105 protein-coding genes, 6 pseudogenes and 1 riboswitch (1 of these 112 only partly in view) are annotated in these 111465 nt (G+C 74.6%); of the genes and pseudogenes, 67 read left to right on the top strand and 44 right to left on the bottom strand.

The annotated features are described in order from the left end of the window. Positions 1 to 365: the 5' portion of a roadblock/LC7 domain-containing protein gene (locus ACFF45_RS06510; protein ID WP_381343176.1), read on the bottom strand. The gene continues 46 nt to the left of window position 1, outside the view; only the first 365 of its 411 coding nucleotides appear in the window; its start codon is at positions 363 to 365; its stop codon lies off the left edge, out of view. Between the two features lie 93 nt (positions 366 to 458). On the opposite strand from ACFF45_RS06510, the gene ACFF45_RS06505 reads away from it, so the two are divergent. After that, positions 459 to 887: a PPOX class F420-dependent oxidoreductase gene (locus ACFF45_RS06505; RefSeq protein ID WP_381343119.1), complete on the top strand. Its 429-nt coding sequence runs from the start codon at positions 459 to 461 to the stop codon at positions 885 to 887. Between the two features lie 122 nt (positions 888 to 1009). Here the strand turns inward: ACFF45_RS06505 and ACFF45_RS06500 are convergent. Then, positions 1010 to 1311: pseudogene (locus tag ACFF45_RS06500) on the bottom strand (roadblock/LC7 domain-containing protein); the annotation flags it as partial. A gap of 276 nt (positions 1312 to 1587) precedes the next feature. Between ACFF45_RS06500 and ACFF45_RS06495 the strand changes: the two are divergent. After that, on the top strand, positions 1588 to 2187 hold the full coding sequence (locus ACFF45_RS06495) for a class I SAM-dependent methyltransferase (RefSeq protein WP_381343116.1): 600 nt from the start codon (positions 1588 to 1590) through the stop codon (positions 2185 to 2187). A 116-nt stretch (positions 2188 to 2303) separates the two neighbouring features. Further along, positions 2304 to 2600: a hypothetical protein gene (locus ACFF45_RS06490; RefSeq protein ID WP_381343113.1), complete on the top strand. Its 297-nt coding sequence runs from the start codon at positions 2304 to 2306 to the stop codon at positions 2598 to 2600. 74 nt (positions 2601 to 2674) lie between these two features. On the opposite strand, the gene ACFF45_RS06485 is transcribed toward ACFF45_RS06490, so the two are convergent. Next, on the bottom strand, positions 2675 to 2923 hold the full coding sequence (locus ACFF45_RS06485; protein WP_381343111.1) for a hypothetical protein: 249 nt from the start codon (positions 2921 to 2923) through the stop codon (positions 2675 to 2677). A gap of 680 nt (positions 2924 to 3603) precedes the next feature. Between ACFF45_RS06485 and ACFF45_RS06480 the strand changes: the two genes are divergently transcribed. Then, positions 3604 to 4995, top strand: coding sequence for a tannase/feruloyl esterase family alpha/beta hydrolase (locus ACFF45_RS06480; protein WP_381343109.1), 1392 nt, complete (start codon positions 3604 to 3606; stop codon positions 4993 to 4995). 4 nt (positions 4996 to 4999) lie between these two features. On the opposite strand, the gene ACFF45_RS06475 is transcribed toward ACFF45_RS06480, so the two are convergent. Continuing rightward, positions 5000 to 5182, bottom strand: a complete 183-nt coding sequence (locus ACFF45_RS06475) for a tail-anchor membrane protein (protein WP_215164397.1) — start codon at positions 5180 to 5182, stop codon at positions 5000 to 5002. Positions 5183 to 5413: 231 nt separating this feature from the next. Here ACFF45_RS06475 and ACFF45_RS06470 point away from each other — a divergent pair, with 231 nt between their 5' ends. The 3 genes from ACFF45_RS06470 to ACFF45_RS06460 all read left to right on the top strand — a co-directional run bounded on the left by ACFF45_RS06470 (position 5414) and on the right by ACFF45_RS06460 (position 11310). Continuing rightward, positions 5414 to 8320, top strand: a complete 2907-nt coding sequence (locus tag ACFF45_RS06470) for an SCO1167/SCO6262 family helicase (RefSeq protein WP_381343107.1) — start codon at positions 5414 to 5416, stop codon at positions 8318 to 8320. Then, a complete protein-coding gene (locus tag ACFF45_RS06465; RefSeq protein WP_381343104.1) occupies positions 8317 to 9582 on the top strand; it encodes an SWIM zinc finger family protein in 1266 nt (421 codons plus the stop codon). Before ACFF45_RS06470 ends, ACFF45_RS06465 begins: the two co-directional genes overlap by 4 nt. A 387-nt stretch (positions 9583 to 9969) precedes the next feature. After that, a complete protein-coding gene (locus tag ACFF45_RS06460; RefSeq protein WP_381343102.1) occupies positions 9970 to 11310 on the top strand; it encodes an esterase-like activity of phytase family protein in 1341 nt (446 codons plus the stop codon). 49 nt (positions 11311 to 11359) lie between these two features. Here the strand turns inward: ACFF45_RS06460 and ACFF45_RS06455 are convergent, their stop codons facing one another. Together ACFF45_RS06455 and xylA are read right to left on the bottom strand one after the other, a co-directional pair. Further along, entirely contained in the window at positions 11360 to 11608 is a 249-nt protein-coding gene (locus ACFF45_RS06455) for a hypothetical protein (RefSeq protein WP_381343099.1), read from the bottom strand. 285 nt (positions 11609 to 11893) lie between these two features. Beyond that, positions 11894 to 13060: a xylose isomerase gene (gene xylA / locus ACFF45_RS06450; protein WP_381343096.1), complete on the bottom strand. Its 1167-nt coding sequence runs from the start codon at positions 13058 to 13060 to the stop codon at positions 11894 to 11896. A gap of 202 nt (positions 13061 to 13262) precedes the next feature. Between xylA and xylB the strand changes: the two genes are divergently transcribed. The 5 genes and pseudogenes from xylB (at position 13263) to ACFF45_RS06425 (ending at position 17526) form a co-directional block, all read left to right on the top strand. Beyond that, a complete protein-coding gene (gene xylB / locus ACFF45_RS06445) occupies positions 13263 to 14717 on the top strand; it encodes a xylulokinase (protein WP_381343093.1) in 1455 nt (484 codons plus the stop codon). Between the two features lie 91 nt (positions 14718 to 14808). After that, the gene (locus tag ACFF45_RS06440) at positions 14809 to 16032 is read left to right on the top strand and encodes an ROK family protein (protein ID WP_381343090.1); all 1224 of its coding nucleotides are present in this window, start codon (positions 14809 to 14811) and stop codon (positions 16030 to 16032) included. A 241-nt stretch (positions 16033 to 16273) separates the two neighbouring features. Then, positions 16274 to 16499: pseudogene (locus ACFF45_RS06435) on the top strand (acetamidase/formamidase family protein); the annotation flags it as partial. A 91-nt stretch (positions 16500 to 16590) separates the two neighbouring features. Beyond that, the gene (locus ACFF45_RS06430; protein ID WP_381343087.1) at positions 16591 to 17190 is read left to right on the top strand and encodes an N-acetylmuramoyl-L-alanine amidase; all 600 of its coding nucleotides are present in this window, start codon (positions 16591 to 16593) and stop codon (positions 17188 to 17190) included. Between the two features lie 114 nt (positions 17191 to 17304). After that, positions 17305 to 17526 carry a hypothetical protein gene (locus ACFF45_RS06425; protein WP_381343084.1) on the top strand — a complete coding sequence of 74 codons (222 nt, stop codon included), beginning with the start codon at positions 17305 to 17307 and terminating at the stop codon, positions 17524 to 17526. Between the two features lie 43 nt (positions 17527 to 17569). On the opposite strand, the gene ACFF45_RS06420 is transcribed toward ACFF45_RS06425, so the two are convergent. Together ACFF45_RS06420 and ACFF45_RS06415 are read right to left on the bottom strand one after the other, a co-directional pair. Next, positions 17570 to 19018 carry an FAD-dependent oxidoreductase gene (locus ACFF45_RS06420; protein WP_381343081.1) on the bottom strand — a complete coding sequence of 483 codons (1449 nt, stop codon included), beginning with the start codon at positions 19016 to 19018 and terminating at the stop codon, positions 17570 to 17572. Between the two features lie 84 nt (positions 19019 to 19102). Next, on the bottom strand, positions 19103 to 20326 hold the full coding sequence (locus ACFF45_RS06415) for a polysaccharide pyruvyl transferase family protein (RefSeq protein WP_381343078.1): 1224 nt from the start codon (positions 20324 to 20326) through the stop codon (positions 19103 to 19105). Positions 20327 to 20871: 545 nt separating this feature from the next. On the opposite strand from ACFF45_RS06415, the gene ACFF45_RS06410 reads away from it, so the two are divergent. The 10 genes from ACFF45_RS06410 to ACFF45_RS06365 all read left to right on the top strand — a co-directional run bounded on the left by ACFF45_RS06410 (position 20872) and on the right by ACFF45_RS06365 (position 32230). Continuing rightward, positions 20872 to 21864, top strand: a complete 993-nt coding sequence (locus ACFF45_RS06410; RefSeq protein WP_381343075.1) for an NAD-dependent epimerase/dehydratase family protein — start codon at positions 20872 to 20874, stop codon at positions 21862 to 21864. Between the two features lie 72 nt (positions 21865 to 21936). Beyond that, complete coding sequence (locus ACFF45_RS06405; protein ID WP_381343073.1) at positions 21937 to 23598, top strand: carbamoyltransferase family protein; 1662 nt, start codon at positions 21937 to 21939, stop codon at positions 23596 to 23598. Positions 23599 to 23773: 175 nt separating this feature from the next. After that, positions 23774 to 24859, top strand: coding sequence for a glycosyltransferase family 2 protein (locus tag ACFF45_RS06400; protein WP_381343070.1), 1086 nt, complete (start codon positions 23774 to 23776; stop codon positions 24857 to 24859). Then, a complete protein-coding gene (locus ACFF45_RS06395; RefSeq protein WP_381343067.1) occupies positions 24856 to 25503 on the top strand; it encodes a D-glycero-alpha-D-manno-heptose-1,7-bisphosphate 7-phosphatase in 648 nt (215 codons plus the stop codon). The genes ACFF45_RS06400 and ACFF45_RS06395 overlap by 4 nt, the downstream gene beginning before the upstream one ends. Next, positions 25500 to 26675: a glycosyltransferase family 9 protein gene (locus ACFF45_RS06390; protein WP_381343066.1), complete on the top strand. Its 1176-nt coding sequence runs from the start codon at positions 25500 to 25502 to the stop codon at positions 26673 to 26675. The genes ACFF45_RS06395 and ACFF45_RS06390 overlap by 4 nt, the downstream gene beginning before the upstream one ends. Beyond that, positions 26672 to 27637, top strand: a complete 966-nt coding sequence (locus tag ACFF45_RS06385; RefSeq protein WP_381343063.1) for a glycosyltransferase — start codon at positions 26672 to 26674, stop codon at positions 27635 to 27637. The genes ACFF45_RS06390 and ACFF45_RS06385 overlap by 4 nt, the downstream gene beginning before the upstream one ends. Further along, a complete protein-coding gene (locus ACFF45_RS06380) occupies positions 27634 to 28905 on the top strand; it encodes a glycosyltransferase (protein WP_381343060.1) in 1272 nt (423 codons plus the stop codon). The genes ACFF45_RS06385 and ACFF45_RS06380 overlap by 4 nt, the downstream gene beginning before the upstream one ends. 282 nt (positions 28906 to 29187) lie before the next feature. Beyond that, positions 29188 to 29817, top strand: a complete 630-nt coding sequence (locus tag ACFF45_RS06375; RefSeq protein ID WP_381343057.1) for a D-sedoheptulose-7-phosphate isomerase — start codon at positions 29188 to 29190, stop codon at positions 29815 to 29817. Continuing rightward, the gene (gene rfaE2, locus ACFF45_RS06370) at positions 29814 to 31214 is read left to right on the top strand and encodes a D-glycero-beta-D-manno-heptose 1-phosphate adenylyltransferase (RefSeq protein ID WP_381343055.1); all 1401 of its coding nucleotides are present in this window, start codon (positions 29814 to 29816) and stop codon (positions 31212 to 31214) included. Before ACFF45_RS06375 ends, rfaE2 begins: the two co-directional genes overlap by 4 nt. Beyond that, entirely contained in the window at positions 31211 to 32230 is a 1020-nt protein-coding gene (locus ACFF45_RS06365; protein ID WP_381343052.1) for a glycosyltransferase family 9 protein, read from the top strand. Before rfaE2 ends, ACFF45_RS06365 begins: the two co-directional genes overlap by 4 nt. A 290-nt stretch (positions 32231 to 32520) precedes the next feature. Here the strand turns inward: ACFF45_RS06365 and ACFF45_RS06360 are convergent, their stop codons facing one another. Then, positions 32521 to 33834 carry an MFS transporter gene (locus ACFF45_RS06360; protein ID WP_381343049.1) on the bottom strand — a complete coding sequence of 438 codons (1314 nt, stop codon included), beginning with the start codon at positions 33832 to 33834 and terminating at the stop codon, positions 32521 to 32523. Between the two features lie 329 nt (positions 33835 to 34163). On the opposite strand from ACFF45_RS06360, the gene ACFF45_RS06355 reads away from it, so the two are divergent. Continuing rightward, positions 34164 to 34358, top strand: coding sequence for a DUF2795 domain-containing protein (locus ACFF45_RS06355; protein WP_381343046.1), 195 nt, complete (start codon positions 34164 to 34166; stop codon positions 34356 to 34358). Between the two features lie 158 nt (positions 34359 to 34516). Here ACFF45_RS06355 and ACFF45_RS06350 read toward each other — a convergent pair whose 3' ends face one another. The 9 genes from ACFF45_RS06350 to ACFF45_RS06310 form a co-directional block, all read right to left on the bottom strand. After that, positions 34517 to 35482 (bottom strand): glycosyltransferase family 2 protein, encoded by a 966-nt coding sequence (locus ACFF45_RS06350; RefSeq protein ID WP_381343043.1) that lies wholly within the window; start codon positions 35480 to 35482, stop codon positions 34517 to 34519. A gap of 26 nt (positions 35483 to 35508) precedes the next feature. Continuing rightward, entirely contained in the window at positions 35509 to 36417 is a 909-nt protein-coding gene (locus ACFF45_RS06345; protein ID WP_381343040.1) for a glycosyltransferase family 2 protein, read from the bottom strand. Then, positions 36384 to 36818, bottom strand: a complete 435-nt coding sequence (locus ACFF45_RS06340; protein ID WP_381343038.1) for a glycosyltransferase family 9 protein — start codon at positions 36816 to 36818, stop codon at positions 36384 to 36386. Before ACFF45_RS06340 ends, ACFF45_RS06345 begins: the two co-directional genes overlap by 34 nt. A 182-nt stretch (positions 36819 to 37000) precedes the next feature. Continuing rightward, a complete protein-coding gene (locus ACFF45_RS06335; RefSeq protein WP_141310211.1) occupies positions 37001 to 37195 on the bottom strand; it encodes a hypothetical protein in 195 nt (64 codons plus the stop codon). A 132-nt stretch (positions 37196 to 37327) separates the two neighbouring features. After that, positions 37328 to 38191: a phosphatidylinositol-specific phospholipase C/glycerophosphodiester phosphodiesterase family protein gene (locus ACFF45_RS06330; protein ID WP_381343035.1), complete on the bottom strand. Its 864-nt coding sequence runs from the start codon at positions 38189 to 38191 to the stop codon at positions 37328 to 37330. Between the two features lie 231 nt (positions 38192 to 38422). After that, positions 38423 to 39508, bottom strand: coding sequence for an acyl-CoA dehydrogenase family protein (locus ACFF45_RS06325; RefSeq protein WP_381343033.1), 1086 nt, complete (start codon positions 39506 to 39508; stop codon positions 38423 to 38425). After that, a complete protein-coding gene (locus tag ACFF45_RS06320; protein ID WP_381343031.1) occupies positions 39505 to 40686 on the bottom strand; it encodes an acyl-CoA dehydrogenase family protein in 1182 nt (393 codons plus the stop codon). Before ACFF45_RS06320 ends, ACFF45_RS06325 begins: the two co-directional genes overlap by 4 nt. Then, a complete protein-coding gene (locus tag ACFF45_RS06315; RefSeq protein WP_381343028.1) occupies positions 40683 to 41648 on the bottom strand; it encodes an NADPH:quinone oxidoreductase family protein in 966 nt (321 codons plus the stop codon). The genes ACFF45_RS06320 and ACFF45_RS06315 overlap by 4 nt, the downstream gene beginning before the upstream one ends. A gap of 87 nt (positions 41649 to 41735) precedes the next feature. Beyond that, the gene (locus ACFF45_RS06310) at positions 41736 to 42308 is read right to left on the bottom strand and encodes a helix-turn-helix domain-containing protein (protein ID WP_381343026.1); all 573 of its coding nucleotides are present in this window, start codon (positions 42306 to 42308) and stop codon (positions 41736 to 41738) included. 77 nt (positions 42309 to 42385) lie between these two features. On the opposite strand from ACFF45_RS06310, the gene ACFF45_RS06305 reads away from it, so the two are divergent. The 7 genes from ACFF45_RS06305 (at position 42386) to ACFF45_RS06275 (ending at position 49026) form a co-directional block, all read left to right on the top strand. Then, entirely contained in the window at positions 42386 to 43420 is a 1035-nt protein-coding gene (locus ACFF45_RS06305) for an NAD(P)/FAD-dependent oxidoreductase (protein WP_381343023.1), read from the top strand. A gap of 29 nt (positions 43421 to 43449) precedes the next feature. Further along, a complete protein-coding gene (locus ACFF45_RS06300) occupies positions 43450 to 44988 on the top strand; it encodes an ATP-dependent DNA ligase (RefSeq protein WP_381343021.1) in 1539 nt (512 codons plus the stop codon). Beyond that, on the top strand, positions 44985 to 45449 hold the full coding sequence (locus ACFF45_RS06295) for an NUDIX hydrolase (RefSeq protein ID WP_381343018.1): 465 nt from the start codon (positions 44985 to 44987) through the stop codon (positions 45447 to 45449). The genes ACFF45_RS06300 and ACFF45_RS06295 overlap by 4 nt, the downstream gene beginning before the upstream one ends. Before the next feature lie 76 nt (positions 45450 to 45525). Further along, positions 45526 to 46911: an NADP-dependent succinic semialdehyde dehydrogenase gene (locus tag ACFF45_RS06290; protein ID WP_381343015.1), complete on the top strand. Its 1386-nt coding sequence runs from the start codon at positions 45526 to 45528 to the stop codon at positions 46909 to 46911. 25 nt (positions 46912 to 46936) lie between these two features. Further along, positions 46937 to 47173: a DUF6213 family protein gene (locus ACFF45_RS06285; protein WP_381343012.1), complete on the top strand. Its 237-nt coding sequence runs from the start codon at positions 46937 to 46939 to the stop codon at positions 47171 to 47173. Positions 47174 to 47272: 99 nt separating this feature from the next. Beyond that, the gene (locus tag ACFF45_RS06280) at positions 47273 to 48418 is read left to right on the top strand and encodes a type III polyketide synthase (protein ID WP_381343010.1); all 1146 of its coding nucleotides are present in this window, start codon (positions 47273 to 47275) and stop codon (positions 48416 to 48418) included. A gap of 86 nt (positions 48419 to 48504) precedes the next feature. Further along, on the top strand, positions 48505 to 49026 hold the full coding sequence (locus ACFF45_RS06275; protein ID WP_381343008.1) for a cupin domain-containing protein: 522 nt from the start codon (positions 48505 to 48507) through the stop codon (positions 49024 to 49026). Between the two features lie 36 nt (positions 49027 to 49062). Here ACFF45_RS06275 and ACFF45_RS06270 read toward each other — a convergent pair whose 3' ends face one another. Beyond that, positions 49063 to 50289, bottom strand: a complete 1227-nt coding sequence (locus ACFF45_RS06270; RefSeq protein ID WP_381343005.1) for an acyl-CoA dehydrogenase family protein — start codon at positions 50287 to 50289, stop codon at positions 49063 to 49065. A 169-nt stretch (positions 50290 to 50458) separates the two neighbouring features. Between ACFF45_RS06270 and ACFF45_RS06265 the strand changes: the two genes are divergently transcribed. After that, positions 50459 to 51100, top strand: coding sequence for a TetR/AcrR family transcriptional regulator (locus tag ACFF45_RS06265; RefSeq protein ID WP_381343002.1), 642 nt, complete (start codon positions 50459 to 50461; stop codon positions 51098 to 51100). Positions 51101 to 51198: 98 nt separating this feature from the next. Here the strand turns inward: ACFF45_RS06265 and def are convergent, their stop codons facing one another. Next, on the bottom strand, positions 51199 to 51738 hold the full coding sequence (gene def, locus ACFF45_RS06260; RefSeq protein ID WP_381343000.1) for a peptide deformylase: 540 nt from the start codon (positions 51736 to 51738) through the stop codon (positions 51199 to 51201). Positions 51739 to 51886: 148 nt separating this feature from the next. On the opposite strand from def, the gene ACFF45_RS06255 reads away from it, so the two are divergent. From ACFF45_RS06255 to ACFF45_RS06235, 5 genes are all read left to right on the top strand, one after another. Next, positions 51887 to 53125: a Mur ligase family protein gene (locus ACFF45_RS06255; protein WP_381342997.1), complete on the top strand. Its 1239-nt coding sequence runs from the start codon at positions 51887 to 51889 to the stop codon at positions 53123 to 53125. A gap of 20 nt (positions 53126 to 53145) precedes the next feature. Continuing rightward, on the top strand, positions 53146 to 53874 hold the full coding sequence (locus ACFF45_RS06250) for a type 1 glutamine amidotransferase (RefSeq protein ID WP_381342995.1): 729 nt from the start codon (positions 53146 to 53148) through the stop codon (positions 53872 to 53874). A 188-nt stretch (positions 53875 to 54062) separates the two neighbouring features. Further along, positions 54063 to 55088, top strand: coding sequence for a 6-phosphofructokinase (locus ACFF45_RS06245; protein ID WP_381342992.1), 1026 nt, complete (start codon positions 54063 to 54065; stop codon positions 55086 to 55088). A gap of 104 nt (positions 55089 to 55192) precedes the next feature. Continuing rightward, positions 55193 to 56143 (top strand): cytochrome c oxidase assembly protein, encoded by a 951-nt coding sequence (locus tag ACFF45_RS06240; protein ID WP_381342989.1) that lies wholly within the window; start codon positions 55193 to 55195, stop codon positions 56141 to 56143. A gap of 200 nt (positions 56144 to 56343) precedes the next feature. Further along, positions 56344 to 56514, top strand: a complete 171-nt coding sequence (locus ACFF45_RS06235; RefSeq protein ID WP_381342987.1) for a hypothetical protein — start codon at positions 56344 to 56346, stop codon at positions 56512 to 56514. Positions 56515 to 56524: 10 nt separating this feature from the next. Here ACFF45_RS06235 and ACFF45_RS06230 read toward each other — a convergent pair whose 3' ends face one another. The 4 genes from ACFF45_RS06230 to ACFF45_RS06215 form a co-directional block, all read right to left on the bottom strand. Further along, positions 56525 to 57730, bottom strand: coding sequence for a sensor histidine kinase (locus tag ACFF45_RS06230; RefSeq protein ID WP_381342984.1), 1206 nt, complete (start codon positions 57728 to 57730; stop codon positions 56525 to 56527). Positions 57731 to 58298: 568 nt separating this feature from the next. Next, complete coding sequence (locus ACFF45_RS06225; protein ID WP_381342982.1) at positions 58299 to 60011, bottom strand: sodium/solute symporter; 1713 nt, start codon at positions 60009 to 60011, stop codon at positions 58299 to 58301. 10 nt (positions 60012 to 60021) lie between these two features. Then, entirely contained in the window at positions 60022 to 60390 is a 369-nt protein-coding gene (locus ACFF45_RS06220; protein WP_381342979.1) for a hypothetical protein, read from the bottom strand. Between the two features lie 2 nt (positions 60391 to 60392). After that, positions 60393 to 61142, bottom strand: a complete 750-nt coding sequence (locus ACFF45_RS06215) for a LytR/AlgR family response regulator transcription factor (RefSeq protein ID WP_381342977.1) — start codon at positions 61140 to 61142, stop codon at positions 60393 to 60395. A 77-nt stretch (positions 61143 to 61219) separates the two neighbouring features. On the opposite strand from ACFF45_RS06215, the gene ACFF45_RS06210 reads away from it, so the two are divergent. The 5 genes and pseudogenes from ACFF45_RS06210 (at position 61220) to ACFF45_RS06190 (ending at position 65986) form a co-directional block, all read left to right on the top strand. Continuing rightward, on the top strand, positions 61220 to 61732 hold the full coding sequence (locus ACFF45_RS06210) for an Lrp/AsnC family transcriptional regulator (protein WP_381342974.1): 513 nt from the start codon (positions 61220 to 61222) through the stop codon (positions 61730 to 61732). A gap of 112 nt (positions 61733 to 61844) precedes the next feature. Then, positions 61845 to 62666: a dimethylargininase gene (ddaH, locus tag ACFF45_RS06205; protein WP_381342971.1), complete on the top strand. Its 822-nt coding sequence runs from the start codon at positions 61845 to 61847 to the stop codon at positions 62664 to 62666. Next, a complete protein-coding gene (gene rocD / locus ACFF45_RS06200) occupies positions 62663 to 63886 on the top strand; it encodes an ornithine--oxo-acid transaminase (protein ID WP_381342968.1) in 1224 nt (407 codons plus the stop codon). The genes ddaH and rocD overlap by 4 nt, the downstream gene beginning before the upstream one ends. Positions 63887 to 63910: 24 nt before the next feature. After that, positions 63911 to 64691, top strand: a pseudogene (locus ACFF45_RS06195) (SpoIIE family protein phosphatase); the annotation flags it as partial. A 65-nt stretch (positions 64692 to 64756) separates the two neighbouring features. After that, positions 64757 to 65986, top strand: coding sequence for a PP2C family protein-serine/threonine phosphatase (locus tag ACFF45_RS06190; RefSeq protein WP_381342965.1), 1230 nt, complete (start codon positions 64757 to 64759; stop codon positions 65984 to 65986). Between the two features lie 183 nt (positions 65987 to 66169). Here ACFF45_RS06190 and ACFF45_RS06185 read toward each other — a convergent pair whose 3' ends face one another. The 3 genes from ACFF45_RS06185 to ACFF45_RS06175 all read right to left on the bottom strand — a co-directional run bounded on the left by ACFF45_RS06185 (position 66170) and on the right by ACFF45_RS06175 (position 68200). Beyond that, positions 66170 to 66985, bottom strand: a complete 816-nt coding sequence (locus tag ACFF45_RS06185) for an SAM-dependent methyltransferase (protein ID WP_381342962.1) — start codon at positions 66983 to 66985, stop codon at positions 66170 to 66172. A 101-nt stretch (positions 66986 to 67086) separates the two neighbouring features. Then, complete coding sequence (locus tag ACFF45_RS06180; protein WP_381342959.1) at positions 67087 to 67323, bottom strand: DUF397 domain-containing protein; 237 nt, start codon at positions 67321 to 67323, stop codon at positions 67087 to 67089. Between the two features lies 1 nt (position 67324). Further along, positions 67325 to 68200, bottom strand: a complete 876-nt coding sequence (locus ACFF45_RS06175) for a Sco1979 family transcriptional regulator (RefSeq protein WP_381342956.1) — start codon at positions 68198 to 68200, stop codon at positions 67325 to 67327. A gap of 331 nt (positions 68201 to 68531) precedes the next feature. On the opposite strand from ACFF45_RS06175, the gene ACFF45_RS06170 reads away from it, so the two are divergent. The 4 genes from ACFF45_RS06170 to ACFF45_RS06155 all read left to right on the top strand — a co-directional run bounded on the left by ACFF45_RS06170 (position 68532) and on the right by ACFF45_RS06155 (position 71726). Then, complete coding sequence (locus ACFF45_RS06170; RefSeq protein WP_381342953.1) at positions 68532 to 69287, top strand: ATP-binding protein; 756 nt, start codon at positions 68532 to 68534, stop codon at positions 69285 to 69287. Further along, complete coding sequence (locus ACFF45_RS06165; protein ID WP_381342950.1) at positions 69265 to 69726, top strand: hypothetical protein; 462 nt, start codon at positions 69265 to 69267, stop codon at positions 69724 to 69726. Before ACFF45_RS06170 ends, ACFF45_RS06165 begins: the two co-directional genes overlap by 23 nt. 145 nt (positions 69727 to 69871) lie before the next feature. Continuing rightward, positions 69872 to 70594, top strand: a complete 723-nt coding sequence (locus ACFF45_RS06160; RefSeq protein ID WP_381342947.1) for a lysophospholipid acyltransferase family protein — start codon at positions 69872 to 69874, stop codon at positions 70592 to 70594. A 76-nt stretch (positions 70595 to 70670) separates the two neighbouring features. Beyond that, on the top strand, positions 70671 to 71726 hold the full coding sequence (locus ACFF45_RS06155) for an NAD-dependent epimerase/dehydratase family protein (RefSeq protein WP_381342944.1): 1056 nt from the start codon (positions 70671 to 70673) through the stop codon (positions 71724 to 71726). Between the two features lie 64 nt (positions 71727 to 71790). On the opposite strand, the pseudogene ACFF45_RS06150 reads toward ACFF45_RS06155, so the two are convergent. The 8 genes and pseudogenes from ACFF45_RS06150 to ACFF45_RS06115 form a co-directional block, all read right to left on the bottom strand. Next, a pseudogene (locus tag ACFF45_RS06150) lies at positions 71791 to 71946 on the bottom strand (alpha/beta hydrolase); the annotation flags it as partial. A 195-nt stretch (positions 71947 to 72141) separates the two neighbouring features. After that, entirely contained in the window at positions 72142 to 72906 is a 765-nt protein-coding gene (locus ACFF45_RS06145) for an urease accessory protein UreD (RefSeq protein WP_381342942.1), read from the bottom strand. Beyond that, positions 72903 to 73580, bottom strand: a complete 678-nt coding sequence (gene ureG, locus ACFF45_RS06140) for an urease accessory protein UreG (RefSeq protein WP_381342940.1) — start codon at positions 73578 to 73580, stop codon at positions 72903 to 72905. Before ureG ends, ACFF45_RS06145 begins: the two co-directional genes overlap by 4 nt. A gap of 77 nt (positions 73581 to 73657) precedes the next feature. After that, positions 73658 to 74332 (bottom strand): urease accessory protein UreF, encoded by a 675-nt coding sequence (locus ACFF45_RS06135; protein ID WP_381342937.1) that lies wholly within the window; start codon positions 74330 to 74332, stop codon positions 73658 to 73660. Between the two features lie 9 nt (positions 74333 to 74341). Beyond that, positions 74342 to 76063 carry an urease subunit alpha gene (locus ACFF45_RS06130; RefSeq protein ID WP_381342934.1) on the bottom strand — a complete coding sequence of 574 codons (1722 nt, stop codon included), beginning with the start codon at positions 76061 to 76063 and terminating at the stop codon, positions 74342 to 74344. Continuing rightward, the gene (locus tag ACFF45_RS06125; RefSeq protein ID WP_381342931.1) at positions 76056 to 76367 is read right to left on the bottom strand and encodes an urease subunit beta; all 312 of its coding nucleotides are present in this window, start codon (positions 76365 to 76367) and stop codon (positions 76056 to 76058) included. Before ACFF45_RS06125 ends, ACFF45_RS06130 begins: the two co-directional genes overlap by 8 nt. Before the next feature lie 8 nt (positions 76368 to 76375). Next, positions 76376 to 76678, bottom strand: coding sequence for an urease subunit gamma (locus ACFF45_RS06120; RefSeq protein WP_381342929.1), 303 nt, complete (start codon positions 76676 to 76678; stop codon positions 76376 to 76378). A gap of 134 nt (positions 76679 to 76812) precedes the next feature. Further along, positions 76813 to 77430 carry a TetR/AcrR family transcriptional regulator gene (locus ACFF45_RS06115; RefSeq protein ID WP_381342926.1) on the bottom strand — a complete coding sequence of 206 codons (618 nt, stop codon included), beginning with the start codon at positions 77428 to 77430 and terminating at the stop codon, positions 76813 to 76815. Positions 77431 to 77646: 216 nt separating this feature from the next. Between ACFF45_RS06115 and ACFF45_RS06110 the strand changes: the two genes are divergently transcribed. Together ACFF45_RS06110 and ACFF45_RS06105 are read left to right on the top strand one after the other, a co-directional pair. Beyond that, positions 77647 to 78651 carry an ABC transporter permease gene (locus tag ACFF45_RS06110; RefSeq protein WP_381342923.1) on the top strand — a complete coding sequence of 335 codons (1005 nt, stop codon included), beginning with the start codon at positions 77647 to 77649 and terminating at the stop codon, positions 78649 to 78651. Positions 78652 to 79354: 703 nt separating this feature from the next. After that, positions 79355 to 79541, top strand: a riboswitch (cyclic di-AMP (ydaO/yuaA leader). A 3-nt stretch (positions 79542 to 79544) separates the two neighbouring features. Further along, a complete protein-coding gene (locus ACFF45_RS06105; protein ID WP_381342920.1) occupies positions 79545 to 80018 on the top strand; it encodes a C40 family peptidase in 474 nt (157 codons plus the stop codon). A 637-nt stretch (positions 80019 to 80655) separates the two neighbouring features. Here the strand turns inward: ACFF45_RS06105 and ACFF45_RS06100 are convergent. Then, positions 80656 to 81090 (bottom strand): ATP-binding protein, encoded by a 435-nt coding sequence (locus tag ACFF45_RS06100; RefSeq protein WP_381342917.1) that lies wholly within the window; start codon positions 81088 to 81090, stop codon positions 80656 to 80658. 212 nt (positions 81091 to 81302) lie between these two features. Here ACFF45_RS06100 and ACFF45_RS06095 point away from each other — a divergent pair, with 212 nt between their 5' ends. Both ACFF45_RS06095 and ACFF45_RS06090 read left to right on the top strand, forming a co-directional pair. Continuing rightward, a complete protein-coding gene (locus tag ACFF45_RS06095) occupies positions 81303 to 82163 on the top strand; it encodes a helix-turn-helix domain-containing protein (protein WP_381342915.1) in 861 nt (286 codons plus the stop codon). A gap of 9 nt (positions 82164 to 82172) precedes the next feature. Then, positions 82173 to 82394, top strand: a complete 222-nt coding sequence (locus ACFF45_RS06090) for a DUF397 domain-containing protein (RefSeq protein ID WP_381342913.1) — start codon at positions 82173 to 82175, stop codon at positions 82392 to 82394. Positions 82395 to 82566: 172 nt separating this feature from the next. Here the strand turns inward: ACFF45_RS06090 and ACFF45_RS06085 are convergent, their stop codons facing one another. Further along, a complete protein-coding gene (locus tag ACFF45_RS06085; RefSeq protein WP_381342910.1) occupies positions 82567 to 83694 on the bottom strand; it encodes an 8-amino-7-oxononanoate synthase in 1128 nt (375 codons plus the stop codon). A gap of 156 nt (positions 83695 to 83850) precedes the next feature. Here ACFF45_RS06085 and bioB point away from each other — a divergent pair, with 156 nt between their 5' ends. From bioB to ACFF45_RS06065, 4 genes are all read left to right on the top strand, one after another. Beyond that, entirely contained in the window at positions 83851 to 85110 is a 1260-nt protein-coding gene (gene bioB, locus ACFF45_RS06080; RefSeq protein WP_381342907.1) for a biotin synthase BioB, read from the top strand. Beyond that, positions 85103 to 86383: an adenosylmethionine--8-amino-7-oxononanoate transaminase gene (locus ACFF45_RS06075; RefSeq protein WP_381342905.1), complete on the top strand. Its 1281-nt coding sequence runs from the start codon at positions 85103 to 85105 to the stop codon at positions 86381 to 86383. Before bioB ends, ACFF45_RS06075 begins: the two co-directional genes overlap by 8 nt. A gap of 1 nt (position 86384) precedes the next feature. Next, positions 86385 to 87113 carry a dethiobiotin synthase gene (gene bioD, locus ACFF45_RS06070; protein ID WP_381342903.1) on the top strand — a complete coding sequence of 243 codons (729 nt, stop codon included), beginning with the start codon at positions 86385 to 86387 and terminating at the stop codon, positions 87111 to 87113. 526 nt (positions 87114 to 87639) lie between these two features. Beyond that, a complete protein-coding gene (locus ACFF45_RS06065; RefSeq protein WP_381342901.1) occupies positions 87640 to 88317 on the top strand; it encodes a class I SAM-dependent methyltransferase in 678 nt (225 codons plus the stop codon). Between the two features lie 170 nt (positions 88318 to 88487). Here the strand turns inward: ACFF45_RS06065 and ACFF45_RS06060 are convergent, their stop codons facing one another. Then, positions 88488 to 88862: a fic family toxin-antitoxin system, toxin component gene (locus ACFF45_RS06060; protein ID WP_381342898.1), complete on the bottom strand. Its 375-nt coding sequence runs from the start codon at positions 88860 to 88862 to the stop codon at positions 88488 to 88490. Positions 88863 to 88866: 4 nt separating this feature from the next. Then, positions 88867 to 89124, bottom strand: a complete 258-nt coding sequence (locus ACFF45_RS06055; protein WP_381342896.1) for an antitoxin — start codon at positions 89122 to 89124, stop codon at positions 88867 to 88869. Positions 89125 to 89328: 204 nt separating this feature from the next. On the opposite strand from ACFF45_RS06055, the gene ACFF45_RS06050 reads away from it, so the two are divergent. The 6 genes from ACFF45_RS06050 (at position 89329) to mug (ending at position 95248) form a co-directional block, all read left to right on the top strand. Then, the gene (locus tag ACFF45_RS06050) at positions 89329 to 89757 is read left to right on the top strand and encodes a GNAT family N-acetyltransferase (RefSeq protein ID WP_381342893.1); all 429 of its coding nucleotides are present in this window, start codon (positions 89329 to 89331) and stop codon (positions 89755 to 89757) included. A 183-nt stretch (positions 89758 to 89940) separates the two neighbouring features. Then, entirely contained in the window at positions 89941 to 91305 is a 1365-nt protein-coding gene (locus ACFF45_RS06045; protein ID WP_381342890.1) for a hemolysin family protein, read from the top strand. Then, a complete protein-coding gene (locus ACFF45_RS06040) occupies positions 91302 to 92315 on the top strand; it encodes a hemolysin family protein (protein WP_381342888.1) in 1014 nt (337 codons plus the stop codon). Before ACFF45_RS06045 ends, ACFF45_RS06040 begins: the two co-directional genes overlap by 4 nt. Before the next feature lie 70 nt (positions 92316 to 92385). Further along, positions 92386 to 93204 (top strand): SGNH/GDSL hydrolase family protein, encoded by an 819-nt coding sequence (locus tag ACFF45_RS06035; protein ID WP_381342885.1) that lies wholly within the window; start codon positions 92386 to 92388, stop codon positions 93202 to 93204. Positions 93205 to 93263: 59 nt separating this feature from the next. Beyond that, entirely contained in the window at positions 93264 to 94706 is a 1443-nt protein-coding gene (gene purB, locus ACFF45_RS06030) for an adenylosuccinate lyase (RefSeq protein WP_381342882.1), read from the top strand. After that, on the top strand, positions 94703 to 95248 hold the full coding sequence (gene mug / locus ACFF45_RS06025) for a G/U mismatch-specific DNA glycosylase (protein WP_381343174.1): 546 nt from the start codon (positions 94703 to 94705) through the stop codon (positions 95246 to 95248). Before purB ends, mug begins: the two co-directional genes overlap by 4 nt. A 54-nt stretch (positions 95249 to 95302) precedes the next feature. Here the strand turns inward: mug and ACFF45_RS06020 are convergent, their stop codons facing one another. Next, positions 95303 to 95734 (bottom strand): hypothetical protein, encoded by a 432-nt coding sequence (locus ACFF45_RS06020; RefSeq protein ID WP_381342880.1) that lies wholly within the window; start codon positions 95732 to 95734, stop codon positions 95303 to 95305. Positions 95735 to 95961: 227 nt separating this feature from the next. On the opposite strand from ACFF45_RS06020, the gene ACFF45_RS06015 reads away from it, so the two are divergent. Beyond that, positions 95962 to 97119 carry an ROK family transcriptional regulator gene (locus ACFF45_RS06015; RefSeq protein ID WP_381342878.1) on the top strand — a complete coding sequence of 386 codons (1158 nt, stop codon included), beginning with the start codon at positions 95962 to 95964 and terminating at the stop codon, positions 97117 to 97119. 351 nt (positions 97120 to 97470) lie between these two features. On the opposite strand, the gene ACFF45_RS06010 is transcribed toward ACFF45_RS06015, so the two are convergent. After that, positions 97471 to 98232, bottom strand: coding sequence for a GntR family transcriptional regulator (locus tag ACFF45_RS06010; RefSeq protein WP_381342875.1), 762 nt, complete (start codon positions 98230 to 98232; stop codon positions 97471 to 97473). A 122-nt stretch (positions 98233 to 98354) separates the two neighbouring features. Continuing rightward, complete coding sequence (locus ACFF45_RS06005; RefSeq protein ID WP_381342872.1) at positions 98355 to 99317, bottom strand: RNA polymerase sigma-70 factor; 963 nt, start codon at positions 99315 to 99317, stop codon at positions 98355 to 98357. A 441-nt stretch (positions 99318 to 99758) separates the two neighbouring features. On the opposite strand from ACFF45_RS06005, the gene ACFF45_RS06000 reads away from it, so the two are divergent. From ACFF45_RS06000 to ACFF45_RS05975, 6 genes are all read left to right on the top strand, one after another. Continuing rightward, on the top strand, positions 99759 to 101333 hold the full coding sequence (locus ACFF45_RS06000; protein ID WP_381342869.1) for an alkaline phosphatase D family protein: 1575 nt from the start codon (positions 99759 to 99761) through the stop codon (positions 101331 to 101333). A gap of 157 nt (positions 101334 to 101490) precedes the next feature. Further along, a complete protein-coding gene (locus tag ACFF45_RS05995; RefSeq protein ID WP_381342866.1) occupies positions 101491 to 102903 on the top strand; it encodes an SWIM zinc finger family protein in 1413 nt (470 codons plus the stop codon). Next, complete coding sequence (locus ACFF45_RS05990; protein ID WP_381342863.1) at positions 102900 to 105554, top strand: DUF7824 domain-containing protein; 2655 nt, start codon at positions 102900 to 102902, stop codon at positions 105552 to 105554. Before ACFF45_RS05995 ends, ACFF45_RS05990 begins: the two co-directional genes overlap by 4 nt. A 167-nt stretch (positions 105555 to 105721) precedes the next feature. Beyond that, on the top strand, positions 105722 to 107131 hold the full coding sequence (locus ACFF45_RS05985; RefSeq protein ID WP_381342860.1) for a GNAT family N-acetyltransferase: 1410 nt from the start codon (positions 105722 to 105724) through the stop codon (positions 107129 to 107131). Between the two features lie 312 nt (positions 107132 to 107443). Next, positions 107444 to 107839 (top strand): Lrp/AsnC family transcriptional regulator, encoded by a 396-nt coding sequence (locus tag ACFF45_RS05980; protein WP_381342858.1) that lies wholly within the window; start codon positions 107444 to 107446, stop codon positions 107837 to 107839. Positions 107840 to 107871: 32 nt separating this feature from the next. Then, the gene (locus ACFF45_RS05975; protein ID WP_381342855.1) at positions 107872 to 109563 is read left to right on the top strand and encodes a DUF885 domain-containing protein; all 1692 of its coding nucleotides are present in this window, start codon (positions 107872 to 107874) and stop codon (positions 109561 to 109563) included. A gap of 8 nt (positions 109564 to 109571) precedes the next feature. Here ACFF45_RS05975 and ACFF45_RS05970 read toward each other — a convergent pair. Then, a pseudogene (locus ACFF45_RS05970) lies at positions 109572 to 110434 on the bottom strand (SDR family oxidoreductase). A 143-nt stretch (positions 110435 to 110577) separates the two neighbouring features. On the opposite strand from ACFF45_RS05970, the pseudogene ACFF45_RS05965 reads away from it, so the two are divergent. Beyond that, positions 110578 to 110742 (top strand): annotated as a pseudogene (locus ACFF45_RS05965) (Lrp/AsnC ligand binding domain-containing protein); the annotation flags it as partial. A gap of 6 nt (positions 110743 to 110748) precedes the next feature. On the opposite strand, the gene ACFF45_RS05960 reads toward ACFF45_RS05965, so the two are convergent. Then, positions 110749 to 111465: SbcC/MukB-like Walker B domain-containing protein (locus ACFF45_RS05960; protein WP_381342852.1), on the bottom strand; the 717-nt coding region annotated here is incomplete at its 5' end.

Here is a 111465-nt window from a genome sequence, read left to right as displayed (position 1 = left end):
CCGAGGTGTTCGCCGACCCGGTTGACGAGCAGTGTCATCTCATAGCCGATCTGGCCGATGTCGGCTTCCGCGGCGCTGAGGACGCACAGGCAGCTGCCGTTCCCGGCCGCCGTGACGAACAGCACCGCGTCGTCGAACTCGACCATCGTCTGGCGCACCTGTCCGGCGCCGAAGTGACGTCCGGATCCCTTGGCCAGGCTGTGCAGTCCGGACGCGACGGCGGCGAGGTGTTCGGCGTCCTCGCGCCGGAGTCCCGTGCTCGCCCCTGTGACCAGGCCGTCGTTGGACAGGACGAGTGCGTGCCGCACGTGTTCCACGCGCTCGGTCAGGTCGTCGAGCAACCAGCCCAGTCCCTTGTGCGCCATGATCTTGATCTCCCCGTGTGACGACTCCCCCTGGCCGGAGGTCTCCTCGCCAGCCTTCCCCACGACCGGCTGACGGGCAAGGAGGATGGGGGCATGGCACAGAAGATGACCGACACGGAATGGCGGGCGTTCGTGTCCCAGGGCACCCGCACCGGAAAGCTGTCGACCGTCAGGGCTGACGGCAGCCCTCATGTGACGCCGATCTGGTTCCTGCTCGACGGGGAGGAGGTGGTGTTCAGCACGTCGAAGACCAGCGTCAAGGGACGCAATCTGGCCCGGGACGGGCGGGTCGCCCTGTGTGTGGACGACGACCGCCCGCCGTTCGGCTACGTCGTGCTGCAGGGCCGGGCCCGCCTCTCGGAGGACCTCGATGGCCTCCGGTTGTGGGCCACCCGCATCGGCGCACGGTACATGGGGGAGGAGCGCGCCGAGGAGTTCGGGGCGCGCAACGGCGTGCCGGGCGAACTCCTGGTCCGGATCACCATCGACAAGGTCCTGGCGCAGAAGGGCGTCGCCGGCTGAGGTCCCGGCGGACCGGTCAGCTCACGGACTCGGGCAGCCGGGCGGTGTGCATCCACTGGCTGCCCCGCACGTCCGGGGCGCCCCTGCTCTCCCCGGTCGCCCGTACCGACCGCCTTCTCGCCTCATCCGGCGGCGGAAGGCCGCGTGCTCGTGCGCGGCGCCGTGTGGAGGTGCTCACCAAGGCCCCTGACCAGCCGGGCCGTCTCGTACGCCACCGGGCCGGCGCCGGCCGTGACGGCGGTGAGGACGGCCGGCAGGAGCCGTCGCCGGCGGCGGCCGCGAACAGGAAGGCGTCGTCCGTCTCCACGATGGTCTGGCGCACACCGCCGGCGCCGACGTGCCGGCCCGCCCCCTTGGCCAGGCTGTGGAAACCGTAGGCGACGGCCGCGAGGTGTCCGGCGTCCTCACGCCGAGCGCGCGCGGACCGTGCAGCGCAGGCCGGGCGCGACGCCCGCGCAGGCCATGACGTACGACAGTACGGGGGTCAGCGGCCGAAGGCGGCGTGGTCCAGGTGCCCCATGGCCCCGGGACGCCAGCCGGGGCACGGGAGCACCACGCGGGCACATTTCGGAAGGTGCTGGAATATGACGTGGAGATGTTCCTGAACGACCGCGACCGCTCGAACGTGTACGCCGGGCGTCCTCCGTGCCGGTGAGGACTTCCGTGCCGGTGAGGAATCAGGTGAGGGATCATGCCGGACATGAGCGACGACCGCACGCACGTCCAGGAGTTCTTCACCGCCCGCGCGGCCGACTGGGACAGCCGGTTCCCCGACGACGGGCCCGCCTACGCGGCCGCGGTCGCCGAGCTCGGGCTCCGGGAGGGGGATCGCGTCCTGGACGCCGGCTGCGGCACCGGGCGCGCCCTGCCGCCGCTGCGCGCCGCCGTGGGGGCCTCGGGAGTGGTCCTCGGGGCCGATCTGACCCCGGCCATGCTGCGGGCCGCCGTACGGGCCGGACGGGACCGTGCCGGGCGGCTGCTGCTCGCCGACGTGGCGGCGCTGCCGCTGCGCTCCGCGTCGCTCCACGCGGTGTTCGCGGCCGGCCTGATCGCCCACCTGCCCCACCCGACGGCTGCCCTGCGGGAGTTGGCGCGCGTCGTGCGCCCCGGCGGCAGGCTCGCGCTGTTCCACCCGATCGGCCGCGCGGCGCTCGCCGCCCGCCAGGGCCGGCGGATCACCCCGGACGACCTGCGGGCGGAGCCCCGCCTCCGGCCGCTCCTGGCCGGAGCGGGATGGACCATGACGTCCTACGTCGACGAGGACGACCGCTTCCTCGCGCTGGCCGTCCGGGACGACTGACCGGTCCCCGGCGCTTCACCGGGCCTTCCCTCTTCTGTCGCCGCGGCTCCGACCTTACGTTGAGTAGCAGCGGGCGGGCGATCGGCGAGGCAAGCCGCGACGGGAAGGTGGTCACTGTGTTCGACAGGGTTCGCAAGGTCTGGGCCGGGTTCCGCGAGTCCGCGCGCGCCGAGCGGAAGGCCGGTCCGGACCGGCGCGCGCACAACCTGTTCGAGGCCGCCGCCGCGTACGTGTCGGCGTGCGCGGAGGACGACCAGGAGCGCATCGACGAGGCGGCGGGGCGGGTGTCTCCTGAGGCGCTGTCGTTCGGGGTGACCGAGCTGGCGTGCCGGGCCGTCATCGCGCTGGCCCGGGAGCGCGACGAGTCGCCGCGGGCCGTCGCACGCACGCTGCTGGGGCTGCCGGCGGCGTGAGGCACGGGCACCGCCCGGCCGTTTCGTCCTCCTCCGGGGGGCACGGGCGGTGGGCGCGGGGTGATGGATGCGGCCTATACAGCGGCAGAGGGCTCCTCGTCGTCTGCGCCGGGAGGCAGCTGGGCCTTGTCCGCCGGGGGCGGCGACTCCGCGGGCGGGGGCGCGTTGTCGCGCTTCTTCCTGAAGCGGTCCCACTCGTCGCGCACGTTCCCGGCGGACTTGATCACGTCCGGGAGCTGGTCCAACAACCCCTTCAGGGCGAAGAGGAAGATGGCCGCCACGCCAGCGAGGGCGAGAATGAAGAGGATGGCTGCGCCGTCCACCGGTCTTGACCTTCCGTCTCATGGGAGGCGGTCAAGCCGGGGGGGCACGCAGGTTAGCCCAGTTCGACCATCCCCCCCAATGGCGAACCAAGCATCCTGCGAATACAGGGACGCTCAGTTACGTTGCCTACGCTGTGACCCGGACCCTCGACTGAGGGATGGCCAGGCCGCCACGTATGGTGACAAGTAAACCCACACGGACGAAAGCCCGTCAAGGTGCAAGTAAGCCTCGGCCCGGCGTACTTGAGTTGCGCCGGACCCCGGGCGCTCGGCCCGAGTTCACGGACGCCTGTGCCCGCAGGCCGGGGGCGCCGCGTCACACACTCCTACGGCTCCCATTCGACAGCTCCGCGCACTTCCGGCTGTGCCGGGACGGTTCGATCCGCGGCTTCCCTGGACACAACCGCGCTCTCGCCGGCCATCACCTCCCGAGCTGGGCGATGATCCCGTGCTCTCCTGGCGCCGGCGGGCTCCGACCCGGTCAGGGCCCCCGCTGGGTGCGCCGGGCCTGGGCATCCGCAGGCGAGGCGAGAAAGGACACGACTTGTGTCGACCACCTATGCCTCGACTGAACGACATGTGGTGCCACTCCACGGAAGACGGGCAGTGCCCGCCACACGATGGGGCATCCCTCGGCTCGGCCGCGTGCCGTGCCCTGTCGTTCCGCCCTGGAGGCCCGCATGCGTCTGCCCCCCGGTGTCCCCCTGCTCGCCGCGACGCTGCTGGCGGCGGCCCTCACCGAGCCGGCCCCGGCCGCCGCCCAGGAGGTCGGCGACCCGCACTGCGCGCGTCAGGACCGCGTGCGGGTGCCGGGCGCGGCGCATCAGCGGACGGCCTGCCTGGACGACCTGACCACCACGGGGCTCGCCGGTACGCCCTACACCGACCTCACCGACCAGGCGGGGCTGACGGCCCAGGCCACCCGTACCCCCTCCGGCGTGCCGGGTGTGCAGGTCGACGGGTACTTCCCGGACTCGTCGGGGTTCAACGCCACGCACGGCTGGCGGCATGACGCGCAGTTCGTGATCCGGCTGCCGGACCGCTGGAACGGCGGCCTCGTCGTCACCGGGGCACCGGGCACCCGCCGGCAGTACGCGACGGACAAGGCGATCTCGGACCGCGTGCTGGCCCAGGGCTACGCCTACGCCGCAACCGACAAGGGCAACAACGGCACCGACTTCTACCGTGACGGCGAACGGCCCGGGGACGCGGTCGCCGAGTGGAACGCGCGGACCACCCAGCTCACGCGCACGGCCCGCACGATCGTCGCGCAGCGCTACGGGCACCTCCCACGCCGCACCTACATGACCGGCATCTCCAACGGCGGCTACCTGACGCGCTGGCGGCTGGAGAACCATCCGGAGCTGTACGACGGCGGGGTGGACTGGGAGGGCGCCCTGTGGACGGCGCACGGGCCGAACCTGCTCACCTCCCTGCCCACGGCGGTGGCGCGGGCGTACGGCTCGGCGTCGGACGAGGACCTGTACGCCGTGGGTTTCGCGCGCGGCTCGGAATTCCTGTGGCCGTACCACGAGAAGGCGTACTGGGGTGTCACCCAGAAGACGTACCGGGCGGAGTTCGACCCGGCCTACGACCCCGGCTGCCCGGGGCCGTCCGCCGGGAGCACTCTCGACGAGATCCTCGCGCCCTGTGCCTCCGACGCGGCCTACGACTACGCCTCGCGCCCGTCCGCCGTCCACCGCGCCGTGGCCCGGGTGGCGCTGACCGGCCGCATCGGCAGGCCTCTGATCACCCTGCACGGAGACATGGACACGCTGCTGCCCGCGTCCGCCGACTCCGACGTGTACGCGCGCATGGTCGACGCCCGGGGGCGCGGGCCCCTGCACCGCTCCTACACGGTGCAGGGCGGTACCCATGTCGACGGGCTGTACGACACCTGTCCCGACCGGCTGCGGCCGATCCTGCCCTGCTACCGGTCGGCCTTCGACGCGCTGGTCACCTGGGTGGAGCGGGGGACCCGGCCGCCCGCGGACCGGACCGTCGGCCGGCCCGCGGGCGGTGACGTGGTCGACTCGTGCACGCTGGACGGCGGGACCGCTTCCGGGCGGTAGCGCGTCAGCGGCCGAGCTCCTTGCGGCTGACCCGGCGCAGCCTGCGGCGCTGCGACGGGTCCAGCGTGAGGTACGCGGCGGCCGGAACACCCAGGACAATTAGCAGTGCGGCCCACCACGGCAGCCAGATCCACAGAATGAGCCCGACCGCCACACCTCCTGCGGCGATCTTCGCGTTCTTCGACATGTGCGTCGCCTCCTTCGCGGCCCCTGCCGCTCTCTGTCGGGAAAACGGGCCGGTACTTCCGGCCGTTCCGACCGCGTCCCTGAGACATCCCTGACGCTCGACCCTGAGTCACCCCCGAGTGCCTCCAGGTGATCGAGGTCACAGACCCATCATGCCGGGAGATGCGCTCGAGTGCTGTAACATCAGCGACCTTGACCCGAGGTAGTCAAACTTGAGGAATGTGCCATCTCTGTGCAGAGAACTCCCACGGCAACGCCCTCCGAGACTCTCTCCGAACTGGTCCGCTGCTGTGCCGTCTTCGTGCCCGGCGATCCGGCGCGCACCGGCCGCGTCGCCTTCTGGCGCCCTGACGGCGGCTCCTCGCCGGTGCCGCACGGTGGCACCGGCGAGGAGCTGGCCGTCGTACTGCCCGGGGACGACGGGGTGGAGCTGGTGGAGGTGCCGGCCGTCCTGCTGCCCGTCCGGGCCGCGCTGCCCGTCCTCACGCGCGCGCGTGCCGCTCGGGAGGCACACCGCGCGTCCATGTTCTGGGGCTCGGCCGCCATGCTCGGACTGCAGTTCGTGGCCCGCGGGCTGCTGCTGCCCGGCCTGTCCCCCGGCGAGCACGACGCCTGGCGCACGGGCCCCCTGCGCGCCGAGGACGTCGAGAGCCTCCGCCGGCTCGCCGCCGCGATGCCGCCCGAGGCGCACGCGGCACCGCTGGACTGCACCGGGCCGCTGCGGCTGCCCGAGCCGGAGCGCCTGCTGCGGGCCTTCCTGGACGCGATAGCCGACACCCTGCCCCGCTCCCCCGCCGCGTCCCTGGTGACAGGCGGCCCCGCCTTCGCCGCACCGGAACCGCAGCACCTGCCGGGGCTGCGGGCGTGGGCCGACGAGGTGGCCGCCGGCCACGACGGGGGCGTCCGGCTGTCGCTGCGGATCGAGGTGCCCCGGCCGGCCTCGGCTCAGGACGACACGGCACTGACCTTCCGGGCCGTGCCGCAGGTGCACAGCCTGAGCGATCCCTCGCTCGTCGCGGACGCCGCCGAGGTATGGGCCGGGACGGACGCCACCGGCCGGGCGTTCGGCCCCCGCGCGCGGATGGACGCGCTGCTCGCCATGCGGCGCGCGGCCCGGGTCTGGCCACCCCTCACCCCCCTGCTGTCGGCCGCCGCGCCGGACGCCGTGGAACTCGCCGACGAGGAGGTCGCCGAGCTCCTCGGCGAGGGTGCCGCGGCCCTCACCGGTGCCGGCGTCGACGTGCACTGGCCCAAGGAGCTGGTCCGCGGACTCACCGCCCGCGCGGTGGTCGGCCCGCCGGACGACGAGAAGGTCTCACCGGACGACGAGAGGACCTCGCCGGACAGCGGGAAGACCGCGCCGCGGCCCTCTTCGGACACGCCGTCCTTCCTGTCGGCGGACGCGCTGCTCGCGTTCGACTGGAGGTTCGCGCTGGGCGGCCAGCGGCTCACGCGCGAAGAGCTGGACCGGCTGGCCGAGGCGAACCGCCCGGTGGTGCGACTGCGGGACCAATGGGTGCTGATCGACCCGCAGGAGGTGCGCCGCGCCCGCGCACAGCAGGACCGCAAGATCACTCCCGTCGACGCGCTGGGCGCCGCCCTGACGGGCTCCACGGAGGTGGACGGCCGCCGGGTCGAGGTGGAACCGACCGGGTGGCTGGCGGCGCTGCGGGAGCGGCTGGCGGACCCCGAGGCACAGGAACCGGTCGCGCAGCCCGCCGGGCTCGCCGCCGACCTCCGCGACTACCAGCGGCGAGGCCTGTCCTGGCTGGCCCGGACGACGTCCCTGGGGCTCGGCTGCTGTCTCGCCGACGACATGGGGCTCGGCAAGACGATCACCCTGATCGCCCTGCATCTGCACCGGCAGACCGACCCGTCGGCCGCCGGTCCGACCCTGGTGGTCTGTCCGACGTCCCTGATGGGCAACTGGCAGCGCGAGATCGAGCGGTTCGCGCCCGGCACACCGGTGCGCCGCTTCCACGGCGCACGGCGTGACCTGGCGGGCATGGCCGACGGGGAGTTCGTCCTGACCACGTACGGCACGATGCGGCTGGACGCGCGACGGCTGGCCGAGGTGCCGTGGGGTCTGGTGGTGGCCGACGAGGCCCAGCACGTGAAGAACCCCTACTCGGCGACCGCGCGGGAGCTGCGGTTCATCGGGGCACGCGCGCGCGTGGCGCTCACTGGCACCCCCGTGGAGAACAACCTGTCGGAGCTGTGGGCGATCCTCGACTGGACCACCCCTGGGCTGCTGGGCCGCCTCGGCACGTTCCGCAGCCGGTACGCGCAGGCCGTGGAGGGCGGCCAGGACCCGGCCGCGGCGGAGCGGCTGGCCCGGCTCGTCCGGCCGTTCCTGCTGCGCCGCCGGAAGTCGGACCCGGGCATCGCGCCCGAGCTGCCCCCCAAGACGGAGACCGACCGCGCGGTGTCGCTCACCACCGAACAGACGGGGCTGTACGAGGCCGTGGTGCGCGAGACGCTCGCGGAGATCGCGGACGCCGACAGCATGACCCGGCGCGGACTGATCGTGAAGCTGCTCACCGGGCTGAAGCAGATCTGCAACCACCCGGCGCAGTACCTGAAGGAGGAGCAGCCGAGGATCGCCGGGCGGTCCGGGAAGCTGGAGCTGCTCGACGAGTTGCTCGACACGATCCTCGCCGAGGGGGCCGGCGTGCTGGTCTTCACGCAGTACGTCGGCATGGCCCGGCTGATCGAGCGGCACCTGGCGGACCGCGGGGTGCCCTCGCAGTTCCTGCACGGCGGGACGCCCGTCCCCGCGCGCGAGGCGATGGTGCGGCGCTTCCAGGACGGTGAGGTCCCCGTCTTCCTGCTGTCGTTGAAGGCGGCGGGCACCGGGCTGAACCTCACCCGGGCCGAGCACGTCGTGCACTACGACCGCTGGTGGAACCCGGCCGTCGAGGCGCAGGCCACGGACCGCGCTTACCGCATCGGGCAGAACCGCCCCGTCCAGGTGCACCGGCTGATCGCCGAAGGGACCGTCGAGGACCGGATCGCCGAGATGCTGAACCGGAAGCGAGAACTGGCCGACGCGGTACTGGGCTCGGGCGAGGCCGCGCTCACGGAGCTGACGGACGCGGAACTGGCCGATCTGGTGGAGCTGCGAGAGGCGACGCGATGAACCGGTACGACGAGACCGAGCGCACGTTCGCCGCGCTGCCGCCCGCGCACGGGCGGGGTTTCGCGGCGACGTGGTGGGGCCGGGCCTGGCTGAAGGCCCTGGAGGACGCGGCGCTGGACGCGCAGCAGGTGAAGACGGGCCGCCGGCTCGCGCGCGCGGGAGCCGTGGGCGCGGTGGCGGTGCGGCCGGGGCGGATCACCGCGGTGGTGCGGGACCGGGACGGCACGGCGCGCCGGGCCGATGTGCTGCTGGAGGAGTTGTCGGACGGGCAGTGGGACCGGTTCCTGCGGATGGCGGTCGAGCAGGCCGGGCATGTCGCGGCGCTGCTCGACCGGGAGATGCCGCCGCATCTCGTGGAGGACGCGGCGACGGCCGGTGTCGAACTGCTGCCCGGCCTGGGCGAGCTGGAGCCCACGTGCGACTGCGGTGCCTGGGACCACTGCGGGCACACCGCGGCGCTGTGCTACCAGGTGGCCCGGCTGCTCGACCAGGATCCCTTCGTGCTGCTGCTGTTGCGCGGGCGCGGTGAGCGCGCCCTGCTGGACGCCCTGCAGAGCCGCAGCACGTCTTCCGCCGAGGCGATCGCCGAAGGGCCGGCCGAGCCCGCCGGTGTGGATGCCGGGGAGGCGTACGCGGCCGGGGACGCCCTGCCCCCGCTGCCCGCCCCGCCAGGACTCCCGGCGGGGCCCGGGCTGCCGCCCTCCCTGGACACCGAGGTCCCACCCGCGCCCGGCGTCGATCCCGACGCGCTGGAGTTCCTGGCCGCCCGGACAGCGGCGACGGCGCACCGGCTGCTGGCCGGGGCGCTGCGGGCGGGCGCGGCCGAGGAGGAGCCGACCGTGGCTCAGGACGCCGTACGGCTGGCCGCGGGGGCTCCCGCGCGCGCCTTGGCCGACCGGCTCGCCGAGGGGTCCGGACGCGGGCCGGACGAGTTGGCGTCGGCCGTGCGGGCGTGGCGGTACGGCGGTGCGGCCGGGCTGTCCGTGCTGGAGGAGGAGTGGACGGTGGAGGGCGAGGCGCTCGCACGCGCGCGTGCCGTTCTGGCAGCGGCCTGGGACGACGACGAGCGTCCGGTCCTGCGCGGGCACGCCAACCGATGGACGGTCGCCGGCGCGCCGAGCCAGCTGCGCCTGGGGCGTGACGGCCGCTGGTGGCCGTACCGGCAGGAGAGCGGCCGTTGGGTGCCCGTGGGAGGCGGGGACCAGGACCCGGCGACGGCGCTGGCCGCGACGGAGACCGCGCGCGGGGAGGGTGCCTGCTGAAGCGGTGTCGGGGGTGAACCCACGCGCGGGGGGGGGTAGCCGAACCGGCGTCAGGGGGGCGGGCCGCGCGCGGGAGATTGCCCGCCCGAACCGGCGTCGGGGGGCAGTCCTGACCGGGCCCGCGCGCGCCGTAGGCGGTCACCGGACCGGCGTCGGAAGCTGCCGAGGCCGAACCCGCGCGCGGAGAAAGACGCTCACCGGACAGACATCGCGGCCGCCGCGACCGAACCCGCGCGCGGGGAAGACGCCCGACCAGACGGCGGCGGCCGTGACCGGGCAGCGGCTGGACCGGCAGTGGACGCCCGGCGTTCAGACGACGGATCTCCGACGTTCCTCTTGAGGTCCAAATCTAGCCACCATCACCGCACTTGGTCCTCAGGAGGCCCGATGTCCCCGTCCGTCACCGGCCGGCGCCGTGTCCACCGTTCCGTCGCGGCGGGAGTCCCCCTCGCCGTGGTCGCCGGGCTGCTGGCGGCGGCCCCGGCCTCGGGCGCCCCGTCGCAGGACGCGCGGGTGATCCGCGCGGCGACCCTGGGGGACGTCCCGCTCGGCACGTTCAGCAACGCACTGCTGCCCGGCACGGTGTCCGACGACCGGGGCGTGGACCTGGGCGGCATCGGCAGCGACATCTACCCGGCGGGCCGCGACGGCGAGTTCTGGACGGTCACCGACCGCGGGCCCAACGGACAGATCAAGGTGGACGGCAAGAACCGCCGCACCTTCCCGGTGCCGGGCTTCGACCCGGCGATCGTCCGGATCCGGGTCTCCGGCGACTCGGTGCGAGTGCTGGACGCGATCCCGATCACCACGTCCTCCGGCAAGCCCGTCACCGGCCTGCCCAACCAGGAGGGCCGCGACGAGGCGCCGTACTCCTACGACGCCCGGACACCCCTGGCGTACGACCCGAACGGGCTGGACACCGAGGGCATCGTCCGGGCGAAGGACGGAACCTTCTGGCTCGTCGACGAGTACGGGCCCTCGCTGGTGCACGTCTCCGCGCGCGGGAAGGTGCTCACGCGGTACGTCCCCCAGGGGCTGGACCTCACCGGGGCGGACTACCCGGTCGTGGAGACGCTGCCCGCCGTGCTGCTGCACCGGAAGATCAACCGAGGGTTCGAGGGGCTCGCGCTGCTGCCCTGCGGTGATCTGGTGATGGCCGTCCAGAGCCCGCTGTCCCTGCCGGACAAGGACGCCGGAGAGGCGTCGCGCACGACGCGGCTGCTGCGGTTCTCCCCGAAGAAGCAGGCCGTCACCGCCGAGTACGCCTACCGCTTCGACCCGGTGGACGTCGTCGACCCGGGTGAGGACGACACCTCCGAGCTCAAGATCTCCTCGGTGGTCGCGGTGGGCGGGGACCGGCTGCTGGTCGAGGAGCGCACCGACAGGGCCGCCCGGCTGCAGCTCGTACGCCTGGACCGGCGCGCGGACATCCTCGGCGGCTCCTGGGACGACGCGACGACCTCGCCGTCGCTGGAGCAGCTCGACGACCCGGCCGCCTCGGGCGTGCCGGTGCTCGGGAAGCAGCTGGTGGCCGACCTGGGGACGGTCGCCGGTGTGCCCGGAAAGATCGAGGGCGTCGCGCGCGTGGACCGTCACACCCTGGCGCTGATCAACGACAACGACTTCGGCATGACGGACGGCGCGCAGGCGTTCGACGCGCAGGGCCGGCTGGTCGACAGCGGGGTCGAGACGACGGTGGTCTACGTGCGGCTGCCGCGCGGTCTGTGACACGCCACGCTTCGTCGGGCCGCACGCGCGTGTGCGGCCCGACGAATGCCTAGGGCAGTGCCTCGACCGGGAGGTCGGGAATCAGGGATTCCAGATCGCTCGGCAGCCCGGTGGGTATCCCGCTCGGCAGCTCCGAGGGGAACTGCGACGGGAGCGCGGGCAATCCGCTCGGCAGCCCGGTGGGGACGCTGACGGTGGGCTCCGCGGAGGTGCTGCCGGGCGCCGGGGTCCCGTCCGGCGGCTCGTCGCTCCCGGCCCCCGTCAGGATCATGACGGAGCCGATGGCCGCGACGGCCACCAGCGCGATCAGGGCCAGACGGAGAACGCGAGACCCGCGCTGCGGGGGTACGGGTCCGTACCCCTGGTGGACGGTCCGGAACCGCCACCGGGAGAAGTCGGCGTTCCACCCGGCGGCCCGGGCGGCTGAGGCGGTAAGGGCGGTTTGGCCATGAGGTCCGGGCTGACGGACGGGCCGTCCGGTCAGCGACCCCCGCGCGGTGGCCGGCACGCGCGCGTGCCACGGATCGCACGATTCCGTGGCACGCGCCGTACCGTCCCACGCGAAGGTCACACCCGGCGGGTCTCAGCCGCGGGCACCCAGCAGGTGGTCCATCGCCAGCTGGTCGAGCTGCTCGAACGCCATCCCGCGCGCGGCGGCCGCCTCGACGTCGAACTCCTCGAACGCCGCACGGTCGGCGAGCAGCGCCTGAAGCCCGTCGGCGGCCGTGGGCTGGGCCAGCTCGTCCAGGCGGGCGGCGCGCAGCGCCTGCCGGACCTCGGGGTCGGCCCGGAAGGCGGCCGAACGCTCCTTGAGGATGAGGTAGTTGCGCATGCAGCCCGCCGCCGACGCCCACACACCGTCGAGGTCCTCGGTCCGCGGCGGCTTGAAGTCGAAGTGGCGGGGACCGTCGTAACCGGCGCTCTCCAGCAGGTCGACCAGCCAGAAGGCGGCACGCAGGTCACCGGCGCCGAAGCGCAGGTCCTGGTCGTACTTGATGCCGGACTGGCCGTTGAGGTCGATGTGGAACAGCTTGCCCGCCCACAGCGCCTGCGCGATGCCGTGCGGGAAGTTCAGGCCGGCCATCTGCTCGTGCCCGACCTCGGGGTTGACGCCGTACAGCTCCGGCCGCTCCAGGCGCTCGATGAACGCCAGGGCGTGTCCGACGGTGGGCAGCAGGATGTCGCCGCGCGGCTCGTTCGGCTTGGGCTCGATCGCGAAGCGCAGGTCGTAGCCCTGGGAGGTGACGTACTCGCCGAGGAGGTCGAACGCCTCCTTCATGCGGTCGAGTGCGGCGCGTACGTCCTTGGCGGCGCCGGACTCGGCGCCCTCGCGCCCGCCCCACGCGACATACGTCTTCGCCCCCAGCTCGGCGGCCAGGTCGATGTTGCGGATGGTCTTGCGCAGCGCGTAGCGGCGTACGTCGCGGTCGTTGGCGGTGAACGCGCCGTCCTTGAAGACGGGATGCGTGAAGAGGTTGGTGGTGGCCATCGGGACGGTCATGCCGGTGGCGTCCAGCGCCTGGCGGAAACGCTTGATGTGCGACTCGCGCTCGGCGTCCGAGGAGCCGAAGGGGATCAGGTCGTCGTCGTGGAAGGTGACTCCGTGGGCTCCGAGCCCGGCCAGGCGCTGCACCGTCTCGACCGGGTCGAGGGCACGCCGCGTGGCGTCGCCGAACGGGTCCCTCCCCTGCCAGCCGACGGTCCACAGGCCGAAGGTGAACCTGTCCTCGGGGGTGGGCTGGTAGTTCATGCCGCGGCTCCCTTGCTCGCTTGCTCGCTTGCTCGCTTGCGACTGTCGCACGCCTATTTCGTCATGGCGCTTGACAAATTAGTATGCGAACGCACCTCTGGGAAGAGACCGACGCGTCCCGGGGAAGAGACCAAGGGGTCTCCTCCCGGGCACGAGCCGGAGGAACCCCCAGACACGAGCCGCAGAAAACAGGGAGATCCCGATGTCAGCAGCCGAGGGTCCGCTCGTCGTCGGCGTGGACACGTCCACCCAGTCCACCAAGGCGCTGGTCGTCGACGCGGCCACCGGGGAGGTCGTGGCGAGCGGGCAGGCGCCGCACACGGTCACCTCCGGCACCGGCCGGGAGAGTGATCCGCGGCAGTGGTGGGACGCGTTGTGCGAGGCACTGCGCCAGTGCGGTGAACCCGCCCACGAGGCCGCCGCGGTCTCCATCGGCGGCCAGCAGCACGGTCTCGTCACCCTGGACGACCGGGGCGAGCCGGTCCGGCCCGCCCTGCTGTGGAACGACGTGCGCTCGGCGCCCCAGGCGCGCCGGCTGGTCGAGGAACTGGGCGGCGCGAAGGTCTGGGCGGACCGCACGGGCAGCGTGCCCGCCGCGTCCTTCACGGTCACCAAGTGGGCCTGGCTCGCCGAGCACGAGCCGGCGGCGGTCCGCGCCACGAGGGCCGTGCGGCTGCCCCACGACTACCTCACCGAACGCCTCACCGGGCAGGGCACGACCGACCGGGGCGACGCCTCGGGCACCGGCTGGTGGGCGTCGGGCAGCGAGGCCTACGACGAGGAGATCCTCGCGCGCGTGGGTCTCGATCCGGCGCTGCTGCCGCGCGTGGTCGGGCCCGGCGAGGTGGCGGGCACCGTCCGCGACAGCCATGACCTGCCGTTCTCGAAGGGCACCCTGGTCGCCGCCGGCACCGGCGACAACGCCGCCGCCGCGCTCGGCCTGGGGCTGCACCCCGGCACGCCCGTCATGAGCCTGGGCACGTCCGGCACGGTGTACGCGGTGTCCCGGCGGCGCCCCGCCGACCCGACCGGCACGGTGGCGGGCTTCGCCGACGCGCGGGGCGACTGGCTGCCGCTGGCCTGCACCCTGAACTGCACGCTCGCCGTCGACCGCGTCGCCGCCCTGCTGGGCCTGGATCGCGAGGCCGTCGAGCCCGGCACGGGCGTGACCCTGCTGCCGTACCTGGACGGCGAGCGCACCCCCGATCTGCCGAACGCCTCGGGCCTGCTGCACGGCCTGCGGCACGACACCACCGCCGGTCAGCTCCTCCAGGCGGCGTACGACGGTGCCGTGCACGCCCTGCTGGGCGCGCTGGACCGGGTCCTCGACAAGGACGCCGACCCCTCGGCGCCGCTGCTGCTGATCGGCGGCGGAGCCCGGGGCACGGCCTGGCAGCAGACCGTACGGCGGCTCTCCGGGCGCCCCGTCCGGATCCCCGAGGCCAAGGAGCTGGTCGCGCTCGGCGCGGCGGCCCAGGCGGCCGGCCTGCTCACCGGCGAGGACCCGGCCGCGGTCGCCCGGCGCTGGGACACCGCGCGCGGGCCGGTGCTGGACGCGGTCCGGCGGGACGAGGAGACGCTGGCCCGGATCTCCGGGGTACTCTCCGACGCGGCCCCGCTGCTGGAGCGGAGCCCCGAGAGCCGTCAGGGCCGGTGATCCGTATCAGGGCGGCCGCGGGAGAGCGCCTGTCTCCCGCCGCCGGCGTGATCCACAGGGCAGGCCCCGGCCCGTCGAGAAGGACGGAGGAATGACCGCACCGCTGCACCAGGCCCACCCGGCCGGTCACGGGCGCGCGTTGCCCGACACCCAGCAGGGCATGCGCCGCCGCAACCTCGCCCGGGTGATGCACACGGTCAGCGCGGAGGGCACGCTGTCCCGTGCGGCGGTGGCCTCGCGCATCGGGCTGACCCGGGCGGCCGTCTCCACCCTCGTCGACGAGCTGATCCGCTCCGGCCTGCTGGAGGAACTGGGCCCCGAACGCCCCGGCCGCGTGGGCCGGGGCCGTCCCGGTTCCGCCCTGGCGGTCAGCCGGCGCGGTCCCGCGGGCATCGGCGCGGAGGTGGGCGTCGACCATCTCGCCGTCTGCGCGGTCGACCTGCGCGGACAGGTGCGCGCGCGGGCCGTCCGGCACGACACCAACCGCGACCGCCCCCCCGAGCCGGTGATCGGGGAACTCACCGGGCTGGTGCGCCGCGTCGTCGCCGAGGCGGAACGCGAAGGGCTGTGGCCCGCCGGGCTCGCGGTGGCCGTGCCCGGTCTGGTGGCACGCGACGCCCGGACGGTCGTCCGCGCCCCCAATCTCGGCTGGCACGACACCGACCTCGGCTCCCTGCTGCCCGCGGAGCTGCCGTCGACGGTGGACAACGAGGCCAACTTCGGCGCGCTGGCCGAGCTCTGGCTCGGCGAGGGCACCCCGCGGGACTTCGTGCATGTGTCGGCCGAGATCGGTATCGGCGCGGGCGTGGTCGTGGACGGGAGGCTGCTGCGCGGAACGCGGGGCTTCGCGGGCGAGCTGGGCCATGTGCCGGTCCGGCCGGACGGGCCGGAGTGCGCCTGCGGCGGGCGCGGCTGCCTGGAGCAGTACGCCGGTGAGGAGGCGGTGCTGCGCGCGGCCGGTCTGGAACCGGGCGCCGACCGGGTCGGACTGCTCGCCGGACGGGCCACGGACGGCGACGAGGACGTACGGCGGGCACTGCGCGACGCGGGGGAGGCGCTCGGCATGGCGCTGACCGGGGCGGTGAACCTGCTGGACCCCGAGGGCGTGGTGCTGGGCGGTGCGCTGGCCGGGCTCGCGCCCTGGCTGCTGCCCTCGCTGCGCGCCGAACTGGCCCGCCGGACCGCGGGGCGGGCCTGCCCGGTGTCCGTGTCGCGGCTGGGTCCGGAGGGCCCGTTGCTGGGGGCCGCGCACTGGGTGGTGCGGGGGGTGCTGGACGATCCGGCAGGGGTCGCTGAGGCTGCGGCGCACGGTTGAGACCTGCCGAGAGCGCTGCTCATCACCCGTTCGGGTGAGCGAGTTGTCCACAACGCCGCGGTGATCCACGGAACGACGCGACGACCTTCAGCCCAACCGCCCGGCGCCGTACCGTGATTCACGCGAGGCGCAGCCGACGTCGCGGTGCACGTCGGCTGCGCGGGACCGATGACGCGAGGGGGGACGAACAATGACGGTGGAATCGGCCGGAGTGCGGCGGCGCCCCGCGGACGCCGACGCACAGGAGGCGTTGCGGACGTCCCGACTGGACCTGGTGCGCCGACTGGTCCGCGACTACGGCTTCAGCGAGCTGGACGCCTGCCAGTTCACGACCCGGGCCGTCGAGTCGCCGTCGGCCAACGTCTGCGACACCAACCACACCTGCGTGGCCGAGCTCCGCAAGGAATGGCTGCCCGCGCGCGACGTACCGCGGCCTCCACGCCCGGCGGCGCGAGACGTACCGCGGCCTCCACGCCGGCGGCGGGAGACGGCGGCGGCGTTCCGCGCCTGACCCCCTTTCTCTTCCTTCGAGTTCTTCCAGCGAGAGGCGCACACCGCATGGAACGGGCAAGATCCCTCCCCGGTCGACGACGGCTCCTCAAGGGCGCCGCCCTGGCCGCCGTCCCCTACACCCTGCTGCCCGGCCCCCGGGCCGGTGCGCGGGCACCGGCTCCCGACTATCCGCTCGCGGAGTGGCAGCCGGCGACACGCGCCAACCTCACGGCGGCGCACCGTCCCACCACCCACCCCGTCGACCTGGTGGTCATCCACGTCACGCAGACGGATTACGCCAACGCCCTGGCCGTCTTCCAGCACCCGCGCAAGGAGGTGTCCGCGCACTACGTCGTCCGGTCCTCGGACGGACATGTGGCGCAGTGCGTCCGGGAGTCCGACATCGCCTGGCACGCCGGGAGCTGGCAGCACAACACGCGCAGCATCGGCATCGAACACGAGGGATGGGTGGACCAGCCCCACTACTTCACGGACGCCCTCTACGAGCGGTCGGCCGCGCTCACCGCGGCGATCTGCACTCGGTACGGCATCCCCAGGGACCGCGACCACATCGTCGGCCATCACGAGATACCGGGCACCGACCACACCGACCCAGGACCGCACTGGGACTGGGCTGGCTACATGCGGCTCGTCACCTCCGCCTGACCCCGGCGGCAGGCCCCGCGGGGCCGCCCGGCCGCCCGTGATCGGGTCCAGCCGGCCACTGGCACTCGGTGCCCGGCGGCCCGGCCGCCCGACAGCCCGCACCACCGGCGGTCCGTGGCACCGGCAGCCCGCGTCACCGGCGTCACGGGTCGCCGGCGGCCCGTGCTGCCGCCCACCGCGCCACCGTCCGCCGCGTTCTTCCCGGAGGAGCCCGCGCGGGGCGGCGGCTGCACGGACGGGCGGGTGGTCGGCAACGACTTCAGCGGCAACGCGTCCGGGGTCACCCGCTCCGACACCCCGCCCAGCGGCGGCCGGTGGCGCGACAACGACCTGTGAAGGCAGGGCACGACGACCTGGTTCCCAGGAAGGCAGGGCGCTCTCAGCCGAGGGCCGCCGCCCCGGTCGGCAGGCGCAGCCGCGCCCCCTGACGTGTCAGCTCCTGCTGGACCAGGGCGTACGGCACCTCGCGTGGGCTGCGGCCGATGCGGGTGGCCAGGGCGGCGCAGACGCCGGCCGCCTGACCGGTCGCCATGGCGATGGGCATGACGCGATAGGAGGAGTGCGCCACGTGGGAGCCGGAGATGCAGCGGCCCGCGACGAGCAGGTGCTCGGTGTCGCGGGGCAGCAGACAGCGCAGCGGGATGTCGTAGAAGCGGCCTCGGGGGACGCGTTTGAGGATGGTGCCGCTGCCCTTGGGATTGTGGATGTCGACGGGGTAGGCGCCGTGCGCGACGACGTCGGGGAAGGAGCGCGCCGCGAGGATGTCGTGGCCGGTGAGGTGGTAGTCGCCGAGGATCCGCCGCGTCTCCCGCACGCCGACCTGCGTGCCGCTCTGCACGACGTACGACTCCTCGAAGCCGGGGACGTGCCGGCGCAGGAAGCGGTCGATCTGTTCCATCTGGCGGCGGGCGACGTACTCGGCGCGGCTGAGGTCCCACACGTCGATGCCGAGGGCCCGGGTGACGCGGGTGCTGTTGACGCCGAGTTCGCGCGGGCGGGGGGTGCCGAAGAAGAGGATGTCCTCGCGGGGCAGGGAGAGTTCGCCCGCCTCGGTGGCCTCCTCGATGAGGTCCCACAGGCCGTGCACGCCGCGCCACTGGTCGGGGTGCTCCTGGACGTACTCGGCGAACCGGGGCCGCAGGAAGTCGGCGACGCGGAACATCAGCGTCATCGGCTGCACCAGCCCGTCCTCGGGCCTGCCGACCTCGCTGGGCGCGCCGCAGGCGGCGGCCACGTCGCCGTCGCCCGTGCCGTCGATGACGACGTCGGCGTCGATCACCACGGGGCCGGACTTGGTCTCGAAGACCACCCGCCAGCCGTCGTCGAGGGGCAGGGCCGAGGAGGCGAAGGAATGGAACAGCATGTGGACGCCGGCCTCGTCCAGCAGGTCGAGGAGGACGAGCTTGTAGATCTCCGGGTCGAACGGCACGGTGTAGCCGGTGCGCAGGGAGGGCGGGATGCAGCCGCCGCGTTCGTTCAGCCGGTCCAGCAGGCGCCACAGGAATCCCGCGACCACCGCCTCGCCCTCGCCGTGGTCGTTGGGCAGCAACTGGTCGCCCTCCACGCCGGGAGGTGTGAAGACGGCCTGTTTCTGCTCGTTGTGGAAGGACATCAGGGGCATGACGAGCGCCACGGTGGCGTTGCCGCCCAGGAAGCCGTACCGCTCCACGAGCACCACGTCGGCGCCCGCGTCGGCCGCGGCGTACGCGGCCGCGGTGCCGGCCGGGCCTCCACCGACGACCAGCACCTGCGTCCGGCCTCCGTGCCGGGCGTCGCGCGGCGGCAGGGTGACGGTCCGTGTCTGGGGAGGTCGTTCCAGGATCGGCATCGGTTCTTCCCGTCGGAGATGTTCCGAAGGCGGTGGGAGCTCCGGGCCCCGGAGCCCGGGGGGACGGCCCCCGGGCCCGGTGGTTCAGTTCAGCGTTCCGGTACCCGGTCGCAGCAGATGCAGGCCCGAGTGTTCGGCCTCCGGCACGGCGTCGGCCCGCTCGTCCAGGGACCGGAGGACCACGCCGCACCGCACGCAGGTCTCCCGGGCGGCGTCCCGCAGGGCCCGCACCCGCGCGTCGAGACTGCCGCGGCGCTGCGGGAACTCGTCCCACAGCCGGTCCACCTCGGCCAGCAGCAGCCCGGCCTGCTCGCGGGCCACGCCGACCAGTGCGGGCGCCCCGATACGGCGGGAGAAGTCGAAGACCTTGCCGGAGTAGGGCAGCGGCAGCACCGGGAGCCCGGACAGCGCGGCGAAGATCACGAAATGCAGGCGCATGCCGACGGCGAGATCGAGGTGGTTCATGAAACCGAGGACCTGGCCGGGGCTGTAGACGCTGTGCAGGATGCGTCCCCGGTCGGGTGCGGTCATCCGGGAGAGGACGCCGTGGGCGTGATGGACGTCCTGGCGTTCCATCGGGACGAAGACCACATGGGCGTCCAGCCGCCGGACCAGGAAGTCGGCCACGTCGGCGAGGAGGGCGTGGTAGTCGCTCTCGTCGAGTTTCTCCGCCGCCCGGCCCGGTTCGCGGACCGACATCCCCACCAGCCGGGTCTCGGCGGGGATGCCCTCCTGCCGCATCATCTGGTCGGTGAAGGGCTCCGGCGGCAGCAGCAGCGCCGGATCGGCGGTCACGGTGACATCGCGGTCGAGCCCGGCCTCCTCCAGCACGAGCCGCGACTCCTCGTCACGCACGACGACCTCGTCCATCGCCGACAGCACGGCGCGGACCGCCTCCCGGTCCTCCGCCTCGCGCAGCGGCCCCGCGCCGACGGCGTACGCGAAGGTCCGCACACCGCGGACCTGGGCGGCGCCGACCAGACGCAGATACCGGCGTGCCTCACCGTCGTAGAGGATGCCGCCGCCCCCGAGCACCAGCAGGTCCAGGCCCGACAGGACGTCGAGGATCTGCTTCTGCGGGACTCCCTCCCAGTCGACCACCTCGTCGGCGGCGGGCTGGTGGGCGCGGGTGTGCTCGGCGTTGCGGCTGAAGACGACGAGCCGGGCCTGCGGGCGATGGGCGCGCAGGCAGCCGAGGACGCAGCTCAAAATGGCCTCGTCACCGAGGTTGTAGCCGCCGTACGAGCCGAGCAGGCCGATCCGCGGCCCCGGCCCTGCGGACCGGCGAGGCTGTGTGGTGATGGTCATCCGGGACTCCTGTCCAGGAGCTGACGAGCGGTACGGGGGTCCGGGACAGCTGCGTGGGCACGGCGGGGGTCGGGACGGAACCTCATGGGTCGCTGCCACGGGTCGGGCCCGGGTTGCCTTCCCCTCGCAGGAGAAACCCCCAGACGGGAGAAACCCCCCGACCAGGTGCGTTCTGACAGGCAGCGTCATCCTTTCACGGGTTCGGGCCCGCCACCATCGCAGCGTGCGGCGGGCCGGCCGCGGTCCGGTTCCCCGGGTCCCGGGACCGAGCTCCGGCCTGTCGGGAAACCGGCGTCGCACGTCGTCGCCCTCGACCCTCCGGCCCCGTGCGCCGAGGACGTCACGCTGCGTGCCTCACCCGGATGCCGTACGCCTCCGAGCCTGCCGGGCCCGGACGGAGGACGCTGATCTCGGTACCGGGCGCCCCCGCGGCGTCCGCGGCCGGTGCCGGAGAGCGGACGGGGCCGACAGGGCGACGCCCCGGGTCCCGGACCGGCGCCGGGCAGCGCACAGGCCGCCGTCGTCACGTACAGAGGAGACCTGAAATGACCACCGCATCCTCACCCGCCTGGGACCACGCCGTCGTCACCGGCGGCGCGGGCTTCGTCGGCTCCCACCTGTGCGGCGCCCTGCTGGACTCCGGCGCGGCGGTCACCTGCGTGGACGATTTCAGCACGGGCCGGCCCGCGAACGTCTCGCCGCTGCTCGACCGGCCCGGGTTCACGCTGGTGGACGCCAACGTGGCCGAGCGGATACCCGTCAAGCGGCCGCCCGACCTCGTGCTGCACTTCGCCTCCCCGGCCTCCCCGGCGGACTATCTGCGGCTGCCCCTGCACACCATGGAGACCGGCAGCCTCGGCACCCGCAACGCGCTGGACATCGCGCACGACGCCGGCGCCCGCTTCGTGCTCGCCTCGACCTCCGAGGTGTACGGCGACCCGCAGCAGAACCCACAGGACGAGCGGTACTGGGGGAACGTCAACCCGGTCGGCCCGCGCAGCGTGTACGACGAGGCCAAGCGCTTCGGCGAGGCGCTCACCACGGCGTACGCGGAGGCGGAGGGCACCGACACCTGCATCGTGCGGCTGTTCAACACCTACGGGCCGCGGATGCGCGGGCACGACGGACGGGCGGTGCCGACCTTCGTCCGCCAGGCGCTGGCCGGGGAGCCGCTGACGGTCACCGGCGACGGCCACCAGACGCGGTCGCTCTGCTACGTGGACGACACCGTCCGGGGCATCCTCGCGGCGGCGGCGCACGGCATGCGGGGCCCGGTGAACATCGGCAATCCGGCCGAGATCACCATGCTGGACCTGGCCCGCCTGGTGATCCGGCTCACCGGGTCCTCCTCGAACGTCCGCTTCATCGAACGGCCGACCGACGATCCGGCGGTCCGCTGCCCGGACATCACGCTGGCCCGCGACAAGCTCGGCTGGGAGCCGGAGGTGGACGCGGAGGAAGGCCTGCGCCGCACGATCGACTGGTTCCGCGCCTCGGCCCGCGAAGACCGGGCCGCCCAGGGCAGCCCACAGCGCTGACCCGCCCACCCGGGCGGACGCCCCTAACGGAGCTCCGCCCACCCACCCCACCGCATACTCCCCGGGACCCTCATGCGCATCCTCGGAATCAACGCCCTCTTCCACGACCCCGCCGCCGCCCTCGTGATCGACGGCCGTACCGTGGCCGCCGCCGAGGAGGAGCGGTTCTCCCGCCGCAAGCACGGCAAGCGGCCGGTGCCGTTCTCCGCCTGGGAGCTGCCGGAGAAGGCCGCCGCGTGGTGTCTGCGGCGGGCCGGCCTGCGCCCGCAGGACCTCGACGCGGTCGCCTACTCCTACGACCCGCGGCTCGCCCGGCCCGCCGAGGAGATGGGCCTGGACGATCCCTGGGACCACCTGCGGCAGACGTACGCCCGCGAGGCCCCCGGCTTCCTGGCGACCGCGCTGCCGGGTCTGGACGCCGCCAAGGTCCGCTTCGTCCCGCACCACATGGCGCACGCCGCGTCCAGCGCCTTCGCCGCCCCCGGCGCCGGCGACTCCTCCGTACTGGTCCTGGACGGCCGGGGGGAACGCGCCTCGCATCTGGCGGCGCGGCGGGTCGGCGACCGGCTGGAGGCGCTGTACGCGCAGGAGCTGCCGCACTCCCTGGGCCTGGTCTACGAGGAACTGACCGACCACCTGGGCTTCCTGCGCTCCTCGGACGAGTTCAAGGTGATGGCCCTCGCCTCGCACGGCCGCCCCCGGATGCCGGCCGAGCTGCGCCGGTACGTGTACCCCACCGGGGACGGCGGGTTCCACGCCGGCGGCGTCCCCTGGCACGAGTTCTGCCCGCCGCGCGGCGCGGAGGAGCCGTGGACGCAGGAGCACGCGGACGTGGCCGCGAGCGCGCAGGCCGTGCTGGAGGAGACACTGCTCGACCTGGTGCGCTGGCTGCACGGACGGACCCGCCACAGCGTGCTCACCCTGGCCGGCGGGGTCGCGCTGAACTGCGTCGCCAACTCCCGTATCGCCCGTGAGGGTCCTTTCTCGCGGGTGTGGGTGCAGCCGGCGGCCGGTGACGCCGGCACCGCGCTGGGCGGCGCGCTGCTGCTGGCGGCGGAGACGGGCGGCGCGCCGGAGCCGATGACGGGCGCCGACCTGGGGCGCGACTGGTCCGACGCGGAGCTGGGCGCGTGGCTGAAGACGGCGGCCGTGCCGTTCGAGCGGCCGGTGGACATCGCGGAGACGGTGGCCGAGGCCCTCGCGGACAACGGGATCGTCGCCTGGTTCCAGGGACGTTCCGAGTTCGGTCCCCGCGCGCTCGGCCACCGCTCGCTGCTGGCGCACCCCGGGCACGCGGGCAACCTCGAACGGCTGAACGACGTCAAGGGGCGTGAGCAGTTCCGGCCGGTGGCGCCGATGGTGCTGGCCGACCGCGCCGCCGAGATCTTCGACGGACCGCTGCCCAGCCCCTACATGCTGTTCGTGCACGACGTGACCGAGTCCTGGCGCGAGCGCATCCCGGCCGTGGTGCACGTCGACGGCACGGCCCGCATCCAGACCGTGGACCCGGAGCGGGAGCCGCTGGTCGCCCGCATGCTGGGCGCGTTCGAGCGGCGGACCGGGCTGCCGGTGGTGGTCAACACCAGCCTCAACACGGCCGGCCGGCCGATGGTCGACGATCCGCGCGACGCCCTGGAGTGCTTCGGCTCCTCGCCGGTCGACCTGCTCGCCATCGGCCCGTACGCGATCCGGCGCGGCGACTTCTTCCGGGCCGCCGGCGGTGGGAGGCCGTGATGCCACCCCGAACGGCCGACCAGCAGGCACAGGTACATGAGGAACCTTGGCCACATCAGGCACCTCAGCCACATCAGGCATCTCGGCCACACCAGGCACATTGGCCACATCAGGCACCTTGGCCACATCAGGCACAACCTAACTCCTTGACGCACCGCACCCCCGGGAGGCCCCGATGACCGAGGCAGCACCGCCGGTGGACACCGCGTACGCCGACGACGCCTACGCGGTGGTGATCCCCACCCTGGGCCGTCCGAGCCTTGCCGTATGCCTGCGCGCCCTGGCCCGGTCGGGCGGCCCCCGTCCGGTGCGGGTGGTCCTCGTCGACGACCGCCCGGGCGCCCCGGCGGACGCGCCGGCGGAAGCGGTCCCCGAGGTGTTGCGCCCGCTCACCACCGTCGTCCGGGGCGGCGCCCGCGGCCCGGCCGCCGCCCGCAACGCCGGGTGGCGGGCGGCCGCAGGCGTGCCCTGGGTCGTCTTCCTCGACGACGATGTGGTGCCCAGCCCCTCCTGGGGCGAGGACCTCGCGCTCGACCTGGCCGGGGCGGCGTACCGGACGGGCGCCGTCACCGCGCGGATCGACGTCCCGCTGCCGCCGGACCGCCGGCCCACCGACTGGGAGCGCAACACCGCCGGGCTGGCCACCGCCCGCTGGATCACCGCCGACATGGCCTACCGGAGGGCGGCCCTGGAGGCGGTCGGCGGCTTCGACGAACGCTTCCGGCGCGCCTTCCGGGAGGACGCCGACCTCGCACTGCGGGTGATCGCGGCCGGCTGGGCGGTGGCGGCCGGCCACCGCCGTACGACGCATCCGGTACGGCCCGCCGACCGCTGGGTCTCGGTCCGGCTCCAGGCGGGCAACGCGGACGACGTGCTGATGACCCGGCTGCACGGCCGGACCTGGTGGCGCCGGGCCGGGGCGCCGCGGGGGCGGCTCGCGCTGGACGCGGTGGTGACCGGGGCGGCGGTGACGGCCCTGGCCTGCGCCGCCGCGGGCCGGCGCCGGGCGGCCGGCGCGTGCGCCGGGCTGTGGCTGGCCGGGACGGCCGAGTTCGCGCTGGCCCGGATCCTGCCCGGGCCGCGCACCCGGGACGAGATCGCCACGATGGCGCTGACCAGCGTCGCCATCCCGCCCGCCGCCGTCTGGCACTGGCTGCGCGGACAGGCCGTCCACCGGCACACGCCGCCCGCCACCGCGCACGAGCCCGGTGAGCCGCCGCGTCCCTCGCGGGCGCCGGACCGGGAGCGGGTGCCCTCATGACACGGCTCACGGCACCCCGCGAGCCGCGCCGCCCGTGGCTGTTCGACGGTCCCGCGCGGTGCGCCGGCCCCCGCCCGCCCCTGCCCCCCGCCCTCCCGGCAGCCGTCCTGTTCGACCGCGACGGCACCCTGGTCGTCGACGTCCCCTACAACGGCGACCCGGCACGGGTGGTGCCGATGCCGACGGCGCGGGAGGCCGTCGACGCGGTCCGGGACCGCGGCATCCCGGTCGGTGTGGTGAGCAACCAGTCCGGCGTCGCCCGCGGTCTGCTGACCTACCGTCAGGTCGCGGCCGTGCGGCGGCGGGTGGAGGAGCTGCTCGGCCCGTTCGGGGTGTGGGCGGTCTGTCCGCACGGCCCGGACGACGGCTGCGGCTGCCGCAAACCGGCGCCGGGACTGGTGCTCGCGGCGTGCGCGCGGCTCGGCGTCCCGGTGGAGCGCACGGTCGTCATCGGCGACATCGGCGCCGACGTGGCCGCGGCCCGCGCCGCCGGCGCCCGGGGTGTGCTGGTGCCGACCCCGGTGACCCGCCCGGAGGAGACCGCCCGCGCCGAGGTCACCGCCCCGGACCTGCGCGCGGCGGTCCGTACCGCCCTGTCCCGGGCGCCCGCCCCCGTCCGCGTTCCCGTCCCGGGAGAGTCATGACGGCCGATTCCCCGACCCTGCCCCGTTCGCTGGTCGTACGCCTCGACAGCGCCGGTGACGTCCTGCTGGCCGGGCCCGCCGTGCGGGCCGTGGCCGCCGGTTCGTCGTACACGGCGCTGCTGTGCGGGCCGCAGGGGGCGGGCGCGGCACGCCTGCTGCCGGGCGTCGACGAGGTCCTGGTGCACGACGCGCCCTGGACGGGCCTGGATCCGGCGCCGGTCTCCCGGCGGGCCACCCGGGAACTGCTCGACACGCTGACGGCCCGCCGCTTCGACCGGGCGCTGGTGCTGGTGTCGTACCACCAGAGCCCGCTGCCGGCGGCGCTGCTGCTGAAGCTGGCGGGGGTCGGCTGGACGGCCGCCGACAGCGAGGACTATCCGGGCGCCCTGCTCGACCTGCGCCACCACCGGCAGCCGCACCGGCACGAGGTGCTGGCGGCCCTGGACCTGGCCCGGGACGCGGGGTTCGCCCTGCCGCCGGGCGACAACGGCGCACTGCGCGTCACGCCGCCGCCGGACATGACCCGGCTGACCGGCCCCGAGCCGTACGTGGTGCTGCATCCCGGCGCCGCCGTGCCCGCGCGGGCGTGGAGCCGTGAGCGGGCGGTCCGGGCCGCGGCGGCGCTGGCGGCGGCCGGGTACCGCGTCGTCGTCACCGGGGGGGCGGGGGAACGGGAGCTGACGGCCCGGGTGGCCGGGGCACACGCCCTGGACCTGGGCGGTGTCACCCATCTGGAGCAACTGGCCGGCGTGCTCGCCGGGGCGCGGGCCGCGGTGGTCGGCAACACCGGGCCGGCGCATCTGGCCGCCGCCGTCGGCACTCCGGTGGTGTCCCTGTTCGCGCCGGTGGTACCGGCCGAGCGCTGGCGGCCGTACGGCGTCCCGCATGTGCTGCTGGGGGACCAGGAGGCGCCCTGCGCGGGCACCAGGGCCCGGACCTGCCCCACGCCGGGCCATCCCTGCCTCGACGGGATCGGGGACGCGGAGGTGCTGGCCGCCGTGACCGCGCTCTGCGCCAGCCAGCCGGTTGGGATGAATAATTTCCATCAGACAAGAGAGACAAAGCGGACGGATCCCGTGATGGATCAGGGCCCGTCGCCCCGGCCGGCCACGCCGGCCGCCCCGTGCCGACCGGGCGGCAGGGCCGAGACGGAACGAGGAGCGACCACATGAACATCCTGCTGTGGCATGTGCACGGCTCCTGGACGACGGCGTTCGTCCAGGGGCCCCACACCTACCTCGTTCCCGTCACCCCGGACCGCGACGCGGACGGCCTGGGCCGGGCCCGCACCTTCTCCTGGCCGTCCTCGGTGCGCGAGCTGACCCCCGCCCAGCTGCGGGACGCGCAGGTGGACCTGGTGGTCCTGCAGCGCCCGCACGAGCTGGAGCTGGCCCAACGCTGGCTGGGCGGCCGACGTCCCGGCCGCGACCTGCCCGCCGTCTACCTGGAGCACAACGCGCCGGACGGCGACGTCCCCTCGACCCGGCACCCGTTCGCCGACCGCGACGACCTGACGCTGGTGCACGTCACGCCGTTCAACCGCCTGTTCTGGGACTGCGGCAGCACCCGCACCGAGGTGGTCGAGCACGGCATCGTCGACCCGGGCCACCAGTACACCGGCCGCCTCCCCCGCGCGGCCGTCGTCGTCAACGATCCGGTGCGGCGCGGCCGTCACACGGGCACCGACCTGCTGCCCGGACTGGCCCGCGCCGCGCCGCTGGACGTCTTCGGCATGCGCACCGAGGGCCTCGCCGACCACCTCGGCCTGCCCGAGGAGCGCTGCCGCAGCGCCGACCTGCCGCAGAGCGGACTGCACGCGGCCATGGCCGAACGCCGGCTGTACCTGCACCCGGTGCGCTGGACCTCGCTCGGCCTGGCGCTGCTGGAGGCGATGCACCTGGGCATGCCGGTCGTGGCGCTCGCCACCACGGAGGCGGTCGAGGCGATCCCGCCGGACGCGGGCACGCTGTCCACCCGCCCCGAGGTACTGGCCCGGGCCGCCCGGCGCTACCTGGAGGATCCCGAGGCCGCCGCCGAGGACGGCGCCCGCGCGCGCCGGGCGGCCCTCGAACGCTACGGGCTCAAGCGCTTCCTGGACGACTGGGAGCGCCTGCTGACGGAGGTGCGCTCATGACGTCATCGGTCGGATCCCTGCCGCACACCCACGTCGACGGCGACGGGCCGGGCCCGCTCTCCGTCGCGCTCGTCTCCGAGCACGCGAGCCCGCTGGCCGCGCTGGGCGGGGTCGACGCGGGCGGGCAGAACGTCCACGTCGCCTGCCTCGCGAGCGCGCTGGCCGACCGCGGCCACCAGGTGACCGTGTACACCCGGCGCGACGACCCCGACCTGCCCGACACCGTGCCCCTGCGTGACGGCGTGACGGTGCACCACGTGCCGGCGGGACCCGCGCGGGCCCTGCCCAAGGACGAACTGCTGCCCCACATGGACGACTTCGCCCGGCATCTGACCCGCGTCTGGCGGGCCCGGCCGCCCGACGTCGTGCACTCGCATTTCTGGATGTCGGGACTCGCCTCGCTGCGCGCGGCGCGCGCGCTGGACCTGCCCCTGCTGCACACCTACCACGCGCTGGGCACGGTCAAGAGGCGGCACCAGCAGCTCGCGGACACCAGTCCGCCGCAGCGGATCGGCCACGAGACGGACGTCGGCCTGGGCTGCGACCGGGTCGTCGCCACCTGCCGCGACGAGGTCGCCGAGCTGTCCCGGATGGGCATCCCCGCCGACAAGGTCAGCGTGGTGCCCTGCGGGGTGGACACCGGGCTGTTCACCCCCCGGGGACCGGCCGCCAGGCGCCGCACCCGGCGCTACCGGCTGCTCCAGCTGGGCCGGCTGGTCCCCCGCAAGGGAGCCGAGGTCTCCGTCGCCGCGCTGACCCGGCTGCCGGACACCGAACTCCTCGTCGTCGGCGGCCCGCCCCCGGACCGGCTCGACCGGGATCCGGAGGTACGGCGCCTACGGGCGCTGGCCCGGCGCGCCGGGGTCGCCGACCGGGTCCACTTCACCGGCGGGGTGCCCAGCCGTCAGGTGCCCGCGCTGCTGCGCGGCGCCGACGTGGTGCTGTGCCCGGCCGACTACGAGCCCTTCGGCATCGTGCCGCTGGAGGCGATGGCCTGCGGCCGGCCGGTCGTCGCCAGCGCGGTGGGCGGCCACCTGGACACCGTCGCCGATCCGGCCACCGGACGACTGGTGCCGCCCCGCGACCCCGAGGCGCTCGCCGGGGCCGCCGCCGGCCTGCTCGCCCGGCCCGAGGCGCGGGAGGCGTGCGGCGCGGCCGGCCGCCGCCGGGTGCTGCGCCGCTACGGCTGGAACCGCGTCGCGGCCGAGACGGAGGCGGCGTACTGCGCCGTCCTGGACGCCCGCCACTCCGTGACGGAGGTGGTGTGAGCCGTCCACGCCCGCCGGTCCGGGCACCCACCCGGCCTCGACAGCGTTCCGACCCACCGCACTGCACCGACGTCCGAAGGAGGTGCGGGTCCGGCCGCCGTCCCGTGTGACGCGGTACGCCCGACCAGCATGAGCGAATTTTCCGTGACCCCCGCGTCACCCGCGTCCCCGTCCCCCGCGTCCTCCGCGTCCCCGTCCCCCGCGCCCCCGGCGTCCCCGTCCCCCACGTCCGCCACGTCCCCCTCACCAGCCTCGCCCTCCCCCGTGTCCCCCGCGTCACCCGTGTCCGCCGCCCCGGCCGCGCTGGAGGCCGCCCGGGGCCACTGCCGGTCCCTGGAGCAGGCGCTGGTCCGGCTGCGCCGGGACGGGCTCGGCCGGATAGCCGACTGGGGCGGCAGGCTCGCCGCCGTCCTGCCCTCCGGCGGCCGCCTGCTGGCCGCGGGCAACGGCGGCAGCGCCGCCCAGGCCCAGCACCTGACCGCCGAACTCGTGGGCCGCTACCGCCGGGAGCGGCCCGCCTACTCGGCCATCTCGCTGCACGCCGAGACCTCCAGCCTCACCGCGCTCGGCAACGACTACGGCTTCGACCAGGTGTACGCCCGCCAGGTGGCCGCCCACGGCCGGCCCGGGGACGTGCTGGTGCTGCTGTCCACCTCCGGCCGCAGCGCCAACCTGATCAGCGCGGCCGTGACCGGCCGTTCGGCGGGCCTGCGGGTCTGGGCGATGACCGGACCGCGGCCCAACCCGCTGGCCGAGGCCGCCGACGAGGCGCTGTGCATCGACGCCGACACCACGGCCACCGTCCAGGAGGCCCACCTGGTCGCCGTTCACCTGCTGTGCGAGGCGTTCGACGCGGCCCTCGCCCCCCGTGCCGCGTCCCGCGCCGTCACCGCCCACCGGAGGGCGTCGTGACCGGGCCCGAGCCGCTGGTGGTCGTCGGTGACGTGCTGCTGGACGAGGACATCGAGGGCGTCGCCACCCGGCTGGCCCCCGACGCGCCCGCCCCGGTCGTCGACGTCACCCAGGACCGCACGCATCCCGGCGGGGCCGGGCTGGCCGCCGCGCTGGCCGCCCGGGGCGGGCGCGAGGTGGTCCTGGTGACCGCGCTCGGCGACGACGACGCCAGCGAGGCGGTCCGCCGGGAGCTGCGCGGCCGGGTCCGGCTGGTGGAGATCCCGCTGACCGGCAGCCTGCCGGTGAAGACACGGGTACTGGCGGGCGGGCGCCCGCTGGTGCGCATCGACCGGGGCGGCGGCACCCCGGGGGAACCCGACGGCGCGGTGCGGGAGGCGCTCACCGAGGCCCACGCCGTGCTCGTCGCCGACTACGGGCGGCACACGGTGCGGGCGGTCCGGCAGCACCTGGCCGCGGTCGTCCCGCGCACGCCGCTGGTGTGGGACCCGCACCTCAAGGGCGAGGAGCCCGTCCCGGGTACGCGGCTGGTCACGCCGAACGCGGCGGAGGCGCGCGGGCTCTGCCCCGCCGAGCACGCCCCCGGCGGCTCCGGCGACTCGCTGCGCGCGCACGCCGAACGCGGGGTCACCCTCGCCGAGCGCTGGCAGGCCGCGGGCGTCGCGGTGACGCTCGGCGACCGCGGGGTGCTGCTGGCCCGGCCGGGCGACGGCGCCCCGATGCTGATCCCGCCGCCGTTCCGGGCCACCGGGGACCCGTGCGGCGCGGGTGACTGCTTCGCCGCCACCACCGCGTCCGCGCTGGCGGACGGGGCGCTGCCCGAGGAGGCCCTGCAACGGGCGGTGGCCGAAGCGGCCGCGTTCGTGTCGGAGGGCGGGGCCGGCAACCCGGCGCTGTGGCGGAGCACGCCCGCCGCCGCCGCGCCCGCCGCGCCGGTCACCGACCCCTTCGCGCTGGCCGAGCAGGTCCGGGGGCGCGGCGGCACCGTCGTGGCCACCGGCGGCTGCTTCGACCTGCTGCACGCCGGCCATGTGGGCCTGCTCGACAGCGCCCGCGGCATCGGCGACTGCCTGATCGTGTGCGTCAACTCGGACGCCTCGGTGGCCCGTCTCAAGGGCCCGGGACGGCCGCTGAACCCGGTGGCGGACCGGGTCCGCGTCCTCCAGGCCCTCGGCAGCGTCGACGCGGTCGCCGTCTTCGACGAGGACACCCCGGAGGAACTGCTCGCCCGGCTGCGCCCCGACGTGTGGGTGAAGGGCGGCGACTACTCCGTGCAGGACCTGCCCGAGGCCGGGACGCTGCGGGCGTGGGGCGGGCAGGCCGTGGTCCTGCCCTACCTGGACGGCCGCTCCACGACCGTGCTGGCCCGCCGCGCGGCCCGGGCCGCCGCCCCGTGACCGCCCCGGCCACGGCCCCCCGGACGCTGGTGCTGCGGGCGCTCGGCCTGGGCGATCTGCTGACCGCGGTGCCCGCGCTGCGGGCGCTGCGCCGGCACCTCCCCGGCCACGAGCTGGTGCTGGCCGCACCGGACCGGCTGTCCGGGGCGGTCGCCGCCACCGGCCTGGTGGACCGGCTGCTGCCCACGTCCGCCCCGGGCCGGGAGGTGCCCGCCGAGCTGGCCTGGCCGGGGCCCGCGCCCGGCCTCGCCGTCGACCTGCACGGCAACGGCCCGCTCAGCCACCTGCTGCTGCACCGGCTGGGCCCGCGCCGCCTGTTCGCCTACGCCCACCCGGACACGCCCGGCATCACCGGCCCCGGCTGGCGGGAGGACGAGCACGAGCGGGACCGCTGGTGCCGGCTGCTGCGCTGGTACGGCGTCCCGGCCGACCCGCTCGACCTGCGCATCCCGGCGCCGTCGGCCCCCTCCCCCGCGCCGGGCGCCGTGGTCGTGCACCCGGGCGCCGACGCGCCCGCCCGCCGCTGGCCGAAGGAGCGCTTCGCGGCGGTCGCCCGGGAGCTGCGCCGGTCCGGTCACGACGTCGTGGTGACCGCCGGGGCGGGCGAGGGCGCGCTGGCCGGGCACGTGGCGGCGGCGGCCGGGCTGCCACCGGGGTCGGTCCTCGGCGGCGCCGGTGACGTGCCGTTCGACCGGCTGGCCGCGCTCGTCGCCGGGGCCCGCTGCGTGGTCGTCGGCGACACCGGACTGGCGCATCTGGCCACGGCGCTGGGCACGCCCTCGGTCGTCCTCTTCGGCCCGGTCGCCCCGCGGCTGTGGGGCCCGCCGCCCGACTCGCGCCACCGGGTGCTGTGGCATCCCGGCGAGGACGCCACGGCCCGCCCGGGCGACGCCCACGGCCGGGTCCCGGACGCCCGGCTGCTGCGGATCGGCGTGGCGGAGGTCGTCGCGGAGGTGCGGGCGGTGACGGACGGCGCCCCGGACCCCGCGCCGGCCCTCGGATCCGTACGCCGCTGAGACCGCGTGCGCCGCCCAGGCCGGTACGCCGCTGAGAACGGGCACGCCAACCAGCCCGCTACGCCGCTGAGAACGGGCACGCCACCCCGGCCGGTACGCCGCTGAGAACGGGCACGCCACCCCGGCCGGTACGCCGGTGAGGCCGTGCGCCGCGTCCTCTGTCGCGGTAGGCCGTGTACCCCGGCACCGGCAGGCCGTCTGCGCCGACGTACACAGGCCGAGTACACCGGCTCCGGCAGGCCGGTGCCGGTGCGCCCGCCGGGGCCGCGGACCTCGTGTGCGTCCCGGCGTCAGGCGGCCGTGCTCAGCGCCGGCTGCGGTGCCGCGCCCGCGCGCTCGCCGGTCCGCAGCGGCACGGGCCTCGCCGTACGGCGTTCCCTCAGCAGGTGGCCCGCTCCCAGGGCACCGGCGATGACCAGGCCGCCGGTCACCAGGGCGCCCCGCGCCCCGGCGAGTTCCATCAGCAGGCCCAGCAGCGGCGGCCCGGCCAGTCCCCAGCCGGTGCTGATGCTGCCCCAGACGCCGAGCACGCGACCGCGCATGTGGGCGGGCGGGTCGGTCTGCAGCACGGTCGTGCCGGCGGTGTCGGAGACGGACTCCACGACGGCCATGGGCAGCACCAGCACCAGCAGGACGGCGATCGACGGCGACAGCCCCGCCGCCGCCTGGAGCAGCGCGCCGGTGGCGGCCAGGGCGGCCACCAGCCGTACGGACGGCTTGCGCAGCCGCGCGCCCAGCACCGCGCCGACGATGCCGCCGACGGCGAGGACGGTGGAGACGGTGCCGAAGGCTCCGGCGCCGGCCGCGAGCGGGCCGGTGACGAGGACGGCCAGGGTGAGGCCGTAGTTCCGGCCGAAGACGGCGCTGATCCCGGTGATGCCGGCGAGCGCGACGAGCCGGGGACGGCGCGCGAAGTAGGCGAGGCCCTGCCGCACGGTCAGGTCCGGCGCGGCCGCCCGCCGCGCCGCCGCGTCCCGCCGGGCGGGCCCGGCGGGACGGACCGCTCCGGCGACGGGGCGCAGGAAGGGGATGACGGAGGCGACGAAGAGGAACGACAGCCCGTTGGCCGCGTAGGCGGCGGCCGTGCCGAGGAGGCCCACGGCGACACCGGCGAAGGCGGTGCCGGCGAGCCGGCCGGCACTGTGCACCAGCGAACCCACCCCGATGGCGGAGGGCACGTCCTCGGTGCGCACGAGGTCGTTGCCGAGCAGGGCGCAGGCGGGCCCGTCGACGGTGGCGACGGTGCCGGTGACGGCGGCCAGCACCAGCAGGACGGTCAGGTCGAGCCGGTCGGCCGCCACCAGGGTGGCCGTCACCAGGGCGACCGCGCCGAGCAGCGCCTGGCTGACGAGGGCGGTGAGCTTGCGGGGCCAGCGGTCGACGGCGGCACCGCCGGCGAGGCTCACCAGCAGCGCGGGCGCGGCCTGCACGGACACGGACAGGCCGGTGGCGGCGGCCGAGCCGGTGATCTCCAGCACGAGCAGGTTCTGCACCGTGAGCTGCATCCAGGTGCCGGCGTTGGAGACGAAGTTGGCCAGGGACCACCAGCGCATGCTGCGGTAGCGCAGGGACCGCCACGGCGAACGGGAGCCGGCGGCGGGCACGGGTGAAGCGGGAGAGGAAGGCACAGGAGTACTCGGAGGCAGGGCCGCGGGTGCGCGGGAGCGGTCGGGTCAATCCGGCCGAGCTCGGAACACGGCTGCGCTGCGCGGTCGCTCCACCTGGATCTGGGCGCCGCCCATCGTGGCAGACGGGACTTCCGCTCCGGGACCGCCCGCCCCCGGCCGGAAAGATCCACAAAGGGTGGTGGGCGGGCGCACCTGCGGATTCGCTCCCGCCTGTGCACTTGCTCACAGGTTCCGGCGCCGATCGCGTTATGCGACACACGTCACGGGAACGCGGGGAGCCGAAACCTCACCAACGTGGAGGAATCATGGCGGGTATCAGCCCTCCGGATCTGCAGAAGGCCCTGTCCGGCGCGGAGTACCCGGCCGACCGCGACCAACTGGTCAAGGTCGCCCGGGACAACCACGCGTCCAAGGAGGTCACCGAGCGGATCGAGCACCTCGGCAAGAAGCGGTACGAGAATCCCGCCGAGGTCAGCAAGGCCGTCTTCCAGAACGAGTGACACCACGGCCCGACGGGCGGCGGCCGGGCCTCGCACCCGGCCGCCGCCCCGCGTGTGCGGCCGCCGCCGGCCCGTGCGGCCTGCCGGGACCGACGAAGGCGACCGGCGCAGGCAACCGATGCAGGCGACCGGCGCAGGCACCCGGCGTGCGCGCGGCGTCAGCCGACGTACCTGCGCGCCGGTGAGGTCCGGCGCGCCCGCTCCAGCGCCACCAGGCGCGCCTCCAGGTCGGCGGGGACGGGATCGCGCTGCCTGAGCACCCAGGGCAGCCCCGCCGCCGCCAGCGCGAAGGCCCGCGCGGACGCGCGGTCCCGCGGCACGGTGCGCATCAGGTACCCGGTGCGGCGCAGGGCCGACCGCCAGGGGCGGCGCAGCCAGGTGAACCACAGGGTGTTGCGCAGGCCGAGCACCCGCCGGGCGGTGCTGTCGCGGACCGTCGACGCGGCGTGGTGGATGGTCAGTTCCGGGACGTAGCACAGCCAGTGACCGCGCCGCAGCAGGTCGGTGGCCAGCAGCTCCTCCTCCCCGCCGAGCCAGAGCCCGGCGTGGAAGCCGCCCGCCTCCCGGAAGGCGTCGGTGCGCATCACCGTCGCGGCGGCGAGGAACGAGCCGAGCGCCGGGCCGGGCAGCCAGTCCGGACCGGTGAGGGGCGAGTCGCGCAGTTCCGCGACGACGGGGTCCTCCTCCCCCGAGGGCTCGACGACGATGCGCGCCGTGACGGCCACCGGCGCCGGACGCGCGTCCAGCAGGTCCGCCGCCCGCCGCAGCGAGCCCGGCTCCCACCAGGTGTCGTCGTCGCAGAAGGCCACGTACGGGGTCCGCACGTGCCGGACGGCGAGATTGCGCCCCACGGCGCCCAGGTTCCGTCCCGGGCACAGCAGCAGGACCTCCGGGAACTCCCGGGCGACGGCTTCGGCGGTGCCGTCGCCGGAGCCGTTGTCGGTGACCACGACCCGGGGCCGCTCGGGGAGGTCGCGCAGGGTGCGCAGGGTGCGCAGCAGCTCGGCGCGGCGGTTCCAGGTGATCACCACGACCGTCGTCCGGGTGTCCGGGCGCGGGCCGGCCGCGGGCCGGTCGCCGGGGCGGGGGTGTGTCCGGCGGGCCGGAGAGGTGTCGTGCGCCATGTGCGCTCCTTCGGTGTGGGCGCCGGTCACGGGGCCGCCCGGTCCAGCAGCCGGGCCGCGTGTTCGACGCGGTCGGGGAGCCGCTCGCGGCGGCGCAGTGCCGCGGGGAGCCGGGCGAGCGCGCCGCGCAGGGCCGTCGCGGCCTCCCGCTCGCCGCGGCCCGCGGCCGCGCCCAGCCCGGCGGTGTGCCGCAGGGCGACCGGGACGGGGCGGCGCAGCCAGGCGGTGAGCAGGGCGTTGCGCAGCTGCACCGCCGAGCGGCCGGGGCGCTCGCCCGGGTCGGGGTGGTGCACGGCCGTCACCGCGGGCACGTGGGTCACGCCCCAGCCCCGGGCCGCCAGGTCGTAGGCGAGGAGGGTCTCCTCGCCGCCGAAGAAGAGCACCGGATGGTAGCCGCCGGCCTCCAGGAAGGCCCGGCGCCGGACCACGGCCGCGCACGCCAGGAAGCCGAGGACCGGCCGGCCGGGCAGGTCGGCGGCGGGCGGCAGCGGCGAGCCGGCGAGGACGGCGTTCAGCGGATCCTCGGCGGCCTGGGGCCCGACCACTGCCCGGGCGGCCAGCAGGCCGAGGCGGGGGTGGGCGTCCAGCAGGTCGGCGGCGGTCTCCAGGGCGCCCGGCGCCCACCAGGAGTCGTCGTCGCTGAAGGCCACGTAGGGCGTGGTGGCGTGCCGTACCGCGATGTTGCGGCCGAGCGCGCCCGTGTTGCGCCCGGCGGCCAGGACCCGCGCGCCCGCCGGGTGCCGCCGGACGGCCGCCACCGTCCCGTCCACGGAGCCGTTGTCCACGACGACGACCTCGGGGCGTTCGGGCAGCTCGGCCAGCCGGTCCAGGGTGCGCAGCACGCTCCGGCACCGGTCACGGGTGATCACCGCGACGGTGACCCGCCCGGAGTGCCGGCCGTTCACGCCGGGCCGGGAGGTGACGGCTTCGGCCACGGGAACTCCTCTTCGCGGGGGGACGGGTGCCAAGGGGCGGCGCGCGTCACGCGGTGACCAGTTTCCGCACGGCACTCGTCACGTCCTGTGCGGTGGCGTCGTCCCGGCCGGGCAGGACCGCCGGTACGCCGTGCGGGCCCCGGTGTCCGGGCCGTGGCGGCGGGGGGGACGAGCGAGACGACCGGCGTGCCGTTGGCCGCGGCGAGGTGGACCGCGCCACCGGTCCCGGCCACCACCGCGTCGGCGGCCCGCAGCACGCCGGACAGCCGCCGCGCGTCGGTGCGGCCCCCCAGGTCGATCGCCGTGCCGCCGCTGACGTACCGGGTCAGGGCGGCCTCCTCGGGGCCGCCGGTCCGGGCCGGTCGTACGGGGGGCAGGGCGGAGAACGTCGTCGTCGTCACCGGCTCGCCCTTCCTTCCGCCGCTGAGGCCCTGGTGCCCGCCGCTCCCGGCGGCAGCGGGCCGAGTGCCCCGGCGGGCGTCGTCGCTCACGCCGGGTCGGCCGGGCCGTACGCCGCTTCCATCCTCGGCCGCCCGCCCCGGCCGTGCCACATGGGCAGCGTTTGACAGCGCCCGTCGGCGCGTCACGGTCTCAGGCCGCTCACCATGTCGGCCGTGGCCGTGAGGCCGCTGTGGATGGTCGGGGCGATGCTCGAACCCGCGAGGTAGAAGCCGAGCAGGAGGCAGACGATCGCGTGCGTGGGCTTCAGCCCGCCGTTGCGCACGAAGATCACCGCCAGGATGAACAGCAGCAGCACCACAGAGATGGAAATGGCCATCGTCAACCTCCTCCGCCACGTCCGCTTCGCGGCGTTCGGCCGCAAGTGTGGCGTAGCGGAGGGTTCCTCCGGGCGGCTGACCTGTCCTCCGAACGTGTGGTGTCCGTGGACCCGGCGGGCGCGGGAGGGTGGCTACGCCCGCTCGTGGGCGTCCAGGAACGCTGCCAGCCCGAGCAGGTCGTCGGTGTTGACGAAGTCCACGTCGGCGGCGAGCAGTTCGGCCCACAGCGCGTCCCGCTCGGGCCCGGCCACGTCCGGCGTCGCCCAGAACCGCACCTTCTGCCCGCGCGCGTGCGCCGCCCGGGTGATGCCGTGCAGCTTCTGCCGCTCGGCCGCCGGGAACGTGCCGGCGCCCCGCCAGGTGAAGTTCAGCGTCCAGTTGTCGCTGATCAGCGGAACGAAGGAGGCGGGCGCCGCGCTGCCGAGGTCGGCCAGCCGGCCGTCGTAGAAGGCGCGGCGCACCGTCTGCGCCTCCATCGGCACGCGCGCCGCCCGGTCGCCGGAGACGACGGCGGTGACCGGTCCGGGCAGGACCCTGCCGTGGGCGTACGTCGTGAACAGGTGGCGGTAGCGGCGCAGATGCCGGTCGAGTTCGAGGTAGGTCGAGGCGCCCTCGGTCTTGAGGTCGATCAGCAGCTGGAGCGACCCGCGGTGACCGCGGTACACCGACCCGCGGTTGGCCCTGACGCGGGCCGCGAGGGTGTCGAGGTAGAGGGACTCCAGGGTGCGGGCGGGGTCGAGGTCCTCGGGGTCGTGGGCGACGAGGAGCTGGTCGCCCACGAGGTAGATGTCGGCCTCGACGCTGCCGAAGCGGTGGTCGAGGGCGTCGAGGAGCGGCCGGGGATGCTCGTAGTCGTTGTGCGCGTGGGCGCGCCACAGCGGCCGCGGGGAGCGCCCGCGGTCGTCCGCCAGCGCGCTGGCGCCGGGCAGGGCGACGGCGCCGGCGAAGGCGGCACCGAGGGTGGTGAGGGCTCTGCGGCGGGTGGTGAGGGCCATGGTCTGCCTCCCTGGTGGGGCGGGTCGGAACCTGGGGGGTCCCGGTCGGGCGAGGGCGGGACGGGGGAAGTATGAGGTTCCGTCAGGCCCGGCAGGCAGGGCATGGCGCGTGAGTTGGCCGGAGCGCCGCCATGAGTTCACTTCACCGGCGCGCCGGCACCGAAAAGCCCGCCCCTGGTGGGGCGGGCTTCGCGCCGGGTTCCCGCGCGCGTCGGCCGGGCTTTCCCCGCGTCAGGGGGCCTGGAGGTCCACCAGTGCGGCGAGCGTGGCGCGGTGGGCGCCCGCGGTGCCGTACGCGAGGGAGTCCGCCTTGGCGCGCTTCAGGTACAGGTGTGCCGGGTGCTCCCAGGTCATGCCGATGCCGCCGTGCAGTTGCAGCGCCTCCTCGGCGGCCCGCACCGCCACCGGCGCGGCGTACGCCTGGGCCACCGCGACCGCCACGTCCACGTCCACGCCGGTGGCCAGCGCGTCCGCCGCGCCGCGTGCGGCGGCCCGCAGGTGGACGACCTCCAGCCACAGCCGGGCGAGCCGGTGCTTGAGCGCCTGGAACCCGCCGACCGGCCGGTTGAACTGCTTGCGCTCCTTCAGGTAGCGCACGGTCTCGGTCAGCGACCGGTCGGCCAGGCCCAGTTGCTCCGACGCCAGCAGCCCGGCCGCCGCGCGCAGGGCGCGCCGTACGGCGGGCTCGGCCTCGCCCACCCGCTGCCCGGGCGCCCCGTCGAGGACGACCCGCGCCACGGGCCGGGTCAGGTCCAGCGACACCTGCGGCTCCACGGTGACGGCGCCGGCCTGCACGGCGTACAGCCCGCCGTCGTCGGCAGGGACGAGCAGCACGTCGGCGGCGGACGCGTCCGCGACGCCGGTCAACTCGCCGTGCAGCGCGCCGCCTTCGAGCCGGGCGGCGGGGAAGGCGGCGCCCGGTGCGCGGTGCAGCGCGACGGCGAGCGCGCCGACGGCGCGGCCCGACGCCAGCCGGGTGAGCAGGCCGGCGGAGCCGGCGCAGGCCAGCAGCGCCTCGGTGGCGACGACGGCGCTGGTGAGGTACGGGACCGGCGCCACCGCCCGGCCCAGCTCCTCCAGCACCACGGCGGCCTCCCGGTGCGAGGCGCCCTGTCCGCCCCGGTCCTCCGGCACCAGCAGCCCGGCCAGGCCCATGCCGTCGGTGAGCAGCTTCCACAGCTCCGCGTCGTGCGGGACGCCGGACTCGGTGCGGGCGATCACCTCGGGCGCGCCGCAGTGGTCGGTGAGCAGGTCCCGGACGGCGGCGCGGAGGGCCTCTTCCTCCTCGGAGTAGAGCAGATCGGGCTGTGCGCTCACCGGGCCAGGTCCTTCCAGGCGACGTCCTTGTCGGTACGCGGCTCGGCGGGCAGGCCGAGGACGCGTTCGGCGACGATGTTGAGCAGGATCTCGCTGGTCCCGCCCTCGATGCTGTTTCCCTTGGAGCGGAGGTAGCGGTAGCCGGCGTCGCGGCCGGTGAAGTCCACGTGCTCGGGGCGGCGCATGGTCCAGTCGTCGTACAGCAGGCCCTCCTCACCGCGGAGTTCGACCTCCAGGCCGCTGATGGCCTGGTTGAGGCGGGCGAAGGTCAGCTTCATGCCGGCGCCCTCGGGGCCGGGCTGCCCGGCGACGAGCTGCTGGCGCAGGCGCTCGCCGGTGAGGCGGGCCACCTCGGCCTCGACCCACAGGGTGAGCAGCCGCTGGTGCAGGTCGTGGGTGCGCAGCTCGGGGCGGTCGCGCCAGGTCCGCGCGGCCGGGCCGATCATGCCGCCCTCGCGGGGGAGCCGCATGCCGCCGATCGCGACGCGTTCGTTGTTCAGGGTGGTCCGGGCGACCCGCCAGCCGTCGCCGACCTCGCCGAGGCGGTGCGCGTCGGGGATGCGGACGCCGGTGAGGAAGACCTCGTTGAACTCGGCCTCGCCGGTGATCTGGCGCAGCGGCCGGACCTCGACGCCGGGGTCGTTCATGTCGCACAGGAAGTAGGTGATGCCGCGGTGCTTGGGCCGGTCCGGGTCGGTGCGGGCGACGAGGACGGCCCAGCGGGCCAGGTGCGCGCTGGACGTCCACACCTTCTGCCCGTCGACCACCCACGTGTCGCCCTCCCGGACGGCCCGGGTGCCCAGCGCGGCGAGGTCGGACCCGGCGCCGGGCTCGCTGAACAGCTGGCACCAGACCTCCTCGCCGGTCCACAGGGGCCGCAGGAAGCGCCGCTTCTGCTCCTCGGTGCCGTACTGGAGGATGGTCGGCGCCGCCATGCCGAGGCCGATGCCGATGCGCCGCGGGTCGTTGTCGGGCGCCCCGGCCGCCTCCAGCTCGGCGTCGACGACGGCCTGGAGGGAGCGCGGGGCGCCCAGGCCGCCGAGGCCCTCCGGGAAGTGCACCCAGGCGAGTCCCGCGTCGAAGCGGGCCCGCAGGAAGTCACGCCGGCCGGTGCCGGCCGGCGGGTTCGCGGCCAGCAACTCCTGGGTGCGCCGGCGCAGTCCGGCGGCGTCGGTCATCGGGTCTCCTTGCTCACGACGGCGATCCGGCCCGTGCTGCGGCCGTCCGCCACCTTCTGCACGGCGGCCGCGGCCTCGCCCAGCGGCACGCGCTCGCTCACCAGCGGCTTGATCGCGCCCCGGGCGGCCAGGCCGGTGAGCCGGTCGTGGCAGTACCGGACCAGCTCGGGGTTCTTGGTGTGGTACAGGCCCCAGTGCAGCCCGAGGACCGAGTAGTTCTTCACCAGGGCGTGGTTGAGCGCGGGGTTCGGAATCGTGCCGCTCGCGAAGCCGACCACCACGATCCGGCCCTCGAAGGCGACCGTCCTGGCGGACTGGGTGTACGCCGCGCCGCCCACCGGGTCGTAGACCACGTCGGCGCCCCGGCCCCTGGTGGCCTCCTTGACCGCGGCGACGACGTCGTCGGCATGCCGGTCGATCACGACGTCGCAGCCCAGCTCGCGGGCGACGGCGGCCTTCCCGGCGCCGCCCACGACCCCGACGACCGTGGCGCCGGCCGCCCTGCCGAGCTGGACCGCCGCGCTGCCGACCCCGCCGGCGGCGGCGTGCACCAGCAGCGTCTCGCCGGCCTCCAGCCGGGCCCGGCGGTGCAGGCCGAACCAGCCGGTCTGGTAGCCGATGTGCAGGGCGGCGGCCTCCGCGTCGTCCAGCGCCTCGGGCGCCGGGAGCAGGGCGGCGGCGTCGGCGACGGCGTACTCGGCGAAACCGCCGTGCGGCAGCGCCGGGTTGGCGATCACCCGGCGGCCGTCCTCGGTCTCGGCGCAGACCTCGACACCAGGGGTGAAGGGCAGTGGCGGCCGGACCTGGTACTGGCCCCGGCACAGCAGGGCGTCCGGGAAGTTGATGTTCGCGGCCCGCACCCTCAGCAGGACCTGGCCGTCGCCGGGCGTGGGCACCGGCACGTCGCCCAGGCGCATCACCTCGCTCGGCTCGCCGTTCTCGTGCACCTGCCATGCCTGCATGCGGGGCCTCCACCGGGAACTGCGTCGTCTGACCGGGTCACACGCATACTAAGCGGTCGCTTGCCGATCGGGGAACAGTCGGGGGCGTCACGCCTGCTTGGGCCGCGCCCGCACGTGCATCCGCTCGCCCTGCGGCCCGAACAGGCTCAGGAACTCCACCGGCCCCTCTCCCGTCGACCCGAACCAGTGCGGCACCCGGGTGTCGAACTCGGCCGCCTCCCCGGCGGCCAGTACCACGTCGTGGTCGCCGAGCACCACCCGCAGCCTCCCGGAGAGCACGTACAGCCACTCGTAGCCCTCGTGGGTGCGCGGGGCCGGATCGGCGTGCTGCCGCGGCACGACGATCTTGTAGGCCTGGAGCCCGCCGGGCTGACGGGTCAGGGGCAGATAGGTGCGTCCGTGCCGCACGACCGGCTTGGCCCGCACCCGCGGATCGCTCACCGGCGGCGCCCCGACCAGTTCGTCCAGCGGCACCTGGTGGGCCTGCGCGATCGGCAGCAGCAACTCCAGGCTGGGCCTGCGCAGGCCCGACTCCAGCCGGGAGAGCGTGCTCACCGAGATGCCGGTCGCCTCGGACAGCGCGGCCAGGGTCACCTCCCGCTCCCGGCGGATCCGCCGCAGCCTCGGCCCGACACCTGCCAGCACGTCGTCACTCGTCATGCCCGTATTGCAGATTCGGCAAAGGGATTTGTCAATCCCGCACCGGCCGGGCGACCGTGCCCGCGGAGGTGGTCACCATGACCGAGGCAACCGAGACCGAGTCCCCTGCCATCAAGGCCCACGGGGCCGAGTCCCCCGAGACCGGTCCCCGCCGGGCCGAGTCCCCCCGGACCGGGTCCCGCCGGGCCGAGTCCTACGAAGCGGTCGTCATCGGCGGCGGCACGGCGGGCCTGTCCGCCGCGCTCGTCCTCGGCCGGGCCCGGCGCCGCACCCTGGTCGTCGACGCCGGCGAGCCGCGCAACGCCCCCGCCGCGCACATGCAGGGCTATCTCTCCCGGGACGGCATGCCGCCCGCCGAGTTCCTCGCGACCGGCCGCGAGGAGATCGCGCGGTACGGCGTGCGGCTGGTCCGGGACCGGGCGGTGGACGTCACCCGCGGCGCGGACTTCGCGGTGGCGCTCGCGAGCGGCCGGACCGTGCGCGCCCGGCGCCTGGTCGTCGCCACCGGCCTGCGGGACGAGCTGCCGGCGGTGCCGCGGCTGGCCGAGCGGTTCGGCCGGGACGTGCTGCACTGCCCGTACTGCCACGGCTGGGAGGTGCGCGACCGGGCCTTCGGCGTGCTCGCCACCGGCCCGCTCGGCGTGCACCAGGCCCTGATCGTCACCCAGTGGTCCCGCGACGTGAGGTTCTTCCTGCACGAGGTCGCCGAGGACGAGCTGTCCGACGACGACCTGCGCCGGCTCGCCGCGGCCGGGGTCGAGGTCGTGCCCGGCGCGGTGGCGGGCCTGGTGGTCGAGGACGACCGGCTCACCGGGGTGCGGCTGGCGGACGGCACGGTGCACGACCGGGAGGTGCTGTTCACCGCGCCCCGGGCGGTACCGCGGACCGCCCTGCTCCAGCGGCTGGGCGCCGAGCTGCGCGAGACCCCGTTCGGCGCGTACCCCGTGGTGGACGCGACGGGCCTGACGACCGTGCCCGGCGTGTGGGCCGCGGGCAACGCCGTCGGCTTCGCCGAGCAGGTGGTGAACGCGGCGAGCGGCGGCTACCGCGCGGGCGCCGCCGTCAACGGGGAACTGCTGATGGCGGACCTGGACGCGGCCGTCCAGGTGTAGGCCCGGCCCGGCCGGTGCACCATGACTGCATGCTGCTGACCCGGCTCGCCGACGTCTCCCGGGAGGTCGCCGCCACCTCCGCGCGGTCCCGCAAGATCGCCCTGCTCGCGGAGTTGTTCCGGGACGCGGAGCCGGACGACGTGCCGGTCGTCATCCCGTACCTCGCGGGCCGGCTGCCGCAGGGCCGGCTCGGCATCGGCTGGAAGCTGCTCGGCCGGCGGGTCGAGCCGGCGGCCGAGCCGTCCCTGACCGTGCGTGAGGTGGACGCCCGGCTCACCGCGATCGGCCGGGTCACGGGTGTCGGCTCGCAGGCCGAGCGGGGCCGGCTGGTCGGCGCGCTGCTGGGCGCGGCCACCGCGGACGAGCAGCGCTTCCTGCTCGGCCTGATCACCGGCGAGGTCCGCCAGGGCGCGCTGGAAGCGGTCGCCGTCGAGGGGCTGGCGCAGGCGACCGGCGCGGCGGCCGTGGACGTGCGGCGGGCCGTGATGCTGGCGGGTTCGCTGCAGACGGTGGCGCAGGTCCTGCTCACCGACGGCCCGCCCGCCCTGGACCGGTTCCGCCTCACCGTCGGCCGCCCGGTGCTGCCGATGCTCGCGCACACCGCGTCCTCCGTGTCCGAGGCGGTCGGCAGGCTGGGCGCCTGCGCGGTGGAGGAGAAGCTGGACGGCATCCGCGTCCAGGTGCACCGCGACGGCGCCGAGGTGCGGCTCTACACCCGCGCTCTGGACGACATCACCGACCGGCTGCCCGAGCTGACCGCGGCCGCGCGGGAACTGCGCGGGGAACGGTTCGTGCTGGACGGCGAGGTGATCGCCCTCGACGAGCGGGGCCGGCCGCGCTCGTTCCAGGAGACCGCCGGCCGGGTCGGCTCCCGGGTGGACGTGGCCACGGCCGCCCGGGCGGTGCCGGTCTCCCCCGTCTTCTTCGACGCGCTCAGCGTCGACGGCCGCGACCTGCTCGACCTGCCGTTCGCCGAGCGGCACGCGGAACTGGCCCGGCTGGTCCCGGAGCCGATGCGGGTGCGGCGCACCGTGGTGGCCGGACCCGGCGACCTGCCCGCGGCCGAGTCCTTCCTCGCCGAGACCCTCGACCGCGGCCACGAGGGCGTCGTGGTCAAGGCGCTCGACGCCCCGTACAGCGCGGGGCGGCGCGGTGCCTCCTGGCTGAAGGTCAAGCCCGTGCACACCCTGGACCTGGTGGTGCTGGCCGCCGAGTGGGGCCACGGCCGGCGCACCGGCAGGCTCTCCAACCTCCACCTCGGCGCCCGCACGGCCGACGGCGGCTTCGCCATGCTGGGCAAGACGTTCAAGGGCATGACCGACGCGATGCTCGCCTGGCAGACCGAGCGGCTCCAGAACCTGGCCGTCGGGTCCGAGGGCCCGGTGGTGCGGGTGCGACCCGAACTCGTCGTGGAGATCGCCTACGACGGCCTGCAGCGGTCCACCCGCTACCCGGCCGGCGTCGCCCTCCGCTTCGCCCGCGTGCTCCGCTACCGCGAGGACAAGCGTCCGGACGAGGCGGACACCGTCGAGACACTGCTGGCCGCGCACCCGCGGGTCGCGCCGTGACGGGCCGGCACAGCGCGGGCCTGCTGCTGTTCCGGCGCACCGGCGGCGCCCTGGAGGTGCTGCTGGGTCACATGGGCGGCCCCTTCTTCGCCCGCCGCGAGGAGGGCGCCTGGACGGTGCCCAAGGGCGAGTACGACCCCGAGGAGCCCGCCTGGGAGGCGGCCCGCCGGGAGTTCCGGGAGGAACTCGGGCTGCCGCCGCCGGAGGGCACGGCGGTGCCGCTCGGAGAGGTCCGGCAGACCGGCGGAAAGACCGTCACGGCGTGGGCGGTCGAGGCGGACCTCGACCCCGGCTCCATCAGCCCCGGCACCTTCACGATGGAGTGGCCGCCGAGGTCCGGACGCACCCAGGAGTTCCCCGAGCTGGACCGCGTGGCGTGGTTCCCGCCGGACCGGGCCCGCGCGGTGATCGTCAAGGCGCAGGCCGCGTTTCTCGACCGCCTGGCGGAGCACACGGACTGAGGACGGCCCGCCCGCGTTGCGGCCCCTGGCGGCGCGCGGGAAGGTCGAAGCACAGTCGCTCCCCAGGAGGTCAGCCATGCCCATCGCGACGGTGAACCCGGCGAACGGCGAGACGATCAAGACGTACGAGGCCATGGGCACGGAAGAGATCGAGCGCCGGCTCCAGCTCGCCGAGGCCACGTTCCGCACCTACCGGGAGAGCGGCTTCGCCGACCGTGCGCGGCTGCTGGACCGGGCCGCCGACCTCCTGGACGAGGACCGGGACGACATCGCCCGGGTGCTGACCACCGAGATGGGCAAGCCGGTCGCCCAGGCCCGCGCCGAGGCCGCGAAGTGCGCCAAGGCGATGCGCTGGTACGCCGCGAACGCCGAGCGCCTGCTCGCCGACGAGGAGCCCGCCGAGGCCGACGTGGCGGACTCCGGGGCCTCCCGGGCGGTGGTCCGCTACCGGCCGCTCGGCCCGGTGCTCGCGGTGATGCCGTGGAACTTCCCGCTGTGGCAGGTGGTCCGCTTCGCGGCGCCCGCCCTGATGGCGGGCAACGTCGGGCTGCTCAAGCACGCCTCGAACGTGCCCCAGACCGCCCTGTACCTGGAGGACCTGTTCCACCGGGCGGGCTTCGCCGAGGGCTGCTTCCAGACGCTGCTCGTGGGGTCCGCCGCGGTCGACGACATCCTGCGCGACGAACGCGTCAAGGCGGCGACCCTGACCGGCAGCGAGCCCGCCGGACGCGCGGTGGCGTCCGCCGCCGGGGAGATGGTCAAGAAGACGGTGCTGGAGCTGGGCGGCAGCGACCCCTTCATCGTGATGCCGTCGGCGGACCTCGACCGCGCGGCGCGGGTCGCGGTGACGGCGCGGGTGCAGAACAACGGGCAGTCCTGCATCGCCGCCAAACGGTTCATCGTGCACACCGACGTGTACGACGCCTTCGCGGAGCGCTTCACCGAGGGCATGCGGGCGCTGCGGGTCGGCGATCCGCTGGCCGAGGAGACGGAGGTCGGGCCGCTGGCCAGCGAGCGGGGGCGGGCCGATCTGGAGGAGCTGGTGGACGACGCCCGGCGCTTCGGCGCGACGGTGCTGTGCGGGGGCGAGCGGCCCGAGGGGGACGGCTGGTACTACCCGCCGACGGTCCTCGCCGGCATCACCCGCGAGATGCGCGTCCACCGCGAGGAGACGTTCGGCCCGGTCGCCACGCTGTACCGGGCGGGGGACCTGGACGAGGCGGTGCTGATCGCCAACGACTCCCCGTTCGGACTGAGTTCCAACGTCTGGACCCGCGAGGAGTCCGAGGTCGACCGGTTCGTCCGGGACCTGGAGGCGGGCGGGGTGTACGTCAACGGGATGACCGCCTCGCACCCGGCGTTCCCGTTCGGGGGTGTGAAGCGGTCCGGGTACGGCCGTGAGCTGTCCGGGCACGGAATCCGCGAGTTCTGCAACATCACGACCGTATGGCACGGAGCGTAAGGGTTCCGGGGCTACGATCCCTCGTGTGAACCGCGAAGTGACCCTGCCTCTGATCGTCGACGACCGCGGTACCTTGCAGGTGGCCGCGGCCGACGTGAGCAAGCTGCTCCGCACGGTGGGCGGGAGGTGGCTGCGGCTCGTCGAGGCCGGGCAGGACGGGCTCGACGAGGACACGGTGGCCGCGCTCACCATCGAGCTGGCCAAGCTGGCCGACCGGATCGACGTGGCGTGCATCGCGCACAGCAGCGGGGCCAGCTCCTAGCCCCTTTTACATCGCCTCTGACCTGCGCTTTGTGGTCCACGGCCGCGATGCGGTGTCGCCTGGACGGAGTAATCCGGCGAGAGATCGCGGGCCTCCCGGGTGATCGTGGGTTTACACCTCCCCGGAGGTGAACCACCTTCTGACCGGGGCCAAGAGCCTTCCGGACGGCGAAAGCAGGCACGGTTCATGGCGACTTTGTGCAGACCCTCGGTGTCCGTTCCAGAGCACGTGATCACGATGGAGGAGACGCTGGAGCTGGCCCGCTCCCGGCACCCCGACCATCCCCAACTCCCGCTGGCCCTCCGGCTGATCGAGAACACCGGCGTGCGCACCCGGCACATCGTGCAGCCCATCGAGGAGACCCTCAAGCACCCCGGGTTCGAGACGCGCAACAAGATCTACGAGGCCGAGGCCAAGGCCCGGGTGCCGGCGGTGGTGCAACGGGCCCTCGACGACGCCGAGATGCTCACCGGCGACATCGACGCGATCATCTACGTGTCGTGCACGGGCTTCATGATGCCCTCGCTCACGGCCTGGCTGATCAACGCGATGGACTTCTCCAGCAACACCCGCCAGATACCCATAGCCCAGCTGGGCTGTGCGGCCGGCGGCGCGGCGATCAACCGGGCCCACGACTTCTGCATGGCCTACCCCGACGGCAACGTGCTGATCGTGGCCTGCGAGTTCTGCTCGCTGTGCTATCAGCCCACCGACCTCGGTGTCGGATCGCTGCTGTCCAACGGCCTGTTCGGCGACGGCATCGCCGCGGCCGTGGTCCGCGGCCGCGGCGGCACCGGCGTGAAGCTGGAGCGCAACGGCTCGTACCTGATCCCCAAGACCGAGGACTGGATCTCGTACGACGTCCGGGCCACGGGCTTCCACTTCCTGCTGGACAAGCGGGTGCCCGGGACCATGGAGCCGCTCGCGCCGGCGCTGCACGAGCTGGCCGGCGCCCACGGCTGGGACGCCTCCGACCTGGACTTCTACATCATCCACGCCGGCGGCCCCCGCATCCTCGACGACCTCAGCAAGTTCCTGGAGGTCGAGCCGCACGCCTTCCGGTTCAGCCGGGCCACGCTCACCGAGTACGGCAACATCGCCAGCGCCGTCGTACTGGACGCGCTGCGCCGGCTGTTCGACGACGGCGGCGCCGAGCACGAGGCGCGCGGACTGCTCGCCGGGTTCGGTCCCGGCATCACCGCGGAGATGTCCGTGGGCCGCTGGCAGACCGACGGGACGGCGTGAGATGAGCGAGGAGACGACCACCCGGAGGGGCGCCCGCCCCTCCGGGCCGCCGGCCGACGCCCCGCCCGCGACCCGGTGAGCACCCGGTGACCGCGACCGAGGGACTGCTGGTGCCGCCGGGGCGCGGCCGGATCGTCCAGACCCCGGCCCAGCACGTCACGTTCAAGGTGACCGGCGCGCACTCCCGGACGGCGTCCACCTTCGAGGTGATCGTCCCCCCGGGCTTCGACGTGGGCGCTCATGTGCACACCCGCAGCGAGGAGCTGTTCTACGTGCTCGAGGGCGAGCTGGACGTGCTCGCCTTCGAGCCTCGCGTGCGGACCCCCGACAACTGGCAGCGCTGGGAGTCCCCTTCGGGCAACCGGGTGGTGCGGGCGACACCGGGCACGGTCATCGTCGTACCGCCCGGCTGCCCGCACGCCTTCGCCAACCCGACGGAGACCCCCGCGAAGATGTTCTTCCAGGCGTCCCCGCCGCCGGACCACGAGCGCTACTTCGAGGAACTGCTGGAGATCCTGCGGGACGGGGGCCCGCCGGACCACGCGGCGATCGAACAGCTGCGCGCCCGCTACGACATCCAGCAGCTGACGCCGCTGCGGCACAGATGAGCGACCGGGCCCGGGGACCGGGGGCCGGACCGGGGGTCACCGGATGGACATGCCGGAGATCGTCCGGGCGATCACCAGACGCTGGATCTCGCTCGTCCCTTCGAAGATCGTGTAGATGGCGGCGTCGCGGTGCATCCGCTCCACCGGGTACTCCCGCGTGTAGCCGTTGCCGCCCAGGATCTGGATGGCCTGGGCGGTGACCGTCTTGGCCGTCTCACTGGCGAACAGCTTGGACATCGACCCCTCGGCGGCGGTGAACGGCCTGCCGTTGGCCGCCATCCAGGACGCCCGCCACACCAGCAGCCGCGCCGCGTCGACGGACGTGCGCATGTCCGCGAGCTGGAACGCCACGCCCTGGTTGTCGATGATCGGCCGGCCGAACTGCTCACGGGTCGTGGCGTACTCCAGCGCCACCTCGTACGCGGCGCGGGCGGTGCCGACCGCCATGGCGCCGACCGCCGGGCGGGACGCCTCGAAGGTGGCCATCGCCGCGTTCCTCACCCGCTCACCGCCGACCCGGGCCTTCTCCCGGGCCCGCGCCAGCCGCTCGTCCAGCTTCTCCCTGCCGCCGAGCAGGCAGGAGCCGGGGACGCGGACGTCGTCGAGGACCACCTCGGCGGTGTGCGAGGCGCGGATGCCGTGCTTCTTGAACTTCTGCCCCTGGGAGAGCCCCGGCGTGTTCGGCGGGACGATGAAGGAGGCGTGGCCCTTGGAGCCCAGCCCGGGGTCGACGACCGCGACGACGACGTGGACGTCGGCGATGCCGCCGTTGGTGGCCCAGGTCTTGGTGCCGTTGAGCACCCACTCGTCCTTGGCCTCGTCGTACACGGCGCGGGTGCGCAGGGACGCCACGTCCGATCCGGCGTCGGGCTCGGAGGAGCAGAAGGCGGCGACCTTGACGTCGTCGGCGTCGCCGTACATCTGCGGGATCCAGGTGCCGATCTGCTCCTCGGTGCCGTTGGCGAGCACGCCCACGGCCGCGAGGCCGGTGCCGACGATCGACAGGGCGATGCCGGCGTCGCCCCAGAACAGCTCCTCCATGGCCATCGGGATGCCGAGGCCGGTGGGGTCGAAGTACTGCTGGGCGTAGAAGTCGAGGGAGTAGATGCCGACCTTGGCGGCCTCCTGGATGACCGGCCAGGGAGTCTCCTCACGCTCGTCCCATTCGGCGGCCGCGGGGCGGATGACGTCGGCGGCGAAACCGTGCAGCCAGTCCCGGACCTCCTTCTGTTCGTCGTTGAGCTCCATGGTGAACCCGGCCATGTCCCCTCCAGCGGCGCACGTGCATGTTACTTGCGGTAACAACAGTCTGTTACCCGCGGGTAGGAAAAGTCAACTCACGACCGCTCCTCGGCAGCCCGTTCGAAGTCCCGGGCGAGTCGGGTGTTAGTTTGCGCTGGCGTCACCGATTCAGCACGGGTGGGGAGAGCTCATGGACACCACGCAGCGGACCGAGCAGAAGCGGTCCGCCGACCGCCGACGGCGTGAGCTGCTGGAGGCCGCCGACCGGGTCGTGCTGCGGGACGGCCCGCAGGCGTCGATGAACGCCATCGCCGCCGAGGCGGGCATCACCAAACCGATCCTCTACCGCCACTTCGGCGACAAGGGCGGGCTGTACGCGGCGCTGGCCAAGCGGCACACGGACGCCCTGCTGGACTCGCTGCGGGCGGCGCTGGACGCGCCGGCCGAGCGGCGTGAGCGGGTGGAGGCCACCCTGGACACCTACCTCGCGGCGATCGAGGCGCGGCCGCAGGTGTACCGGTTCCTGATGCACCCGGCGGAGGGGTCGCCGGGCGACCAGGGCTTCGACGTGGGCAAGCACTCCGCGCCGCTGCTGCGGCGGATGGGTGAGGAACTCGCCCAGGTGATCGAGGAGCGACTGGACCTCGGGCCCGGCAGCCAGCGGCTGGCCCGGGTGTGGGGGCACGGGATCGTCGGCATGATGCACGCCGCCGGGGACTGGTGGCTGCGGGAACGGCCCTGCTCCCGGGCCGAGTTGGTGCGGAGCCTGGCCGACCTGCTGTGGGGGCGGCTCGCGGCCGCGGGGGACCGGGTGGGTGGTCCCGGGTTCTGAGGGCCGTGTACCGTTCACCCGCCGGCAGGGACCCCTCGCGCGGTGCCCCGTACCGCCGGGCGACCTGCCGTTCACCGTACCGCCGGGCGACCTGCCGTTCACCGGCGCCAGGAGGCCCGGGCCACCTGCCGCATCAGGCGTCTGCGGCGCAGGCCCCGCACACGGTCCGCGTAGACGGTCCCCGCCAGGTGGTCGCACTCGTGCTGCAGGCAGCGGGCGAAGAACCCGGTGCCGTGGACCCTGACCGGCTCCCCGGTCGCCGTGCAGCCCTCCACCACCGCGTGGTCGAAGCGTTCCGTCCCCGCCTCCAGGCCCGGCAGCGACAGGCAGCCCTCCGGGCCGCGGACCACCACACCGTCCGCCTCCACCAGGCGGGGGTTGACCACGTGGCCCACGTGCCGCACGTCCTCGTCGTCGGGGCAGTCGTACACGAAGACCCGTGACGGCTCGCCGATCTGGTTGGCGGCCAGGCCGACCCCGTTCGCGGCGTACATCGTCGCGAACAGATCCTCCACCAGGTCCGCCAGGGCGCCTCCGAAGTCGCTGACCTCCCGGCAGGGCTGGTGCAGTACGGGGTCGCCGAGCAGGATGAGGGGCCGGACGCGCCCATGGGCGCCCGGGATCGGGCCGTGTCGCATGACCGCAAGGGTACGGTTCCTTCGGTCCGCGTCCGCCGCGCAGACACGGGCCGCGATTCGGGCAGGTGAGTGGAGGTCGATAGGCTGAGGCCTCACCACGTTGCCGGATGCTTCGGCGCGGCGCGTACGCAAGGAGGATCGAGAACTGATGGCAGGCAACTCGGACCCGCTCACGCCGCGGGCCAAGCTGGCCGTGACCGCGGGCAAGGCGGTCGCTGCGGCATCGCGCGCAGCGGGGCGCGGCAGCGGTTCGGTGATCGGTGGCCGGGTGGCCCTCAAACTCGACCCCGACCTCCTCGCCCGGCTCGCCCAGAACCTGGACGTGGTCCTGGTCTCGGCGACCAACGGCAAGACCACGACCACCCGGCTCATCGCCGAGGCGCTGCGCGCCGCCGGTCCGGTGGTGTCCAACGCGCTCGGCGCCAACATGCCGGCCGGCATCACCTCGGCGCTGGCCGGAAGCTCGGACGCCAAGTTCGGTGTCATCGAGGTCGACGAGAAGTACCTCGCCGGGGTGGCCCGGGACACCGACCCCAAGTGCATCGCGCTGCTGAACCTCTCCCGGGACCAGCTCGACCGCGCCGCCGAGACCCGGATGCTCGCCGAGAACTGGCGCGAGGGCCTGGCCGGGACCAAGGCCGTCGTCGTCGCCAACGCGGACGACCCGCTGGTGGTGTGGGCGGCGTCGTCCTCCCCCAACGTGATCTGGGTCGCCGCCGGGCAGATGTGGAAGGACGACGCCTGGTCCTGCCCGTCCTGCGGCGGTGTGATGCGGCGCCCCGGCGACGACTGGTTCTGCGCCGAGTGCGGCTTCCGCCGGCCCACGCCGAGCTGGGCGCTCTCCGGTGACCACGTGCTCGACCCGCACGGCTCGGCCTGGCCGATCCACCTCCAGCTGCCGGGCCGCGCCAACAAGGCGAACGCCACCTCCTCGGCCGCCGTGGCCGCCGTGTTCGGCGTGCCGCCGCAGGTCGCCCTGGAGCGGATGTACCAGGTGCAGGCCGTGGCCGGGCGGTACGACGTGGTGCAGTTCATGCAGCGCGACCTGCGGCTGCTGCTGGCCAAGAACCCGGCCGGGTGGCTGGAGACGTTCTCCCTCATCGACCCGCCGCCGACGCCGGTGATCCTGTCCGTGAACGCGCGCTCCGCCGACGGTACGGACACCTCCTGGCTGTGGGACGTCGACTACACGCGGCTGACCGGCCACCCGATCTTCGTCATCGGTGACCGCGGGCTCGACCTCGCGGTGCGCCTGGAGGTCGCCAACCAGCACTTCCAGGTCTGCGAGAACCTCGACCAGGCGGTGCAGCAGGCCCCGCCCGGCCGGATCGAGGTCATCGCCAACTACACCGCCTTCCAGGACCTGCGCCGCCGCGTCGGCAACTGACAACCACTCGGGAGACACTCGTGAGCGACAGCCAACTGCGGGTCATCTGGATCTACCCGGACCTGCTCAGCACGTACGGCGACCAGGGCAACGTCCTCGTCCTGGAGCGCCGGGCCCGGCAGCGGGGCCTGGACGTGGCCCGGATCGACGTGCGCAGCGACCAGCCGATCCCGACCTCCGGCGACATCTACCTGGTCGGCGGCGGCGAGGACCGTCCGCAGCGGCTCGCGGCCGAGCGGCTGCGCCGGGACGGCGGCCTGTACCGGGCGGTCGGGAACGGCGCGATCGTGTTCTCGGTGTGCGCCGGGTACCAGATCCTCGGCCACGAGTTCATCAACGACCTCGGCCAGCGCGAGCCCGGCCTCGGGCTGCTGGACGTGGTGTCCGCGCGCGGCGAGGGCACGCGGTGCGTCGGTGACGTGCTCGGCGACATCGACCCGCGCCTGGGCCTGCCCCCGCTGACCGGCTTCGAGAACCACCAGGGCGTCACCCACCTCGGCCCGACCGCGCGCCCGCTCGCGCGGGTGCGGTTCGGCAACGGCAACGGCACCGGCGACGGCACCGAGGGCGCGTACAACGACACCGTGTTCGGCACCTACATGCACGGCCCGGTGCTGGCCCGCAACCCGCAGATCGCCGACCTGCTGCTGAAGCTGGCGCTCGACGTCAACGCCCTGCCGCCGACCGACGACCGCTGGTACGAGGCGCTGCGCGACGAGCGCATCACGGCGGCGCAGCAGCCCGCCTGAGGCGCGTCCGCCGGCGGGCCCGGCGCCTTTTCGAGAGCCCGTCTGACGGTCCGTCCGCACAGCTGAGCGGGGCCGTCCAGCAGTCGGACGCACGGTTCGGTCCCGCCCCCCGGTGCCGCTAGGGTGGCGGGGATCGAGCCGGACAGCGTGGTCCGGATCCGGCCCACGTCGAGAAGGTATTTGGGGCTATGCGCATTGGTGTCCTCACGTCCGGCGGCGACTGCCCCGGCCTGAACGCCGTCATCCGGTCCGTCGTGCACCGCGCCGTCGCCGACCACGGCGACGAGGTCATCGGCTTCCGTGACGGCTGGAAGGGCCTCCTGGAGTGCGACTACCTCAAGCTCGACCTTGACGCGGTGGGCGGCATCCTCGCCCGCGGCGGCACCATCCTCGGTTCCTCCCGGGTCCGTCCCGAACATCTGCGCGACGGCGTGGAGCGGGCCAGGGGGCATCTCAAGGAGCTCGGTCTGGACGCGGTCATCCCGATCGGCGGCGAGGGCACGCTCAAGGCGGCCCGGCTGCTGTCGGACGGCGGGCTGCCCGTCGTGGGTGTGCCGAAGACCATCGACAACGACATCGCCGTGACCGACGTGACGTTCGGCTTCGACACCGCGGTGACCGTCGCCACCGAGGCACTGGACCGGTTGAAGACCACCGCCGAGTCGCACCAGCGGGTGCTGATCGTGGAGGTCATGGGCCGGCACACCGGGTGGATCGCCCTGCACTCGGGCATGGCGGCGGGCGCCCACGCCATCGTCGTCCCCGAGCGGCCCTTCGACATCGAGGAGCTGGCCGCGCGGGTCGGTGAGCGGTTCGAGGCGGGCAAGCGGTTCGCGATCGTCGTCGCGGCGGAGGGGGCGAAGCCGCGCCCCGGCACCATGACGTTCGACGAGGGCGGCAAGGACGTCTACGGGCACGAGCGGTTCGCGGGGGTCGCGCGGCAGCTCTCCGTCGAGCTGGAGAACCGGCTCGGCAAGGAGGCGCGGCCGGTCATCCTCGGGCACGTCCAGCGCGGTGGCACGCCGACCGCGTACGACCGGGTGCTGGCCACGCGGTTCGGGTGGCACGCGGTGGAGGCCGCGCACCGGGGCCAGTTCGGGATGATGACCGCGCTGAAGGGCACCGACATCGTGATGGTGCCGCTGGCCGAGGCGGTCGAGACGCTGAAGACCGTGCCCGCGGACAGGTACGCCGAGGCGGAGTTCGTGCTGTAGCCGTCCGTCCGGCCCCGAGACGCCCCGGTGACATCGTTCGCCGGGGGCGGTTCTAGTCTTGGGGCGGACAGACAGTACAACCCGCACGAATCAGGAGCCGTCGCATGGATCACAGCGGGCACGGCATGCCCATGGACTTGCCGCCGTTCACGCTGGGGCGGGGGCTTCAGTGGTCGGCGGAGCCGTTCTTCCTCGTGGCCTGCCTGCTGGCGCTCGCGCTGTACGGGTGGGGCGTCGTCCGGCTGCGGCGGCGCGGGGACGGCTGGCCGGTCGCGCGGACCGTGTCCTTCGTCACCGGCGTGCTGACCGTCGGGCTGATGATGTGCACCCGGCTGAACGACTACGGCATGGTCATGTTCAGCGTGCACATGGTGCAGCACATGGTGATCAGCATGCTGTCGCCGATCCTGATCCTGCTCGGCGCCCCGGTCACGCTCGCACTGCGCGCCCTGCCGCCGGCCGCCCGGGGCCACAAGGGGCCGCGGGAGCTGCTGCTGGCGCTGCTGCACAGCCGCTACATGCGGATCATCACGCACCCGGCGTTCACCATCCCGCTGTTCATCGCCAGCCTCTACGCGCTGTACTTCACGCCGGTCTTCGACTTCCTGATGGGCTCCAAGCCGGGGCACATCGCGATGATGGTGCACTTCTTCGCCACCGGTGTGGTGTTCTTCTGGCCCATCATCGGCGTGGACCCGGGGCCGCACCGCCCCGGATATCTGATGCGGATGCTGGAACTGTTCGCGGGCATGCCGTTCCACGCGTTCTTCGGCATCGCCCTGATGATGGCGTCGACACCCATGGTGGAGACGTACACCGACCCGCCCGCCTCGCTCGGCATCGACGCGCTCGCCGACCAGAACGCGGCGGGCGGCATCGCCTGGGCGTTCAGTGAGATCCCGTCCGTGCTGGTGCTGATCGCGCTGATGTTCCAGTGGTACGCCTCGGACCAGCGGCAGGCGCGGCGCAAGGACCGGGCGGCCGACCGTGACGGCGACAAGGAGCTGGAGGCGTACAACGCCTATCTGGCGTCGCTGAACGCACGCGGCAGCTGACCGGCCCGCCGCCGCGGCGGGACGGCCTCCGGTGTTCCCGCCGGCCGCGGCAGAAGGGCCTCCGGTGTTCCCGCCGGCCTGGATCGAGCACCAGTTCGTCGCACATGCTCTGGAAATCCGGCCCTCATTTCGCCGTCCGCATCGTGCGGAGGCGCAACGGGGGCACCATGGGAGGGAACGGACCAGAGGAGGGTGTTGCGATGCCCGGTTCCACGGACAGCTCTACGAAGACGATGGGGGTGATCACCGTCGGCGGACTCGTCGCGGTGACCGCCTACACGGTGGCGCTCGGCAGCAACGGCTGGCTGTGGTTCGGCTGGGTCGTGCTGGGCCTGATCACCCTGGGGATGGTGGCCACCCACAGCACCTGACGGGGCCGGATCACGCGCGGGGGAGCCGCCCCGCCGAGTGCACCCCCGGCTGGTACTTCGGCAGCCGGGCGGTGACCTTCATGCCCGCGCCGACGGCGGTCTCGATGACGAGGCCGTAGTCGTCGCCGTAGACCTGCCGGAGCCGGTCGTCGACGTTGGACAGCCCGATCCCGCCCGACCGGCTGACCTCACCGGCCAGGATGCGGCGCAGCAGGACGGGGTCCATGCCGGCGCCGTCGTCCTCGATCACGACGAGGGCCTCGGCGCCGGTGTCCTGGGCGGTGATGCTGATGCGGCACGTGCCCGCCTTGCCCTCCAGGCCGTGCTTGACGGCGTTCTCGACCAGCGGCTGGAGGCAGAGGAAGGGCAGCGCCACCGGGAGCACCTCGGGGGCGATCTGCAGCGTGACGGAGAGGCGGTCGCCGAAGCGGGCGCGGACCAGCGCCAGGTAGTGGTCGATGGCGTGCAGCTCGTCGGCGAGGGTGGTGAAGTCGCCGTGCCGGCGGAACGAGTAGCGGGTGAAGTCGGCGAACTCCAGCAGCAGCTCGCGGGCGCGCTCGGGGTCGGTGCGGACGAACGAGGCGATCACCGCGAGCGAGTTGAAGATGAAGTGCGGGGAGATCTGGGCGCGCAGGGCCTTGATCTCGGCCTCGATGAGGCGGGTGCGGGAGCGGTCGAGGTCGGCCAGTTCGAGCTGGACGGAGACCCAGCGGGCCACCTCGCCGGCGGCGCGGGCGAGGACGGCGGACTCCCGGGGCGCGCAGGCGACGAGGGCGCCGTGCACGCGGTCGTCGACGGTGAGCGGGGCGACCACGGCCCAGCGCAAGGGGCAGTCGGGGATGTCGCAGGCGAGCGGGAAGGCCTCGCCGCGGCCGGTCTCCAGAGGCCCGGCCAGGCGCTCCGTGATCTCGGCTCGGTGATGGGCGCCGACGCCGTCCCAGGCCAGGACCTGCGTGTCGTCGGTGAGGCACAGGGCGTCCGTGCCGAGCAGGGAGCGCAGTCTGCGGGCGGACTTGCGGGCCGTCTCCTCGGTGAGGCCGGCGCGCAGCGGGGGCGCGGCGAGCGACGCGGCGTGCAGGGTCTGGAAGGTGGCGTGCTCGACGGGGGTGCCGAGGCCTCCGAGGCTCTCGGGGCGGGCCGTGCGCCGGCCCAGCCAGAAGCCGGCGGCGAGCAGCGGAAGCACGGCGACGCACAGCCCGGCGACGAAACCGCTCACGCCGTCTCCTCCCCACCGGCCCCGTGCGAGCCTCCGCACGGGCCTGGGAGCAGCCCGCCACGGGCCCCGCGCCCGCTCGCACGCACGCCCCCACCAGGCCCCCACGCACCCGCGCGCACGCCCCCACCGCCCCGGCCCGAGCCCGCGCCCAACCCCTCGCCGGTCCCGCACGCACCCGCACGCCTGCCCCCACTGGTCCCCGACGCACCCGCACACAGCCCCCCGCCGCCCCGCCGCGAGCGGCTCAGCCCCCCACCAGCCCCACGCACCCCCGCACGCACGCCCCCACCAGGCCCCCACGCACCCGCGCGCACCCCGTCGCCGCCCCGGCCCGAGCCCGCGCCCAACCCCTCGCCGGTCCCGCACGCACCCGCACGCCTGCCCCCACTGGTCCCCGACGCACCCGCACACAGCCCCCCGCCGCCCCGCCGCGAGCGGCTCAGCCCCCCGCCAGCCCCACGCACCCCCGCACGCACGCCCCCACCGGCCCGCCGCGCACCCGCGCGCATCCCAGCGCCTCTTCCGCGCGTGCCCGCGCTCCCCGCGTCCCCTCTCCCGCAGCCGCGGTTCACGGCTTCACCTCCGCGTGGACTTCCTCCGGCAGATGGAAGCGGGCCAGGATCGCCGCCGTCCCCGCGGGCACGCGGTCCGGGGTGGCCAGGGACACCAGCACCATGGTCAGGAAGCCGAGCGGCACCGACCACAGCGCGGGCCAGGTGAGCAGGGCGTGCAGCGGGCCGGCGCCCGGGAGTCCCGCCATGGTGGCGGCCACCGCCAGGAGCGCCGAACCGCCGCCCACCAGCATCCCGGCCGCCGCGCCCGGCGGGGTCAGCCGCCGCCACCAGATGCCGAGCACCAGCAGCGGGCAGAAGGACGACGCCGACACGGCGAAGGCCAGCCCCACCGCGTCCGCCACGGGCAGCCCGCCCGCCGGCACGCTCGCCGCGAGTGGCGCGGCCATCGCCGCGACCGTGCCGAGCCGGAAGTGCCGCACGCCCCGCGCCGGCAGCACGTCCTGCGTGAGCACGCCGGCCACCGCCATGGTCAGCCCGGACGCCGTGGACAGGAACGCCGCGAAGGCGCCGCCCGCCACCAGCGCGCCCAGCAGATCGCCGCCGAGGCCGCCGATCATGCGCTCCGGCAGCAGCAGGACCGCCGCGTCCGCGTCGCCGGTGAGGGTGAGTTCGGGGGCGTAGATGCGGCCGAGGGCGCCGTACACCGGCGGCAGCAGGTAGAAGGCGCCGACCAGGGCGAGCACGGCGACCGTCGTGCGGCGGGCGGCGACGCCGTGCGGGCTGGTGTAGAAGCGGACGACGACGTGCGGCAGGCCCATGGTGCCGAGGAAGGTGGCGAGGATCAGTCCGTATGTGGCGTACAGCGGCCGTTCCTCACCGCTCTCGGCCCGCGCCGACGACAGACCGCCGCCACCGGCGGTGCCGGCCGTGGGGACGGGGGTGCCCTCGGCGAAGGTCAGGCGGGTGCCCTGCTCGATGCGGTGGGTGCCGGCCGGCAGCTCCAGCCGCCGTTCCCGGTAGGCGCGTGCGTCGACGGTGCCGGTCACCGTCACCGTCAGCGGGCGGTCGAGTCTCAGGTCGAGGGTGTCGTCGACGCGGACGACCCGCTGTTCGCGGAAGGCGGCCGGTTCGTCGAAGGCGTCGCGCGGGCCGTCGTCGCCCTGCCAGGCGAGAACCAGGAAGAGGGCCGGGACCAGCAGGGCGGTGAGTTTCAGCCAGTACTGGAAGGCCTGCACGAACGTGATGCTGCGCATGCCGCCCGCCGCCACGATCGCGGTCACGACGACGGCCACGATGACGCCGCCGAGCGAGTCGGGCGCGCCGGTCAGCACGGTCAGCGTCAGTCCGGCGCCCTGCAACTGGGGCAGCAGGTACAGCCAGCCGACGCCGACGACGAAGGCGCCCGCGAGCCGCCGTACCGCCGGGGAGGCGAGGCGGGCCTCGGCGAAGTCGGGCAGCGTGTAGGCGCCGGAGCGGCGCAGCGGGGCGGCGACGAACACGAGGAGCACCAGGTACCCGGCCGTGTAGCCGACCGGGTACCAGAGCATGTCCGGGCCCTGCACGAGGACCAGTCCCGCGATGCCGAGGAAGGACGCGGCCGAGAGGTACTCGCCGCTGATCGCGGCGGCGTTCAGGCGGGGGCCGACGGTGCGGGAGGCGACGTAGAAGTCGGAGGTGGTCCGGGAGATGCGCAGCCCGAAGGCGCCGACGAGGACGGTCGCCACGACGACCAGGGCGACGGCGGGGACGGCGTAACCGGAGTACACGCGGGCGCCCTCAGCGGTCCTCGACCAGGCGGACGAAGTCCCGTTCGTTGCGTTCGGCGCGGCCGACGTACCAGCGGGCGAGCAGCACCAGGGGCGTGTACAGGCAGAAGCCGAGGACGAGCCACTCCAGGCGGCGGGCGTCCGGGGTGACCGCGAACACCAGGGGCAGGGGACCGACGAGCAGGACGAGGACGGCGGACACGGTGAGGGCGGCGCGCAGCTGGGTGCGCATCAGGGAGCGGACGTAGGTGTGGCCGAGAGTGGTCTGCTCGTCGATCTCGGTGCGCGGGCGGTAGTAGCCGGAGAGCCGCGCGCGGGTGGGGGTGCGGCGGGGCGGGCCGGTGACGACGACCCGGCGCTCGGCGGACTCCGGGGGCATCGTCAGGACCTCCTCATCAGCAGGTCCCGCAGCTCACGGGCGTGGCGGCGGCTGACCTGGAGTTCCTCGGCGCCGACCAGGACGCTGACCGTGCCCGCGTCCAGCCGGAGTTCGCCGATGTGGCGCAGGGCGACCAGGTGGCGGCGGTGGATGCGGACGAAGCCGCGGGTGCGCCAGCGGTCCTCCAGCGTGGACAGCGGGATGCGGACCAGGTGGCTGCCCCTGCCGGTGTGCAGCCGGGCGTAGTCGCCCTGGGCCTCGACGTGGGTGATGTCGTCGACGGCGACGAAACGGGTCACGCCGCCGAGTTCCACGGGGATGTGGTCGGGGTCGGGCTCGTGCACGGGTATCCGCCCGGCGGTGCCGCGCTGCTCGGCGGCCCGGCGCACGGCTTCGGCGAGGCGTTCCTTGCGGACCGGTTTGAGGACGTAGTCGACGGCCTTGAGGTCGAAGGCCTGGACGGCGAAGTCCTCGTGCGCGGTGACGAAGACGACCAGGGGCGGCCGGGCGAACCCGGTGAGCAGCCGGGCCAGGTCCAGGCCGTCGAGGCCGGGCATGTTGATGTCCAGGAAGACCACGTCGACGGCCTCGGGTCCGTCCGGTCCGCACTCCAGGGCGCGGGTGATCCGGCGCAGCGCCTCGGTCGCGTCGCCGGCCCCCTCGGCGCTGCCGATCCGCGGATCCGCGTTCAGCAGGTAGAGGAGTTCTTCGAGGGAGGGGCGTTCGTCGTCGACAGCCAGGGCGCGCAGCATGAACGTGGAGTCTAGGAGCAATCGGCACGCCTGCACACGGGCCGGACGTGGACGTGCGCGCTGGATACAGTGCCCGCATGAACAGCAGGCCGACGCCCTTCGACGAACTGGACCGGAAGATCGTCACCGCGCTGATGGCGAACTCCCGGACGAGTTTCGCCGAGATCGGCGCGGCGGTCGGGCTGTCCGCGACGGCCGTCAAACGCCGGGTGGACCGGCTGCGGGAGACCGGCGTGATCACCGGGTTCACGGCGACGGTGGAGCCGTCGGCGCTGGGCTGGCGGACCGAGGCGTACGTCGAGGTGTACTGCGAGGGCGCGGCGCCGCCCCGGCGGCTGGCGGAGGTGGTGCGGGGCTGTCCGGAGATCGCGGCGGCGATGACGGTGACCGGCGGCGCGGACGCGCTGCTGCACGTGCGGGCGCGGGACGTGGAGCACTTCGAGGAGGTGCTGGAGCGGATCCGTACGGAGCCGTTCATCCGCAAGACGGTCAGCGTGATGGTGCTGTCCCACCTGATCCCGGAGAGCCCGGAGGCGGGTGCGAGCCAGCCCCCGCCGGAGCGCGCACCGGACGTGCGCCGAGGCGGGTGACAACGCAGCGATCCTGCGTCGACGCGCAGCTTTCGTTCCTTGTCGGTCTCCCGAGCCGTTCCTACCGTGGTGTCACCCCAGTCGACACCGCAGGAAGCGGAGGAACCCCTCTGTGCCCGAGAACCGTGTGCCGCGCCGGCGGCGCTACCTCGTCTGCGAACCCAGACACTTCGCCGTGCAGTACGCGATCAACCCCTGGATGCACCCCGGCGTCCGGGTCGACGTCGCCCTCGCCCAGGAACAGTGGCGGACACTGGTCCGCGCCTACGAGGACCACGGCCACACGGTCGACACCGTGCCGCCGGTACCGGGTCTGCCGGACATGGTCTTCGCCGCCAACTCGGCGGTCGTCGTCGACGGCCGCGTCTTCGGCTCCCTCTTCCACGCGCCCGAGCGGCGCCCCGAGTCCGCGTACTACGACACCTGGTTCAAGGCGGCGGGCTTCGACGTCTACCGCCCGGAGAACGTGTGCGAGGGCGAGGGCGACCTCGTCCCGGCGGGCCGGTTCGTGCTGGCCGGCACCGGCTTCCGGACCACCCGCGAGGCCCATCGCGAGGTGCAGGAGTTCCTGGGCGTGCCGGTGATCTCCCTGACGCTGGTGGACCCGTACCTGTACCACCTCGACACGGCGCTGTTCGTGCTGGACGAGGAGACCATCGCGTACTGCCCGGAGGCGTTCTCGCCCGGCAGCCGCGAGGTGCTCGCGCGGCTCTTCCCGGACGCGGTGCTCGGCACCCGCGAGGACGCGATGGCCTTCGGGCTGAACTCCGTCTCCGACGGACGCCACGTCTTCGTCGCGCCCCGCGCCGAGAACCTCGCCGCACAGCTCGCCGACCGCGGTTACGTGCCCGTCCCGGTGGACCTGTCGGAGTTCCACAAGGCCGGCGGGGGCATCAAGTGCTGCACCCAGGAGATCCGGGAGACCCGTTCATGACCGCACCCGCCCGCACCCGTGACTCCGCCGGGCTGATCCGCGCCGAGGAGCCGGTGCTCGCGCACAACTACCACCCGCTGCCCGTGGTCGTCGCCCGCGCCGAGGGCAGCTGGGTGGAGGACGTCGAGGGCCGCCGTTACCTGGACATGCTGGCCGGCTACTCGGCCCTCAACTTCGGCCACCGCCACCCCGCCCTGGTCGAGGCCGCCCACCGCCAGCTGGACCGCCTCACCCTGACCTCCCGCGCCTTCCACCACGACCGGCTCGCCGAGTTCGCCGAGCGGCTGGCCGCGCTGACCGGCCTGGACATGGTGCTGCCCATGAACACGGGCGCGGAGGCGGTGGAGAGCGGGGTGAAGGTGGCCCGCAAGTGGGCGTACGACGTCAAGGGCGTGCCCGCCGACCGGGCGACGATCGTGGTCGCGGCGGACAACTTCCACGGCCGGACCACCACGATCGTGAGCTTCTCGACGGACGAGACGGCACGGACCGGGTTCGGGCCGTTCACGCCGGGCTTCCGGATCGTGCCGTACAACGACCTCGCGGCGCTGGAGGCGGCGGTCGACGAGACGACGGCGGCGGTGCTGATCGAGCCGGTCCAGGGCGAGGCGGGCGTGATCGTCCCGGACGACGGCTATCTGGCGGGCGTGCGGGAGGTGACCCGGCGCGCGGGGTGCCTGTTCGTCGCGGACGAGATCCAGTCGGGCCTCGGCCGCACGGGCCGCACGCTCGCCGTGGACCACGAGGGCGTCGTCCCCGACGTGCTGCTGCTGGGCAAGGCGCTCGGCGGGGGCATCGTGCCGGTGTCGGCGGTCGTCGCCCGCCGCGAGGTGCTCGGGGTGCTGCGGCCGGGTGAGCACGGCTCGACGTTCGGCGGCAACCCGCTGGCCGCGGCGGTCGGCACGGCGGTGGTCGGGCTGCTGGAGACGGGTGAGTTCCAGCGCCGGGCCGCGGAGCTGGGCGTGGTGCTGCGCGAGGGCCTGGCGGGACTGGCCGGCAAGGGAGTCGTCGGCTTCCGGGCGCGGGGGCTGTGGGCGGGGGTCGACATCGACCCGGCGATCGGCACCGGGCGCGGGATCAGCGAACGCCTGATGCGCGAGGGCGTGCTGGTGAAGGACACGCACGGCTCCACCATCCGGCTGGCGCCCCCGCTGACCGTCACGGCCGAGGAGCTGCGCTCGGCGCTCCAGGTGCTGGGGACGGTGCTGGGGCGGGCCTGACGGGACGCCGTACGACCGGCCCCCGTCGGATCCGGTTGCCTGTACGCCGTCCACGACCCGGTGGGCGGCCGGTGCACGATGGCCGCCGCCGGGCATCCGCCACCGGCGGTGACCGGGCCGGAGGGCAAGGTCACGTTCGTGGAGCTGACGCAGGGAGCGGCGCTCGGCGCGGGCGGGCCGCCGTTCGAGTCGGTGGAGGTGACGCCGGCCGAGGGCGGCACGCCGGCGCTGTACACCGACGGGCGGCCGGCCGGCGACGAGGCGGCGTGGTCGGCCGACGTGGGCCGGGGCCGGCTGCGCGAGGCGCTGGAGCGGCCCGCGCCGTCCCTGGACCAGCGCTGCCGGGCCGCGGTCGACGCGCTGACGCCGGCGCGTCCGCACGACGACGTGGCCCTGCTGGCCCGGACCCGGCTGCTCCGCGCCGACCGGATGGCGGGCTGGGATCTGCCCGCCGGTCCGGCCGTGGTCGCGGACGCCCGCAAGACGGCCTGCCGGCAGCTGTCGGAGTGGGGGGCTGGACGAGCCGGCCTTCACCACCGAGCTGGTGGCCGGCGAGCTGGTCACCAACACCGTCCGGCACGCCACCGGCCCGATCCGGCTGCGGCTGCCGCGGGCCGGCACGCTGGTCTGCGAGGTGTTCGGCGGCGGCGCCACCGCGCCGCACCTGCGCCATCCGCGGACCACGGACGAGGGCGGGCGCGGGCTGCTGCTGGTCTCGCGGCTCAGCCATCGGTGGGGCTCGCGGTTCGTGCCCGACGGCGCGGTCGTCCGGGCGGAGCAGCCGCTGACCGGTCTGCCGGAGTGACGCGGGAGGTCCGGCACCGCAGGGCGTGGAAAACTGGTGGGACAGCGGTGGTGAGGCGGTCAGCCATGAAAGAAGCGGCGATCGACTACGCGGCGGTGTTCCAGGCCCTGCCCGGCATGGTCGCGCTGCTCACGCCCGAGCTGATGTTCGCGGACGTCAACAAGGAGTTCCTGCGCAGGTCCGGGCGCCGCCGGGAGGACATCGTCGGCCGCTACCTCTTCGACGTCTTCCCGGACAACCCGCACGACTCCGCCGCGACCGGCGTGCGCAACCTGGAGGCGTCGCTGCGCCGGGTGCTGGCCGGCGGCGAGCGGGACGCGATGGCGCTCCAGCGGTACGACGTGGAGTACCCCGGCCGGCCCGGGGAGTGGGAGGAGCGGTACTGGAGCCCGGTCAACGCGCCAGTCCTCGGAGCCGGCGGGCAGGTCGTGCTGCTGGTGCACCGGGTCGAGGAGGTCACCGCCCTGATGCGGTCCGGCGAGGGCTCCGGCGAGGGCCCGCTCCAGGTGCTGGAGGCCGACCTCTACACCCGGGCCCGCGAACTGCAGGAACTCAATGACCGGCTGCGCCTGGCGCACGCCCGGGAGCGCGAGGTGGCGCTGGCGCTGCAACGGGCGATGCTGCCCGCCCACCGGCAGGTGGGACACCACCGGGCGGCGGTGCGCTACCGGCCGGCGGTCGGCGCGCTGCACGTGTGCGGGGACTGGTACGACCTGGTCGACCTGGTGGGCGGCGACCGCATCGGCGTCTCGGTCGGCGACGTGGTCGGCCACGGCCTGGCCGCCGCGGGCGTCATGGGCCAGCTGCGCAGCGCGCTGACCGCGGCCTCCCGGATGGCGGAGGGACCGGCCCAGGCGCTCGACGTGCTGGGGCGGTACGCCCATGTGGTGGACGGCGCCGAGTCGGCCACGGCCGTCACGACGTTCATCGACTGCGACACGCGGACCATCAGCTACAGCAGCGCCGGTCACCCGCCGCCGGTACTGGTGCACCTGGACGGGCAGGTGGAGTTCCTCGACCGGGCCACCGATCCGCCGCTCGACGCCCGTCCCGACCCGCGGCCCCGGCCGCAGGCCGCGACCTCGTTCACCCCCGGCGCCACGCTCGCGCTCTACACCGACGGGCTGATCGAACGCCGGCACGAGGACATCGACAAGGGGCTGACCCGCCTCGCCGAATCCCTGGTCCGGCACCGGGAGGCGGATCCGGAGGCGCTCGCGGACGCCGTCCTGCTGGAGCTGCTGCCGCCCGACGGCGCCACCGACGACACCGCGCTGATCATCGTGCGTCTGTGACCGCCTGCGGGCCTGGCCGGTTGCCGAGCCCGGACCGCGGGTCGGGTGACGCGCCCAGGCCGCGCGCCGGGTGGCCGGGTGACGCGCCCGGATCGCGGGCCGAGTGACGGGCCCAGGCCGCGGGCCGAGTGGCCGGGTGGCGAGCCGGTCGCCGGGCCGGATGGCGGCCCGGCCCGGGACCGTTCACGGCTTGCGGGCCACCGCCCCGTACATGGCGATGTCCTCGTCCCGGATCCCCTGCTCGCCGGTGCCGTCCGGGCGCCACTTGTGCACCTGCACGATGCCGGGATCGACCAGGTCCAGGCCGTCGAAGAAGGCGTGGGCCTCGTCGATGGTGCGCAGCCGCATCGGCATGTTGCGGGCGGCGTACTCGCGGGCGACCCGGCCCACCTCCTCCGGCGCGAACTCGGCGGTGCCGATGGACATCGCCAGGTAGCTGCCCGGGACCAGCGGCTCCAGCAGGCGGCGCACGATGCCCACCGCGTCGTCCTCGTCCAGCATGAAGTGGACGATGGCGATCACGGTGAGCGCCACCGGCTGGGCGAGGTCGAGGGTCTCGCGCAGTTCGGGGGCGTCCAGGATGCTGCCCGGGTCGCGGAAGTCGGCCTCGAGGTAGGCGGTCCGGCCCGCGGGGGTGCTGGCCAGCAGGCCCTGCGAGAGGGTGAGCACGATGGGGTCGTTGTCCACGTAGACGACCCGTGACTCGGGGGCGACCGCCTGGGCGATCTCGTGCAGGTTCGGCGAGGTGGGGATGCCGGTGCCGACGTCCAGGAACTGGCGCATCCCCGCCTCCTCGGCGAGCCAGCGCACGGCGCGGTTCATCCAGTCGCGGTTGGCCCGCATGTGGATCGGCAGGGCGGGCCACTCCCGGGACATGGCGTCGCCCGCCTCCTTGTCCGCGGGGTAGTAGTCCTTGCCGCCCAGGATGTAGTCGTAGATCCGCGCGGAGTGCGCGTTCTTGGTGTCGATGCGGTCGGCCGGCCATCCGTTGTCAGGCAACGCCGTGTCTCCCATTCGGGTCGGGGGGGGTCTGGGGGGGGGAACGCTCAGCAGGACGGGGGAGTCGGAAGCAAGTCGGAGCAGCAAGGCGGAGCGGGAGGTCAGAGCAGGAAGTCGGCCTCTCCCGCCTCCACACCCGTCACAAAGGCGACACCTCCAGGAGCGTGAAGACCAGCGCCGGCCCCTTCGGGGTCGGTCGACTGGCGGACGGCGACCCGCCCGTCGTGGAGTTCCAGCACCTCCACGCAGGCGCCTCCGGCGTCGTCGCTCCACGGCCTGGACCGGCCGAGCACGCCCAGTTCGGGGGCCGGCATGCCGTCGCGTACGGGGTGGTGCACGTCAGAGCTCCTTGCGGATCGCGCCGAGGTGGGCCTCGGTCCTGCTGGCGGGCGCCGCCTGGGCGCCCAGCCGGTCCAGGGCCTCGCGGTACACCACGACGTCGTCGCTCTTGTCCAGGTAGACGGCGCCCACCAGGCCGCTGAGATGGACGATGTCGGGCAGTTCGCGCGCCCGGAACCGGAAGAGGTGGAACGCGCCCGCCCGCATCGCCGGGTGCGGCCCGTTCGCGAACCGCATGATCTGCAGCGTCACCTGCGGCAGCCGGTTCACCTCGATCAGGTGGTCGACCTGCGCGCGCATCACGTCGGCGCCGCCGACCGGCCAGCGCAGCACGGTCTCGTCCATCACGACCCACAGCCGCGGCGGCGTCTCGCGGCCCAGCAGCTCCTGGCGCCGCCTGCACAGCGCCAGCCGGCGCTCGGTGGCCTCGGCCGGGGCGTGCGGGTCGCCGGCGCTCAGCAGGGCCCGGGCGTAGCTCTCGGTCTGGAGCAGCCCGTGCACGAACTGGTTCTCGTAGACGCGGATCTGCGACGCCGCCTGCTCCAGGCTGAGGTAGGCGGCGAACCAGTCCGGCAGCACGTCGCGGTAGGTGTGCCACCAGCCGCGCTTGTTGGCCTGCCGGACCGACTTCAGGAACGTGTCGATCTCCTGCTGGTCCGTCACGCCGTAGACGCTCAGCAGCTTCTCGGCGTCCGGGAGCCGGAGCCGGGCCACCTTGGCGGCCTCCATCCGGCGGATCGTGGAGTGGCTGACGCCGATGGCGGCGCCCGCCTGCTCGTACGTGAGTCCGGCCCGGGTCCGCAGTTCCTCCAGCTGCCTGCCGAGGATCATGCGCAGCACCGAAGGGGCGCCGCCCCAGTCGGTTTCCGCGGTCACGTCCTACCCCCTCACGCCGTCGGCTCCGGGTCCACCGTCTCACGCGGTCACTTTCAGGGTGCCATCTGGTCAATCTCCGGCGGGAGCAGCGTGCACGTGGCCAATTGCAATTTTCAACTTGCAGCTTGCGAGGGGTTGTCGCCGGGTGCCACAGTGGGCTCACTGTCCTCAGCTCGTCGAACAGCGGGACGGCCCCGTCCAGTTGGGGGAGACGGGTCCGCGACGTGCCGTTCCCGGGCGCCGGTTGCCGTCCATGACCCCGTCGCGCACAGCCGGCCGACCGGACAGCCGTACGGCGACGAGGCACACGGCAGACGAAAGGCGCACGGCGATGGCTCCGCCCTCCCTCCCCCATCCGCTGGACCGACTGCCCGGCGGCGGAGTCACCGGCAGCGCTCTCGCCGGCCGCGTGCCCGCCCAGCGGCAGGCCCCGCGCCTGCCCGGCGCCGACCCCGGCGGCCGGCCGTCCGGCCCGGAGCACCCGCTGCGGGCGCCGTCCAAGGGGTCGCCCTCCCCCCAGCCACCCGGAGGCGAGTCCACCGGTCGGCTCCGCGGGCCGCAAGGCCCCGGCCGGCTCGCCTCCGGGGACCAGCCCGCCCACCGCACCCACATGTTCGTCCTGCCCGCCGTCCCGGAGTCGGCGGGCGCGGCCCGCCGTGCCGTGCGCGAGACGCTGACCGCGTGGCACACCGGTGCCGGTGATGTCGACAACGCCGTCCTCGTCGCCTCGGAACTGGTCACCAACGCGATCACCCACTCGGGCAGCGAGCGGATCGTGTGCCGGCTGCACACCACCGCGGCCCGGCTCCGCATCGAGGTCGAGGACCAGAACCTCCGGCCCGCTCTCCCCGCGCCCCGGGAGGCCGGCCCCGACGACCAGAACGGCCGCGGGCTGCTCCTGGTCGCGGCGGTCTGCGCCGGCTGGGGAGTCCGGCCCGCCCCGCACCACGCGGGCCGCGTCGTCTGGGCGGACGTGACGACGACCCGGCCCCGCCCCGTCCCGACCAGCCCCGCCGCACCCCCCGCCCGGCCCATCCCCCACTCGGCCGAAGGACCCGTACCACATGCCACGACCGCACAGCCGTGACCCGCACCCGCCCCCTTCCACGGCGGCCCCCCACCCCGCGCCCGTCCGGCGCGACCACCCCCGCCTCCCCGTCCCCCCGCGACTCGCCACCGGCCTCGGATACGACGCCGTGGGCACCCCCCGGGAACACGGCGAGAGCATGCTGGACTGCCTGCCCCGCGTCGGCTGCGTCTTCGCCGACGACCGGTACTGGTGGTGGATCGTCCCGTCCGGATCGCACATCGGGATCAGCTGGCCGCCGAGCACCCCGTACGCGGTCGGCGCCCGGACGCGCGACCCCTCCTGGACCGTCACGCGGCCGAAACCGGGCACGCAGCACCCGCGCCTGATCCACTCCCCCGTGGACGGCTCGCCGTACACCCCTCCGCTGCCGTTGTACTTCCTCACCTGCCGGCTCACCGGCAGCAGTCCGCGCTGGTCGGTCGGCGCCACCGAATGAAGAGCCACCGGTACGGCGCACTCCCCCCGCGCCGTACCGGTTTCCCCCCCTTCCGCCCGCGCCTACACTGACACCTCACGACGTGTGCTGGCTGACCTGCGAGAACACCGCGGTGCGCCGAACCGATGGAGTGAGGAGCCACCCGTTGTTCTACTACCTGCTCAAATACGTCCTTCTCGGGCCGCTGCTCAGACTGGTCTTCCGGCCCCGCATCGAGGGCCTGGAGCACGTGCCGGCATCGGGCGCGGCGATCGTCGCGGGCAACCACCTGTCGTTCTCCGACCACTTCCTGATGCCGGCGATCCTCAGGCGCCGGATCACCTTCCTGGCCAAGGCCGAGTACTTCACCGGGCCCGGCGTCAAGGGGCGGCTGACGGCGGCGTTCTTCCGCAGCGCCGGGCAGATCCCGGTCGACCGCTCCGGCCGGGACGCGGGCCGGGCCGCGATCCGCGAGGGCCTCGGGGTGCTGGCCAAGGGCGAGTTGCTCGGCGTCTACCCGGAGGGCACCCGCTCGCACGACGGCCGCCTGTACAAGGGGAAGGTCGGTGTCGCGGTGATGGCCCTCACGGCCGGGGTCCCGGTCGTCCCGTGCGCGATGATCGGCACCTTCGAGGCCCAGCCGCCGGGGAAGGTCGTCCCCCGGATCCGCCCGGTGGCCATCCGCTTCGGCGAGCCCCTGGACTTCTCCCGCCACGCCGGGATGGAGAACGAGAAGGCCGTCCTGCGGGCCGTCACCGACGAGATCATGTACGCCGTCCTGGCGCTCTCCGAGCAGGAGTACGTCGACGAGTACGCGGCCGTCGTCAAGGCGCGGGCCGAGGCGGCGGACCGGCGCGAGCGCGGGTTCCGGCGGACGCCGCTCAGCTGACCTCCCGGACCTCCCCGGTCTCTGCTCTGGGCCAACTTCCTCGCCACGCCCGGATCTTACGGCTTACGGTCGCCGCATGAGACGTGCTGTGGTGATCGGAGCGACAGGCCAGATCGGGCGGCCCGCGGTGGCCGCGCTCGCGCGGGACGGCTGGGAGGTGACGGCCGCCTCCCGGGGCGGCGGGCGGGACGCGGCCTGGCCCGCGCAGGTGCGGACGGCGCGGCTGGACCGGGACGACGACGCCGCGCTGGCCGCGCTGGTCGGCGACGGCTGCGACCTGGTGGTCGACATCGTCGCCTTCGGCGCCGGCCACGCCCGGCAGCTGACCGGCCTGGCGGGACGGATCGGCTCGGCGGTGGTGGTCTCCAGCGTGTCGGTCTACGCGGACGGCCGGGGCCGCGGCTTCGACACCCAGGCCGAGCCGGACGGCTTCCCCGAGTACCCGGTGCCCCTCCCCGAGACCCAGCGCACCGTGGCCCCGGGCGAGGCCTCGTACAGCACCCGCAAGGCGGCGCTGGAGCGCGAACTGCTGGCGGCCGGCGAGCGGTTGCCGACCACACTGCTGCGCGCCGGGGCGGTGCACGGCCCGCACTGCCGCACACCCCGCGAGCTGTACTTCGTCAAGCGCAACCTCGACGGCCGCGCCCGGCGCGTCCTCGCCCACGGCGGCCGCAGCCGCTTCCACCCGGTGAGCGTGCACACCCTCGCCGAACTGATCCGCCTCGCCGCGGCCCGCCCCGGGTCGCGGGTGCTCAACGCCTGCGACGACGAGGCGCCGACGGTGCTGGAGATCGCCACCGCGATCGACGCGGTGATGGGGGCCGAGACGGAGACGGTCCTGGTCGACGGTCCCCCGCCTGACCCGGCGGTGGGCGACAGCCCGTGGTCGGTGCCCCTGCCGGTGGTCTGCGACATGTCGGCGGCGGCACGGGAGCTGGGCTACCGCCCGGTGGTGCGGTACGCCGAGACGCTCCCGGAGACGGTCGAGTGGATCGCACGGCACCTGGCCGGGCGCGACTGGCGGGAGGCGTACCCGAAGATGTTCCGGAACTACGGCGACCTCTTCGACTACGCGGCGGAGGACGCCTGGCTCGGTGCGGGGCGGCCGGCCCGGTCCGCCGGCCGCCCCTGACACCGTGTGACCGCCGGTCACGGCTCGGGCGTGGCCTGCGGGGCGCAGGTCACGTCCGCGCCGGTCACGGCTCGGGCGGGGCGTGCGGGGCGCAGGCCACGTCCGCGGCGTCCAGCTCTCCGGTCAGCAGGTAGGCGTCGACGCGGTCGTTGACGCACGGGTTGACCAGGTTGGTGACTCCGTGCGAACCGGCGTCCTTCTCGGTGATCGGGCGGGAGCCTGCCGCGACCGGCACCCCGGCCGAACCGAGCGCCGTCGTCCGCCTCTTCGGTCTGATGTCCCGCAAGTGGGGCCTGCCGTCCACCGATTCGATGAGTACGGATGATCCTGTCGGCTGTGCGGCCGCTGGGAACTGGGGCGGCAGGCCTTCTGTGCCCATACGATCACCGGAGCGGCACGTTCGCTGGCCGGATCGTCATCCGACCGCGGCCCACGCCCGGTCCAGCAGCCGCCGCAGGCGCAGGGCGTCCGGCGCCACGGCGGTCACCAGCGCGGCGGGCCCGGCGAGCGGCAGGACCGCGGCCCCGTCCCCCACCGTCCGGGCCGCCACCGGACGCTCCGCGAACTCCGGTCGCACGAGCACCAGTTGACCGACCGCCCGGTGGCCGCCGAGCCCGGCGGGGCCGTCCCAGCCGCCCGGCGCGCCCGGACCGCAGGACAGCTCCTGGTCGAGGACGGTCCGCCCGGCGATCCGTACGGACAGCCGGCTGGTGAGCCGTCCGGGCTCCTCGCCCGCCCGGCCGAGCACCTGCTCCTCGCGCAGCACCAGACGGGCGGCCGGGCCGAGGTCGGCCCGGGTGCGGACGTGCAGGTCGCTGTCGCGTGCGGAGATCAGCTGTTCGGGCAGCCAGTGCAGGACGGCACCGTCGGCGACGCCGAGGCGGACGTCGTAGCGGGCCCCGCCCTTGGCCTGGCCCGGCAGCGCGAGGGTGGCGGCGGCCGACCCGACGCGCAGCCGGGCGCCCTCCTCGACCGCGGCCTCCAGGGTGAGGTGGTCGCCGCCGAGGGGGCCGCTCATCGCGCCGACCACCATCACCCGGGCCTCGTCCGCGCTGCCCCGCGTCCGGCGCAGCGCCAGCGGGCCCTCTCCCGCCAGGACGGGCAGCGCCGTGCCGCCGCGTCCGTCGGGGCGGGCGAGGATCCGGGCGGTGGCGCGCACGCCGGTGGTGGTCGCGCTCATGCCGTCCACGCGGCGAGCCGCCCCCGCACCCAGTCGGCCACGTCCCGCACGCCGGTCTCCTCGCGCAGCGACTGCAGGACGACCGGCAGTTCGGCCCGCTGGGCCTTGGCGTCGGCGGCCATCCGGGCCAGGTCGGAGCCGACGTACGGGGCGAGGTCGGTCTTGTTGACGACGAGCAGGTCGGCGGTGGTGACGCCGGGGCCGCCCTTGCGCGGGACGTCGTCCCCGCCGGCCACGTCGATGACGAAGACCTGGGCGTCGACGAGGCCCTTGGAGAAGGTGGCGGTGAGGTTGTCCCCGCCGGACTCGACCAGGATCAGGTCCAGCGGCCCGACCTCGTCCTCCAGGTCCTCGACCGCTTCGAGGTTGGCGGAGATGTCGTCCCGGATCGCGGTGTGCGGGCAGGCCCCCGTCTCCACGGCGGTGATCCGCTCCGGCGGCAGCACGGCCTCGCGCAGCAGGAACTCGGCGTCCTCGCGCGTGTAGATGTCGTTGGTGACGACCGCGAGGGAGAACTCCTCGCGCAGGGCCCGGCACAGCGCGGCGACGGTGGCGGTCTTGCCGGATCCCACGGGACCGCCGAGCCCGATCCGCAGGGCCCGCCGCCGGCCGTCGGGGCGGTGCGCGTCGGCACTGGGGACGGGGGAGGTGCGGTGGGAGTGGTCGAGATGCACGGCAACGGCTCCTTGGGTAGGCCTTGCGGCTTGCGGCCGTCCGGAGGGGACGGGCGGGGCGGCGGGGGCGAGGGGCGTCACGAGGCGAACAGCCGCACCCCCCACCCGGCGTGCGCCTCGGCGCCGATCTCCAGCAGCGGGGCCGACGCCGCGGGCAGCGCGTCGACGCCCTCACGGGCGACCGCCCGCGCCGCCTCCGCCGCCCGGTCCGCGATCCGGTCCACCTCCGGCGCCAGCCGGGCCAGCACCCCGGTCGCGTCGAACGGGTCCAGGCTCAGCAGCCGCACCGTCGCGCTCGCCGGCCCGCTCACGCTCTCGTACGCCGCGCAGTGGGCGGCGTCGACGGCGCCCAGCCCGGCGGCCCGCGCCGCGAGCCCCAGCACCACCGGCTGGTGGGCGCCCTTGGGGAAGGCCCGCGCCACGGCGTCCAGTTCACCGCACGGCCAGGTGGCCCGGGCGGCCCGCATCAGCTGCCGCCCCAGTCTGCGGGCCGCGGTCCGCAGCGCCGGGGACGGTGTCCGGGCGTCCGCCGCCGCGTCCAGCTCCCCGGGGTCGACGCCGAGGGCGGCCGCCGCGGCGAGGGCCGCGGCGACCAGGCCCGTCGTGTGCAGCCTGCCCCGGCAGAAGCCGAGCAGGGTCGCCGCATCCGTGACGCGGCCCGCGCGCACCGCGGCCTCGGCCCCGCCGGAATGCGCGTGCCCGCCGGCGGGGAAGCGGCCGTCGGCCAGTACGAGAAGTGCCGCTCGTGACATCACGGCACCTCAGAAGAGGAAGTAGCGCTGCGCCATGGGCAGTTCGGCGGCCGGCGTGGCCTCGACCAGTTCCCCGTCGATGTGCACGGCGAAGCTGTCGGGGTCGATGCGCACTTCGGGGCGGGCGTCGTTCTCGCGCATGTCCGCCTTGGTCACCCCGCGCGTCGAGTCGATGGCGGCGAACCGCTTGCCGAGCCCGAGCCGCTCCGGCAGCCCGTCCTCGACGGCGAGCGGCGCCACGAAGTTGACCGAGTTGGCGGCCGGCGCCCGCCCGATCGCCCCGTACATCGGCCGGGGCAGGATCGGCTGCGGCGTCGGGATCGAGGCGTTGGCGTCGCCCATCTGCGCGTACGCGATCTGGCCGCCCTTGAGGACGAGCTGCGGCCGGACACCGAAGAAGGCGGGCTCCCAGAGCACCAGGTCGGCGAGCTTGCCGGTCTCGACGGAGCCGACCTCGCGCGCCAGTCCCTGCGCCAGCGCGGGGTTGATCGTGTACTTGGCGACATAGCGGCGTACCCGGCGGTTGTCGGCCCGCCCGTCGCCGGGCAGGGCGCCGCGCCGCCGCTTCATCACGTGGGCGGTCTGCCAGGTCCGCATGATCACTTCGCCGACCCGGCCCATGGCCTGCGAGTCGGACGAGATGATCGAGATGGCGCCCAGGTCGTGCAGGATGTCCTCCGCCCCGATGGTGGAGGGCCGGATCCGCGACTCGGCGAAGGCCAGGTCCTCCGGCACCGCCGGGTTCAGGTGGTGGCACACCATCAGCATGTCGAGGTGCTCCTCGGCGGTGTTGACGGTGAACGGCCGCGTCGGGTTCGTCGAACTCGGCAGCACGTGCGGCTCGGAGACGACGCTCATGATGTCCGGGGCGTGTCCGCCGCCCGCGCCCTCCGTGTGGTAGGCGTGGATGCCCCGGCCGCCGATCGCGGCCAGTGTGTCGCCGACGAACCCGGCCTCGTTCAGCGTGTCGGTGTGGATGGCGACCTGGATGCCGGTCCGTCCGGCGACGGTCAGCGCGGCGTCGATGACGGCCGGGGTGGAGCCCCAGTCCTCGTGCAGCTTCAGCCCGAGGGCGCCGCCGCGGATCTGCGACAGCATCGCCTCGTGCGAGACGGTGTTGCCCTTGCCGAGGAACCCGACGTTGAGCGGGTACTGCTCCATCGCCTCCAGCATCCGGGCCAGGTGCCAGGGGCCGGGCGTGACGGTGGTGGCCTTGGAACCCTCGGCCGGGCCGGTGCCGCCGCCGACGAGGGTGGTGATGCCCGAGGACAGCGCCTCGTCGGCGATCTGCGGGCAGATGAAGTGGACGTGCGCGTCGATGGCCCCGGCGGTCAGGATCCGCCCGTTGCCCGCGATGACCTCGGTCTCCGGGCCGATGACCAGGTCCGGGTGGACGCCGTCCATGGTGTCCGGGTTGCCCGCCTTGCCGATCCCGGTGATCCGGCCGTCGCGGACGCCGACGTCGGCCTTGACGATCCCCCAGTGGTCGACGATCACCGCACCGGTGATCACGGTGTCCGGGGTGCCCTCCGCGCGCGTGGCACGCGCCTGTCCCATGGACTCGCGGATGACCTTGCCGCCGCCGAACACCGCCTCGTCACCGGCGAGTCCGGGCCCGCCGCTGCGGTCCTCCTCGATCTCGATCAGCAGATCGGTGTCGGCGAGCCGGACGCGGTCCCCGGTCGTCGGGCCGAACAGGTCGGCGTACGCCGCGCGCGAGATCTCAGGCATCGAGGGCACCTCCGGTCTCGCCGCGCAGGCCGGGCACCACGCGGGCGCCGGCGATCGGGACGAGTTCGACGTCGACGGGGATGCCGGGCTCGAAGCGCACGGCCGTGCCGGCGGCGACGTTGAGCCGCTTGCCGCGCGCGGCGGCGCGGTCGAACTCCAGGCCGGGGTTGGCCTCGGCGAAGTGGTAGTGGGACCCGACCTGCACGGGCCGGTCGGCGGCGTTGAGCACGGTGAGACGGGTGACCTCGCGGCCCTGGTTGCAGGCAATCGGGCCGTCGGCGAAGAGGATCTCTCCGGGGATCATCGCGGCCCTCACACGATCGGGTCGTGGACGGTGACGAGCTTGGTGCCGTCCGGGAAGGTCGCCTCGGCCTGGACGTCGTGGATCATCTCCGGGACGCCCTCCATGACGTCGTCCCGGGTGAGCACCTTCCGTCCGGACGCCATGAGTTCGGCGACGGTACGACCGTCCCGCGCCCCTTCCAGGATGTGCGAGGTGATGAGGGCGACGGCTTCGGGGTGGTTCAGTCTCAGCCCGCGGGCCCGGCGCTTCTCGGCCACGTCGGCCGCCACGTGGATCAGCAGCCTCTCCTGTTCGTGCGGGGTCAGTTGCACGTCCCACCTCACCTCGTCGCTGCGGGCCGTGCGGGGCCCGGTCCTGCCGCGGCCACCGGGCGAACTCGCTGGTGGCGTGGAGGGGCAGGCTAATTGGCACGAGTTTCACGCAAGTTAACCAAGCTGTGATCCGGTCACCCGGGCCGCCCGACGCTCATCAGGGCCCGCAGTCCGGTCCGCAGCAGGTCCTCGGACCCGGTGCCGAACAGGGCCATCTGCGTCGCCATGCCCTGCACCACCGCGATCATCACGCGGGCCATGGCGTCGGCGTCGGCGTCCTCGGGCATCACCCCCGCCTCCTTGTACCGCTCGACCACCAGCACCCAGGAGGCGCGGACATCCTCGTAGGCCGGCCGCAGCAGGCCCGCGAGGTGAGGGCTGCGCAGGGTCTCGGTCCACACCTGGAGCATCAGCCGCGGGAACATCCACTCGCCGTCCACGGCGCCCGGCCGCACCGTGCGCATACGGCCCAGGACCCACGGGATCAGCTCGTCCGGCATCGGCGGCGGAGACTCGGCGGCGGCCGCCTCGTACATCTCGCGCACGGTCTGGAGCACCTCGCCGACGATCGCGGCGATCAGCTCCTCCTTGCCGCTGAAGTAACGGTAGACGGCGCCCGCGGAGAGGTCCACCTCGCGCAGTACGTCCTGCATGGACGTGGCGTGGAACCCGTTGCGGGCGAAGCAGACGGCGGCGCCGTCGAGGATCTGCCGACGACGGGCGTCGAGGTGTTCCTGGGATACGCGAGCCATGCCGCGAATGTAGAACGAACATTCCTTCTTGACAACGGCGCCCCCTGGGCGCACGGTGGAGCCGTCACCTAAAACGAACGATCCTTCTTTTTACGATCACTCGGCGACCCGCCGACTTGCCGACCCGCCGATTCGTCGACTCGCCGACTCGCCGACTCGCCGACTCGCCGGCTGCTCTCCGGTCGGCCGGCTCGCCAGGGACACTCAGGGGGCCCCATGTCCACACCGTCCGGCACGTATGCCACCCGCCCCGACCCGCGCCGCCTCGCGGCGGTCGTCGTCCTCGTCCCGCTGCTCGCCGCGCTGGCGCTGTGGGCCTTCGCCTGGCCCGCCGCCCGCACCGCGCCGCGCGACCTGCCGCTCGGCGTCGCGGGCCCGGCCGCCGCCACGGCGCAGGCCGAGCAGCAGCTGGCCCGGCACCGGGGCGCGTTCGAGGTGCACCGCTACGCCGACGGGGCGGCCGCCCGCGAGGCCGTGCGGGACCGCGCGGTGTACGGCGCGATCGTCGTCACCGACCGGGGCCCCGAGCTGCTGACCGCGTCGGCCGCGAGCCCCCTGGTGGCGCAGTTGTTGCAGCAGGCGGTGTCCGCCGGGGGCGCCGCCCCGCGCACGGTGGACGTCGTGCCCGCGCCCACGAGCGATCCGCGGGGCGCCGCGCTCACCGCGAGCGTGCTGCCGCTGGCGCTGGCCGGCATCGCGGCGGGCGCGGCCGTGCCCCTGCTCGGGCTGCGCGGGGCGCGGGCGGTGACCAGTCTGGTGGGCGCCTCGGCGCTGGTCGGTGTCACCGCGGCCGCGATCACGCACAGCTGGCTGGCGGTCCTCACCGGCGACTGGTGGGCGGAAGCCGCCGTCCTCGGACTGTCCACGCTGGCGGTGAGCAGCGCGGTCGCCGGCCTGGGCGCGCTCCTCGGCCGGGCCGGGGTCGGGCTCGCCGCGGCCGTGCTGATGCTGCTCGGCAACCCCTTCTCGGGGGCCGGGTCGGCGCCGGAGATGCTGCCCGAGCCGGCCGGGGCGATCGGCCAGTGGCTGCCGCCGGGCGCGGGGACGACGCTGCTGCGGTCGGTGTCGTACTTCGACGGCGCGGCGGCGCTGGAACCGGCGCTGACGCTGACGTGGTGGGCCGCGGTGGGGCTGGGGGCGGTGCTGCTGGGCAGCGCGCTGAAGTCCCGCGCGGGGCAGCGGAAGCCCGGCGCCGGCCGGGAGCCCGCGCCGGCGGGCTGACCGCCGTCCGCGCGAGGGCCGGCCGCCGTCCCCACGGGGACGGGAACCGCGATCCGGGCGCGAGCGCACCCGCCCGAAGGCTCGGCCGGCCGGCCGTCACCCGGCCCTGACGGGCCTGTTCGGACGTATCGACCCGGCGTACGACGGGACCACGTAGCGTGGGCCGAGCGCCACCCGGCCGCTGGTGCACGAGCGGGCGGACCGCCCGACGCGCTCGCGCCGACGCACCAGCGGGCCGGGACCGCACGCCGCACCCGGACCTCGCGCGGGCGCTGCGCGTGCCGGACGGTGAGCGCCGCACGGCGCGTGCCACCGCCGCACCGCGCTCCGACAGTTGCGGCACGGCCCGCTCCTCCGCCGTCCGCCCCGGCCGCGGGCCGGCGCGACGGAACGCCCGGGGCGCAGCCGAAACGGACCAAAAGGGCTACCGCCGTCCGAAGGATCCTCACCTCCTTTTCCGGGGCCCTTGCGGTTGCGCAACGCGAGCTGCTTCGAGGCGGAATGAGGCCTTCCAGTGCTGGTCCGGGGTGGCGTGGCACTCTTGACACCCCTTCGAACGTCCGGCTGTCCACCCGAACGGGCGAGTGGTGAGTAACACCACAAATCCCCGGTTGCGTTGGGATTTTAGGACTTCGGTGAGTCAAGATCCCTGACTGACGACAAGCCCCCGCCACCGCGGCGGGGCGGTCCGGGCGGACGCCGAGTCCTGCCGCCGCCTGGATGACCGGTCGACAGGAGTGGATCGGCAGGAGTGGAGGACCCAGGCACGACGGGTCGCCGGAGCACGACGTCCGAGCGTCCCTTGGGGTGAAGCCGCGGCAACGCGGCCGGGCAACTTCGCCAGCCCGAATCCGACAGGTCATCCTTCACAGGCGGCTGACGAAGGGTTGCGCATGACCGCGCTCAATCGTGTCCCGTCGCTCATGGCCCGGGCCGGTACGGCCTCGGCCCTCACCCTCGCCGCAGTGGGCGGCTCCGTGGTGGCTCCGGGCCTCGTCCCGGAGGCCGCGGCCGCCACGCCGGCGACGAAGGCGCTCCAGGTCGCCGCCTCGAAGAAGGGCTCCCCGTACAAGTGGGGCGGCACCGGGCCCCGCCGGTTCGACTGCTCCGGGCTGACGCTGTACTCGTACAAGAAGGCGGGCAAGAAGCTGCCCCGTACCGCCGCCCAGCAGTACAACAAGACCCGCCACATCTCCGCCGGGAGCCGCAAGGCCGGCGACCTCGTGTTCTTCCACTCGGGGTCGAACGTGTACCACGTGGGGATCTACGCCGGGAAGGGGAGGATCTGGCACGCCCCGAAGACCGGGGACGTCGTGCGGCTGCAGAAGATCTGGACGAAGAGCGTCTGGTACGGCCGGGTCAAGTAACCCTCGGAGGGCGGTGGCGGCCCTCACGAAGGGCCGCCACCGCCCCGCCGGTCGCCGCGCCCGGCTGTCCCGCCGGGGATGGCCGGCGCGCACCGGCAGGCCCGCGCAGCCGGCGACCCCGTCCGCGCCGGCCGACGCACTCGGCACCGACACCCGCGCCGGGCCCACACACTCGGCGCTCGCGGCCGCGCCGGGCCACACACCCGGAGCGCTCGCGCCCACGTCGGGCCGCGCACCCGGCCGGCGGCGCCCAGCGGTTGTGGCGCCCCGAGTCCGCCGTTCGGGCGGGACGGCTGCCGGAGCCCCCCGCACGGGCAGCCGGGCGTCCATCGGCCCCCGCGCCACGGCCCCAGCCGTGGACGGCTTCCGCGCTCCGCTCGGCGCCCACGACGACCGTGCCCGGCAGCCTCGGCCGACCCCGGGGGCCGCTGAGGCGGCGCGACGCGCCCAGGGGTCGTTCCCCGCGCCCCCGCCCCGGCCGTGCGGGCCCTCCCGCCCCTCTCGGGGACGCGCGGGGCCCGTACCGTCCGTCGGTGGCCTTCAAGACCTCACCGCCCGGCCCGGAGCCCCGCCCCCGCTCCCCCGCAGCCGGATCCCTGCCCTGTGCGCCGGACAGGGCCTCCCGGTGGCCCGCCGCTCAGACCGGCCGCGCCGGGACCGTCCACGGCAGTTCGATGGAGACCGTCTTGCCGCCCTCCCGGGTCGGGCGCACCCTCAGACGGCCGCCGCACTCGGCGGTCAGCCAGCGGATGATGACCAGGCCGCGGCCGTTGTCCTGCTGGACGGCGGCCGGCAGGCGTTTGGGGAACCGCGGGTGACTGTCGGTCACGCCGATGCGCAGCTGCTCGTCGCGGTCGAGCCGCAGGGCGACCGTGAAGGTGGGTGACTGTCCGAAGGTGTGCTGGACGGCGTTGGTCGCGAGTTCGGAGACGATCAGCCGGATCGTGTCGGCCGCCTCCGTCTCCGGGGGCAGGCCCCACTCGGCCAGGGTGCTGACCACGTAGGTGCGGGCTGTGGAGACCGAGGCGGGATCGCTCGGCAGAGTGACGGATGCTTCCAGATGGTCTGCCATGGCGACGTCGTCCCTTTCCCACGGGACCGCAGTCCGACACGGAGCGGATGGTTCGAGTACGGTCCCGGACTGGTGCTTCATCGCCAGCCTGCCACTCATGGACGGGTAGCGGTGGCGATCCACCGAGATATGCATATATCTGTCGCTCGATGCGGTGAACTCTGCGACGGCAGAGCGTATTCGGGCGGCTCGGAAGGAGTAAGGAGTAATCCATGCAGCACGGTCCCGCGGTACGCCGCCGGAAACTGGGCGCCGAATTGCGCACACTGCGGGGCCGTGCGGGCCTCACCAGTGGCGAGGCGGCCCGGCTGGTGGGCTGGCACCAGTCGAAGGTGAGCCGGATCGAGACCGGCGCCAGCGGCGTGAAGCCGGCCGACGTGCGTTCACTGCTGGACGCCTACGGCGTGGACGACGCCCAACTCCGGGATCTCCTGCTGGCGCTGGCGGGCTCCTGCGGCGGCCACGGCCGGGACCACTGGTGGCACGCCTACAAGGGGGTGCTGCCGCCCACCTACCGGGATTTCATCAGCCTGGAGTCGCAGGCCGGCGCCATGCGGACCCTGGAGACCTCGGTGGTCCCCGGCCTGTTGCAGACCCCCGAATACGCCCGCGCCGTGACCCGCGCCGCGGTCGAGGGCCTGACCGAGGACCGCCTGGACGCGCTGGTGGAGGTGCGCCTGGCCCGGCAGGTCGTGCTGCGCTCGCACCCTCCGCTGGTGCTGAGCGCGGTGCTCGACGAGGCGGTGCTGCGCCGCGAGGTGGGCGGCCCGGAGGTGATGGCGCGGCAGCTGGAGCGGCTCATGGAGGCGGCCCGGCTGCCCCAGGTCCGGCTTCAGGTACTGCCCTTCGCGGCGGGAGCGCACATCGGCGTCACCGGGCCTTTTGTTATCTTCTCATTTTCGAGAACTTCTGATCTGGATGTTGTTGTTCTCGACCACTTGACGAGTAGCCTCTACCTCGAAAGGAAAGAAGACGTAGAGGCCTACACGGAGGCCTTCAACGCCCTTCAGTTCCACGCCCTTTCACCCGAGGATTCGTTGGACTACATCGCCGCGATAGGTGACGGCGCGTAAGGAGGCACCATGACCGAACCGCCTCGGAGCGTACCTTCCAGCACCCGACTGCCCGGTGTGCGCTGGCTGCGCAGCAGCTACAGCACCGGCGCCAACAACTGCGTCGAGACCGCCCGGCCGACCCTGGGTCCGTGCGCCGGACTGCTCGCCGTACGCGACTCCAAGGACCCGGCCGGACCCGCGCTGCTCTTCTCCCCCGAGAGCTGGGCGGGCTTCACGGCCCGTCTGTGACGGGTCCTGCCGATTTCCCTGTCGGACCCACTGTCCGACCGACCGTTCCACCGACCGTTCCACCAACCGTTCGACCTATCGATCGGCCTGCGCCGATCGGTCCGGATCCGCACGGTCCGGACTACTGGTGATCGGTTCCGTAGGGCGCGACGCACGGCCGTGGTTCGCCGACTCATGGTCGCGTGTCGCCGATGACACGTACAGCGCGTTCGATCTGGTCCCCGGAGAGGTCCGCGCGGGCCGTCAGCCGCAGCCGGGAGATTCCGTCGGGCACGGAGGGAGGTCGGAAGCAGCCCACGGCGAGCCCCTCGGCGCGGCAGTCGGCCGCCCAGCGCACGGCGCTCTCCGGGGACGGCGCGCGCACGGAGACCACCGCGGCGTCCGGCCGTACCGCCGCCAGGCCCGCGGCCGTCAGCCGGGTGTGCAGCTCACCCGCCACCGCGCGCGCCCGGGCCGCACGCTCCGGCTCCCCGCGCAGCAGCCGCAGGGCCGCCAGTGCCGCGCCCGCGGCGGCCGGAGCCAGACCGGTGTCGAAGATGAACGTCCGGGCCGCGTTGACCAGTTGGCCGATCACCCGCGCCGGGCCGAGCACGGCGCCGCCCTGGCTGCCGAGCGACTTGGACAGGGTGACCGTGACGACCACGTCGTCCGCGCCCGCGAGCCCCGCCGCGTACGGGGCGCCCCGGCCGCCGTCGCCGAGCACGCCCAGGCCGTGGGCGTCGTCCACGACGAGCCCCGCACCCCGCTCCCGGCAGACCCCGGCCAGGGCGGCGAGGGGGGCCGCGTCGCCGTCGACCGAGAAGACCGTGTCGGACACGGCGACCGCCGGCCCGTCGTGCGTCCGCAGCGCCTTGCGCACCGCCTCCGGGTCGGCGTGCGCGACGACCTGCGTGGCGCCGCGGGCCAGCCGGCAGCCGTCGATCAGCGAGGCGTGGTTGCCCGCGTCGGAGACGATCAGCGAGCCGTGCGGCGCCAGCGCGGTGACCGCGGCCAGGTTGGCGGCGTAACCGGAGGAGAAGACGAGCGCCGCCTCGAAGCCGCAGAACGCGGCCAGCTCGCGTTCGAGTTCCGTGTGCAGTTCGGTGGTGCCGGTGACCAGGCGGGAGCCGGTCGCGCCGCCGCCCCAGGTCCGCGCGGCCCGCGCGGCCGCCTCGGTGACGTCGGGATGCCGGGCCAGGCCCAGGTAGTCGTTGCTCGCCAGATCGAGCAGCGGCGACTCAGCCGGGCGGGGGCGCAGGGTCCTCACGAGTCCGGCGCTGCGGCGCGACTCCGCCTGCTCGTCGATCCAGCCGAACGCCATGGGCTCCGCCCTCCGGGTGCGTTTTGTAGGCAGTGCACAGACCCTAGCGGTCCCCAACGCGGCTCAGTGTGTGGCAATACCCACACGTCCAAGGGGCAGAGTTGTACGAAGTCTCCTCTTGGCCGGAGGCGGTGCGTTAGGACAGGATCGGCTTCCATGGACCTGCTGAACACGCTGGTGGACAAGGGGCTTCGGCGCGAGACGCCGACCCGCGAGGAAGCACTGGCCGTCCTCGCCACTTCCGACGACGACGTGCTCGATGTGGTGGCCGCGGCCGGGAAGGTGCGCCGCCACTGGTTCGGCCGACGGGTGAAACTCAACTACCTCGTCAATCTCAAGTCGGGCCTGTGTCCCGAGGACTGCTCGTACTGCTCGCAGCGCCTCGGCTCCCAGGCCGGCATTCTCAAGTACACCTGGCTGAAGCCCGACGAGGCCTCCGAGGCCGCGGCCGCGGGACTCGCGGGCGGTGCGAAGCGGGTCTGCCTGGTGGCCAGCGGGCGCGGCCCGACCGACCGGGACGTCGACCGGGTCTCCGAGACGATCAGGACGATCAAGGAGCAGAACGAGGGCGTCGAGGTGTGCGCCTGCCTCGGTCTGCTCTCCGACGGTCAGGCGGAGCGGCTGCGCGAGGCCGGCGCGGACGCCTACAACCACAACCTCAACACGTCCGAGGGGACGTACGCGGACATCACGACCACCCACACGTACGCCGACCGCGTCGACACCGTGAACAAGGCGCACGCGGCCGGGCTGTCGGCCTGCTCCGGGCTGATCGCGGGCATGGGCGAGTCGGACGAGGACCTGGTCGACGTCGTGTTCGCGCTGCGCGAGCTGGACCCGGACTCGGTGCCGGTCAACTTCCTGATCCCGTTCGAGGGCACGCCGCTCGCCAAGGAGTGGCACCTCACCCCGCAGCGCTGTCTGCGGATCCTGGCGATGGTGCGGTTCGTGTGCCCGGACGTCGAGGTGCGCATCGCGGGCGGCCGCGAGGTCCACCTGCGCTCGCTGCAGCCCCTCGCGCTGCACCTGGCCAACTCGATCTTCCTCGGCGACTACCTCACCAGTGAGGGCCAGGCGGGGAAGGCCGACCTGGAGATGATCGCCGACGCCGGGTTCGAGGTGGAGGGCACCGGCCAGGTGACGCTGCCGGAGCACCGGACGGGCGGCGGGTGCGGGGCGCACGAGGGCGCGGGCGGCGCCGGGTGCGGATCCCACGGGAGCGCCGGCGCCGGGTGCGGGTCGCCCGCGGAGGGCGGCGCCGGGTGCGGGGCACACGCGGAGGGCGGGGTGTGCGGGTCGCACACGGAGGGCGGAGTGCCTGGGTCCGTTTCCGTCCCGCCGGCCTCCGAGCCGCGTACGGACCTGGTCGCCGTACGCCGCCGGGGCGCCGGGACGGACGTGGCACCCAATGCCTGAGCTGTCCCTGCCCGAACTGCTGGACCTCGACCGGCGGCACGTCTGGCACCCGTACGGCCCCATGCCCGGCCGGCGGGAACCGCTCGTCGTGGCGTCGGCGAGCGGGGTCCGGCTGCGGCTCGCGGACGGCTCGGGCGAGCTGGTCGACGGCATGTCGTCGTGGTGGTCGGCGATCCACGGCTACAACCACCCGGTGCTGAACCGGGCCGCGCAGGAGCAGCTGTCACGGATGAGCCATGTGATGTTCGGGGGGCTCACCCACGAGCCCGCCGTACGGCTGGCGAAGCTCCTTGTCGACATCTCGCCCGAGGGTCTGGAACACGTGTTCCTCGCCGACTCCGGGTCGGTGTCGGTCGAGGTCGCGATCAAGATGTGCCTGCAGTACTGGCGCTCGCTCGGGCGGCCGGAGAAGCGGCGCCTGTTCACCTGGCGGGGCGGCTACCACGGCGACACCTGGCAGCCGATGTCGGTGTGCGACCCCGAGGGCGGCATGCACGGGCTGTGGGCCGGGGTGCTGCCGCGGCAGGTGTTCGCGCCCCCGCCGCCGGAGGCGTACGAGGAGTCGTACGCCGCGCTGCTGCGCGAGCTGATCGGGCAGCACGCCGGTGAGCTGGCCGCCGTCGTCGTGGAGCCGGTGGTGCAGGGCGCGGGCGGGATGCGGTTTCACTCCCCCGCCTACCTGCGGGTGCTGCGCGAAGCGTGCGACGCGCACGACGTGCTGCTGGTGTTCGACGAGATCGCGACCGGGTTCGGACGCACGGGCGCGCTGTTCGCGGCGGAGCGCGCCGCCGTGACGCCCGACGTGATGTGCGTGGGCAAGGCGCTGACCGGCGGCTACCTGACGCTGGCGGCGACGCTGTGCACCGCGCGGGTGGCCGACGGCATCTCCCGGGGAGAGGTGCCGGTGCTCGCGCACGGGCCGACGTTCATGGGCAATCCGCTGGCGGCGGCCGTGGCCTGCGCCTCGGTCGAGCTGCTGCTCGGCCAGGACTGGCGCACGGAGGTCAAGCGGGTCGAGACGGGCCTCCAGGAGGGGCTGGCGGCGGCCGCGGACCTCCCGGGGGTGCGGGAGGTCCGGGTCCTGGGTGCCATCGGTGTCGTCCAGCTCGACCGCGAGGTGGACCTGGCGGCGGCGACCCGGGCCGCCGTGCGCGAGGGCGTGTGGCTGCGGCCGTTCCGCGACCTCGTCTACACCATGCCGCCGTACGTCACGGACGACGCGGACCTGGCACGGATCGGCCGCGCGGTGTGCGCGGCCGCGCGGGAGGGATGACATGCCGATCCTGGTGATCACGGGGACGGGCACGGAGGTCGGCAAGACGGTCACGACGGCCGCGGTCGCCGCGTCGGCGGTCGCGGCGGGGCGTACGGTCGCCGTCCTGAAGGCCGCGCAGACGGGCGTACGGCCGGACGAGCGCGGGGACGCCGACGAGGTCGCGCGGCTGGCAGGCCGGGTCACGGCGCGCGAGCTCGCGCGCTATCCGGAGCCGTTGGCGCCGGGCACCGCGGCGCGGCGGGCCGGGCGGGCGCCGGTGCATCCGCAGGAGATCGCCGAGGCCGCGGCCAAGCTGGCCACCGAGCACGATCTGGTGCTGGTGGAGGGGGCGGGCGGGCTGCTGGTGCGGTTCGACCCGGCGGGCGGGACCCTGGCCGACGCGGCGGGGCTGCTGGCGGCGCCGGTGCTCGTGGTGGCCGCGGCCGGGCTGGGGACGCTGAACACCACGGAGCTGACGGCCCGTGAAGTACGCCGCCGGGGGCTGGAACTGGCCGGTGTCGTGATCGGCAGCTGGCCCACCGAGCCGGACCTCGCCTCGCGCTGCAATCTGGCGGACCTGCCGGAGGTGGCCGGAGCGCCGCTGCTGGGGGCCGTGCCGGCCGGGGCGGGGGCACGGGCGCCGGAGTCCTTCCGCGCGGCGGCTCCCCACTGGCTGGCGCCGCGGCTCGGCGGGACGTGGGACGCGGAGGCGTTCCGGGTGCGGGAGAGGCCGGGGCCGGTGCGCTGAACGGGGGCGGTGCGCTGCGGCCGGTGGGGGTGCCGGTGGCCGGGGGTGTGGGGTGCCGATGTCCCAGCCGTGCCGGTGCCTGGACCGGGGGCCTGCGCCGGTGCCCGGGCGTGTGCCGGTGCCCGGGACGTGACGGTGCCCGGGACATGACGGTGCCCGGGACGTGACGGCCCCAGGACGTGACGGTGCCCGGCGAGGGCCTGGGCTGTGCCGGTGCGCTGCCGGGGCCGGCGCCTGGGCAGAAGGCCTGTGCCGCTGCCGTGCCGGTGCCCGGGCGTGCCCGGGTCGGTGCGGTGCCCGGGCGTGCCCGGGTCGGTGCGGTGCCCGTGCCGGACCGGAATCCGAGCCTTGCCGGTGTCCGCGGGTGGTCGGGCAGGGTACCGGCGGGATGGCGCGCGACGGGTTTCGCCCGCGTAGAGGGGGCTGTGGGCCAGGGGCTCTGCGGGCCAGGGGCGCCGTGGGCGGGGGTGCGCGGGGCGCTCACGGGGGACAATCCCGGTATGGCCCGTTCTGCCCGGGAGGTCCCATGCCGCTGTGGTCCGCCGGTACCGGCAGGGTGGCGCGGGATCCCGTGCACCACCCGCTGTTCGCCCGTTACTACGCCCGCGTCAGCGTGGCCGCCGAGACCCGGTGGGGCCTGGGCGAGGTACGCGACCGGCTGCTCGCCGGGCTGTCCGGGCGGGTGCTGGAGATCGGCGCGGGCAACGGCCTGAACTTCGCGCACTATCCGCGGGCGGTCGCGGAGGTCGTCGCCGTCGAGCCCGAGCGCAGGCTGCGGCGGCTGGCGGAGGAGGCCGCCGTGCGCGCCGGGACGCCGGTCGCCGTGGTGCCGGGCGTGGCGGAGGCGCTGCCGGTCGAGAGCGAGGGCTTCGACGCGGTGGTGCTGTCACTGGTGCTGTGCAGCGTGCGGGACGTGCCGCGCGCCCTGGGCGAGGTGCGGCGGGTGCTGCGGCCCGGGGGGCAGGTGCGGTTCTTCGAGCACGGCCGGGGCGGCGGCCGCGCGATGGGCCTCACGCAGCGGGCGTTGGACCGCACGGTGTGGCCGGCGCTGACCGGCGGCTGCCATCTGTCCCGGGACCCGGTGGGCGCGCTCCGGGACGCCGGGTTCGAGCCGGGCCCGTACCGGCGGATGCTGCTGCCCAGGAAGGGGCCGGCGCTGCCCACGTCCTTCTGCGTGCTCGGCACCGCGTGGCGGCCCAGCTAGGCAGTGTTCCGCAAGTTTTGTGCGGTGCCCGCGGTGTCCGGTGCGTGCTCTCGGTGTCCCGGACGACAGCCCTCGTACGGGACGTACTTGGGCCTTCGGCCGGTGCGGCGAGAGGGCGTGCCGGACGCCGCGGGTGCTGTGCGGGACTTTCGAAACACCCCCCAGCCGGTTCACAGGCTCCACCGGCGCAGCTCGCGCGCGATGTCGTGCACCGACGCCTCGCCGCGCTTGACCAGCCGGGCCAGGTCGCGCACCTGCTCCGGCGAGGTGACCACCTTGACGCCGCTGGCGACGAGGTAGGCGTAGGCGACGGCGGAGGCGAACAGGGCGTTGGACCGCTCCAGCGCCGGGATGTGGATCAGCACCTGGAGCAGGGCCGCCGCCCGGGCGTGCGGGGAGTCGTAGACGGGGACGTCGAGGATCTCGGCCTGGTGGCGCGCGACGGCGGCGACGAGGGCTCCCCAGTCGGTGACCTGGGGGTCTCCCGGGGTCTTCTGCTCGGCGAGCATCAGCAGCCAGGCGAGATCGATGGTGAGGCCGCTCAAGGGATCAGCGGCGACCTTCGCTCGCCCGGCCTCCGCTCACGCGGCCCTCCCGGTCGGCGCCGAACTCTTCCGCGAAGACCGGCTCGTACTGCTTCATGAAGTCGGCGGCCGCCTCCACGAAGGTGTGGCCGATCTCGCCGGTGTCCTGGCGGACGAGTTCCTCGATGTAGCGGTTGACGCTCATCCCGCGCGCGAGGGCGCGTTCGCGGGCCGCCCGGGCGGTGTCCTCGTCGACGCGGACGTTCAACTGGGTCTTGGCCATACCTCGAAGCTAGCGCTGGGGCGCTAGCACGGCAAGGGCCCCGTGCGGCCTGTGCGTGTCCCTGGCACCGGCGTCCGGCGCCCGACCTGGGCAGAGAACCCCCCGGAAGCCCCAGGGGATTTCGCGTGTGCAGCGGATCACGAACGCCCGTCCGGATGCTGGAATTCGCGGCCGCCGGCCGGACACCGGTGGTGGGATCCCGCCATGACCGACCTGCGGACACGGGCCGCGACGCCCGACGATGTGGACACCGTGCTGGCCTTCTGGAAGACCGCCGCCGAGGGCACCAGCATCAGCGACGACCGCGACGGCGTGGAGCGGCTGGTCGCCCGCGACCCCGGGGCGCTGATCCTGGCCGAGCGGGCGGGCGAACTGGTCGGCACGGTGATCGCGGGCTTCGACGGCTGGCGCTGCCACCTCTACCGGCTCGCCGTGCACCCCGGGCACCGCCGCCGGGGTGTCGGCGGTGCGCTGCTGACCACCGCGGAGGAACGTTTCGTGGCGCTCGGCGGGCGCCGGGGCGACGCGATGGTGCTGACCCGGAACGTGACCGCGCAGCACGCGTGGCGCGCGGCGGGGTACTCGCCCGAGGAGCAGTGGCGGCGCTGGGTGAAGCCGCTGACCGAATCCTGACGCCACCCTTACTCGACTTTGCCGATTCTTTACCTGGGGAGGGCCACCCGGTCCTCCCGCTCGGTCCTCCCCGGACCGACCTCTCAGTGAAAGGTGTGACCGCCTGCCCATGGGCGAACCTCCCGGTAGCGGACATCGCGCGATCCTCCCTGACCTGCCGGAACATGGGACGGGGGTGACCCGATGACCGAAGTACTGCTCCTGCTCGTGGCGGTCCTGCTCTCGCTCGCCTGCGGCGCCTTCGTGGCGGCCGAGTTCTCGCTGACCACGGTGGAGCGCAGCGAGCTGGAACGCGCCGTCGAGCGCGGCGAGCGCGGCGCCGCCGGCGCCCTGAAGGCGGTACGGAACCTCACCTTCCAGCTCTCCGGCGCACAGCTCGGCATCACCGTCACCAACCTGGTGGTCGGCATGCTCGCCGAGCCGTCCATCGCGCGCCTGATCGCGGGACCGCTGCGCGCCGTCGGCGTCTCGTCCAGCACGGCGTCGTCGATCGCGCTGGTCCTGGGCACCGCCCTGTCGACGGTGTTCCTGATGGTGGTGGGCGAGCTGGTGCCCAAGAACTGGGCGATCTCCTCGCCGCTGACCGTGGCCCGGCGGGTGGGCAACGCGCAGCGCTGGTTCAGCGCGGCCTTCCGGCCGTTCATCACCCACCTCAACAACACGGCGAACCGCCTGGTGCGCCGCATGGGCGTCGAACCGGCCGAGGAGCTGGCCTCCGCGCGCGGACCGCAGGAACTGGCCGCCCTGGCCCGGCACTCGGCCCGGGAGGGCGCCCTGGAGCCCGACACCGCCGAACTGTTCGTCCGGACCCTGAACCTCGCGGAACTGACCGCGGAGAACGTGATGACCCCGCGCGTGCAGGTCGTCGCCCTCGACGCGCAGGCGACCTGCGAGGACGTGGCGAACGCGACCCGGGCGACGGGCCTGTCGCGGTTCCCCGTCTACCGCGGCAGCCTCGACTCGGTCGTGGGCACCGCCCATGTCAAGGACATCCTGACGGTGCCCGCGGAGCGCCGGCCCCGGGTGCCGGTGGCCGACATGATGCGCGAGCCGCTGCTCGTCCCCGAGTCGCTGACCGTGGACCGCCTCCTCGACCGGCTCTCCGGCCGACGCACCATGGCCGTGGTCATCGACGAGTACGGCGGCACGGCGGGCGTGGCGACCCTGGAGGACATCGTGGAGGAGGTCGTCGGCGAGGTGCGCGACGAGCACGACCCGCACGAGACGCCCGACCTCGCCCCGGCCGGCGCCGACGAGGACGGCCACGCGCTGTACTCGGCGGACGGCGCCGCCCGGATGGACCAGCTCGCGCGGGTCGGCCTGAAGCCGCCCGAGGGACCGTACGAGACGCTGGCCGGGCTCGTCGCGACCGAGCTGGGCCGCATCCCCGCCGTGGGCGACAGCGTCGCGGTGGCCGGCTGGCGGCTGGAGGTGCTGGACGCCGGAGGCCGCCGGGCCGCGCGCGTCCTGCTGCACGCGCCGCTCGCCGAGGAGCGCGACGAGAGCGACGAGAGCGACGAGAGCGACGAGAAGGGGGCGCCGGCATGACCGTCGTACAGCTGCTGATCGGTCTGGCGACGCTGGTCGTGAACGCCTTCTTCGTGGGCGCCGAGTTCGCGCTGATCTCCGTGCGGCGCTCCCAGATCGAGCCGTACGCCGAGCAGGGCGACCGGCGCGCGAAGAGCGTGCTGTGGGGGCTGCAGCACGTCTCGGCGCTGATGGCGGCCGCGCAGCTCGGCATCACGCTGTGCACCCTGGTGCTCGGTGTGGTCGCGGAGCCGGCGATCGCGCACCTTCTGGAGCCGGCGTTCCACGCCCTGGGCGTGCCGAGCGGCGCCGGGCACGCGGTGTCCTTCGTGATCGCGCTGGGCCTGGCGACGTACCTGCACATGCTGCTGGGCGAGATGGTGCCGAAGAACGTCGCGCTCGCCGAGCCGGTGCGCAGCGCGCTGCTGCTCGGGCCGCCGCTGGTCACGCTCTCCCGGGCGCTGCGGCCGGTGATCTTCACCGTGAACGCGTTCGCGAACGGGCTGCTCAAGCTGTTGCGGATCGAGCCCAAGGACGAGGTGACGGCGACCTTCTCGGACGCCGAGCTGGCCCGGATGGTCAAGGACTCCGGCGCCGCCGGGCTGATCGACGACCGGGCGCAGGAGCGTCTGCGCGACGCCCTGGAGCTGGGCCACCGGCCGGTGCGGGACGTGGTGCTGCCGCTGGAGCGGGTCGTGTACGCGCGCGTGGGCGTCACCCCGGAGGAGCTGGAGGCGCTGTCGGCCCGGTCCGGGTTCTCCCGTTTCCCGGTCGTGGACGAGGGGCGCCGGATCGTCGGCTACCTGCACGTGAAGGACGCGCTGGACGCCTCGCCGCGCGACCTGCCGTTCCGGCTGCGCGACATGCGGCCCATCGCGCGCGTACGGGAGACCACGCCCCTGGACGACGTGCTCACCGCGATGCGGGGCAGCCGGACGCACGTGGCGGCCGTGCTGGGCTCGGACGGGCGGCTGGCGGGGCTGGTGACCATGGAGGACGTGCTGCGGGAGCTGTTCGGGCAGTGGGTGTGAGGCCCGTGCGGGCCGTCGGCGACAGTGACCGACCGGAAGGTATGCGCCTCGGGATACCATCTTCGTCGCCATGCAGACGAACGCCTCTCCCCCGTACACCAGCCTGGTCGCGGTCGGCGACTCCTTCACCGAGGGCATGTCGGACCTGCTGCCCGACGGCACCTACCGGGGCTGGGCCGACCTCCTCGCGGCCCGGATGGCCGCCCGCACGCCCGGCTTCCGGTACGCCAACCTGGCGGTGCGCGGCAAGCTGATCGGGCAGATCGTCGACGAGCAGGTGGGCCTCGCGGCCGCCATGGGCGCCGACGTGATCACCCTGGTCGGCGGGCTCAACGACACCCTGCGCCCCAAGTGCGACATGGGCCGGGTGCGTGGCCTGCTGGAGGAGGCCGTGGAGCGGCTGGCCCCGGCCTGCAAGCAGCTGGTGCTGATGCGCAGCCCGGGACGGCGGGGTCCGGTGCTGGAGCGGTTCCGGCCGCGCATGGAGGAGCTGTTCGCCTGCGTCGACGAGCTGGCCGCGCGGCACGGCGCGCTGGTGGTCGATCTGTACGGGGCGGCCTCGCTGGGCGACCCGCGCCTGTGGGACGTCGACCGGCTGCACCTGACGGCCGAGGGGCACCGGCGGGTCGCGGAGGCGGTGTGGCAGGGGCTCGGCCACGAGCCCGAGGACCCGCACTGGCAGGCGCCGATGCCGGCCACGCTGCCGCCGGGGTGGCTGACGCGGCGGGTCACGGACGTGCGGTTCGCCCGCCGGCACCTGCTGCCGTGGATAGGACGCCGGCTCACGGGCCGCTCCTCCGGGGACGGCCGCCCGGCGAAGCGGCCCGAGCTGCTGCCGTTCGAGGACCCGGCGGGGGCCCGCCGCGATCCCCTCGACAGCGCCTCGTAGGTTCCCACGAACCCACCCGTGGCGCTGGCCTGCACGAACCGCCAGTAGAATCCGGTTACGTGACTTCTGCGCCCGCCAAGCCCCGCATCCCGAACGTCCTCGCCGGACGCTACGCCTCCGCCGAGCTCGCCACGCTCTGGTCCCCCGAGCAGAAGGTGAAGCTGGAGCGGCAGCTCTGGCTCGCCGTGCTCCGCGCCCAGCAGGACCTCGGCATCAAGGTGCCGGACGCGGCGATCGCCGACTACGAGCGCGTGCTCGACCAGGTCGACCTGGCCTCCGTCGCCGAGCGCGAGAAGGTCACCCGGCACGACGTGAAGGCGCGGATCGAGGAGTTCAACGACCTCGCCGGGCACGAGCAGGTACACAAGGGCATGACCTCCCGCGACCTGACCGAGAACGTCGAGCAGCTGCAGATCCGGCTCTCGCTGGAGCTGGTGCGCGACCGCACGGTGGCGGTCCTGGCCCGGCTCGGCAAGCTGGCCGGCGAGTACGGCGAGCTGGTCATGGCCGGCCGCTCGCACAACGTGGCCGCGCAGGCCACCACCCTCGGCAAGCGGTTCGCGACCGCCGCCGACGAGCTGCTCGTCGCCCACGGCCGGATCGAGGAGCTGCTCGGCCGCTACCCGCTGCGCGGCATCAAGGGCCCGGTCGGCACCGCGCAGGACATGCTGGACCTGCTCGGCGGGGACGCCGACAAGCTGGCCGACCTGGAACAGCGGATCGCCGGGCACCTGGGCTTCTCGCAGGCCTTCACCTCGGTCGGCCAGGTCTACCCGCGCTCGCTCGACTACGAGGTCGTCACCACGCTCGTGCAGCTGGCCGCCGCCCCGTCCTCGCTGGCGAAGACGATCCGGCTGATGGCCGGACACGAGCTGGTGACCGAGGGCTTCAAGCCCGGCCAGGTCGGCTCCTCCGCGATGCCGCACAAGATGAACACCCGTTCCTGCGAGCGCGTCAACGGCCTGATGGTGATCCTGCGCGGCTACGCCTCGATGACCGGGGAGCTGGCGGGCGACCAGTGGAACGAGGGCGACGTGTCCTGCTCGGTGGTGCGCCGGGTCGCGCTGCCGGACGCGTTCTTCGCGCTGGACGGACTGCTGGAGACGTTCCTGACGGTGCTGGACGAGTTCGGTGCCTTCCCGGCCGTCGTGGCGCGGGAGCTGGACCGCTACCTGCCCTTCCTGGCGACCACCAAGGTGCTCATGGCCTCGGTGCGGGCAGGCGTCGGGCGCGAGGTCGCGCACGAGGCGATCAAGGAGAACGCCGTGGCGTGCGCCCTGGCGATGCGTGAGCAGGGCGCCGAGCGCAACGAGCTGCTGGACCGGCTCGCCGCCGACGAGCGCATCCCGCTGGACCGGGCGCAGCTCGACGCGCTGATGGCGGACAAGCTGTCCTTCACCGGTGCCGCCGCCGGCCAGGTCGCCGCCGTGGTCGGCCGGATCGAGGAGATCGTCGAGCAGCGCCCGGAGGCCGCGGGCTACACGCCGGGAGCGATCCTCTGACACGCTTCACCGCGCAGGAGCTCGAGGCCGCCCGCGACCGTCTGGTGCCGGACGTCGTCGCGGGCGGCCTGCGCGTGCTGTTCTGCGGCATCAACCCCGGTCTGATGACGGCGGCGACGGGCCACCACTTCGCGCGTCCCGGCAACCGCTTCTGGCCGGTGCTGCACCGGTCCGGCTTCACGCCCCGGCTGCTGAAGCCGTCCGAGCAGGGCGAGTTGCTGTCGTACGGGCTCGGCATCACCAACGTGGTGGCGCGGGCGACGGCACGGGCCGACGAGCTGAGCGCCGAGGAGTACCGCGAGGGCGGGCGGCTGCTGTCGCTGAAGGTGGCGCGCCTGCGGCCGCGTTGGCTGGCGGTGGTCGGGGTCACCGCCTACCGGGTCGCCTTCGACGACCGCAGGGCGCAGGTGGGGCCGCAGGTCCGGACGATCGGGGACACGCGCGTGTGGGTGCTGCCCAACCCCTCCGGGCTGAACGCGCACTGGACGGCCGCGACGATGGCGGAGGAGTTCGCGCGGCTGCGGGTGGCCGCGGAGCAGTAGGGTCCGAGGACCGGGGTCTGGCCGGCGGGTCACGTCGAGGCAGCCGCGCCCCGATCACGCCGGGTCGACCTCCGTGACCACGGCGAGCAGTCCGGCCGGGGCCGTCTCGTCACCGCCGGTGACGCCGAGCGCGACCCAACGGCCCGTGCCGGCCGCCTCCCACACGTACACGTCGTCCGCCACGGCGCTGACGCTCGCCCACGGCTCTGGTATCTCCTCGCCCCGCTCCCCGCGCACCCGGAGGGTGAGCATGCCCCACGGGGGGCCCGCTCCCCAGCGCGCGTCGAGCCGCTGGGCCATGCCCTCCCGGAACGCCTCGACGTCCTCGGCCGTGCGCTCCCCGTGCGCACGGCCGCCGTCCCCGGCTCCTAACTCCGCCATGTGGTAACCCGGCCCTTCCCGGCCGACGTCCGACCAGCCGTGTTCCGCGGGGAAGGGGCGGGAGCACAGCCGGTCGATCATGTCCAGGCACCGCGCGATGTCCATGACTCCAGTAAACCCGGCACCACTGACAATTGGCGGTGCGTCAGGAGCCCGGCGGCGATCCGGACGGGCGACAGCGGGGGGAACGCCGTGCTCACGGCGCGGGTGCCCGGCTCGGGCCGGCCGGGCCGGCACGGGCCGCGGCGGACTTGGTGGCTCCGGCACTCGCCGCTGTCCACCGGTGCCGAGTACGATCCGGCCAACACGCGCACGAGCTGGGAGGACGGACGTTGGGACGGCTGACCGGCGGGGATCCCTCGCTGTTGCGAAGGATCAATTCCGCGGTGGTGCTGCACGCGCTGCGCGCCACGGACTGCGCGACGCTGACGGAGATCACCCGGGTCACCGGGCTGTCCCGGCCGACCGTCGAAGGGGTCGTCGAGGGGCTGATCGATGCCGGCCTCGTCGTGGAGAAGGCGGCCGACGAGGGCGCCACCCGGCGGCAGGGGCGGCCGGCGCGGCGGTTCCGGTTCCGGGCCGAGGCCGGGCACCTGCTGGGCCTGGAGATCGGGCCGCACCGGGTGGCCGCGCTCCTCGCGGACCTGGACGGGCAAATCGTCGGCGCACAGGCGAAGGACGTCGACGAGACGGCCCACGCCGACGAGCGGCTGGAGCGGCTGCGCACCGCCGTGGCCGAACTGCTGCGCCGGGCCGGCGTCGCACGGGGCTCGCTGCGGGCGGTGGGCGTGGCCACGCCGGGGATCGTCGAGGCGGACGGGACCGTACGGCTGGGCACCGCACTGCCCGGCTGGACGGGGCTGCGGCTCGGGGAGCGGCTGGGGCGGTCCTTCAAGTGCCCGGTGCTGGTGGAGAACGACGCCAACGCGGCGGCGGTCGCCGAGCACTGGAAGGGGTCCGCGACCGAGTCCGCCGACGTGGTGTTCGTGCTGGCCGGGCTGAGCCCGGGCGCCGGCGCGCTGATCGGCGGGCGGCTGCACCGGGGGTACGGCGGGGCGGCCGGTGAGATCGGCGCGCTGCATCTGCTGGGCCGGGAGGTGACGCCGGAGACGCTGCTGTCCACCACGGACGAGCCCCTGCACCCGCTGGACGAGCAGGCGGTCGCCAAGGTCTTCGCGCAGGCCCGCGAGGGCGACCAGCGGGCCATGGCCGCGGTCGAGCGGTTCATCCAGCGGCTCGTGCACGACGTGGCCGCGCTCGTGCTGGCTCTCGACCCGGAGTTGGTCGTCGTCGGCGGCTGGGCGGCGGGCCTGGACGGGGTACTGGATCCGCTGCGGCGCGAACTGGCGCGGTACTGTCTGCGGCCCCCCAGGGTGGCGCTGTCGCTGCTGGGAGAGGCGGCCGTGGCGACCGGGGCGCTGCGGCTGGCCCTGGACCACGTGGAGGAGCAGCTGTTCGCGGTGGAGGGGACGGTGACGGCGCGGCGGTGAGGGCGGGGGGGCACTGGGCCCGCTGAGGGGGCGGTGACTCCGCGGCCCGTCAGGGTGCGGTTGCTCGCGGGCGGTGAGGGCGGGGGGCACTGCGGCCGGTCAGGGCAGGGGCACGGCCGGTCACGGTGAGGGCTCCGCGGCCGCTGCGGGAGCGGTGGCTCCGCGGCCCGTCAGGGCTGGGGCTCTGCGCCTGGTGGGGATGCGATGGCTCCGCACGCCGACCGGTCCCGCCGTGCCGCCGGCCGGGGCGGCGGGACCGCCGGACGGGCCCGCGCGGGTGCGTGCGGTGACGCGTTCGGCGTCCCGGAGGAACCCTCCGGGACGCCGAACGGAGACCGGCTTCTGCCGTCGTCAGGACGCCCGGCGCTGCGGGTCCTCGTGGATCTCCACACCGCCCGCGTCGCCGAAGGTCAGCCGGCAGGTGTCCGCGCGGTACGTCGCGACGGACACCGCCGCGGTGCGGCCGGCGGCGTGGAAGCGGGTGGTGACGACCAGGACCGGGGAGCCCGGCAGGCGGTCGAGTTCCTTGGCGTCGTCGGCGCGGGCCGAGCCGAGCTCGACGGCGCGGTCCTGACCCTCCAGGTCCACGCGCTGCAGCTCGCGCAGCACCGCACGCGCGCGTGCCGGTCCGGCCGGGGCGTCGATGGCGGACAGGTCGGGCACCGACGACCCGGGGATGTACAGCAGCTCGGCGGCGACGGGCTGGCCGTGGGTCGTCCGGGTGCGGCGCACGATGTGGACGGCCTCGTCGCGGCCGCTCCCCAGGGCGTCGGCGACCGCGGCCGGCGGGGCGGCGACGGTCACGTCGACGGCCTGCCAGGCGTCACCGGGACCGCCGGGCCAGGCGTGCTGTGCGGTGCCGACGGCCACGCCCACGCGCGGCGGCGCCACGGTCGTGCCGACGCCGCGGCGGCGTTGCAGCCTGCCCTCCAGCTCCAGCTGCTCCAGGGCCTGGCGGAGCGTGGCGCGGGCGACGCCGAAGCGGGCCGCGAGGTCGCGCTCGTTGGGCAGGATCTCGCCCACCGAGAACTCGGAGTCCAAAGCCTCGGTGAGCACGGTTTTGAGATGCCAGTACTTGGGTTCCGGCACCGATTCCAGCTGCGTAGTCCCCACCCTGTCCTCCGCGATCGCCGAATCCGGCGGCGTTTTCAGCGCCCTTGTTTATTAAAGGTTGTTGTACTTATCTGCGACCATAGGACGGCCCTCATTCCTGGTCAAGACCAATCCTCGTTCCCTCAGGCACCGCACGGGTGGACCGCGGCCGAGCGTTCATGGACCGTTCGCACCAGGCCACACCTGTGACACACAGACGTCCGGGCGGTGGACAGCGACCGCAGCTTGTCGGGGTTGCGGACGACGTAGACGGCCTGAATGCGCCCGTCGCACACGTCCAGCTGGAACACACTGTCGGGCTGGCCGCCGGACAGGACGAGCAGCGCCGGCCCGCCGTTGAGTTCGAGGAAGCGGTTCGACATCTCCGCGATGCCCTTGCGGGCGGCGCCGGCGAGGAAACGGCCCACGTGGCCGGCGCTCTCCAGCACGCGCAGCGGCGCCTTCGCCTTGCCGCCGCTGTCGCCGACCAGACGGACGTCGGGGGCGAGCAGGGCCATCAGCCCGTCGAGGTCGCCGTCCGCCGCGGCGGCGAGGAACCGTTCGGTCAGGACACGGCGCTGGACGGGGTCGACGTCGTAGCGCGGCCGCCGCTCCTGGACGTGCCGGCGGGCCCGGCCGGCCAACTGCCGCACGGCGGGTTCGGCGCGGTCGAGCATGGCGGCGATCTCGGCGTGGGGATAGCCGAAGGCCTCGCGCAGCACGAACACCGCCCGCTCCAGCGGTGACAGCGACTCCAGCACGACGAGGACGGCGAGGGAGACGGAGTCGGCGAGCACGGCCCGTTCCGCCGTGTCGGGGGCGGTGTCCCCGAACTCGGTGACGTACGGCTCGGGCAGCCAGGGTCCGACGTACGCCTCGTTGCGGGCCTTGATGCGGCGCAGTCGGTCCAGGGCGAGGCGGGTGGTGACGCGTACCAGGTACGCGCGCGTGTCGCGCACCTCGGTGCGGTCGGCGCCGGACCAGCGCAGCCAGGCGTCCTGGACCACGTCCTCCGCGTCGGCGACACGGCCGAGCATGCGGTAGGCGACGCCCAGGAGGACGGAGCGGTGCTCTTCGAAGGCCTCGGTGGCGGTGTCGGCGGTCACCGGATCATCCCAGCCGAACCGTCCCGTCCTGTCCAGGCGGATTCGGCGCACGCGCGCGTGCGGCGTGGTCGGGGTGGGCGGCGCGCGGGGCCACGGAGCGGTACGCGCGCGTGCGGGCCGGTGGAGGGGGCGGCAAGCGGCGGGGAGGGGTACGCGCATGGGCCGACGGGGCGGATCCAGGGCGGGGTGCGGCTGACGGCGGAGGCGGCGCGGGCCGGCCGGCGGCCCGCGCCGGTGGTGTCCTCCGCGCGTCCGGGCCGGTGAGGCCGGCTCATCGGCCGTCCGTCCTCCGCGCCCGCACCGCGTCCGTACCCGGGGTCACGATCGCTCCCCGCGTTCCCGCGGTCCGATGTTCACTCGCGGTTCGCGTGCGCGCTGCGGCGTCCCAGTAGTTGTGGCATCGCAACTGGCCGGATTCCGTCCTGTCCTGGAGGCGCACCCATGTCCCACCCGTCGTTGCCCGGCCGCCGCAGTGTCCTGCGCGGCTCCCTCGCCGCCTCGGCGGCCCTGACCCTGCCCGCCGGTCTCGGCGCGGCACCGGCCCTCGCCCTGTCGGGACGTCCGGAGGCGGGCTGGGGTGTGCAGACGGGGGACGTGACCGCGCACTCCGGGCTGGTGTGGGTGCGTTCCGACCGTCCGGCCCGGATGATCGTCGAGACCGCCGCGACCGAGTCGTTCCGCAACCCGCGCAGGTGGTACGGCCCGCTGCTCGGCCAGGGCTCCGACTTCACCGGCACGACCCTGCTGCGCGGCCTGCCCGCCGGCGAGCAGATCCACTACCGCGTGCTGCTGGCCGACCCGGACGACCCGCGCCGCACCGGCGAGCCGGTCACCGGCACCTTCCGCACGGCGTCCGCCCGGCGGCGGGACGGCGTGCGGTTCGTCTGGTCCGGCGACCTGGCCGGACAGGGCTGGGGCATCAACCCGGAGCTCGGCGGCTACCGGATCTACGACGCGATGGCCGCCCTCGACCCGGACTTCTTCATCTGCAGCGGCGACAACGTCTACGCCGACGGGCCGCTCACCGAGAGCGTGGCGCTGCCCGACGGGCGGACCTGGCGGAACATCACCACCGAGGAGAAGACGAAGGTCGCCGAGACGCTGGCGGAGTTCCGCGGCAACTTCCGCTACAACCTGCTGGACGAGAACCTGCGCGCGTTCAACGCCCGGGTGCCGTCCATCATCCAGTGGGACGACCACGAGGTCACCAACAACTGGTACCCGGGCGAGATCCTCGCCGACAGCCGGTACACCGAGAAGAACGTCGACGTGCTCGCCGCGCGGGCCCGGCAGGCGTTCTCGGAGTACTTCCCGATCTCGACGCTGCGCCGCCCCGACGGCCGGGTCTACCGGGTGCAGCACCACGGCCCGCTGCTGGACGTGTTCGTCCTGGACATGCGCACCTACCGCAACGCCAACTCGCCGGACGACCAGACCACCGACGCGCAGGGCATCCTGGGCCGGGAGCAACTGGAGTGGCTCAAGCGGGAGCTGTCGCGTTCGCGTGCGGTGTGGAAGGTGATCGCCTCCGACATGCCGCTCGGCCTCCTCGTGCCGGACACCGGGGACGGCAGGCCGAACATCGAGGCGGTCGCGCAGGGCGACCCGGGCGCCCCGCTCGGCCGTGAGCTGCAGATCGCCGAGCTGCTGCGGTTCGTCAAGCACCGGCGCATCACCGGCACGGTATGGGTGACGGCCGACGTGCACTACACCTCGGCGCAGCACTACCAGCCGTCGCGGGCGGCCTTCACGGACTTCGAGCCGTTCTGGGAGTTCGTGTCCGGCCCGCTCAACGCCGGTGGCTTCCCGGCGAACGCGCTCGACAGCACCTTCGGCCCGGAGCGGGTGTTCGTGAAGGCGCCGACGACGGCCAACGTCTCCCCCGCCGAGGGCTACCAGTTCTTCGGCGAGGTCGACATCGACGGCGACAGCGCCGAGTTGACGGTCCGGCTGCGCGAGCAGGACGGCACCGTGCTGTTCACCCAGGTGCTGCAGCCGGGCAGGGTCGGGCAGTAGCTGCCGTACGCTCGGAGAACACGTGCCGCGCACCGGCGTCATCCCCCGGTGCGCGGCACGGTCGCATCCGCTCCCGCTGATCGCGCCAACTCCACCGTCGCGGCGGGGTTTTCGCAGGTCGGAGCCGATTGTCAGTGGTCGCCCCTACGGTTTTCCCATGACGCGATCTTTGCAGGCCGTGGCCTATCGGCGACCCTCCGTGATGGAGTCCGCGGCGGACGGACGACGGCTGGACCTGGAGACCTCCCGTGGTGCGACGCCCTCGGGCGTCCGGGACCATCCGCAGTTCTTCGCCGGTTTCCTGACGGCGCCCCAGGTGGCCGCGGCGGGTCTGCTGGCGGTGGCGGACGTGGCGGCCGCACGGTACTACCAGCGGCGGCTGCGCGCCTCGCTCGACCCGGTGGTGACGGGCAACGGCGACCGGCTGCGCTTCGAGTCCTTCTCCGGCTGCGGCGGGGTGTACGCGCGCCTGGACGTGCTGGGGGCGGGCCTGGACGGCGGCGCGGTGGGGCACGGGACGACGAACGTCGACGTGAACAACCCGTTGCGCGAGTCCTTGTCGAGGATCGGCCCGGCCGACCCCCTGCACCTGCGGGTCGGCCCGGACGACCTGGCGGTGACCACGCTGGACGGCCCGGTCGTGGAGAAGAAGGTCCCGCTTCCCGACCGCTGGCTGCGGGGCTTCGCCGAGGCCCAGGTCATCGCCGCCGGGTTCGACCTGCGGGCCGAGCTGCCGGCGGTGGAGGCGGTGCGGTTCCTGCGGTCACTGCCCCGTGGCGGCGCGCGGGGCGCGTCGGACGGCGCCCGCTGGGTGGTGCCGGCCGGTCGTGGACTGCGGCCGACCACCCGGCCCGGGCCCGGCGCGGTCTGCCTGCCCGGCCCGGAGCGGCTGGCCGCGCTCCAGCGGGTACTGCGGCACGCCACGGCCCTGCGGGTGTACGGCCCCCCGGTCACCGGCGACGCCGCCGCCACGGCCGCGGCCTGGGAGGTCGTCCTGCCGGGCATGCGGCTCACGCTGACACTGTCCCCCGACGCCTCGCGCGGGTTCTCCGGCGAGGGCGGTGTCCTCGCCGCGCTGGCCACCGACGAGGCCGCCGGGGACGCGGAGCTGGTCTCGGCGCTGCTGGCGTGGGAGCCGCGCGTGGACGTCGGCGACCTCGCCGCCGCCTGCGGACTGACCGCCGAGCGCGTCCGGGCGGCCCTGGTCCGCCTCGGCACCTCGGGGCGCGTCGGGTACGACGTGGCGGAGGCGGCCTACTTCCACCGGGAACTGCCCTACGACGCCGAGCGCGTGGAGCGGCACAACCCCCGGCTGCGGTCCGCCCGCGCGCTGGTGGCGGCGGGCGCCGTCGCCCTGGACGGCGCGGTCGCCACGGTGACGGCGGAGGACGGCCATGTGCACCGGGTGCGCGAGCAGGCGGGGGTGTTCAGTTGCAGTTGCCTGTGGTGGGCGACGTACCGGGGCGGGCGCGGCCCGTGCAAGCACGCGCTGGCGGTGCGCATGGTGCGGCGCGGAGCCGTCGCGGAGCGGGCCGGGCAGGCACGGCGGATCGACGGGGGTGTGCGATGAGCGCGCTGATGGAGCTGGTGCGGACGGGCCGCACGGCCGAGGTGGTGGGGCTGCTGGACGGGATGACGGACGCCGAACGGCGCTCGTACGTCCCTGAGCTGAGAGCCCTGCGCCAGGAGTTGCGGGCGGCGCCCTGGCAGTCGGACGCGCGGCGCGCGTATCCCGCGCTGCACACGGCGGGGGCGGCGTGCCAGACCGGCGCGGCGGGGGTGGCGAGCTGGCTGGCCGCCGCCGATCTGCGCTGGTCGGGGGTGTCGCCGGCCGTGCTGCTGCATGTCCTCGGCGACCGGGAGACGGAGTGGCTGGCGGACGTGACGCACCGGCTGGCACAGCGGCCGGTCACCGCGGCGGTGCCGTACGAGCTGATGGCCGGTCTGGTCCGGCTCTCCGGCTGCCCGGTGCCGACCACCGACGCCTACGTCCGGGGCTGGATCGACCATCAGCACGGCTCGTGGCAGCGCGGGGGCACCCTCCTCGACCGGCTGCGGCCGGACCCGCATCTGCGGGAGCTCGTCTCCGCCCTGTTCGAGACGGACGACATCGGCAGCCGGTTGCAGTGGCCCGGCCACGACGGCCCGGACACCTGGACCGGCGCGCTGGCCCGGCTGACCGCCGAGGGGGTCCTCGACCGCGCGACGACGGTGGACGCGTGCGTGGCGAGGCTGCTGCGGGGCGGCCCGGCCGCCGACCAGAGGGTGTTCCTGCGCCTGGTGCGGAGCCTCGCGCTCACCCGCGACGAGCAGCGGCAGCGGACGGCCGACTGGCTGGCGCTGGCCTCGGACGCGACCTCCACGGTGGCCTCCTACGCCCAGAGCGTCCTCGCGGGCCTGGCCCTGGACGGCGAGCTGGCGCCGCACCGCCTGGCGGAGATGTCGGACGCGGTGCTGTTCAGGCCGGAGAAGAAGCTCGTGCGGGCCCAGCTCGTGCTGCTGGGCAAGGCGCTCACGCGGGACGCGTCCGCCGCCGGCGCGCTGCTGCCGGCCGTCGCGCGGGCCTTCGGGCACGAGGACGCGGAAATCCAGGAGCGGGCACTGAAGCTGGCCGAACGGCACGTCCGGAAGCTGGACGCGGCGCCGGTACGGGCCGAGCTGGCCGCGGCCGCCGCGCAGTTGACGCCCGGGCTGCGCGCCCGCGCGGCCGGGACACTGGGCGCGGCACCCGCGGACCCCGAGCCGGCCGACTACACGGAGGTGCTGCCCCCGGCACCCCGGCCGGCGCGCTTGGCCCCCGCCGCCGCGTCCGCGGTGGAGCTGGCCGAGGAGGTGGGAGCGGCGCTGGCCGCCGAGCCGGGGGTGAGCGGCTTCGAGCGGGCCCTGGACGGCCTGGTCCGGCACGCGCACCAGGACCGGGACGCCCTGCTGGCGGCCCTCCAGCCGGTGGTCACCCGCCGTTGGTGGGACGGCGCCGACGGCCCGGTGGCGGGTGACCGCTACGGCGACTCCCTCGGCGAGGTGACCGACGCCGCCGCCGGCCTCGACCTGCTCCTCGCCACCCTGCGCGGCGCGGTCCGCACGGCCACGCTGCGCGCGCGGGTCCGGCGCGGGGCGAAGGTCCGGGGCTGCGTGCACAGCGCGCTGTCCCGGGCGTTCACCGCCCGGCTGTGGGAGGTGGCGTACCGCATGCGCACCGATCCCCTGCCCTTCCTGCTGTCCACCCCGACGTGGAGCACCGGCCTGCTGGAACCGGCCGAGCTGGTCGCACGCCTCGACGGCTACCGGCGGCTGGGTGTCCGCGTCGCGGTCACCGACTTCGCCCAGGCCCTGCTGCGGGTGGACCGCGCGGACCGGGCGGCGGCCGGGCAGGCAGCCGTTCGGGCGGCCGCGCTCGGTACGCGGGAGGGGAGACGGCTCGCCGCGTGGCTGACCTCCGGGACCCCCGCGCTGCCCGGTGCCCGGCGGCGGACCTCGGGCCCCCGTGTCCTGGTCGAGCTCGGGGAGGTCCCGGACCTGCGCGACGACCTGCCGGCGGAGTTCCAGCCGCTGGGCGGACCGGTGGGCGTCTTGCAGGAACACCGGTGGTGCCCGCACTGGGACGACGACATACGGCAGCACTGGTCGGCCCTGCTCCCGCAGCGGCGGGAGTTGGTGGCGGCGCGGCTGCTGCGGGATCTGTCCGACCTCGCGCTCGACGACCACCAGGGTGCCGCCGTCGCGCTGCCGGCGCTCGCCGAGTCCGGCGGCGAGGCCGGCGAGGCGGTCCACCTGGGCCTGGCCTACGGGCTGGGGGCGCGGCACGCGCAGGACCGGCTCGCCGCGGTGGACGCGCTGCTGGTGCTGGCCGCCCGCGGGCAGCTGGACGCGACCCGGCTGGGGACGGACCTCGGGCAGCTGGTCCGGTGCGGTGCGGTGAAGACCGCGCGGCTGGCCGAGTCGGCGCGGACGGCGGCGGCCACCGGCGCCCACGCCACCGTGTGGGGCGTCCTGAGCCGGATGCTGCCCCTGCCGCTCGCCGACCTCGCGACCGGCGACGCGGCCGCACCGCCCCGGGGGCTCGGAGAGTTGCTGGCGGTGGCGGCCGAGTGCGCCGAGCGGTCCGGGGCGCGGGGTGAACTACCGCATCTGGCGCAGGCGGCGGCACGCCGCGGCTCCTCCCGTCTGGCGACGCAGGCGCGTCGGCTGCGCAGTGCGCTGGCCGAGGGGGTGGCCGCATGACGTAGGCGGTAGGGAAGGGGGTCGCGGCCGGGCGTGCGCGTCACCGCAAGTTCTCCACTCGCGCCGGAACAATCATAGAAATTGCCGCAGAAGGGACGGATTGGCGCTTTACCGATCAGACACAGAGCGTTCGTGATCACGCAACACCGTTCCTTCACAGTGGCTGCATGAGTCGAGACATGTCTGACCTGATGCGTGCGAAACACGGACGCCCCGTGCACCACTGGCGGCGGGACGTCGTGGAACTCGCCGCCCTGTTCACCGCGGTGGCGGTGGCGGACGCCGTGGCCAACCTGATCGGCCACGGTCCGGACGGCCCCGCGCTGCTGGTGATCTCCGCGATCGTCCTGCTCGCCACGGCGGCGTTCCACGTCTGGTGGTCACGCCGCCACGGCCACGCACCCCCGACCAGTGATACCGGCGCCCGGCCGCCCTCCCCGGAGCGGCAGGCCGGGCCGTCCGCGGCGGCCCCGGCGGACCCGGAGCCGGGGTCCGGGCAGAGCACGCTGTGGCGGATGCGGACGACGGTGCAGGACGAACCCGGTGCGCTGGCCGCGCTGTGCACCGCGCTGGCCGGGCAGCGGGTCGACATCCTGAGCCTGCAGACGCATCCCCTGGCCGACGGCACGGTGGACGAGTTCCTGCTCCGCGCCCCCGCCGGGCTCGCGGCGTCCGAACTGACCCGGGCGGCCTCCCGGGCGGGCGGCACGGACACCTGGATCGAGCGGGCCGACGCCCACGACCTGGTGGACGCGCCGACCCGCATCCTGGGCCTGGCCACCCGTACGGCGCTGGATGCCGCCGAACTGCCGCTGGCGCTGCGGCAGTTGCTCGGCCGGTGCACGATCCGCTCGCTGCCCGCGGCCCCGCTGGGCGGTGGTGACCGTGCGGCGGACGGCGTGCCGGTGGAGGGGGTACTGGAGGACACCGTGATGCGGCTGCGCGCACCGGAGGGCGGAGTGGTCACCGTGGAACGGCCGTACCTGCCCTTCACGCCGACCGAGTTCGCCCGGGCGCGGGCCCTGGTGGAGCTGGACGCGCGGCTCGGGCCGCGCGTCCCGCGCAGCCGGGACGTGCTGACGTTGCCGCAGGGCAACGCCATCACCGTGCGCCGGGCCGACACCGGTGACCTCGACGCCGCCAAGGCGATGCACGGCCGGTGCTCGGAGCGCACGCTGTCGATGCGCTACCACGGGCCCGCCGGGGACGCCGACCGTTACCTCGACCACCTGCTGAGCCCGCGCTTCGGCCGGACGCTCGCCGTGCAGACCGCGTCGGGCCGGATCGTCGGACTCGGCCACCTGCTGTGGGACGGGGACGAGACGGAGGTCGCGCTGCTGGTCGAGGACGAGTGGCAGCGCCGGGGCATCGGCACCGAACTGCTGGGCCGCCTGGTGGCGATGGCCGTCGAGGCGGGCTGCGAGAGCGTGTACGCCGTGACGCAGGCGTCCAACACCGGCATGGTCGCCGCCATGCGCGGACTCGACCTGCCGCTCGACTACCAGATCGAGGAGGGCACGCTGGTGATCACGGCCCGCCTGGAGCCGGCACCGGTCGGGTCCGAGTCGCCGTACTAGGCGAGCGGATCGTCCGGGAGTGAGCTGACCGGCACCGCGGGGCGGGACGGTGGCGAACGCCGGGGCGGCGCGCGGGAACGGCGCGAGAGCGAGACGCCTGGCCTGCGCGCCGGGGGGGACGGCACCCCGGCGACATACCCGGCCGACGCGGCGGGGACGGCACGGCCGCGAAACTCCGAGCCGTCCCCGCCGCGTCCTGTAACGCGTTCCGCCACCGCGCCCCGTAACGAGTCGCGCGCCGCGTCCCGCCACCGCGTCCCCTGACGAGTTGCGCGCCGTGTTCTGTACCGCGTCCCGTGACTCGCCGCGCAGGTGGGCGTCGCGCTCTCGACGTGCCCGGCCCGGGTGACCCGGCTGCGCCACGCGGGCGTGATCCCCGGGCACCAGCTGCGGCTGACCCGGCCAAGCCGGGGCGCGGGGGTGCAGGCGCTGCTGTCCGTGCGGGTCGGGCCGCACCGCAGAGAACCGGTGGGACCGTTCGTGGAGCGGATCCGGGGGTTGCCGGAGTCGCGGACCGTCTTCCCCCTCACCGGGCCCGAGGACTACCTGGTGCAGGTCGTGGTCGCGGACAAGGCCGACCTGCAACGGCTGGTGCTGGACGAGTACACGGCCCGCGGTGAAGCGGCCCGCGTCGAGACCGGGTCCATCTTCCGGCAGTGGGACTGCGGCCCGCTGCCGCCGCCTTCGCCCTGGGCTCAATCCGGGTGACGCCGGTGGCCCCTCGTACGAGGATGGTCCCCATGTCAGACACCAACAGCCCGCTGCCCCGCGAGGTCGCCGACGCCTACGTCGACGAACTCGTCGCCCTCGACCCGGTCACCGGCACGTACCTCGGCGTGAAGGAGAGTTCCAGCCGCCTGCCCGACCTCTCGCCCGCGGGCCAGGGGGCGCTCGCCGAGCTGGCGCGGGCGACCCTCGCCAGGCTCGACGAGGCGGAGCGCGCGCCCGGCGCGGACAGCGACATCGAACGCCGGTGTGCACGCCTGCTGCGCGAGCGCCTCACCGCCGAACTCGCGGTGTACGAGGCGGACGAGGGGCTCCGCTCGGTCGGCAACCTCGGCACCCTGGTGCACCCGGTGCGTGAGGTGTTCACCGTGACGCCCAGGGAGACGGAGGAGGACTGGGCGGCGATCGCCCAGCGGCTGCGGGCGGTGCCGGCCGCGCTGGCGGGCTACCACGAGTCCCTCGCGCTGGGGCTGGAGCGCAAGCTGTACGCGGGGCCGCGCCCGACGGCGACGTTCATCGACCAGCTCGGTGAGTGGGCGGACAGCGACGGCAGCGGGCGCGGCTGGTTCGAGGACTTCGCCGCGGCCGGCCCCGGGGCGCTGCGCGCGGAGCTGGACGAGGCCGCCCGCGAGGCCACCGCGGCCGTGGTGGAGCTGCGGGAGTGGATGCGCGAGGTGTACGCGCCGACGATCGAGGGCGCGCCGGACACGGTGGGCCGGGAGCGGTACGCCCGCTGGGCGCGCTACTTCAACGGCACCGACCTCGACCTGGACGAGGCGTACGCGTACGGCTGGTCGGAGTTCCACCGCCTCCTGGGCGAGATGAAACAGGAGGCCGAGAAGGTCCTGCCGGGTGCCGAGACGCCGTGGGTGGCGCTCGCCCACCTCGACGAGCACGGCCGGCACATCGAGGGCGTCGACGAGGTCCGGCGGTGGCTGCAGGGCCTGATGGACCAGGCGATCGAGGCGCTGGACGGCACGCACTTCGAACTCGCCGAGCGGGTCCGCAGGGTGGAGTCCTGCATCGCCCCGCCCGGCGGCGCGGCCGCTCCCTACTACACGCCGCCGTCCGAGGACTTCTCCCGGCCGGGCCGGACCTGGCTGCCGACGATGGGACAAACCCGGTTCCCGGTCTACGACCTGGTGTCGACCTGGTACCACGAGGGCGTCCCCGGCCATCACCTCCAGCTCGCGCAGTGGACGCACGTGGCCGCCGACCTCTCCCGCTACCAGGCCACGATCGGCGGCGTCAGCGCCAACGCCGAGGGCTGGGCGCTGTACGCGGAGCGGCTGATGGACGAGCTGGGCTTCCTCACCGACGCGGAGCAGCGGCTCGGCTACCTCGACGCGCAGATGATGCGCGCCGCCCGGGTGATCGTCGACATCGGGATGCACCTGGAGCTCGGGATCCCGGCGGACTCGCCCTTCCACCCGGGTGAGCGCTGGACGCCCGAGCTGGCGCAGGAGTTCTTCGGGGCGCACAGCAGCCGCCCGGCGGACTTCGTGGAGAGCGAGCTGACCCGCTACCTCACGATCCCCGGCCAGGCGATCGGCTACAAGCTGGGCGAACGCGCCTGGCTGCTGGGGCGCCAGAAGGCCCGCGAGCGGCACGGCGACGCGTTCGACCTCAAGGCCTGGCACATGGCGGCCCTCTCGCAGGGCTCCCTGGGGCTGGACGACCTGGTGGACGAGCTGTCCCGCCTCTGAGGGTCACATCACCGCCGGAAGCCGCCCTCCGAGTGGATCACCTGTCCGGTGACCCAGTCCGCCTCGTCCGTCGCGAGCCAGGCGATGAGGCGGGCCGGGTCGTCGGGCATGCCTACCGCCCGGCGGGGGAGCACGCGGCGACGGCCGCGTGGGCCTCGCCGGTCAGGTAGCCCGTGTCGACGGGCCCCGGATTGACGGCGTTCAGCGTGACGCCCTGCTCGGCGAGCGCCGTCGCCAGCGAGCGGGTGATCGAGGCGAGCGCGCCCTTTTGCAGGGCGTAGGCGATCTCGCCGGGCATGCCGCCCCCGAGGTCCTGCCCGGACGTCAACATCACCACCCGCCCGCCCGGGGTGCGCGGCGGCAGCGTCTCGCGCAGCCGCGCGTACGCCTGCACCAGCAGCAGCACCGACCTGCTGTCGACCGCCCAGTGCGCGTCGAGCATGGCGGCGTCGATGGTGTCGAGCGGCCCGTCGGACCCGCTGAGGGCGTGGTTGGCGACGAGGACGTCCAGCCGTCCGCCGAGGGCCTCGGCGGCGGTGGTGATCAGTGCGGCGGGCGCGGCCGGATCGCTGAGGTCGCCCGGCCCGGCGACCACCCGGGCCCGCGGATCACCGGCGGCCGCGCGCACGGAGGCGACGACGTCCTCGATCCGGTCGGCGCCCCAGGGCATGGCGGCGTCGTGCGGCACGTGGTGGTGCAGGTAGACGCTCGCCCCGTAGGCGACGAGCCGCCGGGCCACGGCGTGCCCGATGCCCTCGCGACGGCTGGCCCCGGTGACCAGGGCGGTGCGGCCGCGCAGGGGCAGGGGGTCGCGGCGGAGGTCTTCGGGTGCGGGATGCGGCAGTTGAGGGTGGAGAGGCGGATACGGCATGGTGATCATGATGGCCGCCGGGCGGACGGCCCGCATCCGGTTTCCCCGCCGCCCCTGCCGTCACGTCCCGGCCCCCCGCCCGGCGCGGGCGCGGGTGACGAGGTGGACACCGGTGCCGTACCCGCAGCCGCGGGTCACCCTCGCTCGCGGCCCACCACGTGACGGGGGACGACTGCTTCGTCATCAAGGTCGCCGCCCGCTCCATGCGCCACCTGGCGGAGGTGTCGGGCCGGATCGGCACGCCGGGCCCGGTGACGACGAGCGTCGTCTCCTGCGCGCCGCTCCCCCGGCGCCCGCTGGGCCGGTGAGCCGGATCAGCCGGTGCCCCGCTGCCGCAGCGCCGACCCCGACCTGCCCTTGACCACCTCCAGCTGTGCGTGGACCCGCCGTCTCAGGTCGGCCACGTGACTCACGATGCCGACGCTCCGGTCCCGCTCGCGCAGTGAGTCCAGCACGTCCAGCACCTCGTCGAGGGTCTGGTCGTCGAGGCTGCCGAAGCCCTCGTCGATGAAGAGGGTGTCCAGCCGCACCCCGCCCGCCTCGTCCGTGACGACGTCCGCCAGGCCGAGGGCGAGCGCCAGCGAGGCGAAGAACGTCTCGCCGCCCGACAGCGTCGCGGTGTCCCGCTCCCGCCCGGTCCAGGCGTCGACGACGTGCAGCCCGAGGCCGCTGCGCCCGCGCCCGGACCGGTCGTCGGAGTGGACGAGGGTGTAGCGGCCGGACGACATCCGCTGCAGCCGCGCGGTCGCGGCGGCGGCCACCTGCTCCAGGCGCGCCGCGAGGACGTACGACTCCAGCCGCATCCGGCGTTCGTTCTCGGCGGAGGTGCCGGCCGCGAGCCCGGCCAGCCGGGCCACCCGGTCGTACTCCTCGCGCAGCGGCGCGAGCCGGCGTACCCCGGCGGCGGCCCGGGCGGACAGCCGGTCCAGTTCGGCGCGGCGACGGGTGGCGGCGTCGCACGCGGAGACGGCGTCGCGCACCCGCCGGCCCGCGGCGGCGGCGGCCTGCTCGGCGGGGGCGAGGTCGGCGGC

This window comes from Streptomyces cinereospinus, from assembly GCF_042430725.1.
Lineage (GTDB): Bacteria > Actinomycetota > Actinomycetes > Streptomycetales > Streptomycetaceae > Streptomyces > Streptomyces cinereospinus.
This window is presented reverse-complemented; position numbering and strand designations above follow the sequence as displayed.

Excerpts from the sequence above, each read along its gene's own strand:
- ACFF45_RS06505 (WP_381343119.1), top strand. The coding sequence starts at position 459 with ATGGCACAGAAGATGACCGACACGGAATGGCGGGCGTTCGTGTCCCAG.
- ACFF45_RS06495 (WP_381343116.1), top strand. The coding sequence starts at position 1,588 with ATGAGCGACGACCGCACGCACGTCCAGGAGTTCTTCACCGCCCGCGCG.
- ACFF45_RS06480 (WP_381343109.1), top strand. The coding sequence starts at position 3,604 with ATGCGTCTGCCCCCCGGTGTCCCCCTGCTCGCCGCGACGCTGCTGGCG.
- ACFF45_RS06475 (WP_215164397.1), bottom strand. The coding sequence starts at position 5,182 with ATGTCGAAGAACGCGAAGATCGCCGCAGGAGGTGTGGCGGTCGGGCTC.
- ACFF45_RS06465 (WP_381343104.1), top strand. The coding sequence starts at position 8,317 with ATGAACCGGTACGACGAGACCGAGCGCACGTTCGCCGCGCTGCCGCCC.
- ACFF45_RS06460 (WP_381343102.1), top strand. The coding sequence starts at position 9,970 with ATGTCCCCGTCCGTCACCGGCCGGCGCCGTGTCCACCGTTCCGTCGCG.
- xylA (WP_381343096.1), bottom strand. The coding sequence starts at position 13,060 with ATGAACTACCAGCCCACCCCCGAGGACAGGTTCACCTTCGGCCTGTGG.
- xylB (WP_381343093.1), top strand. The coding sequence starts at position 13,263 with ATGTCAGCAGCCGAGGGTCCGCTCGTCGTCGGCGTGGACACGTCCACC.
- ACFF45_RS06440 (WP_381343090.1), top strand. The coding sequence starts at position 14,809 with ATGACCGCACCGCTGCACCAGGCCCACCCGGCCGGTCACGGGCGCGCG.
- ACFF45_RS06430 (WP_381343087.1), top strand. The coding sequence starts at position 16,591 with ATGGAACGGGCAAGATCCCTCCCCGGTCGACGACGGCTCCTCAAGGGC.
- ACFF45_RS06420 (WP_381343081.1), bottom strand. The coding sequence starts at position 19,018 with ATGCCGATCCTGGAACGACCTCCCCAGACACGGACCGTCACCCTGCCG.
- ACFF45_RS06415 (WP_381343078.1), bottom strand. The coding sequence starts at position 20,326 with ATGACCATCACCACACAGCCTCGCCGGTCCGCAGGGCCGGGGCCGCGG.
- ACFF45_RS06410 (WP_381343075.1), top strand. The coding sequence starts at position 20,872 with ATGACCACCGCATCCTCACCCGCCTGGGACCACGCCGTCGTCACCGGC.
- ACFF45_RS06405 (WP_381343073.1), top strand. The coding sequence starts at position 21,937 with ATGCGCATCCTCGGAATCAACGCCCTCTTCCACGACCCCGCCGCCGCC.
- ACFF45_RS06400 (WP_381343070.1), top strand. The coding sequence starts at position 23,774 with ATGACCGAGGCAGCACCGCCGGTGGACACCGCGTACGCCGACGACGCC.
- ACFF45_RS06395 (WP_381343067.1), top strand. The coding sequence starts at position 24,856 with ATGACACGGCTCACGGCACCCCGCGAGCCGCGCCGCCCGTGGCTGTTC.
- ACFF45_RS06390 (WP_381343066.1), top strand. The coding sequence starts at position 25,500 with ATGACGGCCGATTCCCCGACCCTGCCCCGTTCGCTGGTCGTACGCCTC.
- ACFF45_RS06385 (WP_381343063.1), top strand. The coding sequence starts at position 26,672 with ATGAACATCCTGCTGTGGCATGTGCACGGCTCCTGGACGACGGCGTTC.
- ACFF45_RS06380 (WP_381343060.1), top strand. The coding sequence starts at position 27,634 with ATGACGTCATCGGTCGGATCCCTGCCGCACACCCACGTCGACGGCGAC.
- ACFF45_RS06355 (WP_381343046.1), top strand. The coding sequence starts at position 34,164 with ATGGCGGGTATCAGCCCTCCGGATCTGCAGAAGGCCCTGTCCGGCGCG.
- ACFF45_RS06350 (WP_381343043.1), bottom strand. The coding sequence starts at position 35,482 with ATGGCGCACGACACCTCTCCGGCCCGCCGGACACACCCCCGCCCCGGC.
- ACFF45_RS06335 (WP_141310211.1), bottom strand. The coding sequence starts at position 37,195 with ATGGCCATTTCCATCTCTGTGGTGCTGCTGCTGTTCATCCTGGCGGTG.
- ACFF45_RS06330 (WP_381343035.1), bottom strand. The coding sequence starts at position 38,191 with ATGGCCCTCACCACCCGCCGCAGAGCCCTCACCACCCTCGGTGCCGCC.
- ACFF45_RS06320 (WP_381343031.1), bottom strand. The coding sequence starts at position 40,686 with ATGACCGACGCCGCCGGACTGCGCCGGCGCACCCAGGAGTTGCTGGCC.
- ACFF45_RS06315 (WP_381343028.1), bottom strand. The coding sequence starts at position 41,648 with ATGCAGGCATGGCAGGTGCACGAGAACGGCGAGCCGAGCGAGGTGATG.
- ACFF45_RS06310 (WP_381343026.1), bottom strand. The coding sequence starts at position 42,308 with ATGACGAGTGACGACGTGCTGGCAGGTGTCGGGCCGAGGCTGCGGCGG.
- ACFF45_RS06305 (WP_381343023.1), top strand. The coding sequence starts at position 42,386 with ATGACCGAGGCAACCGAGACCGAGTCCCCTGCCATCAAGGCCCACGGG.
- ACFF45_RS06300 (WP_381343021.1), top strand. The coding sequence starts at position 43,450 with ATGCTGCTGACCCGGCTCGCCGACGTCTCCCGGGAGGTCGCCGCCACC.
- ACFF45_RS06290 (WP_381343015.1), top strand. The coding sequence starts at position 45,526 with ATGCCCATCGCGACGGTGAACCCGGCGAACGGCGAGACGATCAAGACG.
- ACFF45_RS06270 (WP_381343005.1), bottom strand. The coding sequence starts at position 50,289 with ATGGCCGGGTTCACCATGGAGCTCAACGACGAACAGAAGGAGGTCCGG.
- ACFF45_RS06265 (WP_381343002.1), top strand. The coding sequence starts at position 50,459 with ATGGACACCACGCAGCGGACCGAGCAGAAGCGGTCCGCCGACCGCCGA.
- def (WP_381343000.1), bottom strand. The coding sequence starts at position 51,738 with ATGCGACACGGCCCGATCCCGGGCGCCCATGGGCGCGTCCGGCCCCTC.
- ACFF45_RS06255 (WP_381342997.1), top strand. The coding sequence starts at position 51,887 with ATGGCAGGCAACTCGGACCCGCTCACGCCGCGGGCCAAGCTGGCCGTG.
- ACFF45_RS06245 (WP_381342992.1), top strand. The coding sequence starts at position 54,063 with ATGCGCATTGGTGTCCTCACGTCCGGCGGCGACTGCCCCGGCCTGAAC.
- ACFF45_RS06240 (WP_381342989.1), top strand. The coding sequence starts at position 55,193 with ATGGATCACAGCGGGCACGGCATGCCCATGGACTTGCCGCCGTTCACG.
- ACFF45_RS06235 (WP_381342987.1), top strand. The coding sequence starts at position 56,344 with ATGCCCGGTTCCACGGACAGCTCTACGAAGACGATGGGGGTGATCACC.
- ACFF45_RS06220 (WP_381342979.1), bottom strand. The coding sequence starts at position 60,390 with ATGCCCCCGGAGTCCGCCGAGCGCCGGGTCGTCGTCACCGGCCCGCCC.
- ACFF45_RS06215 (WP_381342977.1), bottom strand. The coding sequence starts at position 61,142 with ATGCTGCGCGCCCTGGCTGTCGACGACGAACGCCCCTCCCTCGAAGAA.
- ACFF45_RS06210 (WP_381342974.1), top strand. The coding sequence starts at position 61,220 with ATGAACAGCAGGCCGACGCCCTTCGACGAACTGGACCGGAAGATCGTC.
- rocD (WP_381342968.1), top strand. The coding sequence starts at position 62,663 with ATGACCGCACCCGCCCGCACCCGTGACTCCGCCGGGCTGATCCGCGCC.
- ACFF45_RS06190 (WP_381342965.1), top strand. The coding sequence starts at position 64,757 with ATGAAAGAAGCGGCGATCGACTACGCGGCGGTGTTCCAGGCCCTGCCC.
- ACFF45_RS06170 (WP_381342953.1), top strand. The coding sequence starts at position 68,532 with ATGGCTCCGCCCTCCCTCCCCCATCCGCTGGACCGACTGCCCGGCGGC.
- ACFF45_RS06165 (WP_381342950.1), top strand. The coding sequence starts at position 69,265 with ATGCCACGACCGCACAGCCGTGACCCGCACCCGCCCCCTTCCACGGCG.
- ACFF45_RS06155 (WP_381342944.1), top strand. The coding sequence starts at position 70,671 with ATGAGACGTGCTGTGGTGATCGGAGCGACAGGCCAGATCGGGCGGCCC.
- ACFF45_RS06145 (WP_381342942.1), bottom strand. The coding sequence starts at position 72,906 with ATGAGCGCGACCACCACCGGCGTGCGCGCCACCGCCCGGATCCTCGCC.
- ACFF45_RS06135 (WP_381342937.1), bottom strand. The coding sequence starts at position 74,332 with ATGTCACGAGCGGCACTTCTCGTACTGGCCGACGGCCGCTTCCCCGCC.
- ACFF45_RS06130 (WP_381342934.1), bottom strand. The coding sequence starts at position 76,063 with ATGCCTGAGATCTCGCGCGCGGCGTACGCCGACCTGTTCGGCCCGACG.
- ACFF45_RS06125 (WP_381342931.1), bottom strand. The coding sequence starts at position 76,367 with ATGATCCCCGGAGAGATCCTCTTCGCCGACGGCCCGATTGCCTGCAAC.
- ACFF45_RS06115 (WP_381342926.1), bottom strand. The coding sequence starts at position 77,430 with ATGGCTCGCGTATCCCAGGAACACCTCGACGCCCGTCGTCGGCAGATC.
- ACFF45_RS06110 (WP_381342923.1), top strand. The coding sequence starts at position 77,647 with ATGTCCACACCGTCCGGCACGTATGCCACCCGCCCCGACCCGCGCCGC.
- ACFF45_RS06105 (WP_381342920.1), top strand. The coding sequence starts at position 79,545 with ATGACCGCGCTCAATCGTGTCCCGTCGCTCATGGCCCGGGCCGGTACG.
- ACFF45_RS06100 (WP_381342917.1), bottom strand. The coding sequence starts at position 81,090 with ATGGCAGACCATCTGGAAGCATCCGTCACTCTGCCGAGCGATCCCGCC.
- ACFF45_RS06095 (WP_381342915.1), top strand. The coding sequence starts at position 81,303 with ATGCAGCACGGTCCCGCGGTACGCCGCCGGAAACTGGGCGCCGAATTG.
- ACFF45_RS06090 (WP_381342913.1), top strand. The coding sequence starts at position 82,173 with ATGACCGAACCGCCTCGGAGCGTACCTTCCAGCACCCGACTGCCCGGT.
- ACFF45_RS06085 (WP_381342910.1), bottom strand. The coding sequence starts at position 83,694 with ATGGCGTTCGGCTGGATCGACGAGCAGGCGGAGTCGCGCCGCAGCGCC.
- bioB (WP_381342907.1), top strand. The coding sequence starts at position 83,851 with ATGGACCTGCTGAACACGCTGGTGGACAAGGGGCTTCGGCGCGAGACG.
- ACFF45_RS06075 (WP_381342905.1), top strand. The coding sequence starts at position 85,103 with ATGCCTGAGCTGTCCCTGCCCGAACTGCTGGACCTCGACCGGCGGCAC.
- bioD (WP_381342903.1), top strand. The coding sequence starts at position 86,385 with ATGCCGATCCTGGTGATCACGGGGACGGGCACGGAGGTCGGCAAGACG.
- ACFF45_RS06065 (WP_381342901.1), top strand. The coding sequence starts at position 87,640 with ATGCCGCTGTGGTCCGCCGGTACCGGCAGGGTGGCGCGGGATCCCGTG.
- ACFF45_RS06055 (WP_381342896.1), bottom strand. The coding sequence starts at position 89,124 with ATGGCCAAGACCCAGTTGAACGTCCGCGTCGACGAGGACACCGCCCGG.
- ACFF45_RS06050 (WP_381342893.1), top strand. The coding sequence starts at position 89,329 with ATGACCGACCTGCGGACACGGGCCGCGACGCCCGACGATGTGGACACC.
- ACFF45_RS06045 (WP_381342890.1), top strand. The coding sequence starts at position 89,941 with ATGACCGAAGTACTGCTCCTGCTCGTGGCGGTCCTGCTCTCGCTCGCC.
- ACFF45_RS06040 (WP_381342888.1), top strand. The coding sequence starts at position 91,302 with ATGACCGTCGTACAGCTGCTGATCGGTCTGGCGACGCTGGTCGTGAAC.
- ACFF45_RS06035 (WP_381342885.1), top strand. The coding sequence starts at position 92,386 with ATGCAGACGAACGCCTCTCCCCCGTACACCAGCCTGGTCGCGGTCGGC.
- ACFF45_RS06020 (WP_381342880.1), bottom strand. The coding sequence starts at position 95,734 with ATGGACATCGCGCGGTGCCTGGACATGATCGACCGGCTGTGCTCCCGC.
- ACFF45_RS06000 (WP_381342869.1), top strand. The coding sequence starts at position 99,759 with ATGTCCCACCCGTCGTTGCCCGGCCGCCGCAGTGTCCTGCGCGGCTCC.
- ACFF45_RS05995 (WP_381342866.1), top strand. The coding sequence starts at position 101,491 with ATGACGCGATCTTTGCAGGCCGTGGCCTATCGGCGACCCTCCGTGATG.
- ACFF45_RS05990 (WP_381342863.1), top strand. The coding sequence starts at position 102,900 with ATGAGCGCGCTGATGGAGCTGGTGCGGACGGGCCGCACGGCCGAGGTG.
- ACFF45_RS05985 (WP_381342860.1), top strand. The coding sequence starts at position 105,722 with ATGAGTCGAGACATGTCTGACCTGATGCGTGCGAAACACGGACGCCCC.
- ACFF45_RS05975 (WP_381342855.1), top strand. The coding sequence starts at position 107,872 with ATGTCAGACACCAACAGCCCGCTGCCCCGCGAGGTCGCCGACGCCTAC.